We start from the raw sequence: 114,428 nt of genomic DNA, 5'->3' as shown, positions 1-114,428 counted from the left end.
TTCAACTCATGCGGCAGCGCAGGCCGGCTCTGCAAGTGGTGCTTGATCCTGTGCTGGCAAGCGGCCATGGCGACAGCCTGTCGCAGGACAATCCGGTGAACGCGATCGCATCGCTGCTGCCGCTGGCCACCATCGTGACGCCCAACCTGCCGGAAGCGTCCGGCTTGTGCGGCGGCGATCGGCGGCTCGACACCCAGGTCGAAACCTTGCTGAGCTATTGTCCGAATGTGCTGATCAAGGGTGGTCACGATTGCGGGCCGGATGTGGTCAACCGCTGGTTCACCAACGGCAACCAGTGCACCTGGACCTGGCCGCGGCTGGAGGGCGGTTTTCACGGCACAGGCTGCACGCTGGCTTCTGCAATCGCAGCGCTGCTGGCACTCGGCAAACCGATGGTGGAAGCCATTGAAGAGGCGCAGGCATATTGCCACCAGGCCTTGCAGTCAGCCTATGCGATTGCAGACGGACAGCGTATTCCGAATCGCTGTGTCTTGCTGGAGGAAGGAAAATGAAAGGCTTGTATCTGGTCACGCCCGATTGGGATGACACGCAAAAAATGCTGGAAGTGACCGAGGCGGGCTTGCGCGGCGGCGCTGCACTCGTGCAGTATCGGCACAAGACGGCGTCGGCGGAATTGCGCAAGGCGCAGGCGGCGGCTTTGCATGCCCTGTGCCGCGATTATGGCCGGCCGTTCATCATCAATGACTTCGTTGGGTTGTGCATGGAGCTAGATGCTGATGGCATCCACGTGGGCGGCACGGATGCGCCGATTGCGCAGGTGCGCGCGGCGGTCGGCGCCAGCAAGATCGTCGGCGCTTCCTGCTATGGCAGCCTGCAGCTTGCGCGCGATGCGTATCAGGCGGGCGCAAGCTATGTCGCGTTCGGCGGCTTCTATCCCTCGCGCGTGAAGAAGTACGAAGTCACGACGCAACCCACGATCGTGACGCAGGCAAAACAGGAAGTGCCTGTGCCGAACGTCGTGATCGGCGGCATGACGCCGGAGAACGCAGAGCCGCTGGTGGCACATGGCGCCGATATGGTGGCAGCCATCAGCAGCGTGTACATGGTCGATGATCCCGAAGCGGCGGCGCGCCGTTTTGTGAATCTGTTCAAGGCATAGTGACGGCAGGGCGCAGCAAAGCCAGTTGCGCCAGCGCCGCTAGCAAACGATCCAGGTCCGCCGGCGTGTTGTAGAGATGCGGCGTCACGCGCACCACATCTACGCCAGCGACCCTGGTCGCCACCGTGAATATCCTGTGCACCTGCAAGAGGTAATCCGCTACCTCCTTCGCTTCCTTTCCCTTCATCCTGAACGCGGCAATCGCGCATGAACGTTGTGGGTCTTCCGGCACCATCAGTTCGATGCCCGGAAGGCTCCTCGCGCGGCTGACCCAGTGTTCCTTCAGGTAGCGCAGGCGCGCTTCCTTGTTCTTGCCGCCGATGCTGTTGTGAAAGGCAATCGCATCCTCGATCGCCATCACCGGCGCCGGCGGCGTCGTGCCGAAATGGCCGAGCTTGCGGATGTCGGAGGGATCATGCGTCGTGTCGCCGAACAGGGGCGCGATGTCGCGCACACGATCCTTGCGAATGTAGAGCAGGCCGACGCCGAGCGGCGCGCCCAGCCATTTGTGCAGGTGGGCCGCGACAAAAGCGCTGCCGAGCTCAGGCAGTCGATAGTCGAGGTGCGCGAAGGAATGCGCGGCATCGACAAGCACATCGACGCCGCGGCTTTGTGCCATCGCGGCGATCTTCGCCACCGGAAGGATCTGGCCAGTCCGGTGCAGCAGATGCGTCACGAGCAGCGCGCGCGTGCGCGGCGTGATCGCCTGCTCATACAGCCCGACGATCTCCTCATCGCTTTGCGGATGAAACGGCAGTGCGATGCGCACCAGTTTCAGACGGCCGCGCTGCTGCAGCATGTGCAGTGTCTCTTCCACGCTGTCGTAATCCTGGTTGCTGATCACGACTTCATCGTCCGACTGGAAAGGGTAGCCCTGGATCAGCATGTTCATGGCTTCGGTCGGATTGCGCACGATGAGCAACTCTTCCTCCGACGCTCCGCTGAATGCCGCGAGCGCCTGCACCGCTGCTTCCAGGCGCTGCGGATACCTGTTGCGCATGAAGAAGGTGCCTTCGCAGTTCACCTGACGGTTGTATTCTTCAAACGCCGCCATGACCGGTTTCGACGGCACGCCGAAAAAGCCGTTTTCGAGGTTGATCAGGTCGTCATTGAGAACATACTGATCGCGGATGCCGGACCAGTAGATTTCATCGCCGGCATCGATATGCGGAGGAAGTGGCGTTGCCAATGGAACCTCTCTGTTGGTCGCTGAAAATTCATTGTAATCGCATGCTGCAGGAAGGGCACGCCGTGCCCCTCCGCTCAATCTACAGGCATTCCAGGCGCTTCAGTTCGCGCGCCAGGAGCGCTTTCGTTTCTTCAGATGCACCTTGCATCGGCGCGCGCAGCTCATCGCGCATGCAACCCATCATCGAGAGCGCCGCCTTGAGTGGAGCGGGGTTGGGTTCCCTGAACAGCAGCCGCATCAGGGGCAGCAAGCGGTGGAAGAGTTCGCGTGCTTCGCTCAATGCGTCGCGTTGCACCAACTGCGCGATCCGCACGAACAGGTCCGGCCGGATGTGGGACGATGCCACGATGCCGCCCGTGCCGCCGAGACACAGCGTGGGCAGCAGCAAATGGTCTTCGCCGGAGAGCACCTGCAGTTTGCCGTCGCCGATCAGGCTCATGGTCAGCGGCAGGTCACCGCCACAATCCTTCAGTGCAACGATGCGCTTATGCTGCACGACGGTCCTGAAGGTTTCCAGTTCGATGTTGATGCCGGTGCGGTAAGGAATGTTGTAGAGGATGACCGGCACGGACGACGCATCCGCCACCGTCCGGAAAAAATCGACGAGGCCGGCTTGCGATGGCCGGATGTAGTAGGGCGAGGGGACGAGCAGGCCGGCGACCGGCCGTTGCTGGATGCGCTGCATGCGGTCGAGGATGGCGGGCAGGTTGTTGCCGGCCATGCCCATGACGACCGGGCACTCCGGCACTGCATCCAGCACCGCATCCAGCACCGCATCCAGCACGGCCAGTTGTTCGCCTTCGCTCAACGCCGCCGGTTCTCCGGTGGAACCGCATACGACGAGGCCCGATACGCCTGCTTCGACGCAGCGGCGAGCGAGCGATTGCAGCGCGTCGAAATCGACTTCATTGTGACGAAAAGGGGTGACGAGAGGCGCCCAGATCCCTGTAAAACTTGTCATTGCATTGACTCCCATGGTCAGACCGACAGGTCACCGTCAGGAAGATCTGCAAGAACGCGTATGACAGAGGGGGAGGGGTACCGGCCTTTGCGCTTACTGTCCTGTCAGCCCACCTGACGGGACAGTGCGCCCCGGTCAGATGAGCGACTGTTTTTTCGATTTCTCTGCACCTGCGACGCGTGCCGATGCCTGGGCGTTCAAGCCCGAAGCGCAGCAATGGTCGAAGGAACAGGAATGCATTTTTTGCATGAAGTGCGGAGATGAACCGATTATGGAGCTGCGAATCTTGTGCGTCAAGCAATGCCGGCAGGCGAGATTTCGCCGCAGGCAGAAGCCCCTCGCCGGTATAATCGAGGCATGCAGAATCTCCTCCACAATCTCAATCCCGAACAACTCGCCGCTGTCACCTTGCCCGCGCAACCCGCGCTGATCCTCGCCGGCGCGGGGTCGGGAAAAACACGCGTACTGACGACCCGCATCGCCTGGCTGATCCAGACCGGACAGGTGTCGCCGGCGGGCGTATTGGCCGTGACCTTCACTAACAAGGCGGCCAAGGAGATGATGTCACGCCTGTCGGCGATGTTGCCGGTGAATACGCGCGGCATGTGGATCGGCACGTTTCACGGCCTGTGCAATCGCCTGCTGCGCGCGCACTATCGTGAAGCCGGCCTGCCCCAGACCTTCCAGATCCTCGATTCGGCGGACCAGCTGTCCGCCATCAAGCGCCTCCTGAAAGCGCTGAACGTCGATGACGAGAAATACCCGCCGCGCAACTTGATGTACTTCATCAATAATGCGAAGGAGCAAGGAATGCGCGCGAAGGATGTGATCGCGAACGACGATTACAACCGCCGCTTTGTCGAGCTCTACGAGGCCTATGAGCAGCAGTGCCAGCGCGAAGGCGTGGTGGATTTCGCCGAACTGCTGCTGCGCTGTTATGAACTCCTGATGCGCAACCAGCCCTTGCGCGAGCACTACCAGGCGCGATTCAAGCACATCCTGATCGACGAGTTCCAGGACACCAACAACCTGCAATACAACTGGCTCAAGCTGATGGCCGGACAGCACAACGCGATCTTCGCAGTGGGCGACGACGACCAGAGCATCTACGCCTTCCGTGGTGCGAACGTCGGCAACATGATGGCCTTCGAGCGCGAATTTCACGTCGAGAACCTGATCAAGCTGGAACAGAACTATCGCTCGCACGGCCACATCCTCGATGCCGCCAACGTGCTGATCGCGAACAACAGCCGCCGCCTCGGCAAGAACCTGCGCACCGATGCCGGCCACGGCGAGCCGGTGCGCATTTACGAAGCGAGCAGCGACATCCAGGAAGCGCAGTGGATCATCGAGGAGGTCAAGGGACTCATCAACGAAGGCTGGCTGCGCAGCGAGATCGCGGTGCTGTACCGTTCCAATGCGCAGTCGCGCGTGATCGAGCATGCGCTCTTTACGGCCGGCATCCCGTATCGCGTCTACGGCGGGCAGCGCTTCTTCGAGCGCGCCGAGATCAAGCACGCGATCGCCTACCTGCAGCTGATGGACAACCCGCACAATGATTCCGCGTTCCTGCGCGTGGTGAATTTCCCGACTCGCGGCATCGGCGCTCGCTCGCTCGAGCAACTGCAGGACGCGGCGCGCCAGTACGGCATTTCACTCTATGCGGCGGTGCCCTATGTGACCGGCAAGGCCGGCACATCGCTCGGCGGCTTCGTGAAGCTGATCGAGGGAATGCGCTTCGAGACGCAGAACCTGCCGCTGCAGGAGATGGTGAAGGTGGTGCTCGACATGAGCGGGCTCATCACGCATTTTCAGGGCGAGAAGGAAGGCGCGGACCGCATCGAAAACCTGGAGCAACTGGTCAGTGCGGCAATGCTGTTCGTGTCTGAAGAAGGCTTCAGCATCGATGCGCCGGCGCTGCTCGGGCCAAAGACGCAGGCAACGGCGGGCGTGCAGCTGGCCAACGGCGACGAGGTGATCGACGCCGATGCGCCCTTGCCGACGGTGATGTCGCCCTTGTCGGCATTCCTGTCGCATGCCTCGCTGGAAGCCGGCGATAACCAGGCGCAGGCCGGACAGGATGCGATGCAATTGATGACGGTACATTCGGCCAAGGGGCTCGAATTCGACGCGGTTTTCATCACTGGCCTGGAGGAAGGTCTGTTCCCGCATGAGAACAGCGCGCAGGAAGAGGGCGGGCTGGAGGAAGAACGCCGCCTGATGTATGTGGCGATCACGCGCGCGCGCAAGCGCCTCTACATCAGCTTCTCACAGACCCGCATGCTGCACGGCCAGACGCGCTACAACATGAAATCGCGCTTCCTCGACGAACTGCCGGAAGAATCCTTGAAGTGGCTGTCGCCCAAGGTGCAGCATCACTGGTTCGGTCAGCGCAAGTCGGCGTGGGACGAGGCGCCCGAGTCCGGCGTCAATGCGATCGCGCAGAACTTCAGCCGCAAGGACGTGGGCTGGCGCATCGGCGAAACCGTGTCGCACCAGAAGTTCGGCGAGGGCGTGATCGTGAACATCGAAGGCAGCGGCACCAATACCCGCGCGCACATCAATTTCGGCAAGCACGGCATGAAGCTGCTCGACCTGAACATTGCCAAACTGGAAAAAGTGGCATAGTGACATAGCGGCCCGGCGGCGCCCCGCCGGTCATGTTTCTTCTGACGTGGATGGAACCTTTTCGGCACCCGCTCGTTGGTACGGGTATCGACAATGAAAACCCTTGGCCATCTCGACGATCTTGCCTGCGTGACGCTCGCACAGCGCGGCGACGGCAAGGCATTTTCCGAGTTGGTCAGGCGTTACCAGGACCGCATCTACCGCTTTCTGCTCCGCCTCACGCGCTCGCCGGATGACGCGCTGGAACTGACACAGGACACTTTCCTGCGTGCTTACCAGGCCCTGGAGCGCTGGCAGCCCGATGCCTTGTTCCGCACGTGGCTGTTCCGCATCGCGCGCAACATCGCCTTCGACCGGCTGCGGCGCGACAAGCTGGTGGAATTCGTCGAACTGGAGCCGGACGTGGACCTGCCCGACACGGCGGCCGGACCCGAGGCGATCGTTGAGACCGCACAACGCCTGCGCCAGCTGGAAACGGCGCTGGAACGCCTGCCGGCCGGGCATCGTGAAATATTGCTGCTCCGCGAAATCGAAGACATGACCTATGACGAAATCGCCGAGGTGCTCAACCTGAATGCCGGCACCGTCAAATCACGACTGGCGCGGGCGCGGTCTGCGCTGCTCGACAAGCTCAAAGCCCAACCGGAGATCACGCGATGAACTGCCCGGAGCATGAAGAGGTTTCCGCCTACATCGATGGCATGCTGCCGCCTTCCGAGCGGGAGCAATTCGTGGCGCATACGCGCGCTTGTCCGATCTGCCTCGCGCGTATCGACGAGCTGCTTGCACTGCGACGCGACTTGCGCGAGTTGCCCTCGCCGACACTGGGGTTCGACCTTGCAGCACGGCTCGGGCCGCAGCTGCGGCGACCACCTGCGCGGCGTCCCATGCGCGCGTTCTGGATTGATTGGGGCGCCCCTGGCCTCGCCGCGGCCCTCTCGCTTGCCGTGGGGGCGTGGCTCGGAGGCATGCTGCTCAGCGGGGGAGCGATGCTTGCGCCTTCAGCGACGATGGCGCGCGTCTTTGATCCCGTGCCGCCCGGCGGCCTTTGTGCTGCGGCGGAATTATGCGGGACACCGAAAGGACTGAAATGAATCGCACTGCATTGAAGTGGCTTCTCGTCATCTCGCTGGCGCTCAACGCGGGCATGGTCGCGAGCGTGATCGTCAATCGGATGGGAACGGCACCTGGTCCGGCGGCGCAGCATGAGAATGCGAGCCTGCCCGATTATTTGCAGTTGAACGCGGACCAGCGCCGCCGCTGGTCGGAGATCGAAGAAGGCTTCCTTAAGGACATCGCGGTCAACTGGCGTGAGATCCGCGCGCACCGCGAAGCGCTGGTGCGGCAGGTGTTTTCCGACAAGCCGGACCGAAGTGCAATTGATGCCGAGCAGGCAAGGATTGCGACCCTGCAGGATAGCCAGCAGCGCAGGGTGATCGCGCAATTGCTTGCCGAGCATGACCTGCTCGATGCGCAGCAGCGCGACAAGCTGATGAAGCTGCTCCTGAGCCGCTACACGCAGGAAGCAACAGAAGAGGAAATGCTGCATCGTCATTGATGGAACAATTTCGCGTGTGCTTCGTTTAAGAAGGCAAGGTATGGAAAATGTCCGACCGAACCTGAACCTGAAACGGAGTACAACATGAAATCCTCTACGCTACTGTTCGCCGCCATCTCGCTGGCGCTTCCTCTCACGACACTCGCCGCCGAGTCGGGGCATCATGACCATCACGGCGCCGCACCGCAGAAAATCGAACTCAACGCCGGCAAGAAGTGGGCAACCGATGCATCCCTGCGCAAGGGAATGGGCGCGATCCGGGAACAGGTCAGCGCCGCCTTGCCGGCAGCGCATGAAGGCAAGCTCACGCCGGAGCAATACGAGAAACTTGGCAAGGAGCTGAACGGGCAGGTGGCCTACATTGTCCAGAACTGCAAGCTCGATCCGAAGGCGGATGCACAACTGCACGTGATCATCGGCGAACTGGGCCAGGGCGTCGACACGATGGAAGGAAAGCAGGGCACGGAACGTGCGCTTGGTGTGGTGCAGGCGGCGGAGGCGCTGAACACCTACGGGAAGTACTTCGATCATGTCGGATGGAAGCCGGTGAAGTTACCGCACTGAGGGCTACCGCACTGAGGGAAGGCGCGGAGAGGCAGAGGTCTGCTCTTCGCGCTACGCCATGCTGAAGAACTTCATCGGCTCCACGCGCCACTTCTCCGGTGATTCGTGGCTGACGATCCTGTCGCCGCCGCCCGTGCCAAGCGGTCTGGAAAGATCCACTTCCTCCGGCTTGATGTAAGTGTTCGACTTGGTGCTGAAGAAGACCCGTACTTTCGGCGCCAGCAGGTTGGTTTCATGCGGCTCGGTCACTACGGCGAGTCGCCCCGATTCCAGCAGCACCAGCGTGCCGACCGGGTAGATGCCGACGCAGCGCAGGAAGTTCTGCACCTGCTGCGGGCTGAAGTGGAATTTGCTCCACTCGTAGATCTTGCGCAGCGCCTCGGCTGCCGACATCCCGCGGTGATAGCAGCGGTCCGCAGTGATCGCATCGTACACGTCGACGATGGCCGCCATCTGCGCAAGCGTGCTGATCCGCCCGGCAGGCAGCTTGTCGGGATAACCGCTGCCGTCCATGCGTTCATGGTGGTGCAGCGTGATATCGAGCGGAATCTCTTTGATGGCGGGCGATTTCAGCAGGATGTCGTAGCCGTCCCTCGGATGCTTGCGGATGAGATCGAACTCCTCCTCCGTGAGGCGTCCGGGCTTGTTCAGCACTTTGTCCGGCACCAGCGCCTTGCCGGTATCGTGCAGCAGGCCGCCGAGGCCGGCCTCGCGCGTCAGGGCCGCATCCATGCCGGATGAATGACAGAACGCGACCAGCAGGGTGCAGACGCTGACCGAATGCAGGAAGGTGTAGTCGTCCTTGTTCTTGATGCGCAGCAGGCCCAGCAGCGCGCCAGGGTTGCGCAGGATCGATTCGGTGATGTCCTGCACCACCGGCTCCACCCGGTCGAGTTCGATGGCCTTGCCGAGCCGCGCATCATGCATGACCGTACGCACCAGATCATGGGCCTGGTCCTTGATCTTCTTCGCGCGCAGGAGTTCTTCAGCAAGGGATACGTGCGCCGTGGCGGCGGGCCGGATGCTCGCAATGTCCAGGATTTCCTTTTCCAGCGCGGTCGATGCTTCCTGCACCGTTGGCGCGTTCTGAACGTCAAGCCCCTTGCTGGTGTCGATATAGACTTCGTGAATGCCGGCCGAGGCGATTTTCGCGATCTCTTCCTCGCTGGCCACCATCAACTGGCTGCGCAGGAAAGGATGGTCCATCCAGTGGCAGTTGAAGTCGTGGATGAACATGCCCACCTTGATCTGGTGCACATGGATTTTCTTGATCACGACGAGCCTCCCCCTGGCGTTACGCGCGGAATGGATACTTCCGGAACCGGCATTCCGATGTCAGTATAGCCATTTTTTGATGCCCTAAAGCATCACTTGCGGAAGGGGTAAGGGAAGGGATAAGCGCGGCGGGAAATCCGTTCAGCCCTGGCCGCTGTCGGTATCCGGCCGCGGCTGGTTTTGTTCAGGCAGGGCGCGCGGGCGACCGAAGATGGCGGTATAGGTGGGATAGAAGGAGCAGTACATGACCACCGTCAGCGCCAGCGACAGCGGCAACAGCACGATCACCACGGCGATACCCTTGGCGACCAGCAACGCAAGGATGCTGCTGACCAGGGCAGGGAACACGACGCCGATCAGGACCCACGCCATGCCGTAGACGAGGAAGGCCTTGCCGGAGCGCAGCACCGCGAAGAAGCTGTAGAAGAGCGACTTGCCGACGCCCATGTCCTGCCATGCGATGAGCGGTGCGGCGTACCAGAACGCCATCATGGCCGGCGTGTAGACTGCGGCGGAAAAGATCATCGCCAGCGACATGTGGGAATTGCGGATCGTTTCCTCGTCCAGCTGCTTGCTGCCGGCCATGACCTGCCAGAAGACACCGCCGTCCACCAGTGCCGAGGCGGCAACCGCAAGGACGGCCGCCAGCAGGTACAGCACGCCGAGAACCAGTAGCCGGCGCAGCGCGGGAGAGCGGAAGAAGGTCACCAGCAGGTTCGGGTACACCTTCTTGCCCTGCTCGATGTTCAGGCAGGCTTCCATGAAAGCCATGGAGAATACCGGCACCAGCACCAGCGGCAGGACCTGGCCGAGCACGGGCAGGATACCGATGGCCAGCATTACGAACATGTAGGCAAGGAACAGCGTCGCCATTTCCACTGGTTGCTTGCGGAACAGCGCAAATCCTTCCTTCACCCAGGCCCAGCCGGTGTTTGCAGGCAGCTTTTCCATTGTCAAAAGAGGGCGGGAACCGGATTGCTGATGCGCTGGCGCAGGATGCGCTCGAAATGCCCCGGGTCGTGCGGCGTCAGCATTTCCGCTTCACGCGGCATGTAGAAGTCATACAGGCGCGACAGCCAGAAGCGCAACGCGCCGGCCTGCAGCATCGGACGCCACGCGATCTTCTCCGGTTCGACAAATGGACGCACTGCGTGATAGGCATCAAGCAGCGCGCGCACGCGCTGCTCGTCGAGCGCGCCGGTGTTGACATCGATGCACCAGTCGTTGACCGTGACGGCAACGTCAAAGATCCAGGTATCACAGCCGGCGAAATAGAAGTCGAAGAATCCCGTCAGGCGTTCGCCGACGAACATCACGTTATTGCGGAACAGGTCGGCATGGACCGGTCCGCGCGGCAACTGGTGATAGGTGGCCGAAGCCGCAAATGCCTCCTGGGTATGGATTTCCGCACGCAGCAGGTGCTGGCTCTCCTCGGGAATGTAGGGCAGCACGACCGGCGTGGTCGCGTGCCACCATGCGAGGCCGCGCAGGTTCGGCTGCTGCATCGGGAAGTCCTGTCCGGCCAGGTGCATCTTCGCCAGCATTGCGCCGACCGCGGCGCAATGCACCGGTTTGGGATCCATCTGCGATTCGCCTTCCAGCTTCGTGACGAGGCTGGCCGGTTTGCCGTGCAGGGTGTGCAGGATGTCGCCATGCCGGTTGGCGATCGGCGCCGGCACCAGCACACCGTGATCGGCCAGGTGACGCATGAGTTCCAGGTAGAACGGCAGCTGTTCGAAGGTCAGCTTTTCGAAAATCGTGAGGACGAACTCACCGGCTTCGGTAGTGACGAAGAAATTGCTGTTTTCAATGCCCGACGAAATGCCTTTGATGGCGAGGGGTTTGCCGAGGTTGAACTGCGCGAGCCATTGGGTAAGGTCATCCAGGCTGACCGGGGTGAAAACTGCCATGAGCGAATCGGTAAGTAAAAGGTTATTTTTTCGGCGCCGCTGTGGCAGGTGCCTGGGGCGGGGCCGGCAGCGTGCCCGCCTGCGCCTCTTCCGCTTCCTTGGCTTCCCGGGATTTCCCCAGGTCGAATTCCAGCACTTCCCACTGCGCCGGGCGCATTGTACTGCTTTGTGCGTCTCCCGGGAGCGCGCTGCCGGCCTGGTCGTTGGATTTCACCACATAAGTGCTGCCGCCGGTGGTGACCTTGACTTCGGTGACCTTGCCGCCCGGCGCACGTTTTTGCGTGATCTTTGCGCGCTTGTCGCGCGGACGGATCGTCACCGCGGGCGGCTCGCCTTCCTCGAGTTTTTCCAGCTTGGGCGGGGGCGGAGCGGTATCGGACTTCTGCTGCGCGACGGTCGGCAGCGGAATTGCAAAAGCAGCAACAACTGCCGCAGCGACGAGCCAGACCCTGAATGTGCGCATGATGATGTTTTGAACTGTTATTGGAATGCGGAATGGCTGGATGACAATCGAGCCTCTATGAAACATTTTAGCAAACCGCACCTGCAAGGACAGGAAATGTCCGGCTGCTGTTGCGCACGGGTATTGAGGCAGCACAAGCCTTCAGACGGTCTGAAGGCGTGCTTCCGGAAGGGCTCAGAGATAGGCGCCCGGTTCCTTGCTCTCGGCGGTCAGCAATTCATTGCTGGCTTCGTAGAAGGCGAAAATCGCGTCCACCACATTGGCCGGTTCGTCGATCAGTTGCACCAGGTCCAGGTCCTTCGCATCGATCATGCCGTCGCCCACCAGCTGCGCGCGGAACCAGTCGAGCAGGCCGCGCCAGAATTGCGTGCCGACCAGGATCACCGGGATGCGGCGCGACTTGCCGGTCTGGATCAGCGTCAGGACTTCGGTCAGCTCGTCCAGCGTGCCGAAGCCGCCGGGCAGCACGACATAGGCGTCCGCATATTTGACAAAAGCCACCTTGCGCGCGAAGAAATGGCGGAAGCTGATCGAAATGTCCTGCCATTTGTTGCTGGCCTGCTCATGCGGCAATTCGATGTTCAGACCGACCGACGACGACGCGCCATCGAAGGCGCCCTTGTTGGCCGCCTCCATGATGCCGGGGCCGCCGCCCGAGATGACCGCCAGGCCCGCATCGGAAAGGCGGCGCGCGATGTCGATGCACTTGGCGTAGTTGGGATCATCAGGCTTGATGCGGGCCGAGCCGAAAATCGAGACTGCCGGGCGCAGCTCCGCGAGGCGTTCGGTCGACTCGATAAACTCTGCCATAATCGTCAGGATGTGCCATGATTCCCGCGCCTTTTTTGCGGTGGCGCGGTTGATGTCCTTGATCTGCCGGAGGCGCGGCACGTATTTCCCTTTTGACTCCATATGAATAAAACCCTTTTGCTCGTCGATGGTTCCAGTTACCTGTATCGCGCCTTTCACGCGATGCCGGATTTGCGTAATGCCGAAGGCGCGCCGACCGGCGCCATCTACGGCATGATCAACATGTTGCGCAAGCTGCGCAATGATTTCCCCGCAGCATACATTGCCTGTGTGTTCGACGCAAAAGGCAAGACCTTCCGCGACGACGTGTATCCGGAATACAAGGCACATCGCCCGTCGATGCCGGAAGACCTCGTGCGCCAGATCGAGCCGATCCATGAAGCGGTGCGCGCGCTCGGCTGGCCGATCCTGATGGTCGACGGCATCGAGGCCGACGACGTGATCGGCACACTGGCGGTCGAGGCTGCGAAGCATGGCATGCAGACAGTGGTCTCGACGGGCGACAAGGACCTCGCGCAACTGGTGAATGAGCATGTCACGCTGATCAACACGATGAGCAATGAAAAGCTCGACCGCGAGGGCGTGATCGCGAAGTTCGGCGTGCCGCCCGAGCGCATCGTCGATTATCTGACGCTGGTCGGCGACGCGGTCGACAATGTGCCAGGCGTCGACAAGGTCGGCCCGAAGACCGCGGTGAAATGGCTGACGCAGTACGGCACGCTCGATGACATCATCGCGCACGCCGATGACATCAGTGGCGCCGTCGGACAGAATCTGCGCCGGGTGCTGGACTGGCTGCCGCAGGCGAAGCATCTGTTGACCGTCAAGACGGACTGCGACCTGGCTGCCCATATGGCATCGATCCAGCAGACCCTGACGGCGAAGCCGGCCGACACGGAGGCGCTGATCGAATTCTTCAGACGCTATGGCTTCAAGACCTGGCTGCGCGAACTCAGCGGCGAGGCAAGCCCCGCGCCGCGTCCGGCAGCCGTGGCGACCAGCGGCGAGCCGCAGGGCAGCCTGTTCGACGCCGCGCCCGTCGCTGCCGAATACGAAACCGTGCTGACCGAAGCGCAGCTCGAACGCTGGCTGGAGATCATCAATGCTGCGGAACTGACGTCGGTCGATACCGAAACCACCTCGCTCGATCCGATGCGCGCGCAGCTGGTCGGTATTTCGCTGTGCTGCAAGCCCGGCGTGGCGGCCTACATCCCGGTGGCGCACCGCTACCAGGACGCGCCGGCGCAATTGTCGCGGGAATTCGTGCTGTCGAAGCTGAAGCCTTGGCTGGAAAATCCGACTAGGCCCAAGGTCGGGCAGCACCTGAAGTACGACAGCCATATTTTTGCCAACCACGGCGTCGCGTTGCGCGGCATCGTGCATGACACGCTGCTCGAGTCCTATGTGTTCGAGTCGCACAAAAACCACGACATGGACAGCCTAGCCATGCGGCACCTGGGACGCAAGACCATCACTTTCGAGGAGGTGTGCGGCAAGGGCGCTTCGCAGATCTGCTTCGATCAAGTGGCGATCGAGCGCGCCACCGAGTATGCGGCGGAAGATGCGGATGTCACCCTGCAGCTGCACCAGGCAATGTGGCCGCGCGTGGCGGAGGATGAGGGGCTGACATTCATCTACGAAAAGATCGAACTGCCGACCTCGGTGGTGCTGCAGAAGATCGAGCGCAATGGAGTGCTGATCGATGCGCAACTGCTCGCAACGCAATCGCATGAGCTTGGCACGCGCATGCTCGAGATGGAGCGACGGGCTTATGAGCTCGCCGGCCAGCCGTTCAACCTGAATTCGCCCAAGCAGATCGGCGAAATCTTTTTCGACAAGCTGCAGCTGCCGGTGGTGAAGAAGACACCGTCCGGCACACCGTCCACCGATGAAGAAGTGCTGCAGAAGCTGGCCGAGAATTATCCGCTGCCGAAGATCCTGCTTGATTATCGCGGGCTGTCGAAGCTGAAGTCGACCTACACCGACAAGCTGCCAAAAATGGTGAATCCGGACACCGGCCGCGTGCACACGAATTACGCGCAGGCCGTCGCGGTGACGGGGCGGCTGGCATCGAATGATCCCAACCTGCAGAACATCCCGGTGCGCACCGCAGAGGGCAGGCGCATCCGCGAAGCCTTCGTTGCGCCACCGGGCAGCGTGATCGTGTCGGCCGACTACTCGCAGATCGAATTGCGCATCATGGCGCACATCTCGGGCGACGAGAACCTGCTGCGCGCTTTCGCGGAAGGCGAGGACATCCACCGCGCGACCGCTGCCGAAATTTTCGGCGCAGCGCCCGCTGACGTCACCAGCGAGCAGCGGCGCTATGCGAAAGTGATCAACTTCGGGCTCATCTATGGCATGAGCGCGTTCGGGCTGGCGAGCAACCTTGGCATCGAACGTTCCGCCGCGCAGATGTACATCGACAAGTACTTCCAGCGCTATCCCGCTGTCGCGCAATACATGGCCGAAACGCGCGCGCAGGCCAAGGAGCGCGGCTATGTCGAGACCGTGTTCGGACGGCGTCTGTGGCTGTCGGAAATCAATTCGCCCAACGGCCCGCGCCGCCAGGCCGCGGAACGTGCCGCGATCAATGCGCCAATGCAGGGCACCGCTGCCGACCTGATCAAACTGTCGATGATCGCCGTGCAGGACTGGCTGGAAGGCGAGCGGATGGCGTCGAAGATGGTGATGCAGGTGCATGACGAACTGGTGCTCGAAGTGCCGGCAGCCGAACTGACTGGCGTTCGGCAGACCTTGCCGCAACTGATGAGCGGCGTTGCCACGCTCAAGGTGCCCTTGATTGCCGAAGTCGGCGTCGGCAAGAACTGGGACGAGGCGCATTGACGCAACGCCAACGCGCACGTTGATTTATCGTTATCATTTTCCGGTCGGCCGCCTGGCCGGTTCAGCGGACACAAAAAGGAGATAACGATGGTCAATGTGAAGCAAGCGATTGTTGCAGTCCTCGGCCTGTTGCTGGCCGCGGTTGTGCCGGCATCGATGGCCCAGGGAAAGACTGAAGTGCAGTGGCTCGGGCAGGCGACGACGAAGATCACCACGCCGGGCGGAAAAGTCATCGTGGTGGATCCGTGGCTCACCAGCAATCCGAAAACGCCGGAGCAATACAAGAAGCTGGAAGCGCTCGGCAAGGTGGACGTCATTCTCGTGACGCATGGCCACATGGACCATTTCGGCGATGTGCCGGCACTCGCGAAACTCAGCAAGGCGCCGGTGTACGGGCCTGCGGGGCTGCTGCAATCGGCGGTGGCGCTCGGCATCCTGCCGCGCGAGCAGGCGCAGGGCTTCAACAAGAGCGGTACCGTCGTTCCGCCTGGCACCAGCATCAAGGTGACCGCGGTGCACGCCGAACACAGCTCCGAGCTGGCCTGGCACAACCCGGCGAGCGGCAAGGATGAAGTCCACGTGGGCGGTGAGCCGGTCGGCTACATCATCGAACTGGAGAACGGCTTTCGCATCTACCACATGGGCGACACCGGCCTGTTCGGCGACATGGCGTTCATCGGCCAGTACTACAAGCCGGACCTGGTGCTGATCCCGATCGGCGGGCATTACACCATGGGGCCGAAGGAAGCCGCCGTTGCCCTCCGCGACATGCTCAAGCCGAAGTATGCGATCCCGATCCATTACGGCACCTTCCCGCTGCTGAAGGGCACGCCCGCGGAATTGACGAAGGAACTCGGCGCGTTCCCGACGAGAGTGATTGCGATCAATCCGGGCGAAAAGCAGGAGTTCTAGTCGGCGTAGAAATCCTTGTCCACGGAAAACACGGAAGACACAGAAATTTCCGTGTTTTCCGTGGACATCCATCACGCCGTCGGTAACAGGCATCCGTTTGCCGAAATAGCCAGTCTGTGCCAAAATTTGCAACTTTGTTGCATATTCGTCGGGGCTCAAAATCAACTCCACGCTGTTATCCATTCTGCTTGCCACGACCATCTCCGGCGTCATCAGCATTAGCGCTGCGGCGCTGTTTTCCTTTTCACTGCTGTCAAAAATGGTCGACCGGATGGTGAGCCTGTCCGTCGGCATCCTGTTGTCGACCTCGCTGCTGCACGCACTGCCGGAAGCCTTCGAATCCAAGGCGGACAATCATCTCCTGTTTGCCATGCTGCTGGCCGGCCTGCTGGGATTTTTCCTGCTGGAGAAATTCGCGATCCTGCGCCACTCCCATCATTACGAAGGCGACGGACACGCTCATGAACATGGCCACGACGTGCATGAAGCCGGCAAATCCGGATGGATGATCCTGGTCGGAGACGGTCTGCATAACTTCACCGACGGCATCCTGATCGCCGCCGCGTTCCTGGCCGATCCGCACCTCGGCCTGATCACCGGCCTGGCCATCATCGCGCATGAAATCCCCCAGGAGATCGGCGATTTCATCGTGCTGCTCAATGCCGGCTTTACCCGCACCCGGGCCTATGTCTACAACCTCCTGAGCAGCCTGATGGCGATCGTTGGCGGCCTGCTCGGCTATTTCACGCTGGGACACGTCTCGGACTGGATTCCTTATGTTCTGGTGTTCGCGTCATCCGGCTTTATCTACATCGCGGTCAGCGACCTGATGCCGCAGATGCAGCGGCGCTCGACCCTGCGCGAAACCATCCCGCAAATCATCCTGATCGCCGTCGGTGTGGCGCTGGTGGTCTTCGTGACGGGGCATGCCCACCAGCACTGATGGTTTCGAATCTTCTCCTGAACAACGTTGCATAGCTAACGAGGGCGAGGCGCTCGTAGAATCGTTTCAGCCCGTCATGACGGCAATCGCGCGCAGCAGTACTTTGACAGGCGCTCTAACTCTACAGCCAAGGTAAGCCCTCCTTCTCAGAAGGATGGCAAGCCCATCGGGCATGCCAGTGCCCTTATCGGAAGGTGGCTGATCTAGGCAACAGGGCTGGCGCCCCAGGTGTCCCGGAGGATGGACAGCATGCCGACGAGCACCGGGTCGAATTCGGTATCAACGCGATACAGGAATGAGAGCTGCGTATCCGCGGCGGCATGGCTCCAGATTGAAATCTCGCCTTTCTCCGCAGCGAGTAGAGCAATATCCTCGCGCATGAGCGACAGGCCCAGCCCCGCGCGTACGAGGCTGTGCGGCGACGTCAGTTCGTCCGTTTCCATGACAATGTTGGGACGCAGGCCCTGGCGCCCGAACAGAGATACGAGCAGCTGATGAACATGGCTCTTTTCCGGTGCGCCGATCCATGGCATTCCTGCAATTTCACCCCACCCGCATGCCGGCAGGCGTTCGCCATAATTTGCCGGTGCGACGACCCGATACCGCACACCGCGCAGGCCAAGGCTTGCCACGTCCGGATTGTTGACCGTGCCGATGTAGTAGCCGGCGGCGATTTCGCCGGATGCGACGGCATCGAGGACTGACGCGGCAAGGGCTGAGCGCGTCTTGATTTCAAGCAGGGGGAGGGCGTTGAGCAAGCCGTTGAGGAAGCTGCCCAGCCTGAGGAAGTCCGGGTCACCCACGGTACCGATCAACACCCGGCCGGTAATCTCACCCTTTAACTCCTTCGCCTTGGCCAGCGTCAGGTTGAACGCACTGAGTGTCTTTTCTACCTCCGGCAAGAGGAGCTCTCCAGCTTTGGTCAGGGAAATGCGACCATGTCCGCGATCGAACAAGGTGATTCCCAGGTCTTGCTCCAGTGCCTTGATATGACCAGTGACAGCCGGTTGCGTAACATGCAACGCCTCGGCCGCCTTGGTAATATGCCCAAGCTTGGCCACCGTAACAAAGGTGCGTAGCTGATAGATCTCCATACGGGTGCACCGCCTTTTGCTTAAGTCCACGCGATTCGCATCAGATTGGTTGAGCCTGGAGTCCCGAACGGCATGCCCGCCACCACGACAAATGGCCTTCCTGACTCGGTGAACCCGGAGTTTTTTGCTTCGCGAAAAACATCATCCAGCATGCTTTCCACCGTCGGCGACGCGGCCGAATGTATCGGGTGCACTCCCCAGACCAGCGATAGCATCCGCGCCGTCTCCAGTGATGGAGACAACCCGAGTATGGTCGAGCGAGGGCGCGCCCTGGCGACAGAGAGGCACGTCGATCCGGAAAATGTATAGGCTGCGGTAAAGCACAGCGGGAGAATTTCTGCTGTGCCGCGCACCGCGGCGCCGATGGCGTCTTCCGGGCCGATGGTCGGCAACGCGATGGGATGACGGTGCACTTGCTCGGTATACGCGGCGTCGCTTTCCACGCGTTGTGCGATGCGGTCGATCGCCGCGACCGCCTCTGCCGGATAGTTGCCGCTTGCCGTTTCTGCCGACAAGACAACTGCATCCATGCCTTCGGACACGGCGCTTGCGACATGGCTCGCTTCGGCAGCGGTTGGTAAAGACAGGCGTTCCATCGAGTTCAGCATCTGAGTGATGCCGATGACAGGCTTGCCTTGCCCAAGGCATTCCCGCACGATTGCCCTCTGGGTCGTCGGCAGGTCTTCGACGGGAAGTGCGATGGAAAGCGCTTCGCGAACAATCATGATCGCGTCTGCCTCAGCCACGATTTCGGTCAGGTTCGCCAGCGCCTCACGGCATTCGATCTTGGCGATGGTACGCGCCTTGCCGCTTTCGCCCGCATGCTCGTGGAATGCAGCCAGGTCGGATTTGTTCTGCACGAAGCGGCCAATCCCTTCGTCGCCAACTTCGTCGGTACCACCAACCTGCTCACCGGCGAGATCGACCAGGTCAACGGGGATACCGTACGTTTCAAAGCTCCCGGAATTGGAGAGCTGGTGCTGCCGAAGCATCCTGAAGTTCGCACCGGACGCGTAGCAATCAGCTTTAGACCGCATACAGTGAAGATGCTGGTCGGCGACGGCATTCGGGATGGAGCGTATCTCTGGCTGAATGGCGCTGTAGAGTATACGGAGTTTCTCGGCGAGTTTACGCGCTACCGCGTCCGGGTCGGACAGTCGCTCGTCACAGCCGATCAGGCACACTACTCCGGCATGGCGCCGTTTGCCGACAACGCATCGGTCAGACTGGGTGTGGATGCCACACAGATCAGGTATTTGCCTATCTAAGCTTCATTCACTTCGTTAGTCCACTGGCATGTCACCAGATCTCTGATCCGGTCATCGCTAGTGGGCGACGATGACTTTCACTGGACAGAGATCTTCTCGCCATGCAGCTGCAGCTTTTTTCCTGGCAGGAAAGAGAAGAAGCTGACTTGCTTTTTATCGCCATGAAAACAAAGCATCCCTCCGATGCACACGCTACGCCGAACAAGCGCCGGACATCGGCCTTCTAGTGCGTTTCTGCATCAGCACCAAGACGCGCGGAAGATGGTATGCGCTGGGAAAGCACACAAGGCATAGGCGTTTGCATCGCCAGTTGGACAGTGTTGCACGCAGCGAATTCAACTGCGGAAATGCTCCGGCACAGAGACATTCACGATTTGCGAATCGGTAACGACGCAATTCCGCCCATTGTGTTTGGCCTGATAAAGTGCCGAATCTGCGGCGTTAAACAGTGCGTTCGCATCAGTGTGTGTTCTTAACTCTGCGATCCCTGTTGAAAAGCTTGCGCTAAACCGCTGTTCACCCGCATCGTGTCGTATCTCTGAAAATGCGATGCGTACGCTGTCGAGTACGCCCGTGGCAGCTTCTGAAGAAGTGCCAGGCATGATGACCGCAAATTCTTCGCCGCCGTATCGGCCGATGATGTCGCCACGACGCAAGCGTTGCTGCAGCAGACGTGATAATGCACGAATCACCCGGTCGCCGACCGGATGCCCATACGAATCGTTGACCCGTTTGAAAAAGTCGATGTCGATCATGGCGAGCGTCAACGGCGATCCTTCCCGGCCTGCACGTACGATTTCGCGGTCGAGTTGATCCTTGAGCGCGACATGATTCAGCAAGCCGGTCATGCCGTCGCGTGTAATCAGCGTTCGCAAGGTACGAAAGCGTTGCGCGCGACCGGTCAGGATGCCGATCAAGTCCGCCGCTTGAACAGGTTTTGCAAGAAAGTCATCAGCACCGGACTCGATCGCGTTCAAATGCGCCGTTGAATTCGCTTCGCTGGACATGAAGACGATCGGCACGTCGAGATTGGTATCGTCCTGCCTGATCAGTCTGGTCAGATCGACGCCATCAGACGATGGCCGTTGCACGTCGATCAGGATCAGTTCCGGCCTGGATTTCCTCAGCACTTCCAGTCCGTCCGCGATCTTTCGCGTTGCCGTCACTTCCATGCTGTCACTGACCAGGCTGGACACATATGACTCGGCAGCATCCGAATCATCACTGATCACAAGGATTCGATAGGGGAGAATATCCTGCCGCACGGTGAGCTTGTCCAGGCAGTCGGCCAGCGCAATCGCGTTTAGCGGATTCGAAAAATACCCGCTGGCTCCTGCGCGAGCGGCGGCAAGCCGCGTAACAAAATTGCCGTGAGCGGAAATAAAGAGAACCGCGAATCCCTGCCCGAATTTCTTGTTGAGGCGCGAGACTTCATTCGCTGCGGCGAATATCGTCGCAGGTACGCCAATGTTGATAATGACCGCTGCAGGTGGTTGCACATCCATGGCGTGTTCCAACTGCGTCATGCTCGCCACCACAGCGACTTTATGGCCGGACTGCCCGAGATGAGCAGCCAGATCTCGTGCCACCAGTTCGTTGTCATGAACCAGGTAGACAAGCCGCTTTATGGCTGGCGGAAGAGCGGGAAGAGAAGACGTTGTGAAAGTTTGCATGTTGAACTTTTCAATGAACGTGTGCTCGCGGTCAAGGTGTTTTCCGCCCATTCGAGACTGGGTCTCTCATCGAATGTGCCGTTATAGCTTGCGTTGAATATAAATGTCGGTTTCACCCCAGACAAATTTTCCGCGTATTGTTTTTTCCAGCGCGAACATGGGAAGCTCGGTATAGCGGCTCAGAGAATAGCTGACGGTGACGACCCGCGTTCCCGGTTTCAGGGTGACGAAGCGTTCAACCAGATTGACAATCGCCGTATCGCTGAGGGCCGTGCCGTACAGATAAATGACGGTGGCATCACTGTAGTCGGCATCCATCAAATTGCTGAGGATGAATTCGACGTTATCGATATCCAGCGCTTTCTGGATCAGCCGTGCATTAATCACGAACATCGGATTGATTTCAATACCGACGGCGCGGCAGCCAAACATCGTGTTAAACCAGAACACGCTGCGTCCACGTCCGCAGCCAAGGTCATAGACGACATCCTTGTCGTCAAGGTCGACTGCCTCGGCAATTTTTTCCAGGGTCGTGAAGAAACTCTCGCCGTACATCTTTTGTACCTGATCGTCAGGGTAGTCTCTCAGGAAGTGTTCGCAAATCGCGTGTGGGTCGCGTGTCAGATAAGCCCACAGGCAAAGCAGATCGGCCCGGCGAAAACGCGGATTTGGGTAATAGCGGCGGATGGTGGTTGCGTATTCCTTAAACCCGTTGAGAACATGAACGGGATAGGCGGCCAACGCAAGCAGCGGAGAGAGAACATTGGTCTTCATACATTGAGCCGTCTTGGAAAGGTGGACAGAATTAATGGATAAGTGGCGTGTCCAGTCTTTGAGTTCCAATGAGAAACTGCGTCGGCCGAGTAGATCAATGCGCTCCCGACCGAGCGTTCGCGAGGCAAGGATGACGGCATGGGACGCGGCATGGCATGAAGCGGATAAATGCCATGCGCCCCTATTCACCGTCGGCGAGGTGAGGAAATGGTGGCAGGGTCTGGTTGGGCGTGACAAGCTGCGTCGCGTCGTGCGGGCCCCCGCCTTTTAGCTGCTTATTCGCTGCGGACGCGATGATGACGCAAGACGCAACACCAAGCTCGTGAGGGTGGATTGTTGAGGCAGTCCACAGCTTGATTCAATCAGTTTTACGCATTGCCCGTGCGGCGGGAAAACGGAGGGATACGTATTACGCCATGCACCAGTCTTCCCGCTGCCTCCTTGCGTGATGCGGCGCTCTATCGAAACGTGCTTTTAATGAGAAGGGTGGGAAATATTTTCCGAATCCGAATCGGAATCCCAATCTGAACCCGAGGAAAAATCGTCCTCTGAATCCGATTGCAAGTCATGAAAAAGCTTGCCGATGTCTTCGTCTGATACGGCTACACCATTTTCCGCGAGTCTTGTCTGAAACAAAGCATGGAGAGCAGTCCCGGTACCACTGTTCGCGTTGGAAGCGCCTTTGGATTTCGACGGGAAAACGTATGTTGAGGGTATCGGGTCCTTCGTTCTGAAACACACATTTTCCATCTCGTCCGCGTCAAGTTGATCGGGGTCCGGCTCAAGCGAGACGCTATTCTCATCAATGCCTACTCGTACCAATGCAGGATCGCTTGAGTCAGTGCGCCTGGCATACGCTTTTGCCTCGTCTTTGTCAGACGTAACAAAATGATAGGAGCGGGCATTGGAAATGAATTCGTCAATTTCTTCTTGCGGGGCCTGGCGAAGCATTGCGGCACCTCTTTTACTTGCTACAAGACCTGCAGTAGGACCGCTCGTTTGCCTGCTTAGGTCAAATCCATATTCCTGGATACTCGTCTTGGAAGTGGTGCATGTGCCGTGGTAGAAAACCAAGTTGCTGAACACCATACCAATGACTTGCCGATCATTGGGAGAAAACTTATTAAACGTCGGTGATTGTGCCAGAACGGCGTCGATCAAGGCTTGGTCTATCGGTTGCAGATCGCGTTCTGTTACCGCTTGATTGTCGGGATTCGGCGGTTCGGCTATCGATCCGGAATGCGAAGACTGAGGCGGCGTGACCGAGGTGCTCTGCAAGTCCGGAGCGGCGGCATTGACAACAGGCGACGCAGCATCGGACACCCTTGCTGCTGCGGCGGCGGTCTGGCGATACAAGTGCAGACGAAGGGAGGAATTAGGCTGCATGTAAATAGATCTCGTGCCGTTGCGTGAGCGAGCTTCTTGAGACGAAGAGGTTTCTGATCTTTCAGTATCGTCCTTTGAAGGCAAACAGCACTGGAAAAGAGACGCCGCCGTATCTCGTATCGAATTCATTTCAGAACTACCCCTTTGTGTTGTCGATTTTGATGTCTAGCCTGGTTTTGGATGAGTGTCGGAAAAGAAGAGGTAGTTCCAGGCGTGTGCCATTTGAGGCCATGCGGTGGGATAAGCCGATGCTCGTTCGCACAAGCGTACGTGGATTATTTGGATCTGGCAGGTCTTGCCAGCGGTGGATTTGCGCGTCTTGAAGTCACGTCGTCGACAACAGGATTCCGACGTTCCAAGGGAAGAGCTGCAACTGAAGCGGGGCATCACGCAACTGAATCGTTCCGGCATATGAGGATGCCAGTTGATATGAGGATGCCAGTTGGTGTGAGTCAGGTCATTTCGATTGGCGGACTGTTTCCAGGCATCTGTTCCTCGGAAACTGTGAGATAGCCATGGGGGTTCAGACCGGATGCGATGCAAGGCCCCCGGCCTTGACGTAGTGCAGGCACTGATTCGGGTAGGTGACGAGGCAGCGCGCTTGCGTTGGCTGTCGATATCCGCAGTTTCTGGTGAGCAGGTATCTGGAATTGACCAGCACCCCGGCATGCCCTATCCGCCGGTGGCCACCGGCCGCGACGGATTGGAGCACCATTCGCTCCAGGAACCGGGATACAAGGCCGCACCGGACATGCCGGCGATCTCGGTTGCCAGCAAGTTGTGGCAGGCGGTTACGCCGGAGCCGCACTGCATGATGGCGTCCTCGGGTTTGGCGATGAGTGCGCTGAATTCCATGCGTAGCTGGTCAGGCGCCTTGAAGCGTCCATCCGCTTGCAGATTGTCCTTGAAGAAGCGATTCTTCGCGCCGGGAATATGTCCGCCGACCGGATCGAGTGTTTCATTCTCACCCCGGAAGCGGTCCGGTGCGCGCGCGTCGATCACGACCCTTGCCGGATTCGACAGATTGGCGATGATCTCGTCCGCGCTCACGGTTGTCATGCGTGAGGGATGCGGCTCCACGTTCCCGCGTGGCCGCGTCACCGGTTCGGTCGAGAGCGGCAAGTCGAGTGATTGCCAAGCTGGTAGCCCTCCGTCCAGCACGGCGGCGGCGCTGTGCCCTACCCAGTGCAGCATCCACCACAGTCGCGCGGCAAACATTCCGCCCTGCGCATCGTAAGCAACCACTTGCGTGCCGTGGTTGACGCCCCAGCGGCGCAGTGTCTCCACGAAGGCATTGCGTTCCGGGAGAGGATGCCGTCCACGGAACTCGCCGTTTGGTCCCGGGCTCTTTTCCGACAGGTCGCTTTCTACGTCGGCAAATTGTGCACATGGAATGTGTCCGCCGGCGTAGGCCGCGCGGCCCGCATCCAGTTTGGCAAGGTCATGGCGACAATCGAGGATGACCCAGTTTGCATCCTTGTTATGCCGGGCGAGGTCGGCAGCGGAAATCAGTGTGGTGTATTGCATCTAGACCTCTGTAGCGATCGGATCATTGGCCTCGGCGATGGAAGGTGTCTCCGTTCTGGCGCCGATATTGCGGGTATTGTAATAGGTTGCGGCGATTCCACTGGCCAGAATGACCGTGATCCCGAGCCAGCCAAGCCAGCTCAACACGTCGCCCCAGATCAGGATACCCCAGATGCTGGAGAAGACGATACCGCTGTATTGCAGGTTGGCCGTCACCAGCGTCCTGCCAAGACGGTAGGCGCGCGTCATCGCAACCTGCGCAAGCGTTGCGGTCACGCCGATCGCCAGGAGCAGGGCGAATCCTTTCGCCGTATGTCCATGCAGCCAGGTCATGGTTCCCTTGCCGGCGATGGTGCCGACGATGCCGGCGATCAGGCCGGTCAGTGAAAAATAGAATACGACGCGATACTCCGGCTCGCCCATCTGGCCGAGTTTTTTTACTTGCAGGTAGGCGAGCGCAGAGAGCACCCCGGATACGAGCCCGACCAGAGCAGCGAACCATTGGTCCGCATGGAACGCCGGTCGCAGTAGCAGTGTGACGCCGATGAAACTGCATATGATCGCCGTCGCCAGCCCCCACTCGAACCTGCTCTGCCTTTGCCACCAGCCGACGGAAAACAGGATCGCAGCGATCCAGATCGGCGCCATGTAGTTGAGCGTCATGCCAGTGGCGATCGGCAGCTTGCCGATGGAGTAGAACCACAACGAGAGGGCCGTGACGCCGACGATGCCGCGCGAAAGGTGCTCTTTTGGCAAGGATGTGCGCAAGGTGCCGCCGCGTACCAGTGTCAATCCCGCCATGAAGAGGACGCCGACGATGCCGCGCCAGGTGACAATCTCGGCCACGGAGTAGGTGCTTGAGGCCAGCTTGACGCACACGCCCATGATGGAGAAAGCGAAACTTGCGAAAAGCATCCAGAGCGATTGCATGGGAATCAACGGAGAGTAGCGCGACGGCGGTGCAGAAGTTGAAAATGATACGCGCATTCGGCATTGCCGGCAGCGCGCATTGCGGCGAAAGGGAGGTCGAAAGCAGGCTGCGAGCAGATAGCGTGCAAGCAGCGTACAGGCGGACCTAGCCCGCCTGTACCTCCATGATTAGACAGCGATACGCTTGCGGTACCACTCATGGAAGTGCTGCATGCCATCTTCCATCGGCGACTGGTAGGGGCCGACCTCGCTGACGCCGCGTTCCAGCAGGATCTTGCGGCCGGCGTCCATGCGCAGGCCGATCTCGTCGTCCTCGATGCACGTTTCCATGTAGGCGTCACGCTCGGCTTCGACGAATTCGCGCTCGAACAGCACGATTTCTTCGGGATAGTAGAACTCGACCACGTTGCGGGTTTTCTGCGTGCCGTTCGGCCATACGGTCGACACCGCCAGCACATGCGGATACCACTCGACCATGATGTTCGGATAGATCGTCAGCCAGATCGCGCCATGCGGCGGCAATTCGCCATTGCGGAACTGCAGTACCTGCTCCTGCCACTTGCGGTATTTGGGCGTGCCGAAGCGCGACAGCGCGTGGTTCACGCCGACGGTCTGCACGCTGTAGTTCTCGCCGAATTCCCAGCGCAGGTCGGAGCAGGTCACGAAGCTGCCGAGGCCCGGGTGGAAAGGCTCTACGTGGTAGTCCTCCAGGTAGACCTCGATGAAGGTCTTCCAGTTGTAATCGCAGTCGTGCACTTCGATGTGGTCCAGCATGTAGCCGCTGAAATCGAGATCCTTGGTCACGCCGAGGCCCGCCATGATTTTCGCGATGTCCACGCCGTTCTGCTCGAACAGCAGGCCGTTCCAGCTCTGCAGCGGCGTCTTCGACAAGTTCATGCAGGGCGTTTGCTCGAAATGCGGCGCGCCGATCAACTCACCCTTGAGGTCATAGGTCCAGCGATGCAGCGGGCAGACGATGGTGCTGGCATTGCCGCGGCCGTCGAACATCTTTGCCTGGCGATGGCGGCAGACGTTGGAAAGCAGTTCGATGCCCTGCGGGCTGCGCACCAGCATGCGCCCTTCGTTTTCCCACGCCAGCGTGGCGTAGTCGCCGGGATTCGGCACCATCAGTTCATGGCCGACGTAACGCGGGCCCTTTTGAAAAAGTTGCTGGACTTCCTGCTGTAACAGCGCTTCGTTGAAATAGACGTTGACCGGAAGTTGCGCGTCGGAGCGCGCGAGCTTGGCGACATGTGCCAGATCGGACATCCCCACCCCCAAATTAATTTGCACCAACCTAAGAGAGAAAGAATCCGCAAAGACCAGTATTCAAAGATGAAACGGAAATTTTGGACAGAACCCGCGATTATACCGCAGGGCGGGATGCACGCCTTCCCGGTCCCGACTTACGAAGCAAGAAGCGACCCAATAATATTGCAGCGCCTCGCATTGCGAGATTCGCAATAGTGCTATTGAGTGGCCATGGCGCAAGCGCGTAACTCCATGGTGTTGCCTGATTTTTAACTTGCCTTGATTTTTCGCAATGCCGGGGTGATTTGGCCGGGCAGCACAAGGCATTGTCGCTTGCCGCTTCTCAACTGCAGGAGGTGGTTTGTTCTAAAATATCGGGCTACACTTCACATTTGCCCACTATGTCCAAGAAAACAACACCCGCGGGAGAGCCGGCATCGTTCGAAGATGCGATGGCGGAGCTGGAACGGCTTGTCGCCCAGATGGAGGCGGGTGAATTGCCGCTTGAGGCTTCGGTGGCCGCCTACAAGCGCGGATCCGAGCTGGTCAAGTTCTGCGCGGCGCAGCTGGAAAAGGTCGACAGCCAGGTCAAGGTGCTCGAAGGCGACATGCTCAAGCCATTCTCGGCCGGCACCGAACCCGAGGCGGAAGAATGACGGAATTGCAATCATTCGTCGACTGGATGAAGGGCGTCCAGTCGACGATGGAACACGGGCTCGCTTCCTTCCTGCCATCGCCCGCGGAGACACCGGCGCGCCTGCATGAAGCAATGCGCTATGCGGTGCTGGACGGCGGCAAGCGCGTGCGGCCCTTGCTGGTGTTTGCGGCCGGCGATCTGTTCGATGCCGGCGCCGATATCCTGGCGCGCGCCGCGGCGGCAGTGGAAATGATCCATGCCTATTCGCTGGTGCATGACGATATGCCCTGCATGGACAACGATGCACTGCGACGTGGCAAGCCGACGGTGCATGTGAAATACGACGAAGCGACGGCCTTGCTGGTGGGTGACGCATTGCAGTCGCAAGCCTTCCTGGTGCTGTCCGAGGGCGGGCGCAACGACGATGCATCGCGTACCGTCGCCATGCTGCGCCTGCTGGCGCATGCCTCCGGATCGGTCGGCATGTGCGGTGGGCAGGCGATCGACCTGGAAAGCGTCGGCCTCAATTTGTCGCTGCGCGAGCTGGAACAGATGCACCGCCTGAAGACCGGCGCTCTGCTGCGGGCCTCCGTGCTGCTCGGCGCGCTGGCCGGCAAGGCGCTGGACAAGCAGGAAACTGCGGCCCTGGATGCATATGCGAGCGCAGTCGGCCTGGCCTTCCAGGTGGTCGACGATGTGCTCGACGCAACGGCCGATTCGGCAACGCTCGGCAAGACGGCCGGCAAGGATGCGGCGGACAACAAGCCGACCTATGTCTCCATCCTCGGACTGGAGCAGTCGAAGGAACTGGCGGAAACATTACGGACCGACGCGCATAAGGCGCTCATGCCGTTTGGAGAAAAAGCACGACGCCTGCGCGAAATCGCGGACCTGATCGTGCAACGGAAAGCATAGTATGACTTTGTTGAAGATGATCGACACCCCGGCCGACTTGCGCAAGCTGCCACGCACGCAGCTGAAGCCGCTGGCGGACGAACTCCGTGCATTCCTGCTGGATTCCGTATCCAAGACCGGCGGGCACCTGTCCTCCAACCTCGGCACGGTCGAACTCACGATTGCGCTGCATTACGTGTTCAACACGCCGGAAGACCGCATCGTGTGGGACGTCGGTCACCAGACCTATCCGCACAAGATCCTCACCGGCCGCCGCGACCAGATGCCCACGCTGCGCCAGCTGAACGGCATCTCCGGCTTCCCGCGCCGCAGTGAAAGCGAATACGACACCTTCGGCACGGCCCACTCGTCGACCTCGATTTCTGCCGCGCTCGGCATGGCGCTGGCCGCGAAGACCAAGGGCGAGAGCCGTCACTCCATCGCGGTGATCGGTGACGGCGCCATGACCGCCGGCATGGCCTTCGAGGCATTGAACAATGCAGGCGTCTACAACGACATCAACCTGCTGGTGATCCTGAACGACAACGACATGTCGATCTCGCCGCCGGTCGGCGCGCTCAACCGCTATCTCGCGCGCCTCATGTCGGGCAAGTTTTACGCCGCCGCCAAGAACGTCGGCAAGTCGGTGTTGCCCGGCCCGATGCTGGAACTCGCGAAGCGCCTCGAGGAACATGCGAAGGGGATGGTAGTGCCCGCGACCATGTTCGAGGAATTCGGCTTCAACTACATCGGCCCGATCGACGGCCACGATCTCGAATCGCTGATCCCGACACTGCAGAACCTGAAGAACCTGAGAGGCCCGCAGTTTCTGCATGTCGTCACGAAGAAGGGGCAGGGCTACAAGCTGGCGGAGGCCGACCCGGTGCTGTACCACGGTCCGGGCAAATTCAATCCGGCCGAAGGCATCAAGCCCTCACCTAGTAGCAAGGTGACCTACACGCAGGTCTTCGGCGACTGGCTGTGCGACATGGCCGAGCATGACACGCGCCTGGTCGGCATCACGCCAGCCATGCGCGAGGGTTCCGGCCTGGTGGAATTCGAGCGCCGCTTCCCCGGCCGTTACTACGATGTCGGTATCGCCGAACAGCACGCCGTCACCTTTGCCGCCGGCCTTGCCTGCGAAGGGCTCAAGCCGGTGGTTGCCATCTACTCTACCTTCCTGCAGCGCGCGTATGACCAGTTGATCCACGACGTCGCGCTGCAGAATCTCGATGTCACTTTTGCACTCGACCGCTCCGGCCTGGTCGGTGCCGACGGCGCCACGCATGCAGGCAATTATGACATCGCCTACCTGCGCTGCATTCCGAACATGGTCGTCATGGCAGCCTCCGACGAGAACGAATGCCGGCAGATGCTGTCCACCGCCTTCCACTATCATGGCCCCGCTTCGGTGCGCTATCCGCGTGGCGCGGGCACCGGCACCAAAGTGGAAAAGGATCTGGCAACCATCCCGCTTGGCAAGGGCGAGATCCGGCGCGAAGGCAAGGGCGTTGCCATCCTGGCATTCGGCACCATGGTGGCGCCGAGCCTGAAGGCAGGCGAGGAACTGAATGCCACCGTCGCCAACATGCGCTTCGTCAAGCCGCTGGACCTGGACCTCGTCAAGCAGCTTGCCCAGACGCATGATGCGCTGGTCACGGTCGAGGAAGGCGCGATCATGGGCGGCGCCGGTTCTGCGGTCGCGGAAGCGCTGGCCGAAGCCGGTATTGTCAAACCGGTCTTGCATTTGGGCCTGCCGGACAAATTTATTGACCATGGCGACCAGGCGCAACTGCTTGCGCTGTGCGGACTGGATGCAACAGGCATCGCCGCGGCTATCCGGAAGCGCTTCGACAAGGGCGAACCGCGCCTCGTCGTCAACAACTGAACTCCCTCCATCTCGCGGCCGGCGCTTGCGCCGGCCGCTGCAATTGAAAGCAAGGCAATGAATACCCGCGATCTCACCCTCCACGCCATTCCCGATGTGCAAAGCACGGTCGACACGCGCCGCCTGTCGATCCAGCGCGTCGGCGTGAAGGGCGTGCGTTATCCGGTCATGATCAAGACGGCCAATGGCGTGCAGCCGACGGTGGGCACCTGGAACCTGTATGTGCACCTGCCGGAGCAGCAGAAGGGCACGCACATGTCGCGCTTCATCGCGCTGCTGGAAGATAATTGCGCGCCGCTCGACGGTGCGAAATTCACCAGCCTGCTGCAGCAGATGACGCGCCTGCTGGAAGCCGATGCCGGCCGCATTGAAGTGTCGTTCCCGTACTTCATCAACAAGATCGCGCCGGTGTCCGGCGTCGAAAGCCTGATGGATTACGAGGTCGGATTCACGGGCGAGATTCGCAATGGAGTGACTGAAATTTCATTGAAGGTGCTGGTGCCGGTCACCAGTCTGTGTCCCTGCTCGAAGAAGATTTCCGAGTACGGCGCGCACAACCAGCGTTCGCACATCACGGTCATGGCAGTGCTGGACGGCGAGCTTGCCGTGGACGAACTGATCGCGAAGATCGAGCAGCAGGCTTCCTGCGAACTGTACGGCCTGCTGAAGCGTCCGGATGAGAAGTACGTGACGGAGCGCGCTTACGACAACCCGAAGTTCGTCGAGGACCTGGTGCGCGACGTCGCCGGCATGCTCAACGCCGATCCGCGCATCCTCGCCTATACGCTCGAAGCCGAGAATTTCGAATCGATCCACAACCACTCGGCATATGCGCTGATCGAAAACGACAAGCGGGTGAAGTAAGCCCGCGGCGAGAAAAGCATAATGAATGTCCACGGAAAACACGAAAGGCACGGAAAACAATAATATTTTCTTTTCCGCGCCTTCCGTGTCTTCCGTGGACAAGAATTTTTCCGCCCTGGATAGCTAGTCAAACGTCGCGCTTGCGATCCTTTTCCCACAGTACATCGCTGCCGCCGGCGAAGCGGTTCAGCACGCGCGACAGCACGAACAGCAGGTCCGACAGGCGGTTCATGTAATGCCGCGGGTTGTCGTTGATCTTTTCGCTGCTGCCCAGCGTGACGATCGAGCGCTCGGCGCGGCGGCAGACCGTCCTGCACACGTGCGCCAGCGCTGCGGCACGTGAACCGCCTGGCAGAATGAATTCCGCCAGGCGTGGCAGGTCGGCATTGTACTTTTCCAGCAGGGTATCAAGGCGCGCCACATGCGAATCGGCAATCAGCGCGTATCCGGGAATGCACAGCTCGCCGCCGAGGTCGAACAGATCGTGCTGGATGGAAATCAGTTCCTCGCGCAGCGCGGGCGGCAGCTCTTCGCACAGCAGCAGGCCGATCTGCGAATTCAGTTCGTCCACGTCGCCGATCGCCTGGATGCGCTGGCTGTCCTTGCCGACACGGCTGCCGTCGCCCAGGCCGGTCGTGCCGTTGTCGCCGGTGCGCGTGGCGATTTTGGAAAGTCGGTTGCCCATGGTTGCTTGTTGATGAAAGGTGAAGATCAGAGGATAAGGCAAAACCGTCTGGCGCAGTGTCATCTCCACGTCAATGTATCGGAATTAACGCGGTAGAATCGAAGCAAAAGGAGACGACCATGACACTCATGACTCATTCGACCCAGGCTTCCGCGCCGAAGAAACCCTTGCCCGAGGAACTGGTAGCGGCACTCGCCACGCTGTTCGAAGACCGCTTCTCCACCTCCGAAGCCATGCGCGAACACCATGGTCGTGATGAATCCTCCTACGATCCGATGCTGCCGGATGCCGTGGTCTTCGCGCAGACTACCGAGGAAGTGGCCGAGGTGGTGAAGCTGTGCGGCAACCATGACGTGCCCATCATTCCCTACGGCACCGGCACCTCGCTCGAAGGCCATGTGCTCGCCTTGCGCGGCGGCGTCACGATCGACCTGTCACAGATGAACCAGGTGCTGGCCGTGCATGCGGAAGACCAGACCGCGACCGTGCAGGCCGGCGTGACGCGCAAGCAATTGAACCAGGAGATCAAGGACACCGGCCTGTTCTTCCCGATCGATCCGGGCGCCGACGCGTCGCTGGGCGGCATGGCCGCCACCCGCGCCTCGGGCACCAATGCCGTGCGCTACGGCACCATGCGCGAGAACACGCTCGCGCTCACTGTCGTCACGGCGGATGGGCGCATCATCAAGACCGGCACCCGCGCCAGGAAGTCCTCCGCCGGCTACGACCTCACGCGCATTTTCGTCGGCAGCGAAGGCACGCTCGGCATCATCACCGAAGTCACTGTCCGGTTGTACCCGCAGCCGGAAGCGGTATCCGCGGCCGTGTGCTCCTTCCCGAGCACCGCCGATGCCGTCAATACCGTCATCCAGACCATCCAGATGGGCGTACCGATCGCGCGCGTTGAATTTCTCGACGAGAGCTCCGTGCGCTCCATCAACGCCTACGACAAGATGAACCTGCCGGTGAAGCCGCTCTTGCTGTTCGAATTCCATGGCAGCGAAGCAGGCGTAAAGGAACATGCGCAAGTCGTGCAGGACATTGCCGCTGAGCACGGCGCCAGCGGCTTCGAATGGGCGACGAGGCCGGAGGAGCGCTCGCGTCTCTGGGCCGCGCGCCACAACGCCTATTTCGCGATGCTGCAGATGCGGCCGGGCGGGCGTGCCATCACCACCGATTGCTGCGTCCCGATCTCGCGCCTCGCCGAGTGCATTCTCGATACGCAGGCCGATTGTGAAAAGAATGGCATGATCTATTCCGTCCTTGGTCATGTGGGCGACGGCAATTTCCATGTGCTGATGATGATCGATCCGCACGACCCTGCGGAGGTGGCGAAGGCTGAAGGCATCAATGCGCGCATGGTGGCGCGCGCAATCGCCATGGACGGCACCTGCACCGGCGAGCACGGCGTGGGACTGCACAAGATGGATTTCCTCGTGCAGGAGCACGGGGTGGAGGCGATCCAAAGCATGCGCACGCTCAAGCATGCATTTGATCCCAAAAACATATTGAACCCCGGTAAAATCATCAGTTACTGAGCGGGTGCGCGACGGTGTTCGGACCGGACTGGCGGCAGCTCCACTTTCCATCGAGTCTTCATCATGGCCATACGCCTCCCGCCGGTTCACGCACTCTCCGCCTTCGAAGCGGCCGCACGTCATGGTTCCTTCGCGGTCGCTGCCGAGGAGCTGTGCATCACGCCATCGGCCTTGTCGCACCGCATACGCCTGCTGGAGGATTTTGTCGGCGAGCGGCTGTTCCTGCGTGATGGCCGCACGGTCAGCCTGTCGGAGTTCGGACGACGCTACCTCGATGTGGTGAGGGCGGCATTGCGCACCCTGACCGATTTCCCGCTGCCGCATCGCACCGCGCCCGTGCAGCCTCGCATCAAGATCACGGTGCCGCCGACTTTCTCGCGCTGCCTGCTGGTGCCGCGCCTGGCGGAGTTCACCGCGCAATATCCCGATATCGTGATCGAAGTGTTTCTGTCGGTGCCGCTGTACGACCTGAGCCTGTCCGAGAGCGATGTCGAAGTGCGTTTCGGCGCCGGCAAGTATCCGGACCTCGTAACGGAGAAACTGTTCGAAGAGCCGACATTTACCGTCGCCAGCCCGAAGTACCTGGAGACGATTGGTGGCCTGAAAACGCCGGCCGACCTGCAGAAGGCGATCTTGCTGCGCTCCGCACTGGAGCCGTGGCAGCCGTGGTTCGAAGTGGCAGGACTGGACTGGGCGGAACCTTCAGTCGGCTTGCGCTTCGACGACCTCGGGCTCCTGCTGGAATCCGTGCGGCACGGCCACGGCGTAGGGCTCACGCGACAGCATTTCGCGCAGAACATGATCGCCAGCGGCGAAGTAGTGCAGATATTTCCCGATATCGTTTTGAAAACACCGCCGCATGCCTACTACGTGGTCTATGAGCAGCATGTGCGGGACCGGCCCGAGGTCGGCGCCTTTGTCGACTGGTTGCTGAACACATTTCGCACCGCCTGAGCATCGCTGCTTCAAGACCGGCGGCGTTGCTTGAAATAGTAGCAACACACTTCGAGCGAAGCTTGCCATGCCTCCCTGCAGAATGCCGCGGATCCGCGCATAATTCCACTCACCGGTTTTCTCCATCGTAATGAAATGGCAAGCTAATGCCTGGTGCATGGCATTTGCCTGAAAAATATTCACTGCAACGGGCAAAGCTTTTCAGGCGCGCGAGCGCCGTGGATCCGCCCCGGCAGCATGGTATTTCGCTACACTCTTGCGCTAACCAGTAGGAATACACATGAACGCCCCCTCTCCAATCCAATTCACCGTCGAACGGCAGCGTGAAGTCGTCCACGCCTTGCGTGCACAGCTGCCGGAAAGCTGCGTGCTGTTCAATGAAGAAGATACGCGGCCGTACGAATGCGACGGCCTGTCAGCCTTTCGCCAGTTGCCGATGGTGGTGGTGCTGCCGCAGACCGAAGCACAAGTCGTTGCCATCCTGAACACCTGCCGCGAGCTCAAGGTGCCGATCGTGCCGCGCGGCGCGGGCACAGGGCTGTCGGGCGGCGCGATGCCGATCGTGGATGGCGTGGTGCTCTCCACCGCCAGGTTCAACAAGATCCTGAAGCTCGATCCGTATGCACGCACCGCGATCGTGCAGCCGGGCGTGCGCAATCTCGCAATTTCCGATGCCGCCGCCGCGCACGGCCTGTACTACGCGCCCGATCCCTCATCGCAGATCGCCTGCACCATCGGCGGCAATGTCGCCGAGAACTCGGGTGGCGTGCACTGCCTGAAGTACGGACTGACGGTGCACAACGTCCTGCGCGTCCGCATGGTGACCATCGACGGCGAGATTGTCGAACTCGGCAGCGAGGCGCTGGATGCGCCCGGCCTTGATCTGCTCGCAGTGTTCATCGGCTCCGAAGGCATGCTCGGTGTAGTCACCGAGGTGACCGTGAAGCTGGTGCCGAAGCCGCAGACTGCGCGCGTGATCATGGCCTCCTTCGACGACGTGGTGAAGGGCGGCGACGCGGTGGCGGAAGTGATCGCGGCCGGCATCATTCCGGCCGGGCTGGAGATGATGGACAAGACCTCGTCGCGCATGGTCGAGCCCTTCGTGAAGGCGGGCTACGACACCGAGGCGGAAGCCATCCTGCTGTGCGAATCGGATGGCATGCCGGAAGAAGTGGAAGAGGAGATCGCGCGCATGAGCGAGGTGCTGAAATCCTCTGGTGCGACCGCCATCTCCGTCTCGCAGAACGAGGCAGAGCGCTTGAGATTCTGGTCCGGCCGCAAGAATGCCTTCCCTGCGGCGGGACGCATTTCACCGGACTACTACTGCATGGACGGCACGATTCCGCGCAAGCGGCTTGCTGAAGTCCTGATCGCCATCACCGAGATGGAAAAGAAGTACGGCCTGCGCTGCGCCAACGTGTTCCATGCGGGCGACGGCAACCTGCATCCGCTGATCCTGTTCGATGCCAACAAGGAAGGCGAGTTCGAGCGTGCCGAAGCGTTCGGTGCCGACATCCTCGAGATGTCGGTGAAGGTCGGCGGCACCATCACCGGCGAACATGGTGTGGGCATCGAGAAGATCAACTCGATGTGCGTGCAGTTTTCGCCGAAAGAACTCGAAGCCTTTCGCGCCGTCAAGCGCGCGTTCGATACTCCCGTGCTGCTCAACCCTGACAAGGCGATCCCGACGCTCAACCGTTGCGCCGAATACGGCAAGATGCGCGTGACCGGCGGCCAGACGAAATTCGCTCATTTGCCGCGCTTCTGACTGGAACAAGAATGGATCAGGCATTACAACAATTCCGCGAGCGGATCGCTTCGGCAACCGCGAACAAGACACCGCTGCGCATTCGCGGCGGTGGCAGCAAGGACTGGTACGGGCAGGCGCTGCAGGGCGAGATTCTCGACACGCGCCACCATACCGGCATCCTCGCGTACGACCCGACCGAACTGGTGATCACGGCGCGCTGCGGCACGCCGCTGGCCGAGATCGAAGCTGCTCTCGCCGAGCGCAACCAGATGCTCGCCTTCGAACCGCCGCGCTTCGGTGCTGATTCCACCATCGGCGGCGTCGTCGCTGCCGGCCTGTCCGGCCCGCGTCGCCAGGCGGTAGGCGCTGTGCGCGACTTCGTGCTCGGTGCTGTGCTCATGGATGGGCATGGCGAAGTGCTGCGCTTTGGTGGCCAGGTGATGAAGAATGTTGCGGGCTATGATGTGTCGCGCCTGTTGGCGGGTTCGCTCGGTACGCTCGGCCTGATTCTCGAAGTTTCGTTGAAAGTGTTGCCCAAGCCTTTCTACGAAACGACGCTGCGCTTCGAGATGCGCAAGACCGAGGCCATCAAGCAGCTCAACCAGTGGGGCGGCCAGCCGCTTCCGATCTCGGCCAGCGCATGGCATGGCGGCGTGCTCATCGTGCGCCTGTCCGGCGCCGAGGCGGCGGTGAAGGCGGCCGTGCAGAAGATGGGCGGCGAACAGGAAGCGCAAGCGGACATCTTTTGGAACGAACTGCGCGACCACGGTAACCAGTACTTCAGCGCGACCAGCGGCCCGACTGCCTTGTGGCGCTTGTCCGTGCCGCCGACCACGCCGCCGCTGGCGCTGGAAGGCGAGCAGCTGATGGAGTGGGGCGGCGCGCAACGCTGGCTTCGCACCGAGCTCGACGCGGCCACCATCCGCTCTGCCGCCTCGCAAGCCGGAGGTCACGCGACCCTGTTCCGTGGCGGCGACAAGAGCGTGGGCGTGTTCCATCCGCTCGCACCGGCGGTTGCGAAAATCCATCGCAACCTGAAGAACGCATTCGATCCGTCCGGCATTTTCAACCCCGGCCGGATGTACACCGATTTCTGACCATGCAAACCAAGCTCGCTGATTTCATCAGGAACACGCGCGCCGGCGAAGAAGCCGATGCGATCCTGCGCAAGTGCGTGCATTGCGGCTTCTGTACCGCGACATGCCCGACCTACCAACTGCTCGGCGATGAGCTCGACGGCCCGCGCGGCCGTATCTATCTGATCAAGCAGGTACTGGAAGGCAAGCCCGCGACGCAGAAGACACTGGCGCACCTGGACCGCTGCCTGACTTGCCGCAATTGCGAGTCGACCTGTCCGTCCGGCGTGCAGTACGGGAATCTGGTTGATATCGGCCGCAAGATCGTGGAAGAGCAGGTGCAGCGCCCCATGTCGCAGCGTATCGTGCGCACGGTACTGAAGGAAGCGCTGCCGCGCAAATGGCTGTTCACGCCGGCGATGAAAACCGGTCAGCTGATGCGGCCGTTGCTGCCGAAATCCTTGCGCAACAAGGTGCCGGAGAAGCAGGATGCCGGCAAGTGGCCGAGGACGGAGCACGCACGCAAGATGCTGCTGCTCGACGGCTGCGTGCAGCCCGCGATGGCGCCGAACATCAATGCCGCGACGGCGCGCGTACTCGATGCGCTCGGCGTGCAATTGATCGTCGCACCGAAGGAAGGCTGCTGCGGCGCGATCCGCTATCACATGAATGACCAGGAAGGCGGCCTCAACGACATGCGCAACAACATCGATGCATGGTGGCCGTATGTTGAAGCCGGTGTGGAAGCGATCGTGATGACGGCGTCCGGCTGCGGCGTGACCGTCAAGGAGTATGGCCATCATCTCGCGCATGACGAGAAATATGCGGCCAAGGCCAAGCGCATTTCGGAACTGACGAAGGACCTGAGCGAGATCATGCCGGCCTTCGAGCAGGATCTGCAGAAAAAGCTCGATGGCAAGATCAGGAAGCGCGTTGCCTTTCATCCGCCCTGCAGCCTGCAGCATGGCCAGCAGATTCGCGGCAAGGTGGAAGGCGTGCTGCGCGCAGTGGGCGTCGATGTGAACCTGTGCCAGGATAGCCACCTGTGCTGCGGTTCCGCCGGCACCTATTCGGTGCTGCAGCCGGAGCTTGCCTACAAGCTGCGCGATAACAAGCTGGCCAACCTGGAAGCGACCAAACCGGAGATGATCGTGTCTGCCAACATCGGCTGCCAGACGCATCTGCAGTCGGGAACCGCGACCCCGGTGAAGCACTGGATCGAGCTGATCGACAAAGCGCTGACTGCCATCTGATATTCAGGCGACGAATGTTCGCCATGAGAAACCGTGATTGGATTTATGACTGGTGCATCCCTATACTGCAATCAAGAAGGTTGATTGTTGAAAGGAAGCATCATGAACGTCGTACCAGTTGTCGTTATCGGAACCCTGGTTGTATTTGGACTCTTCGAGGCATTTGCATTCGGTCTGTTGAAGGACAAGAGGCGGCACATGATGCATTGGCACCTGAAGTAAGGCAGGCGATGCAACAAGGTAACCGGGGAATGCAAATGGGCGCCGAGGCGCCCATTTCTTTTTGTCCGATCGTTTTATTCGGCAAGCAGTTTCTCGATGTCCCGCATCAGTTCTTTCGGTTCGGTCTGTGGCGCATAGCGCTTGAACACCGTGCCATCCTTCCGCACCAGGAATTTGGTGAAATTCCACTTGATCGCTTCGCTGCCCATGAGGCCGCGCGCTTCGCTTTTCAAATGCTTGTAGAGCGGATGGGCGTTATCGCCATTGACGTCGATCTTCTCGAAGAGCGGGAAGGTGACACCGTAGTTCTTCTCGCAAAAGGTGCCGATTTCCTCTGCCGTGCCCGGCTCCTGCGCGCCGAACTGATTGCAGGGAAAGCCAAGCACTTCAACGCCCTTGTCCCTGAACTGCTCGTAGACCTGTTCCAGGCCCTTGTACTGCGGCGTGAAACCGCAATTACTGGCCGTATTGACAATCAACAGCACCTTGCCCCGATAGGCCTTCAGGTCTATCGGTTTGCCGTCGAGGCTTTTTGCGTTGAAGTCGTAAACAGTCGTCATCCCAGTCGTCACACAATCCCCAGGTGTTCGGTGCCCTTGCTCAGGTCGCGGCCCTTCGCATCCTTGCTCTGCAGCTTGATGGTCAAGCGCAGGTCATTGACCGAATCGGCATTGCGCAACGCGTCTTCGTAGGAGATCTTGCCCGCCTCGTAAAGATCGAACAAGGCCTGGTCGAAGGTCTGCATGCCGAGCTCACGCGACTTCTTCATGATTTCCTTGATCTCGTGCACCTCGCCCTTGAAGATGAGGTCCGAAACCAGCGGCGAGTTCAACATTATCTCGACGGCGGCGCAGCGCCCCTTGATATCCTTCAAGGGAATGAGGCGTTGTGAAATCAATCCCTTCAGGTTGAGCGACAAATCCATCAGCAGCTGCTGCCGGCGTTCTTCCGGGAAGAAGTTGATGATGCGGTCCAGCGCCTGGTTGGCGCTGTTGGCATGCAGCGTGGCAAGGCAAAGGTGGCCGGTTTCGGCGAAGGCGATCGCATAGTCCATGGTTTCGCGGTCGCGGATTTCGCCGATCAGGATCACGTCCGGCGCCTGGCGCAACGTGTTCTTCAGCGCAGTGAACCAGTCGGCGGTATCGACGCCGACCTCGCGCTGCGTCACGATGCAGTTCTTGTGCGGATGGACATACTCCACCGGGTCTTCGATGGTGATGATGTGGCCATAGCTGTTTTCGTTGCGATAGCCGACCATGCCCGCGAGCGTGGTTGATTTACCGGAACCGGTCGCGCCCACCATGATCACCAGCCCGCGCTTGGTCATCGCGATTTCCTTCAGCACGTCCGGTACGCCGAGGTCTTCCAGTTTCGGAATCGCGGTCGTGATGGTACGCAGCACCATACCGACCTTTCCTTGCTGCACGAATGCCGAGACGCGGAAACGGCCGAGGCCGCCCGGGCTGATCGCGAAGTTGCATTCCTTGCTGGCTTCGAATTCCGCCGCCTGCTTGTCGTTCATGATGGCGCGCGCGAGTTCTATGGTATGCGTCGGCGTCAGCGGCTGGTTCGACACCGGCGTCATCTTGCCGTCGATCTTGAACGCCGGCGGAAAATCGGCCGTGATGAAAAGGTCGGAGCCGTTCTTGCTGAGCATCAGCCGCAGCAGGTCGTGCATGAATTTCGTCGCCTGGTCCCGTTCCATGATGTTTCCTTTGTCGGCTAGTGCTTTGTTTGAATCGTAGATCAAAAGCTATGTCCACGGAAAACACGAAAAACACGAAAGGAAACAATCTGTCTCAGGTTCCCTTTGGCGCGAGAGCTTTTTCGAGCCAGGAACTTTTCGTGTCTTTCGTGTTTTCCGTGGACAAGGGTTTTAAAACACAGGTAATCCGCAGACTACCCCGGGAAGTTCTCCGGAATCTTCGCCGCAGCGCGTGCAGCAGCCGGTGAAATCACATTGCGGCGTACCAGGTCGGTCAGGTTCTGGTCGAGCGTTTGCATGCCGACGTTCTGGCCGGTCTGGATGGCGGAATACATTTGCGCCACTTTCGCTTCGCGGATCAGGTTGCGGATCGCGGGCGTGCCGAGCATGATCTCGTGCGCGGCAACGCGGCCGCTGCCGTCCTTGGTCTTGAGCAGGGTCTGCGAAATCACCGCCTGCAGCGACTCGGACAGCATGGCGCGGATCATTTCCTTTTCTTCCGCCGGGAACACGTCGACGATACGGTCGATGGTCTTTGCCGCGGAGGAGGTATGCAGCGTGCCGAACACGAGGTGGCCGGTTTCGGCGGCGGTCATCGCGAGGCGGATCGTTTCAAGGTCGCGCAATTCGCCGACCAGGATCGCGTCCGGGTCTTCACGCAGGGCGGAACGCAAGGCGTTCTGGAACGACATGGTGTGCGGGCCGACTTCGCGCTGATTGATCAGGCACTTCTTTGATTCATGCACGAATTCGATCGGGTCCTCGACCGTGAGGATGTGACCGTACTCGGTTTCGTTCAGGTGGTTGATCATTGCCGCCAGCGTGGTCGATTTGCCCGAGCCGGTGGGGCCGGTCACCAGCACCAGGCCGCGCGGTTTCAGCGCGAGTTCGGTGAAGATCTTGGGCGCATGCAGCTGTTCCAGCGTCAGCACTTTCGACGGAATGGTACGCAGCACCGCCGCAGCGCCGCGGTCCTGGTTGAACGCATTTACGCGGAAGCGCGCCAGGCCCGGGATGGCAAAGGAGAAGTCACATTCGAGCACTTCCTCATACGCCTTGCGCTGGCCGTCGTTCATGATGTCATAAATCATGCCGTGCACGTCGCGATGCTCCAGCGGCGGCAGGTTGATGCGGCGAACATCGCCATGCACGCGGATCATCGGCGGCAAGCCGGCGGACAGGTGCAGGTCGGATGCGCCGTTCTTGACGGCAAAGGCTAGAAGTTCGGAAATGTCCATTTATAATCCCAAGGCTGACACCAGCCCATCATGAAAACGTAAAAGCAACACCGCAAGGTGTTGCTCAATGCAAACTGATTATGTCCTCAATCTCCGACAACTTGCAAGCCGTCAAGGATCGTATTGCCACAGCCGCGCGCGAAGCGGGGCGCGACCCGCAAGACGTCCGCCTGCTGGCCGTTTCCAAGACTTTCGGCCCGGATGCAGTGCTGGAAGCGGCACACGCGGGCCAGCGCGCCTTCGGCGAGAACTATCTGCAGGAAGCACTCGACAAGATCAGCGCCGTGCGCGAAGCGCAACCGGATTTGTTGCTGGAATGGCATTTCATCGGCCCGATCCAGAGCAACAAGACGCGGCCGATTGCCGAGCAATTCGACTGGGTGCATTCGGTCGAACGTGAAAAGATCGCGCAGCGCCTGTCCGAACAGCGGCCGTCGCAGCTGCCGCCCTTGAACATCTGCCTGCAGGTCAACATCAGCGGCGAGGCCAGCAAGAGCGGCGTCGCGCCGGAAGAAGTGCTGGCGCTCGCGCAGAAAGTGGCGAGCATGCCTCACCTGAAGCTGCGCGGCCTGATGGCGATCCCGGAACCCGAAGGCGATATCGACCGGCAGCGTCTTCCATTCCGGAAGATGCGCCTCTTGATGGACGAACTACGCGCGCATGGACTCGAACTGGATACCCTCTCGATGGGCATGTCTGCCGACATGGACGCCGCGATCGCGGAAGGCGCGACCATCGTGAGGGTAGGAACGGCAATCTTTGGACAAAGGCATTATGCAAACTAAGCTGAAAATCGCATTCATTGGCGGCGGCAACATGGCCACCGCCCTCATCGGCGGCCTCGCCGGCAAACTGACTGCAGGAGAAAACATCCATGTCGTCGATGTGAACCCGGAAGCGCTGGGGAAGCTGCAACAGCAATTCGGCGTGAGCACCGCGCAGCAGATCGATGCAACGCTGAAGCAGAGCGATGTCATCGTGCTCGCCGTGAAGCCGCAGCAGATGAAGGACGTGGTCGCGCAACTGCAGCCGCATATCGCTTCGCAGCTGGTGCTGTCGATTGCGGCGGGCATCCGCGCGATGGATCTGTCGCGCTGGATGAACGGGCATAGCGCCATCGTGCGTACCATGCCCAATACGCCGGCGCTCATCGGCAAGGGCATCACCGGGATGGTGGCGTTATCTGGCGTGTCCCAGGCGCAGCGCGATGCGGCCGATGCGATCATGCGCGCGGTCGGCGCGACGGTGTGGCTGGATGATGAATCACTGATCGACCCCGTGACCGCAGTTTCCGGCAGCGGCCCGGCCTACGTGTTCTATTTCATAGAGTCGATGCAGCAGGCCGCGCAGGAAATGGGACTGACTGCGGAGCAGGGCACGCAGCTGGCGATTGCCACCTTCGTCGGTGCGTCGCAGCTTGCGGCGCAATCGACGGAACCCGTGTCCGTGCTGCGCGAGCGAGTCACGTCGAAAGGCGGGACCACCTACGCCGCGCTCACCAGCATGGATGCGAGCGACGTGAAAGGCGCCATCGTCAAGGCATTGAAAGCAGCGGCGGCGCGCGGCAAGGAACTGGGCGAGGAATTCGGCCGCGATTGAACAAAGCGGCTAGCGCGGCAGCAAGGCTTGCAGGCCTGGTCCGAGCGTGCGCCAGCTACGCAGGCCGGCCGATCCCAGCCGCAGCAATGACGACAGGCGGCGCGGGCGGACCAGCATCACTCCGAATGCAGCTGCAGCGAGCCATCCGGGATGCTGCCGCACGCGATCGAGAATGCGCAGACCAACTTCGACCGATTGCATGTCATGCTTCAGCGGTTGCATCTGCATCGACAGCTCGGCGCGTTGCAGGAGGCATTTCGCAAGCAGTTGCGTGCGCTTCAGTGCAAGCTGTTCGGCGCGGGTCTTCATGCGGGCGGCTGCAGCATTTCGCGATCGCGCGACAGCTCTTTCGCCGTATGCGCCAGCAGCTTCGGTTTCACCTGGACTTGCCGGCGCGCGCGCAGGCCGATGAAGGCGCCAACGATCCCGAATAGAACGATCAGCGTCAGCAGCACGCCGACGCGATGCGTATCCCAATAGAGCGTGACGGCCAGTAGCACCCCAAGCACCACCGCGATGCCGACGCAGAACATTGCCGCGAGCGACAGGATCAGGCAGGAGAAATAGCGCAGCGACTCTTCCTCGACTTCCGTCGCTGCTAGTTCGATGCGCGTCTGTACGATGGCAAGAAGCGAGGCTGCGAGCCGCGCCACCGATTCGGAAACCGCCATGCCGTCAGCGGCGGCCGAGCCAGAGGCCGACAACCACGCCGGCCAGGGCGCCGATACCCACGGACTGCCAGGGATGGTCCTGAACGTAGCGGTCGGTGGTTTCCATGGCATCGCGCGCGCCGGCGGTCACGCTCTCTTCCAGCGCGGACAAGCCATTTCGCGCGGTCCCCAGCGTGGTTTCGAATCGGGCGCGTGCGGCACGATAGCCTTCATCGACTTGCTGACTGGTGTTTCTGAGCAAGTCTTCCGCGTCCTTGATCACCAGCCTCAGGTCGTCGAGCAAGCGATCACGCATCAGGCTGCGTCCGTTCGATTCCATTCCACACCTCCTGTCCAAGATGAGCTTCCTGCAGTGTAAGTAACAGGAGGGTGTCGATTTTGCGCGGTGTCAAACTGTCCAGCGGACACCGCGTAATGCGGTATCAGCGCATGGCGAAGTCGAGGGCGATGCCTGCAAACACGGCCGCGCCGAGCCAGTTGTTGTGACGGAATGCCGCGAAGCATCTCATGCGGTCGCGTGTGTGGATCAGGGTGTAGTGATACAGGGCGCATATGGCTGCGACCAGCATTCCGCCGATAAACCACATGCGCAAACCGTATTGCCAGCCGACGACCAGAATGATCGCAAAGGTGACGGCGTAGCACAGCATGACCGCCATTACATCGAAACGGCCGAAGGTGATTGCCGAGGTCTTGATGCCGATCTTCAGATCGTCGTCGCGATCGACCATCGCGTATTCGGTGTCATAAGCGACGGCCCAGAAAATGTTGGCGACCAGCAGTAACCACGCGGCGGGTGGCACGGTGTCGAGCACCGCGGCGAAGGCCATCGGAATGCCGAAGCCGAACGCAATGCCGAGATAAGCCTGCGGAATCGCGAAGAAACGCTTGAAGTACGGGTAGCTGCCGGCGATCAAGATCGCAGCGACCGACAGCAGCTTTGTCAGCGTGTTGAGCGGCAGGATCAGCGCGAAGGAAATGAGCGCCAGCACGACGGCGACCATGACGGCTTCCCAGGCGGCGATCTTGCCGCTGGTGAGCGGGCGCTCCGCCGTGCGCTTCACATGCTTGTCGAAGTCACGATCGGCAAAGTCATTGATCGCGCAACCCGCCGAACGCATGAGTACCGTGCCGATGGTAAAAATCGCGACCAGCTTCCAGTCAGGCTTGCCGTTTGAAGCAAGCCACAGGGCCCATAACGTTGGCCATAACAGGAGCAGGCTGCCGATCGGCTTGTCGATCCGGACCAGGCGGGCATAGAGGGAAAGTCGGTTCATGACTATGAATTCAATCAGGAAAAAACAGAATGACAACAAGAATCCTGCAGAAGGGCTACACTTGCTTTTCCGGCGCTTCCGATTCCTGGAGCCGGTTTGCAAATCTGCTGCACAAGCAGATTTGCAAACCGGTTCTTATTGCGATGCAAAATCGAATTATAAGCGCCGCCAGCATGGTTTCAGTTATCGTCATGCAACTGTCATATCACCTTCGTAGAATCAAAACGTCAAAGGAGGAAAACATGCAGTTTCGTTTCAAGCCTATGGCCGCCGCAGCGCTTTTCGCTTGCATGGCCTCATCTGCCCACGCCACCACCGAAATCATCTGGTGGCATTCCATGACCGGAGCGCTCGGCGACCGGGTCGCCGGCCTGGCCGACCAGTTCAACAAGAGCCAGTCCGCCTACAAGGTCACGCCGGTCTTCAAGGGCAGCTATGACGAGGCCCTGGCTGCGGCGATTGCCGCCTATCGCGCGGGGAATGCGCCGAACATCCTGCAGGTGTTCGAGGTGGGCACTGCGACCATGATGTATTCGAAGGGCGCGATCAAGCCGGTGTCGGAAGTCATGAAGGCCGCCGGCGAAAAATTCGATCCCTCGGTCTACGTGCCCGCGGTCGCGGGCTACTACACCTCGCCCAAGGGCGCCATGGTGTCCTTGCCGTTCAACAGTTCGACCACCGTGTTCTTCTATAACAAGGACATGTTCACGAAAGCGGGACTTAACGCGAACAAGCCGCCGGCGACCTGGCAGGAAGTGGCGCTGGCAGCCGCCAAGCTCAAGGCGAGCGGCGAGAAATGCGGATTCACGACAGGCTGGCAGTCGTGGGTGCAGCTCGAAAGTTTCTCGGCCTGGCACAACGTCGAATTCGCCTCGAAGAACAACGGCTTCGGCGGCCTCGACGCGCGCCTCAAGTTCAACAGCCCGCTGCACGTGCGCCACATCGAGAACCTGGGCAATCTGGCGAAGCAGGGCTATTTCACCTATGCGGGCCGCAAGAACGAGCCGGAGGCGAAGTTCTATTCCGGCGAATGCGGCATGCTGACCTCGTCGAGCGCGGCGTATGCGAACATCGCGAAGAATGCGAAGTTCAAGTTCGGCGTTTCCCAGCTGCCGTACTACAGCGATGTCAAGGGCGCGCCACAGAACACTATCATCGGCGGCGCATCCCTGTGGGCGATGAACGGCAAGAAGACCGACGAATACAAGGGTGTCGCGAAATTCTTCAAGTTCCTGTCGCAACCTGAAGTGCAGGCGAAGTGGCACCAGGAAACGGGCTACCTGCCGATCACCAAGGCAGCGTACGAACTGACGAAGAAATCGGGCTTCTATGAAAAGAATCCCGGCACCGATGTCGCCGTGCAGCAGATGATCGTGAAGACGACCGACAAGTCGCGCGGCATCCGCCTCGGCAATTTCGCGCAGATCCGCACCGTCATCGACGAAGAACTGGAGATGGTCTGGAACGGCAAGAAGACCGCCAAGGAAGCGCTTGATGCGGCAGTCAAGCGCGGCGACGAACTGCTTGTGAGGTTCGAGAAGGCGAACAAGTAACCGGCCTCGCGCCCTCTCCGGCTTGGAGAGGGCATCGTTCTCCTTACGCCATCCCCTATGGAAAAACGCGCCCGCTTCCAATCCGCCTGGCTGCCCTATGCGCTGGTCGCGCCGCAGATCCTGGTCACGCTGCTGTTCTTCTTCTGGCCGGCGGCGCAGGCGCTGTATCAGTCGGTGCTGATCCAGGATGCTTTCGGCGTCTCGTCGCAATTCGTCTGGTTCGACAATTTCCGCGACCTGTTCGACGATCCGATGTACCTCGACTCGTTCAAGACGACCGCGGTCTTCTCCGTGCTGGTCGCCTTCTTCGGATTGACCCTGTCGCTGCTCCTTGCCGTCTTTGCCGATCGTGTAGCCAAGGGCGCAGCGGTCTACAAGACCTTCCTGATCTGGCCATATGCCGTGTCGCCGGTGGTCGTTGGCGTGCTGTGGATGTTCCTCCTGAACCCGACACTCGGCGTCGTGGCGCATGCGCTGCGCGACATGGGTATCGAATGGGACAGCCTGCTCAACGGGCGGCACGCGATGATCCTGATCGTCGTTGCCGCCATCTGGAAGCAGATCAGCTACAACTTCCTGTTCTTCCTCGCCGGCCTGCAGGCCATTCCGAAATCACTGATCGAAGCCGCCGCCATCGATGGCGCCGGGCCGGTGCGACGCTTCTTCACCATCGTGTTCCCGCTGCTGTCGCCAACGACCTTCTTCCTGCTGGTGATCAACATCGTGTACGCCTTTTTCGACACCTTTGCGATCATCGAAGCAACCACGCACGGTGGGCCGGGCAAGGACACCGAAATCCTGGTGTACAAGGTGTTCCAGGACGGTTTCAAGGGCGGCGACCTGGGCAGCTCGGCCGCACAATCGGTGGTGCTGATGGTGATCGTGATTACGCTGACCGTCCTGCAGTTCAAGTACGTGGAGAAGAAGGTGCAATATTCATGATAGACGCCCATGATTGAACGTCGCCCCATCCTCGATTTCATCAGCCATCTTGTGCTGATCCTCGGTGTCGCGCTGGTCGCGTTCCCGATCTACGTCGCATTCGTCGCGAGTACGCAGACAGCCGAGCAGGCCGCCGCCGCGCCGATGTCACTGCTGCCCGGCGACCAGTTTTTCGCCAACTACGCCACAGCGATCATCGAAGGCGCAAAGGGTAATGCCTCCGTGCCGCCGGTAGGGCGCATGATGTGGGTCAGCCTGGTATCGGCGCTGGCCATTGCGATCGGCAAGATCGCCATCTCCATGCTCTCGGCCTTCGCTATTGTGTACTTCCGCTTTCCCGGTCGCGCACTGTTTTTCTGGATGATCTTCGTCACCCTGATGCTGCCGGTCGAGGTGCGCATCACGCCAACTTACCAGGTCGTGTCGGACTTCGGCATGCTGAACACCTACGCCGGCCTTACCATTCCGCTGATCGCGTCCGCCACTGCCACCTTCCTTTTCCGCCAATTCTTCCTCACGGTGCCGGACGAGCTTGCGGAAGCGGCGCGCATCGACGGTGCGGGACCCTTGCGCTTCTTCAAGGATGTACTGTGGCCGCTGTCGCGCACCAACGTCATCGCGCTCTTCGTGATCATGTTCATCTACGGCTGGAACCAGTACCTGTGGCCGCTGCTGATCGCGACCGACCAGGGCATGTACCCGATCGGCATCGGCATCAAATCGATGATCACGGCCGGCGACGCGGCGATCGAATGGAACATCGTGATGGCCATGCTCATCCTTGCCATGCTGCCGCCCGGCCTCGTGGTCGTCATCATGCAGAAATGGTTCGTCAAAGGACTGGTCGATTCAGAAAAGTGACAGCGTCGCTGAACATGTTGTGAACCTAGTGCACATCAGCAGAAACAACACATGGCAAAAGTCGAACTCAAGAACATCACCAAGACCTACGGCAAGGGCACGAAGGCGGTACAGGTCATCCACGGCATCTCCATCGACATCGCTGACGGCGAGTTCATCGTGATGGTGGGTCCTTCTGGTTGCGGCAAGTCGACGCTGTTGCGCATGGTGGCCGGACTCGAGGAAATCACGGGCGGCGACATCGTGATCGGTCATCGCGTTGTTAACGGGCTGGAGCCGAAGGACCGCGACATCGCCATGGTGTTCCAGAACTACGCGCTGTATCCGCACATGAGCGTCTACGAGAACATGGCTTACGGGCTAAAGATACGCCACTTCTCGAAAGCGGATATCGAAACGCGGGTACAGAAGGCGGCGAAGATCCTCGAACTCGGCGCACTGCTGCAGCGCACGCCGCGCCAGCTCTCTGGCGGGCAGCGTCAGCGCGTCGCGATGGGGCGCGCGATCGTGCGCGAGCCGGCCGTATTTCTGTTTGACGAGCCCTTGTCCAACCTCGATGCCAAGCTACGCGTGCAAATGCGGTTGGAGATCCAGAAACTCCATCGGGCACTCGACACCACCAGTCTGTACGTGACGCATGACCAGGTCGAAGCAATGACGCTCGGACAGCGCATGATCGTGATGAATGCCGGGCGGGCGGAGCAGATCGGCACGCCGGCCGAGGTCTATGGCAGACCGGCGACGATGTTCGTTGCGGGGTTCATCGGTTCACCGCCGATGAACCTGTTGCAGGGAAAGCTCAGCGGCGATGGAACGCAGTTCGAGATGGGGAATGGTGAGCGCATCAACCTGCCGGCGGCGCAAGCGAGGCATGCCAATCGCGATTGCGTCCTTGGCGTGCGCCCTGAGCATCTGGAGCTCGGAAAGCCGGGCATTTCATTGCAGGTGGAAATGGTGGAGGCACTGGGCGCGGATGTGCTGATCCATGGGACCGCAGGCGGACAATCCGTGATCATTCGCGCGCCATCTGGCATCCATGCAGAAGCGGGCCAGAACCTTACAGCGGGATTCGACGCCTCGGCCATGCACTGGTTCGATCCGCAGACAACGCAGCGGCTGGTCTGAGCTACGAAGCCCAGCAGGATCAGGCTTCCACCGTCTCCGCTTCATGCAGCATGGTTACGCCATGCAGGTTGCAGGACAGCACGGCGTCGCGGACGGCATCGATGGCCGGCCTGCGCGTGAAGCTCTTGCGCCACGCGATCACGACGCGACGCGATGGATCGGGCGACGAAAACGGGATGTAGCGCAGCATGCCGTCCCTGGACTGCATGTCCGGCACGGACGCCTTCGGGAGGACCGTGATGCCGATGCCGGACGCCACCATGTGCCGGATCGTTTCCAGCGACGAACCTTCGAAGGTGCGTGCGATGCCGTCGCCAGTGGTGGAGAAGCGCGACATCTCGGGGCAGACCTCCAGAACCTGATCGCGGAAGCAATGGCCGTTGCCGAGCAGCAGCATGGTTTCCGACTTCAACTCTTCGGCAGCGATCGAGCTGCGTGTTGCCCAGGCGTGATGCTTCGGCAAGGCGACGACGAAAGGTTCGTCGTACAGCGGCTGCACCATCAAGCCCTGGTCGGAGAACGGCAAGGCCATGATGGCCGCGTCAAGCTCGCCCTGGCGCAGCGATTCGATCAGGCGTACGGTGAAGTTTTCCTGCAGGACCAGCGGCATCTGCGGCACCTGCTCGATCATGGTCTTTACCAGCGGCGGCAGCAGGTAGGGGGCAATCGTGTAGATCACGCCGAGGCGCAGCGGACCGGCGAGCGGGTCCTTGTTCTGCTTGGCGATTTCCTTGATCGCCGCGGTCTGCTCCAGCACGCGTTCGGCCTGCGCGACGATTTGCGCGCCGAGCGGCGTCATCGAGATTTCCATGCCGCCGCGTTCGAAGATCACGACGCCGAGTTCATCTTCCAGTTTCTTGATCGCCACCGACAAGGTCGGTTGTGCAACAAAGCATGCCTCTGCGGCATGGCCGAAATGCTTTTCGCGTGCAACCGCAACGATGTATTTCAATTCGGTAAGCGTCATGATCGTCTTGCCTCAAAGCCAGTCAATGAATTATTCGGCAGCAACTGCCATAGTATATGACTATGTAATGGGGCGCAGGGATTAGACTTTCAAGTACTCTTCGCGTCCGCCCAGCCAGCGGGCCAAGTGCGCTTCCACTGCGGCAGGGTCTTCATGTAATAGCATTTGTGCAACATTGCGTGCTTTTTCCACCAGCCATTGATCGGTTTGCAAGTCCGCGAAACGCAGCATGGCCTGGCCGGACTGCCGTGCGCCAAGGAATTCGCCCGGGCCTCGGATCTCCAGGTCGCGGCGCGCGATCTCGAAACCGTCCGTGGTTTCCCGCATGGTCATCAGGCGCTGCTTCGCCACCGGTCCGAGCGGGCTCTGGTATAGCAGCAGGCACACACTCGCTGCCGATCCACGGCCAACGCGCCCTCGCAATTGATGCAATTGCGACAAGCCGAAGCGCTCCGCATGTTCGATCACCATCAGCGACGCATTCGGCACGTCGACGCCGACCTCGATCACGGTCGTGGCGACCAGCAGATGGACGTCGCCACGCGAGAAGGCATCCATCATCACCTGCTTTTCCGCCGGCTTCATGCGGCCGTGCACCAGTCCGACGTTCAGGTCGGGAAGCTCCTGCGCCAGCATCGCATGCGTGTCGGTCGCGGTCTGCAATTGCAGCGCCTCCGATTCTTCGATCAGCGGGCAGACCCAGTACACCTGCCGTCCTTCCAGCGCGGCTGCATGCACCCGTTCGATCACTTCATCGCGCCGGTTCTGGTCAACGACACGCGTGACGATGGGCGTGCGCCCCGGCGGGAGTTCATCGATCACCGACACTTCCAGGTCGGCGTAATACGTCATCGCCAGCGTGCGTGGAATCGGCGTGGCGGACATCATCAGCTGATGCGGCACGGTCTGCATCGCGCCGTTCGCTTCAAGTCCCTTGTTGCGCAGGGCTAGCCGCTGTCCGACGCCGAAGCGATGCTGTTCGTCGACGATCACCAGCCCGAGCCGCGCGAACTCCACGCCTTCCTGGATCAGCGCATGCGTGCCGATGACCAGTTGCGCTTCACCAGATTCGATCATCGCCTGTGACGCCTCTTTTTCCTTTTTCTTCAGGCTGCCGGTCAGCCACGCGACCTTCACGCCGAGCGGTTCCATCCAGAGGGCGATCTTGCGGAAGTGCTGTTCGGCGAGAATTTCGGTCGGGGCCATCAACGCGGCCTGGAAGCCGCTGTCGATGGCCTGCGCCGCCGCCATTGCCGCGACCACGGTCTTGCCGCTGCCGACGTCGCCTTGCAGCAGGCGCTGCATTGGAAAGGATTCCCGCAGGTCGGTGCGGATCTCCTCCAGCACACGCTGCTGTGCGCCGGTCAGCTGGAAGGGCAGGTTGGCGAGGAATTGTCGTGACAAATTGCCAATCACCGGCAGGGCCGCGGCACCTTTCGCGCGGCGTGCGGCCTGCGCGCGCTTGAGGGAGAGCTGCTGCGCCAGCAGCTCGTCGAATTTCATGCGTATCCATGCCGGATGCGTGCGCTCCATCAGGGCATGTTCGTCCACGTCCGGCGGCGGGCTGTGCAGCAGCTTCACAGACGGCGCGAAGGCCTGCAGCTCGAGCGATGCCAGCAGCTCCGTTTTGAGCGTGTCGCGCCAGTCGATACGAGACAGCGCGTTGGCGATCGCCTTGCGAAGATAGGCTTGTGATAAGCCCTCGCCGGCAGGATAGACGGGCGTCAGCGCGTCGGGCAGCGGATCGTCTTCCTGCACCACCTTGTAGGTCGGGTGCACCATCTCCGCGCCAAAGAATCCGTGCCGCACCTCGCCGCGCGCGCGCACTCGCGTGCCGACGGCCAGTTGCTTCAGTTGGCTGCCATAGAAATTCAGGAAACGCATCACCAGCTGGCCGGAGTTGTCCGCGATGGTCACGACGAGCTGGCGCCGCGGACGGTACTGGACGTCGCATTCGGTGACCACGCCTTCCACCTGCGCCGCATTGCCGGCCATGAAACCCGCCTCGTGGATCGGCACGATTTTCGTTTCGTCCTCGTAGCGCAGGGGCAGGTGCAGCGCCAGGTCCATGTCCGTGCGCAGGCCGAGCTTCGCGAGCTTGTCCTGGGTGGTGCTGGTCTTGCGTTTGGCAGTGGCTGCGGGCTTTCGCTGGGCGGCGGGCATATCCAATGTAAATCGAGCGGCAGGGCGTAGAATAGAGGGTTTGATTCGACGGAGGTCGGACGAAGCGCGTCAGCCATTGTATGGCAATTCTGTCAAGAATGGGCGCCTTCTCCGAAGTGGTATTACACCGCACATTCGGCCTCCACGCCATTCATTCTCACGCATGTATTCGCTTTCCGATTTCGATTTTGACCTGCCGCAGGAGCTGATCGCGCAATTGCCGCTGCCCGAACGCAGTGCGTCCCGCTTGCTGCATGTCGACGGCGACCGCCTGATCGACCGCGCCTTTGCGGACATTGTCGACCTGCTCGCGCCGGGCGACCTGCTGGTGTTCAACAATACTCGCGTGCTGAAGGCGCGCTTCTTCGGCGCCAAGGAAACCGGCGGCAAGGTCGAGGTGCTCATCGAGCGTGTGCTCGACCATCGCACCGTGCTTGCCCAGGTGCGCGCCTCCAAGTCGCCGCAGGCAGGCAGCAGGATGCGTCTTGCCGATGCTTTCGACGTCGTGGTCGGCGAACGGGCGGGCGAATTCTTCACGCTCACTTTCCCGGCGGATGTCTTCGACCTGATCGAAAAACACGGCCACCTGCCGCTGCCGCCCTACATCGAACACACTGCAAGCGATTTCGACGAACAGCGGTACCAGACCGTCTATGCGAGAGAGCCGGGCGCGGTCGCGGCGCCGACGGCCGGTCTGCATTTCGACCAGCCCCTGCTCGACAGACTGCGCGACAAGGGAGTGCGCTTCGCCTACGTGACACTGCATGTCGGCGCCGGCACCTTCCAGCCGGTGCGCACCGAGAACCTGGCCGAGCACAAGATGCATAGCGAGTGGTACACCATGTCGCAGGAGACGGTCGATGCCGTGCAGGCGACGAAGGCCGCAGGGCACGACGTGATCGCGGTCGGCACCACCAGCATGCGCGCGCTTGAATCGGCATCACAATCCGGAGCGCTGCAGGCGGGCAGCGCGGATACCAATCTGTTCATCACGCCAGGCTACGCGTTCAAGACGGTGGATCGCCTGATCACCAACTTCCACCTGCCGAAATCGACCCTGTTGATGCTGGTGTCGGCCTTCGCCGGCTACCAGCGGATCCGCAGCGCCTACGCGCACGCGATCGCACAGCGCTACCGCTTTTTCAGCTATGGCGATGCCATGCTCCTCACGAAGAACCCCACATGCTGAATTTCAAACTCATCAAGACCGACGGCAAGGCACGCCGCGGCCGCCTGACGCTCAACCACGGCGTGATTGAAACCCCGATCTTCATGCCGGTCGGCACCTACGGCTCGGTCAAGGCGATGTCGCCAGCCGAACTGCACGAGATCGATGCCCAGATCATCCTCGGCAATACCTTTCATTTGTGGCTGCGTCCCGGGCTCGACGTGGTCGGCAAGTTCGACGGTCTGCATCGTTTCATCGGCTGGAACAAGCCCATCCTCACCGACTCCGGCGGTTTCCAGGTCTTTTCGCTCGGCGCGATGCGCAAGATCACCGAAGAGGGCGTCAAGTTCGCCTCACCGATCAACGGCGACAAGCTGTTCCTCTCGCCGGAGGTCTCCATGCAGATCCAGCGCGTGCTCAATTCCGACGTCGTGATGCAGTTCGACGAATGCACGCCCTATGAAATCGACGGCAATCCGGCTTCCGAGCAGGAGGCGGCGAAATCGATGCGCATGTCGCTGCGCTGGGCGAAACGCTCGCGCGACGAATTCGACCGCGGCGAAAATCCGAATGCCTTGTTCGGCATCGTGCAGGGCGGCATGTTCGAAAGCCTGCGTGATGAATCGCTGGCCGGCCTGCAGGAAATCGGCTTCGAAGGCTACGCGATCGGTGGCTTGTCGGTCGGCGAGCCGAAGGAAGAAATGATGCGCGTGCTACAACACATCGGCCCGCGCCTGCCGGAGGACAAGCCGCATTATCTGATGGGCGTCGGCACGCCCGAGGACCTGGTGGCCGGCGTGGCGAACGGCGTCGACATGTTCGACTGCGTCATGCCCACACGCAACGCCCGCAACGGCTGGCTGTTCACGCGCTTCGGCGACATCAAGATCAAGAATTCGCGCTACAAGGACGACGAGCAGCCGCTCGACGAAACCTGTGAATGTTATGCCTGCCGCAACTTCTCGCGCGCCTACCTGTATCACCTGCACCGCGCAGGCGAGATCCTCGGTGCGCGCCTTAACACTATCCATAATCTGCATTACTACCTGCAACTGATGCGCGAAATGCGCGCCGCCATCGACGCCGACCGCTTCCAGGCATTCGTCGTGCAGTTCCACAGGGATCGGGCGCGGGGCGTGTAGCTCGTTGCTTGTCCACGGAAAACACGGAAAGCACGGAAAAATCCCGTCAGAAAAGTTTCCGTGTTTTCCGTGTCCTCCGTGGATAAGATCGCCCGAATGGAAGGGTTTTTCAACATTGCAGGGAAAACGGGCGGTGAATGCTAAAATGCCGGGTTGATCCTCATGACAACCTGGAGCAATAACGTGTTCATTTCCAATGCATATGCACAAACCGCGGCCGCAGGGCCCGAAAGCAGCCTGATGAGCTTCCTGCCCATCATCCTGATGTTTGTGGTGCTGTACTTCCTGATGATCCGCCCGCAGATGAAGCGTCAGAAGGAGCAGAAGTCCATGATGGAGGCCTTGGCCAAGGGCGATGAGGTCGTTACCGCCGGCGGTATCCTCGGCCGGGTCACGAAGGTGACGGACGCCTATGTCACCGTCGAAGTGGCCGATGGCACCGAAGTCGTCGTCCAGAAGGCGGCTGTTTCCACGTTGTTGCCGAAGGGCACCATCAAGTCGCTGTAATCGGGGCAAACGCGGGGTGCGTGATTGCTGCATCCCGATGTTTCGAGCAAGCCCGACAATCCAAGCTGAAATCCTATGAATCGCTATCCCCTCTGGAAATACGTCACGATCGTCATCGCCCTGATCTTCGGGGCCTTGTACACGGCGCCGAACTTCTTCGGTGAATCGCCTGCCGTGCAGGTGAGCAGCGCCAAGGCCACCGTCAAGGTCGACAGCAGCATGATGGACAGGGTCACGCAGGTGCTGCAGGACGCAGGGATCAAGCCGGACGGCGTGTTCTACGACGTGACCGGCAACCATGGTTCAGTGCGCGCCCGCTTCAACGATACGGACACCCAGTTCAAGGCCAAGGCTTTGCTCGAAAAGTCGCTGAATACCGATCCGACCGATCCCACCTACAGCGTCGCGTTCAACCTGTTGTCGAACACGCCCGGCTGGCTGCAAAGCCTGCACGCGCTGCCGATGTCGCTCGGCCTGGATCTGCGCGGCGGCGTGCACTTCCTCATGCAGGTCGATACCAAGGCGGTGCTGAACAAGCGTCTGCAAGGATTGCAGGCCAGCGTGCGCAGCCTGCTGCGTGACAAGAATGTCCGTCATGCCGGAATCAACCGCAACGGCGATACCATCGAAGTCAGGTTCCGCGACCAGGAAACCCGCGCCAAGGCAAAGGAAGTGCTGGCTTCCCAACTCGGCGAACTGGTCCTGGCCGAGGCCGGCGAGGGTAGCGACCTGACGCTGGTTGCCACCATGAAGCCGGAAGCGCTGAAGACGACGCTGGAAAATGCGGTACAACAGAACATCAGCACCCTGTCCAAGCGCGTCAATGAACTCGGCGTCGCCGAACCGCTGATCCAGCGCCAGGGCGCCGACCGAATCGTCGTCCAGTTGCCCGGCGTGCAGGATGTATCGCGCGCCAAGGACATCATCGGCCGCACCGCGACGCTGGAGGTCCGCATGGTGGATGAATCCGTGCCGCGCGGCTCGGAGGAAAGCGCCGCTATCCCGTTCGGTTCCGAGCTGTTCAAGGTGGGCAAGGGTGCACCCGTGGTGCTGTACAAGGATCCGATTATCACGGGCGATTACATCTCGAATGCAACAGCCAGCTTCGACCAGAACCAGCAGCCGGCGGTCGGCATCGACTTGAACGGCGACGGTGGTCGCAAGATGCGCGAGGCCACCCGTGACAAGATCGGCAAGCTGATGGCCATCGTGCTGTTCGAAAAGGGTAAAGGCGAAGTGCTGACCGTGGCCACCATCCGTGACGAACTGGGCTCGCGTTTCCAGATCACCGGGATGGGTTCTTCCGAAGCCGCCAATGACCTCGCGCTGCTGCTGCGCGCCGGCTCCCTGGCTGCGCCGATGGAAATCGTCGAGGAACGCACTATCGGCCCGGCACTTGGCGCCGAGAACATCAAGAAAGGCTTCAACTCCACCTTGTATGGCTTCGTGGCGATTTCCGTGTTCATGATGGTGTACTACATGCTGTTCGGCTTCTTCAGCGTGCTGGCGCTGGCTGTCAACGTCTTCCTGCTGGTCGCACTGCTCTCGCTGCTGCAGGCTACGCTCACCTTGCCGGGCATTGCCGCTATCGCGCTGGCGCTGGGTATGGCAATTGACGCCAACGTGCTGATCAATGAGCGCATCCGCGAAGAACTGCGGTCGGGCAATACGCCTCAGGCGGCGATTGCCGCGGGCTTCGAGCGCGCGTGGGCCACGATTCTTGACTCGAACGTGACAACGCTGATCGTCGGTCTGGCACTCCTGATCTTCGGCTCCGGCCCGATCCGCGGCTTTGCCGTGGTGCACTGCCTGGGCATCCTGACTTCCATTTTCTCGGCAGTGTTCGTGTCGCGCGGCGTGGTCAACCTCTGGTACGGCCGCAAGAAGAAGCTGGCGTCGGTCTCGATTGGCCAGATCTGGAAGCCGGAGAAAGCGTAATGTGTTGCCCCCTACTACAGTGGGGGCGATGCGAAACTGGTTGCCGGCAAAGCCGGGACGAGTGAGAGCAACACTGAATAACAGGATGTGACATGGAATTTTTCCGCATCAAAAAAGATATTCCCTTCATGCGCCACGCGCTGGTATTCAACGTGATCTCCGCGGTCACGTTCGTTGCCGCCGTGTTCTTCCTCTGGCACAAGGGCTTGCATCTGTCGATTGAATTTACCGGCGGCACGGTGATGGAGGTGACCTATGCGAAGCCTGCCAACATCGAGGCCATTCGCAAGTCAGTCGAAGGGCTTGGCTACACCGACACCCAGGTGCAGAATTTTGGCACCGCGCAGGACGTGATGATCCGCCTCCCCGTGAAGAAGGGGACGACCTCGGCGCAGCAGAGTGAAAACGTCATGTCGGCGCTGAAGACGCACGCCCCGGACGTGAAGCTGCAGCGCGTCGAGTTCGTCGGCCCGCAGGTCGGTGAAGAGCTTGCGCATGACGGCTTGTCCGCGCTCGCGATGGTGGTGATCGGCGTGATGATTTACCTGGCGATCCGCTTCGAATGGAAATTCGCTGTGGCCGCCATCATTGCCAACCTGCACGACGTGGTGATCATTCTTGGCTTCTTCGCCTTCTTCCAGTGGGAATTCTCTCTGTCGGTGCTGGCCGGTGTGCTGGCGGTACTGGGCTATTCGGTGAATGAATCAGTCGTTATCTTCGACCGGATACGCGAGAACTTCCGCAAGCTGCGCAAGGCTACGGTCATGCACGTGATCGACAATGCGATCACCAGCACCATGTCGCGGACCGTCATCACCCACGGGTGTACGCAATTGATGGTGTTGTCGATGCTCTTCCTCGGCGGAGCGACGCTGCATTACTTCGCTCTTGCGCTGACCATCGGCATTCTGTTCGGCATTTATTCGTCGGTGTTCGTTGCGGCGGCCGTTGCAATGTGGCTGGGCGTCAAGCGCGAAGACCTGGTCAAGCCGGTGAAGGAAAAGGATGAAACGGGTGGCGCAGTCGTCTGATTGATGCCTGCGGGACCAAAGCCGGCTTGCGAGCCGGCTTTTTTCTTGACGCTTCGAATTGGGGAGAAAAACCATGAAAAAAGTGCGTGTATGGGATCTGCCGACCCGCCTGTTCCACTGGTCGCTGGTCACGCTCGTGGTGACGGCGGTAATCACCCAGGAAATCGGCGGCAACGCCATGGAATGGCATTTCCGGGCGGGCTATGCAGTGCTGGCGCTGATTGCCTTCCGTATCCTGTGGGGGCTTGTCGGCAGCCGGTATGCCCGTTTTGCCAGCTTCGTCTACGGACCGGCCGCGATCCTTGCCTATATCCGCAACAGCAGCCAGGGGCGGAAGGATGGATTGCTCGGCCACAATCCGCTTGGCAGCCTCTCGGTATTCGCCCTGCTCGCCAACCTGCTGGCGCAGGCACTCACCGGCCTGTATTCGAATGATGACATTGCTAACGACGGTCCTCTGGTCAAATTCATCAGCAAGGATTTGTCCGACCAGGTCACCTGGTTTCACAAGGAAGTCAGCGGCACACTGTTGTACGTGCTGGTGGGATTGCATGTAGCCGCGATCGTCTTTTACGTGTTCAGGAAGAAGCAGAACCTGGTCGGCCCCATGATTTCGGGGGATCAGCAGGTCGATTTCGATGCGCCTGCCGCCAACGACTCGTGGGTGATGCGTTTGTTCGCACTGGCGATTTTTGCGATCTGTGCGGCAGTGGTGTATTACGTCGTAACCTTGTCGCCGCAACCACTTGCATAATTCCTGCGTGGTGCGGCCCTTGTGGTCTTGGGACTCTTGACGAACTAAAGGGAAATCCGCCCGGCCATAGCGGGCGGATCAGGATGGCGGATTTACTTGTTGCGGAAGTCGTCGTGGCAGCTCTTGCACGCCTGGCCGGTTGTGCCGAATGCAGCCTTGATCGCACCCTGGTCGCCCGATTTCGCGGCTACGGCAAGCTTGGCCACTTCGGACTGCATCTTGTCCGCCGCGGCCTTGAATTTGTCCTGTTCTTTCCAGATTTCCGGCTTCGCCTTCGAGTTGGCCAGGTTCGAATTCGTCGGGAAAGCGCTCCATGGAAGTCGCGACATCGTTTCAATGACGGCCACGTCCGCCTCCACCGCAGCCTTGTCGTATGCCTTCTCCCCCTTGACCACTGCGCCAACGCGGCCCATGTGCGTACCCATCACGGAAAATGAGGATTGGCGATACTTGACGGCATCTTCCACCTTGGCGAATTGCGCTTGGGCGGAAAAGGGAATGACAATCAGGGCAGTCAACGAGATGCCGGCAAACAGATGCTTCATACGTTCTCCTGTGTTTGAGGTAAAAACATGCAGCCTTGGGAAATTATCGCCAGGCAAGCAGGGAGACATATCATAGCAACCTTCGGTATTTTTCGCGCAACCACAAGTCGCGCACCCGGCCATGCCGGAGCGGGCGCTTGCGTGTACTTGGGGGAGAAGAGATCGGTGGGAGAGCGGACGTCTGGATACGTCCGCTCCGGGGCAGGATCAGACCTTGCGCGCCAGCTTTTCGGCGTGGCCGATATAGTTTGCCGGCGTCATTTCCAGCAGGTGGGTCTTCGCCTCCTGCGGAATGGCGAGGCTATTGATGAACTCGCGCAGCGCTTCCTTCGAAATGCCTTTGCCGCGCGTGAGTTCCTTCAATTGCTCATACGGATTCTCGATGCCATAACGGCGCATGACGGTTTGCACCGGCTCGGCCAGCACTTCCCACGTCGCATCCAGGTCTTCAGCCAGTCGCGCCGGATTGACTTCCAGCTTATTCAGGCCGCGCAGGCAACTGTCATAAGCGAGCACGGCATAGCCGAATGCGACACCGATGTTGCGTAGAACCGTCGAGTCGGTCAGGTCGCGTTGCCAACGCGATACGGGCAGTTTTTCCGACAGATGCTTCAGCATTGCGTTTGCCAGGCCAAGATTGCCTTCGGAGTTCTCGAAGTCGATCGGATTGACCTTGTGCGGCATGGTGGACGAGCCGATCTCGCCGGCCTTGGTGCGCTGCTTGAAATAACCGAGCGAAATGTAGCCCCAGATGTCGCGGTTCAGATCGAGCAGGATGGTGTTGGTGCGCGCGATCGCGTCGAATAGTTCCGCCATGTAGTCATGCGGTTCGATCTGGATGGTGTACGGATTGAAAACCAGCCCGAGGCGCTGCTCGATCACGCTCTTCGAAAACGACTCCCAGTCGAAATGAGGATAGGCGGACAGGTGAGCATTGTAGTTGCCGACTGCGCCGTTCATTTTGCCCAGGATTTCAACTGAAGCGATGCGTTGCACGGCGCGCTTCAGGCGGGCAACGACATTTGCGATTTCCTTGCCCAGGGTGGTCGGGCTGGCGGGCTGGCCGTGGGTACGGGACAACATCGGCAGCGCGGCGTTGTCGTGCGCAATTGCAGTCAGCTTCGTGATCACGTCCTGCAAGGCCGGCAGCAGCACGCTGTCGCGCGCGGCTTTGAGCATCATGCCGTGCGATGTGTTGTTGATGTCTTCCGAGGTGCAGGCGAAGTGAATGAATTCGGATGCCGTGACAAGCTCCGGCACATCTTTCACCTTCTCCTTCAGCCAGTACTCGACAGCCTTGACGTCATGATTGGTGACCGCTTCGATTTCCTTGATGCGCGCGGCATCCGTTTCGCCGAACTCGTTCGCCAGCTTGTCCAGGATTCCACTGGCGGTGGCGGAGAAGGGTTTGATTTCAGCAAAGCCGGCATTCGACAATGCCTGCAGCCAGGCGATTTCCACCTTCACGCGATGGTGCATGAAGCCGGCTTCGGACAGGATCGGACGCAGCTTGTCGGTCTTGGCGGCGTAGCGTCCATCCAACGGTGAGAGGGCGGAAAGGGAGGAGAGCGGCATGATAGTGAAATGCGGTGAAGTCAGTAAAAAACGCGGGGAAATGGTGAAATCGCGACGCAAACGCGATGGAATCCGCCATTTTACCATCTGCTACAGGCGCGAAAGAACCCGCCGCGCGCCATTCTTGCCTACCGGCGGGCCTCTCGCATGCGCTGATGCGCAGTTCCTCAATGCTATAATCGCAAGCAACTCTTAACATTTGCATCTATGAAACTCATCGGTTCGCTTGCCAGTCCTTACGTTCGCAAAGTCCGCGTTGTGATGGCGGAAAAAAAGCTCGATTACGAGCTCGTTCTGGAAAATGTCTGGGCTCCTGACACGACGATCCAGGAATCCAATCCCCTCGGCAAAGTGCCATGCCTGATCATGGAAGACGGCGGCGCAATGTTTGATTCGCGCGTGATTGTGGAATACCTCGACACGCTGACGCCCGTCGGCAAGCTGATCCCGCCCAACGGGCGCGAACGGGCTGAGATCAAATGCTGGGAAGCTTTGGCAGACGGCGTGCTCGATGCGGCCGTTCTGGTGCGTCTTGAACGCACACAACGCCCGGAATCGCAGCAAAGCCCCGAATGGATCCAGCGCCAGATGAACAAGGTCAACGCAGGCCTAAAAGCGATGTCCGCAGGATTGAAAGACACACCTTTCTGCTGCGGCAATCACTACACTCTCGCCGACGTTGCAGTGGGTTGTGCACTCGGCTGGCTGACGTTTCGCTTCCCGGAAATCGATTGGCGCGGTGAGCATGCGAATCTTGCGAAGTTGTTCGACAAGCTTTCCGAGCGGCAGTCGTTCAAGGATACGATCCCGCAATAAGCTGCGTGCAAGGCAGACATGCAAAGGGCAGTCGAATGTTCGACTGCCCTTTTTCATTGTGCCGACATTTCATCGAACGCCTGATCGATCGATTAATCGCCCATTTGCGCCTGGAGGTAGTTCGGCAGGCCCATCTTGTCGATCAGTTCACGCTGGGTTTCCAGCCATTCGATATGCTCTTCCGTGGCGTCCAGCAGGTCCTGCAGGAGGTCGCGCGTTACATAGTCTTTCGCCGCTTCGCAGGCGGCAATGCCATCCTTGAGGGTGAGCTGGGCTGCCTGCTCGAGCTTGAGATCGCATTCCAGCATTTCCGCCACGTTTTCTCCGATCAGCAGCTTGTCGAGGGCCTGGAGATTCGGCAGACCGTCCAGCATCAGGATACGGTTGATTAGACCATCCGCATGTTTCATTTCATCGATGGATTCTTCGTATTCCTTCGCAGCGATTTTTCCGAGTCCCCAATGCTTGTACATGCGGGCGTGCAGGAAATACTGATTGATGGCGGTGAGCTCGCTCGTGAGCTGCGTGTTGAGCAACTTGATGATGTTGGGATCACCCTTCATGAATGCCTCGACAGTGAGATGTGGATGGTTTTCATGCGGCAGTGCGGACCAAGCCGATTCGGGCTTGAATACTCATCATAGACGACGAGTTCATTTTTTCCATCGCCGTGTTCGTATGCGCCAGTCGTGTCGCTGGGTTGCGGCAAAGTGATGGGGGGAACTGTTATGCGGCGATTGCGGTGGAAAACATCAGGGGTTGTGCTTCGCGAACGCCCTCTTCAAGGCATTCTCGTAAAACGGTCTTGGCGCAGGAATGGCATTTTCCGCAGCAGGTTCCGACACCGAGTTCAGTCCGCAGCGCCGGCATTGTCGTTATCCCTGAATTTACGGCTTGACGAATCTTGCTTTCGGAAACGTTTTGGCAGACACAGACAATCATGGAAGTACCTCGATGTTTTGCGAAACATGAAGAAGTGTTCGTCTTGCGTCACCCACGAGGCGCGATAGCTCGGCCGAATACGTTCAGCCTTGGAAGCAGAGGCAGATTAATCTGGCCAGAATCGCAAATGAGAACAATTCTTATTCAAATTATTGACCATCTGAATGGGGATTGCAAGAGCTTTTCGGCGGGCTGTGAAAATATCGCTGGCATCCAAATCGCGACGGACGAAGACAATCCGACATTGTTTAGGAGTAAGGACTTGCTGAAAAGTCAGTATTCACTGACGGAAATACCGGTGTGGCGGAGTACTAGAAGTGGTAACCCGCGTGAAATCCGATCGCACTCCGCTCGTGTTCCGGCTGAGTCACCGTGCCGGTCGGGAGTCCGTCCTTGCGCAGGACTTCGTCGTTGCTGCGCCGGATCCGCATCCAGTCGACATTGATGCCGAAGGAGAAACGCGGGAATGCGCGCGGGTAACCCGTCAGATCGAGGCGCAGTCCTTGCGCTGACTTGGTGTTCAGCACTGCGTCGTCATAGAGCTGGTTTTCGAAATGCGCATGCAGGCGTTCAGGGCCGGCCAGTACCAGAAGGCCCTTCAGCCTGAAATCCGTCGAGGAGGTATGCCACGCGCTGCTGGCCGCTCCGGCAAGCAGTCGCCAGGAAGAATAGTTTTCCCTGACGCCGGCAATGCCGTCGCGCCCGAGCACATGACGCCGCCATCCGTCATATTCGAGTCCACCGACAAGTGCCGTATTCTCGGTTAGTTGGCGTGTCACTTCCGCAGCGATGCGGCCTTGCGTGGTTGCCGTATCCGTGGTGAACGGTACGCCGTTTTGCAGGCGGCCATCGTAATCCAGGTTCGCGCCATAGATCTCGCCGGAAAGGCCGAAAGTCCATGCCTGGTAGCGGCGCGTTGCGTTCAGGCCGACGCCAGGTAGCCAGCCATGTTCGCGGACAAGCTGCCGCCCGCTGGCATCCATTTCTGTCATGCGCACATAGCGCAGCCCGGCGCCCATGGAGTATTCCGATTGCGCAAAGGCTGGCGCAGAGGCAAGCAGCCCGGCAAGAATGGAAAGGGAGACTTGAAAAGGTTTCATGGCGGCACCGCTTTCATTGTACGCCGGAAAAAAGCAGGGGCGCTTGTGCGCCCCGCGGTTTTTCGGAATTACTCTTTCGGCAATAATCAGAAGAGGGTTTTCAGATCCGCCCAGGTAGTGGTGATACTGTCTTCCATCGTGCCGTCGCCGTTCTTGTCCAGTCCGAGCTGAACGCTGGTGGTGTTTAGCACCGTGAATTTGAGCGAGGAATGGTCATTCGCAGTGATTGTCATCACGCCTTGCGATGGATAGGAGCCGCGCTGCTGCTTGAAGTCCGTCGTGGTGCGCACCACGTAGTTGGCACTTCCCACGCGCGGGAAGTCACCACTGACGGTGAAGTTCGATCGGTAGGTGTAGAGGTTCGCCGGGGTGACGGATCCGGAATAGGTATAGGCAGTCAGCGTGTAGTCGCTGGTCGAGGTGCTGCTCACGACATGCATTTGCAGCGAATTCCCGCTGCCGGAGAAACTGGCGTCATTGAGACCGGACTGGTTGTAGATCAGGGCAAGATCGCCTGTCGCGGTATTCGAGGCGCCGGTAAAGCCCTCCGTCACTGAAAATGCGCTGAAGGTGACGGCCAGCGATGCGCTCCATGCGGAAGTTTCGGATGGCGTGCCCGAAACACTGTTAAAGACAATATCCATCACGCCATTCATCTTGACCGTGCCTTCCACGCAGTTGCTGGTGCTGATGTTGACATGGTCTCCCGACGTGACCGTATTGGCGTTGGCGACATTTGCTGCAAAGGTCGCGCTGCCCGCGCCGCTGCACGCGACGGTATCAGTCGCGGTGACGCCCACTGCGAGGCCGGGCGCGGGGTGCTTGAGCGCAAAATAGATCTGCTGCAGCATGGCGTCGATGATGCCGGTCCCGTTGCCGCTGGTGCTGACTGCGGTCACAATCGCCGGCGTGCTCGTGACCTGGTTATTCAAGCCCTGGGACGCGGAATAGACCTGGGCGCTGACGTCCCTGGAATTGGCCGAGGTAATGGCAACGCCCGTCACTGGTGTCGAGCTGCCAGCCTGGCCGCTCGTCGGGCCGGATGTGCCGCCGCCACCGCCGCACGCGGCCATGAGAATGCTCGTAACGAATAGCGCCGCCACCGAGGCGCGAGAAGTTGGAATTGCCATAAATTACCGTCCCTGATGTTGAGAAATGAATCAAAACGTCGATGAGCGTTGCCGTTGCAAATTAGCAAACCGGCAATGCCGACATCTTAATCAGGAAATAATTAGTGTGGCAATTCTATTAATGCGCAGTCATGACGGAAGAGGGATTCATCCAGCCATCGTGACATGGCTGCCGATTATGCCGCCGCCGAGGCATACTTCACCATCGTAGAGGACGGCGGACTGGCCCGGTGTGACCGCCCATTGCGCATCCGGGAAGGCGAGCGAAAAGCCTGCGGCACCTGTCGGAGCAAACTCGCAGGGCACGTCCGACTGCCGGTAGCGTGTCTTCGCATGCAGGCGTCCGGGCGCAGGTGGCTCGCCCGCGATCCAGCTAGCCTGTTCCGCCTCGAGCGCAGACGAAAGCAGCCAGGGATGATCGTGGCCTTGCACCACGTAGAGGGTGTTGTGCTCGATGTCCTTCCTCGCCACATACCAGGCGTCGCTGCTTCCTTCGGCATTCTGGTAGGACTTCATGCCGCCGATACCGATACCCTTGCGCTGGCCGAGCGTGTAAAAACTCAGGCCCACATGCGTGCCGACGCTCGTTCCATCCGGCGTCATCATGGGCCCCGGCTTGTAGGACAGGTAACGGTTCAGGAATTCGCGGAAAGGGCGCTCGCCGATGAAACAGATACCGGTCGAGTCCTTTTTTTTCGCATTCGGCAGGCCGATCTTTTCCGCGATCCGGCGCACTTCCGTCTTGGGAATTTCGCCGAGCGGGAACAGCGTTTTCGACACCTGCGCCTGGTTGAGTCGGTGCAGGAAGTAGCTCTGGTCCTTGCTGGCGTCGAGCGCCTTGAGCAATTCAAACCGGCCCGATTCATTCTGGCGCACACGGGCATAATGGCCGGTTGCAATCAGGTCGGCGCCGAGCTTCATGGCATGGTCGAGAAAGGCCTTGAACTTGATCTCGGCATTGCACAGCACATCAGGATTGGGAGTGCGTCCAGCCTGGTATTCACGCAGGAATTCGGCGAAGACGCGGTCCTTGTATTCGGCGGCGAAATTGACTGCCTCGATGTCGACGCCGACCACGTCGGCGACGCTGGCCGCGTCGATCCAGTCCTGGCGCGACGAGCAGTATTCCGAGTCGTCGTCGTCTTCCCAGTTCTTCATGAACAGGCCGATGACTTCATAGCCCTGCTCCTTGAGCAGCCACGCGGACACTGACGAATCGACACCGCCGGACATGCCGATGACCACGCGCTTCCTAGCCATTCGGTACCCCGGTGGCACTCGGATGCGTATAGATCAGCGAAAGAGGCGCACGCTTTCCCGCGAGGTAATCGTCGACGCAGCGCAGCACCAACGGGCTGCGGTGCTTTTCCTCGCATTCGAGCATTTCCTCGCGCGTCATCCACACCGCGCGCAGGATGCCATGGTCGAGCGGACGGTCGAGCGCACGCCCGACTTCGCCTGAAAAGGCAAAGCGCAGATAGGTGACCTGCTGCCCGGTGCGCGAGGAAAGGTAGCGCGACATGTACATGCCGACCAGCGCCGTCGGAACAAACTCATGCGCCGCTTCTTCCATTGTCTCCCGTGCAACGGCATCGATCAGAGACTCGTTGGGGTCGAGATGCCCGGCCGGCTGGTTGAAACGAATGCCATCGCTGGTCTCTTCCTCGACCAGCAGGAACCGGCCGTCGCGCTCGATGATCGCAGCGACCGTCACAGAAGGTTTCCAGACTTCACTCATAGTATCCCTTGAAGAGGGCGCCATTTTACCGTGCATGGCGCGCTTGTGCCGCGCCCGGCAGACGCATGAAGGTGCCTCGTGGCGCAAACGGTTTGCCGAGAAGCGGAATAATCACGGTCGGCACGGAAAACTTCTTGATGTCGCACAATTTTTTCTTACAAGTTTTCAATGGTCGCGGAAAAATGCCGCTAAATTCCTCTTTCGCTGTTTTTTTCATTTATCCTCACAGGAAACCGGCAATAAGCAGGCAATAAGCACGCAATAAGCAGGCAAGAAATGCACGCTCAGGGATCCTGAGCGGCAAGAGAATAAAAAAGGACGGTTGTGCTATTTTTTGGTTTCCGTGTAAGATCGATGTAAGAATTTCGGCATTGGGGAAGTTCATGAAAGTCGGCACATCCGCCGAACCGCGGTCGGACACGTCGTACGGCCGTATCCCGCACATCCATCGGAAATCAGCGTGCCGCCATGCCATGCGCTTTAGCGGCAAGGAATTTTTGTAATCAGTAGGAGAGAAAATGCAACGTATCATGCTTCGGTCGAAGATCCATCGGGTGACGGTTACGCAGGCCGACCTGCACTACGAAGGTTCGTGCGGCATCGACCAGAATTTGCTGGAAGCAGCCGACATCAAGGAATTTGAAAAGATCGAACTCTACAATATCAACAACGGCGAACGCTTTTCGACCTATGCGATCAAGGGCAAGCGCGGCAGTGGCGAGATTTCGCTCAATGGCGCAGCTGCGCGGCGCGCACACCTGGGAGATCTGCTGATCATCTGCACATATGCACCGATGAGCGATGCCGAGGTCGAAACCTATGTGCCAAAGATTGTTTTTGTCGATGAGAAGAACCAGATCACCGGGCTCAAGAAATCTCCCGCATGAAGGCGCCAAGCCCTTCCTGTTCAAAAAATACAGAAAAGGGGCGGCAGCAATGCTGTCCCCTCCGCGTGAATATCCACTTCCATAACCACCAAGGGGAAAGCGTATGCCTCTAACAATTGGAGTACCACGGGAAGTCTTTCCGGGCGAAAAGCGTGTTGCAACCGTTCCCGACGTTGTTGAAAAACTCATCAAGCTGGGTTTCTCGGTCGCGGTCGAATCCGGCGCCGGTGACGCAGCCAATTTCAGCGATGAGACTTACCGCGCCGCAGGCGCACAGATCATAGAAGGCGCTGCCAAGCTCTGGGCAGCGTCGAACATCGTATTCAAGGTCCGCGCGCCTAACGCCGAAGAAGTGGCGATGATGCGCGAGGGCACGACGCTGATCAGCTTCATCTGGCCGGCGCAGAATCCTGAGCTGATGAAGCAGCTCGCCGCCAGGAAGGTGACCGTGCTGGCTATCGACTCGCTGCCGCGCACGTTGAGCCGCGCACAGAAGATGGACGCGTTGACCTCCCAGGCCGGCGTAGCCGGCTATCGCGCTGTCATCGAGGCTGCCAATGCATTCGGCCGCTTCTTCAGCGGCCAGGTGACAGCGGCAGGCAAAATTCCGCCGGCTAAGGTATTTATCGCAGGCGCAGGGGTGGCCGGCCTGGCGGCGATCGGTACCGCCGCAGGCCTGGGCGCCATCGTGCGCGCCAATGACACCCGTGCCGAAGTGGCCGACCAGGTGGTGTCGCTGGGCGGCGAATTCGTCAAGGTCGATTACGAGGAAGAGGGCTCCGGCGGCGGCGGTTACGCCAAGGTGATGAGCGAGGGCTTCCAGAAGGCCCAGCGCGAGATGTATGCCAAGCAGGCGAAGGAAGTCGACATCATCATCACGACGGCTTTGATCCCCGGCAAGCCGGCACCGAAGCTGATTACTGCGGAGATGGTGAAGAGCATGAAGCCGGGCAGCGTCATCGTCGACATGGCGGCCGAGCAGGGCGGCAACTGTGAACTGACTGAGCCTGGCCAAGTGGTGGTGAAGCATGGCGTGACTATCGTCGGCTATACCGATCTGGTCAGCCGCCTGTCGAAGCAATCGTCGACGCTGTACTCGAACAACCTGCTGCGCCTGACCGAAGAATTGTGCAAGACCAAGGACGGAATCATCAACGTCAACATGGAAGACGACGCCATCCGCGGCCTGACCGTCATCAAGGACGGCGAAGTCACCTGGCCGCCGCCGGCACCCAAGCTGCCGCCCGCGCCGGCTGCCAAACCGGCTGCCGCTGCAGTAGCGCCGGCCGCCAAGAAGGGCGGCCACGGGCACGGCGCGGCAAGCGAACCGGCGTCCGGCTCGCGCATCGCGATCCTGTTCGCGGTGGCGGCGGTCCTGTTTTGGCTCATCGGCGCCTACGCGCCGGCGGCATTCCTCGGACACTTCACCGTGTTCGTGCTGGCCTGCTTCGTGGGTTACATGGTGGTGTGGAACGTCACGCCTTCGCTGCATACGCCGCTCATGAGCGTGACCAATGCGATATCGAGCATCATCGCCATTGGCGCGCTGGTGCAGATCGCTCCGCCGCTGGTCTCCGGCGTGGAACGTCCGGGCGACGTGATCCGTTGGCTGGCCGTGGCCGGTATCGTGCTCACGACGATCAACATGTTCGGTGGTTTCGCCGTGACTCGTCGCATGCTGGCGATGTTCCGCAAATAATAAGAGGGAGCCGATAAAAATGTCTGAAAGCCTCACAACAGTCGCTTACCTGGGCGCGACCATTCTTTTCATCCTCAGCCTCGGCGGTCTCTCCAATCCGGAAACCGCGCGCCGCGGCAATGTGTACGGCATGATCGGCATGGCGATCGCCGTGCTGGCCACGATCTTCGGCCAGCATGTCACGACCGCCGGCATTCCGTGGATCATCGTCGCGATGGTCGTCGGCGGCTCGATCGGCCTGTATGCGGCGCGCGTCGTGCAGATGACGCAGATGCCGGAACTGGTGGCATTGATGCACAGCCTGGTCGGCCTGGCCGCCACGCTGGTCGGATATGCCAGCTATGTCGATCCGGCTGCAAGCGCGCATTTCAGCGGTGCGGAAAAGGCGATCCACGAGGTGGAAATCTACGTCGGCATTCTGATCGGCGCGATCACCTTCTCCGGCTCGATCATCGCCTTCGGCAAGCTGTCCGGACGCATCGGCGGCAAGCCCTTGCTGCTGCCGGGACGCCACTGGCTCAACCTCGTCGCGCTGCTGGTCGTGATCTATTTCGGCGCACAGTTCCTGCATGCCGAGACGATCAACATCGGCATGACGCCGCTGGTCATCATGACGGTGATTGCGCTGCTGTTCGGCATCCATATGGTGATGGCGATCGGCGGTGCGGACATGCCGGTGGTGGTGTCCATGCTCAACAGCTACTCCGGATGGGCGGCGGCAGCGACCGGCTTCATGCTGTCGAATGACCTGCTGATCGTGACCGGCGCGCTGGTGGGTTCCTCCGGTGCGATCCTGTCGTACATCATGTGCCGTGCGATGAACCGCAACTTCATCAGCGTGATCGCGGGCGGCTTCGGTACCGAAGGCGGCAAGGCTGCTCCGGCGGGCGGCGGTGCTGCACAACCGGCCGGCGAAGTCGTGCCGGTCACGGCTGCCGAGACCAGCGAGCTGCTGCGTGAAGCGAAGAACGTGATCATCGTGCCGGGCTACGGCATGGCGGTTGCGCAGGCACAGCACACGGTCTACGAGATCACCAAGCTGTTGCGCGAAAAGGGCGTGAACGTGCGCTTTGGCATTCACCCGGTCGCGGGCCGCATGCCGGGCCACATGAATGTCCTGCTGGCGGAAGCCAAGGTGCCTTACGACATCGTGCAGGAGATGGACGAGCTCAACGACGACTTCTCGGACACCGATGTGGCGATCGTGATCGGCGCCAACGACATTGTCAACCCGGCAGCGCAGGAAGATCCGAGCAGTCCGATCGCCGGCATGCCGGTGCTGGAAGTGTGGAAGGCCAAGACCTCGATTGTCATGAAGCGCAGCATGGCTTCCGGCTACGCAGGCGTGGACAATCCGCTCTTCTACAAGGAAAACAACCGCATGCTGTTCGGCGATGCGAAGAAGATGCTGGACGAAGTGCTGGTGTCGCTGAAGGCCGCTGCCTGAGAGTGGTTGCCATTGGCGAAGAAAGCCGCGCATAGCGCGGCTTTTTTTTTCCTTTATCGCTTTATTGCCTGCTGCCGAACAGCATGTGCTCGGCCAGCAATCGCTTGGCGGGTTTGAGTGCATCGACCAGTGCGAGCGAAAAACCCAGTGCCGATTGTGACAAGGCCCCGTCCGGCGCGCTGGCAAAGATGCGCGCCAATGCATCGGTCAGGGTGATCGTGAGCTTGCGGTCCGTCTGCCGCAGGCGGATGAATTGCTGCAGCATTTCCGGCGTGGCTTCTCGCGCGAGCAGGCGGGCCAGCACCGCGGCATCGCGCAAGCCGAGGTTCATGCCTTGGCCGGCAACCGGATGCAGGGTTTGTGCCGCGTTGCCGATGGCAACGGTGCGCGATGAAACAGCCGCGTGGGCATTCAGGCCGAGCGGAAAAGCAGCGCGAGGACTGACCTTGGTGAAGCGGCCAAGCCGGGAGCCGAATGCGCGCTCCAGTTCGACAAGGAATTCCGTATCCGGCAGAGCCGCCAGGCGCGCTGCATTCGCGGGGCGGGCGCACCAGACCATGGCGTAGCCGTCATCCTGGGGCAACAGCGCGAGCGGCCCTTCCTCGGTAAAACGTTCGAAGGCGCGATGTGCGACAGGCTTGCTGCAAACAACATGCGCGATGACCGCTGTCTGGTCGTAATCACGGCTGACGGATTTCGTGGCCTGCTCCGAGAACACGCCACCCTCGGCCTGCACCATGATTTGCGCAGTGAAGGCTTTGCCATCGGCGCATCGCAATTCGACTTCTTCGTCGCGCTCGATGGAAGAGGCGACGAGTACCGGGCGCAGGGTCACGACCGCGTTCCGATCCGCCAGCGCAGCCAGCGTCGATACCAGGCTGCCGTAGCGTGCCACATAACCGAGCGCGGGCACGCCATATTCCTCGCGATCGATGATGGTGCGGCCGAAGTGGCCGCGACGCGATACATGGATCTGGTGGATGGCGTCGGCGACGACTGGCCAGGCGCCAATGTTTTCGAGGATCTGCCGGCTGCCGTAAGAAAGTGCGATCGAGCGTGGATCCTGCGATGCTGTCTCAAGCGGCTTGGCATCGACCAGGACAATGCGCCCTGCAGGAGCGCCATGCTTGACGAGCAGCAGCGCGAGCGCCAGGCCGACGGGGCCGGCGCCGCAGATGGCGATATCGAAATCCGTCGTTGTCATCGCCTCAATGCTTCATCACGGCTTCGATCTCGGCGACCGTCTTGGGAGCGGCTGCGGTGATGATGTCGCATCCGGATTCCGTTACCAGCGCATCGTCTTCAATGCGGATGCCGATATGCCAGAACTGCTCCGGCACGCCCGGGTCGGGGCGGACATAAATGCCTGGCTCGACAGTCAGCACCATGCCCGGCTGCAGCACGCGCCAGGGCTTTTCCCCCTGCAGTACGCTGGCTTCGCGATATTCGCCGACGTCATGCACGTCCATGCCGAGCCAATGTCCGGTGCGATGCATGTAGAACTGTTGATAGGCGCCTTTGCTGATCACGTCGTCCACGCTGCCCACCTTGTCCTTGTCCAGCAGACCGGTGTCGAGCATGCCTTGGGCAAGCACCCGGACCGCCGCATTATGGCCGTCCATGAAACGTTTGCCGGGGCGCGCTTCGGTGATTGCGGCGGCTTGCGCCGCGAGCACGAGTTCGTAGAGCGCCTTCTGCGGCCCGCTGAATCTGCCGTTCGCAGGGAAGGTGCGGGTGATATCTGAAGCGTAGCTGTCGAGCTCGCAGCCGGCGTCGATGAGGACGAGATCGCCGTCCTTGATCTCCGCATTGCTGGCGCGATAGTGCAGTACGCAGGCATTCGCGCCGGTGGCAACGATCGAACCGTATGCAGGATATTGCGAGCCATTGCGGCGGAATTCATGCAGAAGTTCCGCCTCGAGATGGTATTCGCGCAAGCCTGGGCGGCAGGTCATCATTGCGCGCCGGTGCGCCTCCGACGAAATCGCGGCGGCACGTTTCATGATCGCGATTTCCTCTTCATCCTTGACCAGCCGCATTTCGTCCAGCAGCACGTGCACGTCATGCACGATCGATGGCGCGACGACGCCAGCGCGCGACTGCATCCGCACCGCCTGCAGCCAGCCCTGCACCTGCTTGTCGAGCCTCCTGTCGCTGCCTAGCGCGTAGAACAGCGCGGGCGTGTTGGCCATCAGCTTCGGCATTTCGGTATCCAGCGCGCTGATCGGATACGCCGCATCAAAGCCGAAAGCCTCGCGGGCCGCTTCCGGACCGTAACGATAGCCATCCCAGATTTCGCGCTCGAGGTTTTTCTCGCGGCAGAACAGGATAGCCTGGTTCTTCTCGCCGGCCACCAGCACGATCACGGCTTCCGGCTCGTCGAAGCCGGACAGGTAGTAGAAATAGCTGTCATGGCGATACGGATAATCCGCGTCGCGGTTGCGCATGACTTCGGGTGCAGTCGGCAGGATGGCGATGCCGCCGTGCTTGTCCTGCATCTGCTTGATCAAGGCTGCTCGTCGGGCTGCATACGATTTCATGGGCGTTCCTTTGCGTAGGTTTCACCATTGAGCTGCGCCAGCCTCTCCGGGGTTCCAACATCGGTCCAGTCGCCGCGATACACTTCGCCGCCGACCTGGCCGCGGGATGCGAATTCGCGCAGGAGGGGAGCGATCTGCGCGGATTGCCCCGATTCGACGGAATCGAACATTTCTGTCCGGTACACGCCAATGCCGGAAAACGTGTAGCGCGGGTCGCCGTCATTGACTACGGAGAAGCTGTGCAGCGCGAAGTCGCCTTTCAGATGGTGCGGCGGGTTCTTCACGAGGTACAGCCAGGCGACGTCGCGCTTGTCGAGCGGGTGCGGGTTGCCCCACATGTCATTGTCCTTGAGCACGTCCTTGACCTGCTCGAAATCGAAATGCGGACAATAAATGTCGGCGGCAATCGCGACGAAGGGCTCATCGCCCAGCAGGTGGCGCGCCTTCGCAACCCCGCCCGCGGTTTCGAGCGCGCTGCCCTCGGCGGAATAGGCGATGCGCGCGCCGAAGCGCGAGCCGTCGCCGAGCGCTTCCTCGATCATTTGGCCGAGGTGCGCGTGGTTGATCACGATGTCGGTGATGCCGGCGCGCACGAGGTTCAGGATGTGCCAGACGATGAGCGGCCGGCCGCGCACTTTCAGCAGCGGCTTCGGACATTCATCCGTCAGCGGACGCATCCGCTCGCCGCGTCCGGCGGCGAAAATCATGGCTTTCATGCTTGCGATATTCCGTTTTTTCGCGTCAGAAGGTATAGCCGACCGACGGCGCCTTGTCTTCCAGTTCGTCCAGCAGCCGGATCAGCGGCGCCAGCGCGTTGTAGCGGCCGGCCGCCTTGCGGGTGTATTCCATCACCAGCGGCAGGTCTTTCAGGTAGCCGTCCTTCCCGTCGCGATGGTACAGGCGGGCGAAGATGCCGAGCACTTTCAGATGGCGCTGCAGGCCCATGAATTCGAAGTCGCGGTAGAAGGCGTCGATGTCCGGATTCATGGGCAGCCCGGCGCGGCGCGCCCGTTCCCAGTAGCGGATGGCCCAGTCCAGCACCATTTCTTCGTCCCACTGGATGTAGGCGTCGCGCAGCAGCGAGACGAGGTCGTAGGTGATCGGGCCGTACACCGCATCCTGAAAGTCCAGAATGCCGGGATTACCCTGGCTGAGCACCATCAGGTTGCGCGAATGGTAATCGCGGTGCACATACACCTGCGGCTGCGCCAGGTTGTTGGCAAGCAGGGTCTCGAAGACCTTGTTGAGCGTCGCGCTCTGCTTGTCCGTCATGGTGATGCCGAGATGCTTGCCGACATACCATTCGGGAAACAGCATCAGTTCGCGATGCAGTAGAGCGCGGTCGTATTCCGGCAGCACGTCGGGCTTGCTTTGCGCCTGGATCAGCACCAGAGCGTCGATGGCGTCGAGGTAGAGCTTGTGCGCGCTGTCGTTGTTGAGTTGATTCAGGTACGTCGTCGACCCAAGGTCGGAAAGCAGCAGAAAGCCGCGTTCCACATCCTTTGCCAGCACTTTGGGCACCGACACGCCGGTTTCGCCGAATACTTCGGCGACGTGGATGAACGGGCGCACATCTTCATGCGGCGGCGGCGCGTCCATCAGGATATACGTGGCGCCATCGGCGGCATCCGCACGGAAATAGCGGCGAAAGCTGGCATCGGAGGAGGCCGGGCGGATCGACTCCGGCAGAAGCTTGATATCCGGCACCGAGGCCAGCCATTCCTTCAATTGGGTTAGACGAAGATCAGAGGGGGTATTTACAGACATGAAACTACCTGAGGCCTATGGATGAGGAGTTCCCATATAATAAGGGATTCAACCTAAAAATGCGCCTGCCACTCCCCTTTTCATGAACCGGTTTCCAGCATTTCCCCCTTCGCAACGCCTGCTTCGCATCCTGACCGCCGCCATCGCCGCAGCGTCAATGCCGACGCTTGCTTCGGCGCAAACAACAGCGAAGTCGTCGCTGGCGAAAGACAAGGACCTGCCGGCGACCATCAGCGCCGAGCAGATGACGGGCAGGCCGGACCGGGAAGTCCATCTTGAACGCGATGTCGAAATTACACGCGGCGCCACCGTCATTAATGCCGATCGTGCAACGTATCGCATTCCCGAGGACCAGGTCGAAGCCGAGGGCCATATCCGTATGCGCCGCGACGGCGACGCCTATACCGGGGATGAGCTGAAACTCCGGATCGAGGCGGAGGAAGGCTACGTGCTGAATCCGACCTATCGGCTGAAGAAGAACAATGCGCAGGGCAAGGCGCAGCGCATCGAATTCGAAGGGGAAGACCGCGCATCCGTGATCGAAGGTTCCTACAGCACCTGCGAAGGACCGGACCCCGACTGGTACCTGAAATCGAGCAAACTGGACCTCGACGCCGAGCGTGACGAAGGCTACGCACGCCGCACCACGGTGTATTTTAAGGATGTGCCGATCCTGCTCGCGCCGGGCATGTCGTTTCCGCTGTCGGATGCGCGCAAGTCCGGCCTCCTGCCGCCGACGATCGGCACGACCAACAAGGGCGGCTTCGAGTTTACGCAGCCTTACTATTTCAACATCGCGCCAAACCGGGATTTCACGCTCTATCCGAAGCTGTACGCACGGCGCGGCCTGCAGCTTGGGGCGGAGGCGCGCTATCTCGGCCAGAGCTATTCCGGCGAAACCAGGGCGGAAGTGCTGCAGAACGACCAGATCACCAAGACGAACCGCTATGCGATTTCGTCCACCCACGCGCAGACGCTGGCGCCGGGCTGGAGTTTTGGATGGAATATCAACAGTGCATCCGACAACGACTATCCCAGCGATTTTTCGCGCACCATCACGACCGCCTCGCAGCGCCTGCTGCTGCGTGATGTCGCCCTCGGTTACGGTTCGAGCTTCTGGAATGCGACGCTGCGCACTTCCAACTTCCAGGTCCTGCAGGACCCGGTCGTGCCGATCACGCAGCCCTACGATCGCATGCCGCAACTGAGCGTCCATGCCGGCCGTCTCGACGTCAACGGCTTCGACTGGACGGCGGACTCGGAACTGACGCATTTCATCCATCCGATTTCCAGCTTCGTGCAGGGCGACCGCTTCTTCGTGAATCCGCGCATTGCCTATCCGATCATCCAGCCCGGCTATTTCTTCACGCCGAAGCTGTCCCTGCATGCAACCAAATACAGCCTGCAGAATCCAACGCCGGGTGCGCCGAGCGATCCGTCGCGCGTGCTGCCGACCCTGTCGATGGATGGCGGACTGGTGTTCGAGCGCGATGCCCGGTTCTTCGGCAATGCCATGACCCAGACGCTGGAGCCGCGCTTGTTCTACGTGTACACGCCGTACCGCGACCAGAGCGCCTTCCCCAATTTCGATACGGCCGAGGCCGACCTGAGTTTTGCGCAATTGTTCAGCGAGAACCGTTTCGTCGGTAACGACCGCATCAGCGACGCCAACCAGCTGACCGCGGCGATGATCACTCGCTACATCGAACCGACCGGCGCCGAGCGCATGCGCTTTGCAATCGGCCAGCGCTTCTACTTCAGTGAGCAAAAGGTCACCCTCGGGCAGGTGCGCAACGAAAGCCGCTCGGATTTGCTGCTGTCGCTGTATGGGCAGATCAGCCCGAAGCTGAACATCGACAACAACGTCCAGTACAGCCAGTCGCTGCACTCGATGAGCCGCGCCAATTATGGCGTGCGCTGGCAGCCGAAGCCGAAAAGCGTGCTCAACCTGCAATATCGCCGCGACCGCGTGAACAAGCTGGAACAGATGGAGATGTCGGCACAGTGGCCGTTCGCCAGCCGCTGGTATGGCGTGGCCCGTGTCAACTATTCTCTCCCCGAGGCCAAGGTGGCGGAAGGCCTGCTCGGGGTCGAGTACAAGGCCGACTGCTGGGTGTTCCGCACAGTCGGCCAACGCATTCCGACTGCGACCGGAGAAGTGACCACGGCACTGTTCTTCCAGCTCGAACTGAACGGATTGACGCGCCTTGGCTCGAACCCGCTTGACGCGCTCAGGGCCAGCATCCCTGGCTATCAGATGGTGAATCAACCCAGTAACCCTTGACGAAGATGTTACCCATGAAAAATCTCCCGACCGCGCGCAAGGCCGCGCAACCCATGTCACGCATCCGGCTGGCGGTCGCCTTGTGTGCCGCGATCGGCATGCTGCCGCACGCCGGCGCGCAGACCAGGCCCGCGACAGCTGCGCCCGCGCAAACAGCAAAGGCACCACGCATCTATCTTGCCGACGCGATTATCGCCGTGGTCAACAACGAGGTGATCACGCGCCAGGAGCTGGTCGAACGGATGCGGCTGGTCGAGCGCCGCATGAAGAATCAGGGCATCGCCTTGCCGCCGGAACCCGAACTGCAGCGCCAGCTGCTGGAGCGCATGATCGTCGACAAGGCGCAGATGCAACTGGCAAAAGAGGACGGCATCCGGGTTGATGACACGATGCTTGACCGCGCCGTTGCGCGCATCGCGGAGCAGAACAAGATGTCGCTGCAGGAATTCCGCACCCAGCTCGAGCGCGAAGGCACGCCATTTGCGAAATTCCGCGAAGAGATTCGCGAAGAGATCATCATGCAGCGTCTGCGCGAACGCGAAGTCGACAACAAGATCCAGATCAGCGAGTCGGAAATCGACAACTACCTCGCGGCCGAGCAGGGCGCGGCGGCACAGCAGGAATACAACCTGTCGCACATCCTCGTGCGCATCCCGGAGAATGCCACTGCCGAGCAGATCGCCGAACGGCGCAAGCGGGCGGAAGGCATCCTGCAGCAATTGCAGTCCGGCGGCGACTTCGCCAAACTGGCTGCAACGTATTCCGATGCGACCGACGCACTGACTGGCGGCGACCTCGGCTGGCGCAATCCGGACCGTCTGCCGCAACTGTTCGTCGATGCGATCGCGAACATGAAACAGGGCGACGTCTCGCCGCTCCTCAAGAGCGGCAATGGCTTCCACATCCTGAAGCTTTCCGGCAAGCGCAGCCCGAGCGTCATGAAGGGCGCCGCCGCTGCGGCCGTGCAACAGACGCACGTGCGCCACATCCTCATCAAGGTGAACCAGATCGTGTCGCCGGCTGACGCGAAGCGCAAGCTGCAAGAGCTCAAGCAGCGCCTGGACAACAATGCAGCCAAGTTCGAGGACCTGGCCAAGCTTTACTCCAATGACCTGTCCGCGTCCAAGGGCGGCGACCTCGGCTGGATCTATCCGGGCGATACCGTGCCCGAGTTCGAGCGCGCGATGGATGCGCTGAAACCCGGCCAGGTCAGCGAACCGATCGAATCGCCTTTCGGCTATCACCTGATCCAGGTGCTGGAACGCAAGAAGGATGACGTCTCTCCGGAGCGCCAGCGCCTGCTTGCGCGCCAGGCGATCCGCGAACGCAAGCTGGAAGAAGCGACGCAGGACTGGCTGCGCCAGTTGCGTGACCGCGCCTACGTCGAATACCGCTTCGACGGCGATGCGCGCTAAGCCGCCGGTCATGCAGCCGTGAGCACAAAACCGACCATCGCGATCACCTGCGGCGAGCCTGCAGGGATTGGGCCCGAAATCTCCGTCAAGGCGGCGTGGGAATTGCGTCACGCCGTCAATAGCGTGCTGATCGGCGATGCCGCGCTGCTGTCGATGACGGTGTCGGACATCGATCCCGCGATCCGGTTGCTGGCGATCTCCACGCTGGCGTTCCGCAACAGCGGTTTGCCCCAGCTCCCGCAGGACCGGATCGCCGTGATCGACTGCCCGCTGCTTGAGCCGGCCGTACCGGGCAAACTGGACAAGCGCAACGGCAAGGCCGTGCTGCAGACACTGGATGTCGCGATCCGCGGCGCCATGCAAAAGCAGTTCGACGCCATCGTCACCGCACCGCTGCAGAAGAGCACGATCAACGATGCTGGTGTGCCGTTTACCGGTCACACGGAATATCTGGCAGAGAAGACCAGCACGCCGCAGGTCGTGATGATGCTGGCCGGCGGCACGCCATTGATGCGCGTTGCGCTGGCGACCACGCACCTGCCGCTGAAAGATGTTGCGGCCGCGATTACCTTCGACAGCCTGATGCGTACCATCGAGATCGTGCACCACGACCTGCAGCGCAAGTTCGGCCTGCCGCAGCCGCGCATCCTCGTCACCGGCCTGAATCCCCATGCAGGCGAGGGCGGTTATCTTGGCCGTGAGGAAATTGACGTGATCACTCCGGTGCTTCAGGCTGCGCAGGCGAAAGGCATCGACGCGCGCGGCCCTTATCCGGCGGACACCCTGTTCCAGCCTAAATACCTGGAGCAGGCCGATTGCGTCCTCGCGATGTATCACGACCAGGGTCTTCCGGTGCTGAAGTTTGCCAGCTTCGGGCATGGCGTCAACATCACGCTCGGTCTGCCCATCATCCGCACTTCGGTGGACCATGGCACCGCGCTCGATCTTGCAGCTTCCGGCCTCGGCCATGCGGACCACGGCAGCATGCTGGAAGCCATCAAGGTAGCGGCACAGATGGCAGCCGCTTCTTCCTCAATCACTCAATGAAACATATTCCGCGCAAACGTTTCGGCCAGAACTTCCTGACCGATCAGGCGGTGCTGCACGACATCATCCGCGCCATCGATCCGCAGCCCGATGACACCATGGTCGAGATCGGCCCCGGCCTCGCCGCGATGACCCGCCTGCTGCTCGAGTCGCTGAAACAGTTGCATGTGGTCGAACTCGATCGCGACCTGGTGGCGCGCCTGAAGAAAAGCTTCGATCCGGAGCGCCTCATCGTGCATGAAGGCGATGCGCTGCAATTCGACTTCGCATCGATTTCCGCCGCGCCCGGCCACAAGCTGCGCGTCGTGGGCAACCTGCCGTACAACATCTCCAGCCCGCTGCTGTTCCATCTCGCAGAGATGGCGCCGCAGGTGCAGGACCAGCATTTCATGCTGCAGAAGGAAGTGGTGGAGCGCATGGTGGCCGAGCCGGGCAGCAAAACCTATGGCCGACTGTCCGTCATGCTGCAGTGGCGCTATTACATGGAACTGTTGTTCGTCGTTCCGCCGACCGCATTCGATCCGCCGCCGCAAGTCGATTCCGCCATCGTGCGCATGATCCCGCTCGCGCAGCCGCTGCCGTGCGATGCGCCGGCACTGGAGCAGGTGGTGACGAAGGCCTTCTCGCAACGGCGCAAGGTGATCCGCAACTGCCTCGCCGGCATGTTCACCGAAAACGACCTGGTCGATGCCGGTATCGATCCGCAGGCACGTCCTGAAACGGTGCCAGTCGAGCAGTTTGTTGCGTTGGCAAACCGGCTCTCATTACGCTGACAATTAGTTGTCCACGAAAGACACGAAAAACACGAAAGATACTGAAAGAATCAGAATCGCTTTTTTCGTGTTTTTCGTGAATTTCGTGGACAAGATAAGGCGGACTTAATCTCATCCGGATCGGCCGGGCTGCGCTCATGTGCGTGGTAGACAGGCTCTATGCGCGGAGAATTGTTTGTCCACGGAAAACACGGAAATTGAGAAGGGTTTCTTTTCCGTGCCTTCCGTGTTTTCCGTGGACAAAACAATACGAACTTAAACCAGCCCAAACCAGCCGAGCAACGCACCCACGCCCAGCATCCAGAGCAAGGGCATCTTCGTACGCCAGATGATCAGTGCGGCGGCTGCCGTCAGCAGCCACAGGCGCCAGTCCGTTGACGGATTGTTGTGGGCGCTCGTCAGGATCCAGCCGGTGGAGATCAGCAGGGCGATGACGATGGGCGCCAGTCCCTGCTTGAAGGCGCGCACGGCGCGCAGGCTGCGGTTGCGATGGCCCCATTGCGCCGCGAGGAATGTGAGTGTTGTACTGGGCAGCATCATGCCAACCATCGTGAGCAGTACGCCGAACAAGCCCATCGGAATGCTGCCAGTATTGATGCCGACATGCCAGCCCATCAACGCGACGAACAGTACGTTCGGGCCCGGCGCGGCCTGTGCCAGCGCGATCGATGCATTGAATTGCGTGTCGGTGATCCAGTGGTGCTCGTCGACGAGGTAGCGATGCATGTCGGGCGCGGTCGTGATCGCGCCGCCGACGGCCAGCAGTGACAGCGACATGTAATGCAGGAACAACTGGAGCCAGTCGCTCCACTGCATGGAAAGATGCAAGGCATTGCTCACGGCTTGAGCTTCCGGTAGGCGAGCACAAAAGCGGCCACGCCGAGTACGGGCAGTACATACGCGAGCGGCCAGTGCAGCAGGGCGATCGCGATGAAGCAGGCCAGGCCGAGCGCGATGCAGACCGGAAGCCCGAGCGGGCTGGTCTTGAGGGCGCTGAACAGTTTCAGCCCGGTGGCCGTGATCAGGCCGGCCGCAACTGCGCCCATGCCGCGCAGTGCACCGGCCAGCGCAGGATGATCCGCGAAGCGCGAATAGAACATGATCAGCAGAAGAACGATGATGAGAGGCGCCACGAGCATCCCGGCCAGCGCCGCCAGGGCGCCGGGCAGGCCGAAGTAGCGGCCGCCGATCATCAGCGACAGGTTCACCACGTTGGGGCCGGGCATGATCTGCGCAACGGCCCAGTCCTCCACGAACTCTTCGCGCGTCATCCAGCGCTTCCTCTCCACGATCTCGTGCTGCACGATGGCGAGCACGCCGCCGAAACCTTGCAGTGCCAGCAGGGAAAAGGAAACGAACAGGTCGGTCAGCGATTCGGGACGTGGATGCTCGGTTGTCTGCGGGGCTTCCATGAATCGACCGAATCCCTTACTGCGGCTTGCGCTCGATCAGCTCGATCTTGTAGCCGTCCGGGTCCTGTACGAAGGCGATGACCGTCGATCCGCCCTTGACCGGGCCTGCCTCGCGGGTGACAACCCCACCCTGCGCTTTCACGTTTTCGCAGGTCTTGTAGGCGTCTTCCACCTCGATCGCGATGTGTCCGTATGCCGAGCCGAGATCGTACCTGTCGACGCCGTAGTTGTAGGTCAGTTCGAGCTCGGCGTGTTCCGGGTTCTTGCCGTAGCCGACGAAAGCGAGCGTGTATTTCTGCTCGGGCCGGTCGGTGGTGCGCAGCAGGTTCATGCCGAGCACCCTGGTGTAGAAGTCGATGGAGCGTTGCAGGTCGCCGACCCGCAGCATGGTATGGAGAATGCGCATGACTGTTTCCTGTTGTCGTTCAGAATATTGGTAGTGTTTCCGGCCCGCTCTCGCGCAACACGCGCTTTGCCGCCTGGAATTCCGGGAACACGGATTGCACCGTGGCCCAGAAGCGCGGGCTGTGGTTCATTTCGCGCAGGTGCGACAGTTCATGCGCCACCACGTAATCGATCATGGGCAAGGCAAAATGGATCAGGCGCCAGTTCAGCCGGATCTTGCCTTCAGCCGTGCAGGAGCCCCATTGCGTTGCGGCCGAGGACAGCGCGAAAGACTGGTAGCGCACGTCGAGCTTTTCCGCATAGACGGGCAGGCGTTCCGCAAAAATGCGTTTGGCTTCGGCCTGCAACCATCCTTGGACTCGATCCTTCAACTGTTGTTCGCCGGAGTCGGGCGGCAGGCAGACCGTCAGCTCGCGCGCAACAGCATCAAATGCGATGCCGGTCGATTGCGCCGCAAGGATGCGCAGCGTGACGTCCTCACCAAGATAGGGCAGTTTTGCGCCGTCGCACCATTGCATGTGCGGCTGCAGGCGGCGCGCGGACCGCTCGCGGCGTTCGGTCAGCTTGGCAAAGATCCAGCGCTGCTTTTCGCGGATGGCGCTCTCGATCTCAGCGACGCTCACCCAGCGCGGCGCGGTGATGCGCAAGCCGTCGTCATCGATCAGGAAACCGATGGAGCGGCGCCTGGAGCGCAGCAGGCGGTAGTCGAGGATATGCACGCCGACCTGGATGCGTCGCCTTCCTTGCGGGGCGGCAGGCGAGGGCGGCGTGGAAGGCGAGGGCGTCAACTGCAGCGGATCGCGCTGCGGGACGAAGGTCGATCCGGGTGCCTGTTGCGGCGCCGGCTGATCGACCTTCGGTTGCGATGAATGTTCGGGAGAAAAAAAGTCGAGCTGCAACGCAAGCTGTTGCGGATCAGGCGGAGTCTGGCGTAGCAGCTTCAAGGGAGTCGGAGAGTTTGTTTTTTGAATAAATTCCGGGCGATGAAATCACCCGCATCTCAGATTCTATCCAATTTTCAACTTGTTGCATGAGCTGTGCTGCAGTCAGGCCTTCCGGCGAAATCGGTTTGCCGATCGAGACGGTGATCAGGCCGGGCTTCTTGATGAAGGAATTCTTCGGCCAGCATTCGCCCGCGTTCATGGCAATGGGCACTGCCACGGTGTTGGTTTCCACTGCGAGCCGCGCGCCGCCGCCCTTGTACTTGCCTTTCTTGCCGACATGCGAGCGCGTGCCTTCGGGGAACATGATGATCCACAATCCCTCTGCGAGACGCTTCCGGCCGCGCTCGACGACCTGCGCAAAGGCGTCGCGCGTATTGCCGCGATCGATCGGGATCATGCGCAGCAGTGCGATGCCCCAACCGAAGAAGGGAATGTACAGCAGCTCTTTCTTGAACACGTAAACCAGCGGACGCGGCATGGCGTACAGAAAGAAGATGGTTTCCCAGGCCGACTGATGCTTGGACAGCAGGATGGCCGGTGAGTCCGGCAGGTTCTCATAGCCCTTGAACTGGTAGCGGATGCCGCAGATCACCTTGGCGGACCAGATCACGAAGCGGTTCCAGAACGAGGTAAGGAAGTAGCGCTTCCTGTAGGGGAGCGGCGCGAACAGAAAGCACATTGGCGCCCAGACCAGTGTTGCAAGGATCATCAGCAACACGAAGAGGAGCGAGCGCAGGAACGGAATGATGTTGGACATCGAGTCTCCAGTCATGGCGGAAGATATTCCCCTGGCGCGCATTACGCGGCAGCGGGAACGTCCGTATTTGTTGTTAACAGGTGGTCAACCACGGCGGCGAGATTGGGGTGGACGGTTGTGCCCGGCGGCAGGCCGCCGGTTTCCTGCGTCTTCTTCCCCTTGCCGGTCAGGACCAGGTAGGGAATGCACCCGCTCACAAAGCCGGCTTGCAGGTCGCGCAGCGAATCTCCGACCGTGGGCACACCCTTCAGGCTGACGCCGAAGCGCTTGCCGATTTCCAGCAGCAGGCCGGGCTTGGGCTTGCGGCAGTCGCAATTGTCGTCCGCCGCATGCGGGCAAAAGAAAACCGCATCGATGGTGGCGCCCACCTGCTTGGCGGAGGTGTGCATTTTTTGATGAATCGCATTCAGCGTCACGATATTGAACAGGCCGCGGGCGATCCCGGACTGGTTGCTTGCGACGACCACGCGATAACCGCACTGGTTCAGGCGCGCGATCGCTTCGAGCGAGCCCGGGATCGGAATCCATTCATCCGGCGACTTGATGAATTTGTCGGAGTCGTAGTTGATGACGCCGTCGCGGTCGAGGATGATCAGTTTCATGTTCGCGTGCTCGCTTGGTGTGCCTGATCTGGCGCTCACGCCGCCAGCTTCGAAATGTCCGCCACCCGGTTCATCATGCCGTGCAATTCCGACAGCAGTGCGAGGCGATTGTTGCGCAACTGCTCGTCTTCCGCCATCACCATCACGTCATTGAAGAAGGCGTCGACATCATTGCGCAGATGCGCCAGCGCCTTCAGGGTACCGGTGAAATCACCCTTGGCGAATGCCGCATCCACGCGCGGCTTCAATTCCGTCATCGCCGCATAAAGGCTGGCTTCGGCGGCTTCCTTCAGCAAGTTCTTCTGCACGGCGCCGGTAGCCACTTCGGTCTTCTTGAGGATGTTGGTGATCCGCTTGTTGGCGGCGGCCAGCGACTCGGCTTCCGACAGCGCGGCGAAGGCGTGCACGGCGTCGAGGCGCTCGATGATGTTGTCCAGGCGGTCCGGATTCTGCGCGACCACTGCTTCGATTTCATTCTGCGCATAGCCGCGCTCGCGCAGCAGGCCGCGCAGGCGGTCGAGCATGAAGTTGAAGACTTCCGCGGTGGAATCCTTGAAGTTGGCGTTGCCCGCGAACAGCTGTGCCGCATCGCGCAGCATGCCGTTCAGCGACAGCGGCAAGCGCTTCTCGACCAGCATGCGCAGCACGCCGAGCGCATGGCGGCGCAAGGCGAACGGGTCCTTGTCGCCGGTCGGCTGCAGGCCGATGCCCCAGATGCCGACCAGCGTTTCCAGCTTGTCGGCCAGCGCCACCACGGTGCCGGTTTGCGTCGAGGGCAATGCATCGCCGGCGAAGCGCGGCTGGTAGTGTTCGGAAGCAGCAAGGGCGACTTCATCATGTTCGCCGTCATGGCGCGCATAGTAGGTGCCCATGATGCCCTGCAGCTCGGGGAATTCGCCGACCATGTCGGTCAGCAGGTCGGTCTTGGCCAGCAGTGCGCCGCGTTCAGCCAGTGCAACGTCCGCATGCAATTCCATTGCGATCTTGCCGGCGAGCGTCTTGACGCGTTCCGTGCGCTGCGCCTGCGTGCCGAGCTTGTTGTGATAGACGACGTTCGCGAGGCCGGGCAGGCGGTCGGCGAGCTTTTTCTTCTTGTCCTGCTCGAAGAAGAATTTTGCGTCGGACAGGCGCGGGCGCACCACGCGCTCGTTGCCGCCGATGATGTGCTGCGGATCGGCAGTTTCCAGGTTCGAGACGATCAGGAAACGTGAACGCAGCCGGCCGTTGGCATCGGTCAGTGCGAAATATTTCTGGTTCGTCTGCATCGTCAGGATCAGGCACTCCTGCGGCACCGACAGGAAGCTTTCTTCGAACTGGCAGGGATACACGACCGGCCATTCGACCAGTGCCGTGACCTCATCGAGCAATGCTTCGGGCATCAGCACCTTGTCATGGCCTGCCTTCTCCAGCAGTGCGGCGCGGATCTTTTCCTTGCGTGCGCTGACGGAGGGGATGACCTTGCCTTGTACTTCGAGAGTCGTTTCATACGATTCCGCATTGGCGATCGCCAGTTCGCCTTGGGACAGGAAGCGATGGCCGAGCGTCGAGCGACCGGCGGACAGGCCGAGGATGGCGACCGGCACCACCTCGCCGCCATGCAAGGCAATCAGCTTGTGCGCCGGGCGCACGAACTGCACGGTCGAACCGTCCGGGCGCTGGTAGCTCATCACTTTCGGAATCGGCAGCTTGCCAACGATTTCTTCCAGCACTGCTTCGAGGCCGCTGTGCAGGGTCGAGCCTGGTGCGGTATAGGTGTAGAAGAAGCTCTCCGCCTTGCCGTCCTGCGCGCGCTCGAGGTCGCTCAGCTCGAGGTCGGGAAAGCCGAGGGCGGCAAGTTTCTTCGCCAGCGGCGCCGCGGGATTGCCTTCCTTGTCGAGTGCAACGGCGACTGGCAGCACTTTTTCGCGGATCGATTTGTCCGGCGAGTTGGCGCGCACGCTGGTGATCAAGACCGCGAGACGGCGCGGCGTGGCATAAGCGGTAAAGGCCGAATCAGGCTCGACGAAGTCGCGCGCTTTCAGGCCGTTGAAAATGCCGGCGGCAAACGCATCGCCCAGTCTGGCCAGTGCCTTGGGCGGGAGTTCTTCGGTGAGCAGTTCGACTAACAGTGTCTGGTTCATGGTTTATTCTGCGCTGTTTCCGTTCTCGCCCTCACCTTCAAGGGGAGGGCCGGGGTGGGGATGGGTTGGGTAAGCATCGCTTGAAGCCTATCCTCCACTTGACCTCCCGGTTGAAGGGGGAGGGAATTCGTTATTCGATAATTCCGTTTCTCAAGCTGCCTTGCGCGCGTCACCGCACATCGGGAAGCCCAGCTTTTCGCGCGAATCGTAATACGCCTGTGCGACCGCGCGCGACAGGTTGCGAATGCGTCCGATGTAGGCTGCGCGCTCGGTCACCGAAATCGCGCCGCGTGCGTCGAGCAGGTTGAAGGTATGCGCCGCCTTCAGGATCATCTCGTAGGCGGGCAGGGCTAGCGGCACTTCCAGCAGGCGCTTGGCTTCGGATTCGTAATTGGAAAACAGCGAGAACAGGAATTCGGTGTTCGAATGCTCGAAGTTGTAGGTCGACTGCTCGACCTCATTCTGATGGAACACGTCGCCATAGGTCAGGCGCTTGGTCACGCCGTGCTCTTCCCATTCGGTCCAGATCAGGTCGTACACATTCTCGACGCCTTGCAGGTACATCGCGAGGCGCTCGATACCGTAGGTGATTTCACCCAGCACCGGCTTGCAGTCGAGGCCGCCGACCTGCTGGAAGTAGGTGAACTGCGTGACTTCCATGCCGTTGAGCCAGACTTCCCAGCCGAGGCCCCATGCGCCGAGGGTCGGATTTTCCCAGTCGTCTTCGACGAAGCGCACGTCGTTCTGCTTCAGGTTCAGGCCCAGTGCCTCGAGCGAGCCAAGATACAGGTCAAGGATGTTTTCCGGCGCCGGCTTCAGCACCACCTGGTACTGGTAGTAATGCTGCATTCGGTTCGGATTTTCGCCATAGCGGCCATCCTTCGGGCGGCGCGACGGCTGCACATAGGCGGCGCGCCATGGTTCCGGGCCGATGGCACGCAGGAAGGTCGCAGTATGCGAGGTGCCCGCTCCGACTTCCATGTCGTAAGGCTGGAGCAGGGCACAGCCTTGCGCATCCCAGTACTCCTGCAGCTTCAGAATGACTTGTTGAAATGTTAGCATCGTGTGGTGACCCTCCTGCGCGGCAGCGCAGGACGAAGGTGGTGAATGGTGGAAACTCGCTAAAACCCTAGATTTTAGCGGTTTTCAGAGGCCTTATGCGCATTCTTGCGACTGGCGCGGCCGAGCAGGCGCGCCGCGGCAAGCAGCAACACCGCGCCCGCCAGGACGATGATGTTGCCGTAGCGGATATACGGCGTGAAGCCTTCGAAACCCTGCACGCTGGCCGTCAGCACACCGCGCTGGAATGGCGGCAGGCGGGCGACGACCTCACCCTTCTGGTTAATGACCGCCGTTGCCCCGGTATTGGTGGCGCGCAGCATCGGGCGTCCCGTTTCCAGCGCGCGCATCTGCGATATCTGCAGGTGCTGAGGCAGGGCGATCGAATCGCCGAACCAGGCAATGTTCGACATGTTCAGCAGGATGGTCGCCTGCGGCATGTCGGCCGTTCCGCCTGCGGCGATCTGCGCAGCGATTTCCTCGCCGAACAGATCTTCGTAACAGATGTTCGGCAGGATCCACTGATCGCGTACCGCAAACGGTTTCTGCAGCAGCTTCCCGCGCGTGAAATCGCCGAGTGGAATGTTCATCATCTCCACGAACCAGCGTGCGCCAAGCGGAATGAATTCACCGAAGGGAACGAGGTGGTGCTTGTCGTAGCGATACGTCGGCGCGTTCGCCTGCGGCGACAGGCCCACCATGCTGTTCGCATATTGCCCCGGCCCGTCGCTGACCGGGATGCCGAGCGCGATGTGGCTTTTTGATCGCCGTGCGAATGTCGACAGCAGGTCGAGGTAGTCCGCCGGCAACTGGCTCGAGAGCAGCGGGATGGCTGTCTCCGGCGTGGCGATCAGGTCGGCCGGTTCGCGCGAGATCATGCCGTAATACAGCGAGAGCGTCGCCTCGATCTGGTCGGGTGCGAACTTCATTTCCTGCGGCACGTTTCCTTGCAGTAAACGCACCGAAATCGGGCTGCCGTGCGGCGTGGTCCAAGCAATGGATTTCAGGCCGAAACCTGCGGCCAGCAGCGCGGCGGCCAAGGCCAGCGGGAGCCGCCTTGCGGGCAGCAGCGCGAGGCAGCCGGCCATCATCCCCGCGATCCAGCCCACACCATAGACGCCGACCACCGGCGCGAAACCGGCGAGCGGACCATTCGTATGCGCATAGCCGGAACTGACCCAAGGGAATCCGGTGAATACCCAGCCGCGTATCCATTCCGCCAGCGCCCAGAGCGAGGGAAAGACCAGCAGCAGCGTTACCGGCTCCGACAGACCCCAGCGCTGCTTCAGGCGCACGCCGCTGCCCAGCGCGATTGCGGCAAAGATGCTCAATCCGAAGGCGAGCAGGCCAACTGCAGCGGCCGCCATCCAGCCGGGCAAGCCGCCGTAACGGTGCATGCTGATGTAGAGCCAATGGAAGCCGGTTGCCAGCCAGCCGAAGCTGAAGGTCCATCCGATCCATTGTCCTTGCCGGAATCCTTGTGCACGCAAGGCTAGACGGAACACCAGCGCCGTTGCCACGATCTGCAGCGGCCAGACGCCGAACGGCGCGAACGCCAGCACGTTGACGGCGCCGGCAACGACGGCGATGAATGGAATCAGCAGCGGAGAAGATGCGGGGGAGGAGAGCTTGTTCACGCGGTCAGGGGCGAATGTTATTTGTCTTGTTATTGATTGTTCGGACGTTGGCCAGATTGACCGACCGGCGCCGACTGGTCGGCGCCGTTGCGAGACTGCTGGTAGAAGATCAGGAAGCGGCCTGTGCTTCCTGCTCCGGAAGTTTGTCCACCAGCAGCACATGCGCTTGCCGCGCGTCGGCGCGCAGCACTTCGAAGCGCAGGGTATCGATGTCGAAGATATCTCCCTTGCGTGGCACGCGCCCGAGGTGGTTGGCGACCAGTCCGCCTATCGTGTCGACGTCTTCGTCCGAAAATTGCGTGCCGAGCGTTTCATTGAACTGCTCAATCTCGGTCAGCGCCTTGACGCGCCAGCGCAAGCCACGCGCGCCATCCCTGACCGGCAGAATGTTGTCTTCTTCCTCGTCGAAGTCGTACTCGTCCTCGATATCGCCGACGATCTGTTCAAGCACATCCTCGATCGTGATCAGGCCGGCGACGCCGCCATATTCGTCGACGACGATGGCCATGTGGTTGCGGTTGGCGCGGAAGTCGCGCAGTAGCACATTCAGTTGCTTCGACTCAGGGATGAACACGGCCGGGCGCAGCATGTCGCGCACCTCAAAGAACTCTTCCGCATAGTAGCGCAGCAGGTCTTTTGCCAGCAGGATGCCCACCACCTTGTCGCGATCGCCGTCGATGGCTGGAAAGCGCGAGTGCGCTGTTTCCAGTACCAGCGGCATCCATTCCTCGATGGGCTTGGTGATATCGATGACGTCCATCTGCGAACGCGGCACCATGATGTCGCGCGCGGACAGGTCGGAAACCTGGAACACGCCTTCGATCATCGACAGCGCGTCGGCATCGATCAGGTTGCGTTCATGCGCCTCGTGCAGAATCTCGAGTAGTTCGGCGCGATTTTCAGGTTCGGGGGAGATGAGTGCGGTCAGGCGTTCGAACAATGACCGGTGTGGTTTGGTGTCAATTAACTTGTTGGCACCACTAGGGTGATCTTGCATATGGCGGGAAGCCGTCGTTGGAAGTGGGTATAGCATACAACAATTGCGCCCCGATGCTCAAAAAGCCGGGGCTGCATCTTGCTCAAAATCCAGTGTCACTGGTAGGGGTTTGGCTCGCCGAGGCTTGCCAGAATTTCAATTTCGAGCTGCTCCATTTCTGCAGCTTCTTCATCGGTGTCGTGATCGTAACCCTGCGCATGCAGGACGCCATGCACTACCAGGTGCGCAGCATGTGACTCCACGGATTTCTTCTGCTCGGCGGCCTCGCGCTGCAGCACGTCGGTGCAGAGGATGATATCGGCCTGCGTGACTTCGCTATCCTCATCTTCCGTGTATGCGAAAGTGAGCACATTGGTAGCGTAATCTTTATCGCGATACTCGCGGTTGAGTGTCCTGCCTTCTTCCGCGTCGACGAAACGGATGGTCAGTTCCGCTGGCGCAAACAGCGCGGCCTGTACCCATTGGCGCAACTTGTTGCGCGGAATCAGTTCTTTCAAGCGAGGATCCGGGTACTGAACAGATAGCGTGAGCTTATTTTTTTGCGACATTTTTTACGGCTGCGCTTTTTGACGTGGCGGCCTCGTAAGCATCGACGATGCGCGCAACCAACGGGTGGCGCACCACATCGGCGCTGGTGAAATGGGTGAATGCGATGCCTCGCACGTTACGCAGGATCTGAACGGCATCGACCAGGCCGCTCTTTTGCGTGCGCTGCAAATCGATCTGCGTCACGTCGCCGGTGACCACGGCCTTGCTGCCAAAACCGATGCGGGTCAAGAACATCTTCATCTGTTCCGGCGTGGTGTTCTGCGCTTCGTCGAGGATGATGAATGCATGGTTCAGCGTGCGGCCGCGCATGTACGCCAGCGGCGCGATTTCGATCACCTGTTTCTCGAACATCTTCTGCGTGCGGTCGAAGCCGAGCAGGTCGTAGAGCGCGTCGTACAGGGGACGCAGGTAAGGATCGACTTTCTGGGTCAGGTCGCCTGGCAGGAAACCGAGTCGTTCACCGGCCTCCACGGCAGGACGCGTGAGCACAATGCGCTTGACCGCATCGCGCTCCAGCGCGTCGACGGCGCAGGCCACGGCGAGATAGGTCTTGCCGGTGCCGGCAGGGCCGACGCCGAAGGTCACATCGTGTTCAAGGATCGACTTGATGTACTGGTTCTGGTGCGGTGTGCGGCCACGCAGGTCATGCTTGCGGGTCTTCAGCGCAGGCCCGGCTTCCTCGTCCTGCTCTACTTCGTCTTTTTTCGCAGCCTTGCCTTCTTGTGTCACCGCGCGCTGCTCGACCAAGGCCAGTTGAACGTCCTCGACGGAAATCGTCTTGTCGGCGATCTGGTAGAAGTTTTCCAGCAGTTCCACCGCGCGCGGCGCGTTGTGGCCGCTGATGACAAATTTTTCACCGCGACGGAATATGGTGACATCCAGCGCCGCTGAAATCTGGCGCAGGTTTTCATCCATCGGTCCGCACAGATGTGCAAGCCGCTTGTTATCCAGCGGTTCCGGAGTGAAATGATGTGGCTGGGCAGGAATTTTGGTTTTCAAAAGTGGTGTCGACTCTCTTCAGATTCACTGTTTGATGACAAGTTCGCCGCGCAGCGAGTGTGGATAGGCGTGCACGATCTTGACGTCGATTAACTGGCCGACCAGGCGCTGCGCATTCGGCCCGCCGTCGAAATTGACGACGCGATTGTTCTCGGTGCGGCCTTGCAGCTCCTGCGGATTCTTCTTCGCCGGGCCTTCCACCAGGATGCGCTGCACACTGCCCACCATCTGCTGGCTGATTTTCAGCGTGTTGGCTTCGATGACTTCCTGCAGGTGCTGCAGGCGCTTGAGCTTTACTTCATGCGGCGTGTCGTCCGGCAGGTTGGCTGCCGGCGTACCTGGACGCGGACTGAAAATGAAGCTGAAACTGTGGTCGTAGCCGATGTCATTCACCAGCTTCATCAATGCCTCGAAGTCTGCCTCGGTTTCGCCCGGGAAGCCGATGATGAAATCGCTCGTGACGCAAATGTTCGGGCGGATCTCGCGCAGGCGACGGATCACCGACTTGTACTCAAGTACGGTGTAGCCGCGCTTCATCGCCATCAGGATGCGATCCGAGCCGTGTTGCACCGGAAGGTACAGGTGGTTGACCAGCTTCGGCACCTTCGCATAGGTATCGATCAGGCGCTGCGTAAATTCCTTCGGATGGCTGGTGACGAAGCGGATGCGTTCGATGCCGGGAATTTCGGCGACGTACTCGATCAGCAGTGCAAAGTCGGCAATTTCTCCGTCAGGCATTTCGCCGCGATACGCATTGACGTTCTGCCCCAGCAATGTGATTTCCTTCACGCCCTGCTCGGCGAGGCCGGCGACTTCGGCCAGGACGTCCTCAAAACGACGCGATACTTCCTCGCCGCGCGTGTACGGGACCACGCAGTAGCTGCAGTACTTGCTGCAGCCTTCCATGATCGAGACGAAGGCCGTCGCGCCTTCCACCTTGGCCGGCGGCAGGTGGTCGAACTTTTCGATTTCCGGAAAGCTGATGTCGACCTGCGCGCGCCCGGTTTCGCGCCGCCGGTGAATCAGATCGGGCAGGCGATGCAAGGTTTGCGGTCCGAACACCACATCCACGTAGGGAGCGCGCTTGACGATCGCTTCGCCTTCCTGTGAAGCTACGCAGCCACCGACGCCAATCACCAGACCGGGCTTTGTCTGCTTGAGTTCGCGCAGACGCCCGAGATCGGAAAATACCTTCTCCTGCGCCTTCTCGCGCACGGAACAGGTATTGAGCAGGATCACGTCCGCATCTTCCGGCGTATCGGTTTTCACGACGCCTTCGGCGGCGTTCAGTACGTCTGCCATCTTTTCCGAGTCGTACTCGTTCATCTGGCAGCCGAAGGTTTTGATAAAGACTTTTTTCGGCATGGGCTATCGGGAAGGGCTGTTTGTCTGCCTGGCAATCGACTGGCGCGCCTCGTCGACGGTCAGGATCCAGACGCGATCGACGTCGCCCTGAGCATCTTCAGTGTAATTGACAACAAAGTCGCTGCCGCGCAGCGACGCCGGCATCTGGATCAGGTTGTCCTCGTTCCAGATTCGTGCGCCGGGAGACAACGCGCGCAATTTACCTTCAATGAAGATCTGCGGGTAAGGGGCGGGGGACATCGTGCCGCGCTTGGTGTTGGCGGGAAACGGCCGTTCAAGCGCAAGCGCCGGAAGCGCGGTGACAGCAGACAAGAAAAACATGAGCAAGGGTCGTTGCCACATCTCATACCCCGTATCGTCTCAGAAGGGCCGGTCATTATACACCGCGCACCAGTGCATCAGTTGACGAAACCGGAACCCGGCTTGCACCGGGATATCCGAATCCATCGCGGATCGGAGCCGGTCGGCGCGGCAGCAGCATCCTGCGCCAGGAAAAAGCTCAAAAAATATTTTAACTAATTGACAATTATCAAAAACAAAACTATTGTCGCGCTTAAATCATTATCCATTTTGCAATTTTGCGGACGTTCAATCGCAATCAAGCGCACTCAGGGAGCAAATTGTTGATGTTGTCGCGCTTACTTCTGCTCGCTTCTCTTTCCTTCGTGGCGCTGGTGCAGGCAGTCGCCGAACCGCGTATGCCACAACCTGCGCCCGCCATCAGCGTGGACAAGCGGGCCTTGCAAGAGACGTACGGCGGCGTCGTGACCGATGAAACGGTGACCGTTGGCGGGCAGGATTTCTACCAGTGCTTCGTGACGGCATGGCGTGAGCGCGACTTGAGCGAACGCTATGTGATTTCAATTCATGAACGGCCGTCGGCGCGATGGGGCACACGGGTCTGGATCGAATACGCGCAGCGTCAGGTCTTCCAGATGCAGTTGCCTGTTGGACGTACAGGAATCCGGGCGTTGAGCGAACAGGCGGCGGAAATTGCCTATAAAAAAATCACCGATATCGAGGTTGAGCGTTTGCTGTTCCGCGATACGGACATGGGCGCCGACGAAATATAACAACAGACGGGGAAAGAGATGAACTGCATAAGAGCCGCAGCGCGGGCGACGCATGGCGTACTGCTTCTCGCGTTTGGCCTGGGAATGTCCGGAGTACGCGCGGGGGAGCTGGTCTATACGCCGGTCAATCCCAGTTTCGGTGGAAATCCGCTCAACGGATCGATACTCCTCAACGCTGCTCAGGCCCAGAACAAGACCAAGGATCCCGACGCGCCCCCGCCGCCGAAAACGACGCAGCAAACATCCTTGCAGCAGTTCAACGACATCCTCGAGCGTTCCGTGCTTAACCGCCTCGCATCGGCAGTGGCGTCAAACATCATGGGGCCAAACGGCCAGCTTGTGCCGGGCACGATCAATACCGGGGACTTTATGGTCCAGATTTCCGACCTCGGCGGCGGTCTGCTGCAGGTTACGACAACCGATCGCGCGACCGGCGCGACAACTTCCTTCCAGGTGGGGCAGCAATGAACCTGCTCTTCCGGATACGAGCGGGAGTGCTCCTGCTCGCGGCGCTGCTTGCGGGTTGCGCGACGTCGCAGGCTCCTTCCAATTCTGTCGCCAATGCCCAGTTGACGCCCGCCACCAAAATCACGCGCGACCTGTTGCGACTTCCGGAACCCAAGGGCAAGGTTGTCGCGGCTGTCTACGCTTTCCGCGACCAGACTGGACAGTACAAGCCATCGCCGGACAGCTCCTTCTCCACTGCAGTGACCCAGGGCGCGGCGTCCCTGCTGGTGAAGGCGCTGAAAGACTCGGGCTGGTTCACTCCGGTGGAACGAGAAAACCTCCAGGATCTCCTTACCGAACGCAAGATCGTGCGGGCGCTCGAAACGCCGCAGGACAAGAACGCACAGGCGAACATCAACCTGCCACCGCTCATGCCGGCAACGGTGCTGATCGAGGGCGGCATTGTCGCGTACGAGAGCAACGTACGTACCGGCGGGGCGGGTGCGCGCTACCTCGGCGTGGGCGGCAAGACGCAATATCGCGTCGACCAGGTCACGGTCAACCTGCGATCCATCGACATACGAACCGGGCAAATCCTCAACAGCGTCTCCACCACCAAGACGATCTATTCCTATGAGCTTTCCACCGGCGTGTTCCGCTTTGTGAATTTCAAGGAACTGCTCGAAATGGAGGCTGGCTATACCCGCAACGAACCCTCCCAACTGTGCGTGAGGGAAGCCATGGAGGCGGCAGTCGTCCATCTCGTGGTGCAGGGACTGAAAGACAAGGTATGGGCCCTGAAGAACCAGGCCGACAAGAACTCTCCCATCCTGCAGGCTTATCTGAAGGAGAGCAACGAGTATTTGAGCCAGGTCGAGAACGATACGCACGCGTCGAAGACCGCGTCTGAGCCGCCTGCGACGGTGGAACCAAATCCGATAGCCACAACAAGGGAGTGAATCCATGGAAAGAACCGGCATCTCGACGCATAGGGCTCCGTATTGTGCGATAGCGCTTCTTTTGGCCATTGTGCAGATCGCTGCCAGAGCGGGGGACCTCGCGTCAGGTTCGGAGCTGAGCGGGTCCGACTTCGGTGGATCCAGTCGCGGACTGTCTGCGCAGATATCGCAAACCGGCGAGCGCAACGAAGCGGTCATGAACCAGCAGGGCACATTTCATTCTGGCCAGGTTGCTCAGATCGGCAGCGGCAACGAAGTCAGCACCGCGCAGCGTGGCGAAGACAATCAGTTCGCCCTCAGGCAGTCGGGCATCGGCAATGCGCTGGAGCTGACCCAGGCCGGGCGGGCGAACCAGGCTTGTATCGCACAGACGGGCGATGGAAACCATGCGCTCGTCACGCAGTACGGAAATTCCAACCAGGTGAGTGTCCAGCAAGGCGCGCTCAGTCCCAGTCTCACCATCCAACAGCACGGCAATGGTCTTGCAGCAAGAGTGATCCAGTACTAGGGCGCTGGATCGCCCAGGTTAGTCCGCCCTATTCTTCAGAGGAGAGCACAATTGAAAACAAAACTGTCAGCATTGGCGTTCGCAATCAGCATGGCTTATGCCGCGTCGCCTGCATTTGGCCAGGCGATCATTTCGTCCACCGGTTCGGGCAATGAAGCGTACGTTGACCAGAACGCTTCCACCGGTGCGTACGCATCAATCACCCAGACCGGCAATGGCAACGTCGCAGGCGTCCCCGGTGCTACACCGAGCGATCCTGCGGCCACCACCGGCATCCGCCAAACGAGCAGCACGGCGGTCAATGCCGTGATTGAACAGGCTGGCAACTCCAATATCGCCAGCATCACGCAAGACACGGCGGCGAACAGCAATGCCTCTTCCAGCCAGCTCGGCAACTCGAACGTGGCAGCCACCTCCCAGACCGGGAATACCCAGAGCTCACAGGTCGTTCAGTCCGGAGCGAACAACACGGCTTCGGTTACGCAAAGCGGCGCCAACCAGACCGCGTCCGTAAGCACGACCAATTCGTTTAATGCCAGCGCAACGATCAACCAGATCGATGGCCTTGCGGCGGGAAATTCGGCATCGATCGCCCAGAATTCGGTCTATAACCAGGCTACGACCATTAATCAGTCCGGCAACAACCAGAATGCTAGCGTGACCCAAAACGTCGGCTCGAAAGAAGGCAGCGCGCTTGTGTCGCAATCCGGCGACAGCAATACTGCCAACGTCGTGCAGACCAATACCTGGTTCAGCCACGCATCGGTAACGCAGACCGATTCGCAGAACACGGCAAGCGTGACGCAAGGCCCGCTCGCTGATGCCAGCACCGCAACGGTATTCCAGTCCGGTAGCAACCAGCAAGCCACGATCAGCCAATCCGGTGGCACGGTATACGCGGGCGGTGGTTCCATTCAAGGCGATTACGCAGCCACGATCACGCAGTCCGGCGGTTTCGCCAACACTGCAACGGTCACCCAGTCCAATGGCTATCACGACACAGCGGTCATCAACCAGATTGGTACGCATGACCAGGTTGCGAGTGTGACGCAGTCCGGCAATGACAACAGTGCGACGGTCACGCAAAACAACGGATCGCACAATGGCAGCGCAACTGTGGCGCAGGCTGGTCACAGCAATACCGCCACCGTACTGCAGACGGACACCTGGTACAGCAACGCTACCGTCAATCAGAACGGCTCCTTCAATGCAGCCAATCTGACTCAGGGCGGCCTCGCAGATTCGAGCACTGCTTCGATCGATCAGTCCGGCAACAATAACGCCGCAACGGTCCAGCAAAGCGGTGGACTTGTAAACGTGGGTGGTGGCTCGATCCAGGGCCTGTACCAGGCCAGCGTGACGCAATCCGGCGACAACAACATTGCTGCCGTGACGCAGACGAACGGCTATAACAATGTCGCAACCGTGAGCCAGGACGGCACGCTGAACAACGCGTCGGTCACTCAGAGCCAGGCTTCCAATTCGCAGGCGCAGATCAGCCAAACCGGCAACAACAACGACGCGCTGGTCGGTCAATCGGGTGGCAATGCGCTGACCGGAAACGTCACGCAGACCGGCGACTGGAGCTATGCAACGATTGCCCAGGCCGGCAGCGGCAGCGTGGCCAACATCCTCCAGAACGGCGATGGCGGAAGCTTTGCCGCTCGGAATACTGCTGCAATCCTGCAGACTGGTAATGGCTTCGTTGCATCAATCAGCCAATCAGGTAATACGAACCATGCCGCAATCTGGCAGCACTGATCTTTACTGGTTCGCAAAGTACCAGTAAAGACTACGGCGGGCGAAATTTCGCCCGCCTTTTTTGCTTCATGAATCGAAGGAGGGCAGGATGGTCGCCGATGCAAATCTGCAGGTATGGCTCGATACGCAGGCCAATGTCGGGCAAACTTTGCTGGTTCCCTACGTGAAGAGTGTGACGGAGAGGCAGATAAGCTTCAGGCTTGACGTGATTCAGCGCGGTGGTTCAGGAACATCCCGCGTCAGTCAGCATGGGGTGGTTAAAGCTGCAGCGGAGGCGCCGACGTCACTGGGCAGGGTAGCGCTGGGAGTGCAGAAGAATGCGCAGTGCAGTATCGAACTTCAATTGAAAGAGGACGGACGCGATCTGGGCGTTTACCACTTCGAGTGTTCGCGCTAGCGGGCCTGCACCCGCTCACCGCAGATTCATTTCGCCGGTTACGACGGCGCGTGACTTCCAAATACATCGCAGCGCCGTCCGATTACTTGAGTGTATTGGCTTTGGGTTTTGCGTTCTCTACTTGCGCTTCGGAACGTGGCTTAACCAATTTCGGCATTTTGGCGGCAACCTGTTTTTGCTTTTAGGGGCAGGCCCCCACGCATGCCCCCAAAAGAACTGAATCTCAGCGAAACGAATTGGACGTGTTAAAACAAAAAACCCGCAATCTCCGAGCGAGAAGTGCGGGTTTTAGGACGTTCTTGGAATTCCAGAAACATCGAATTGGTGGGATAGGTGGAGTTGAATAAAGCCTTGAAATCCGCATGGATTCTGGCTATTAAATTAAATATCTGAAAGTATGGATGCAACTATGGATGCATAAACCATTCCTTAGCTGCAAGGATGTAATCGGAGGCGACATTTCACAACCTATGTCGCGCAAAGGCCTCTGCCATCGAGCTGGCGGGCATCTCCGTTTTTGAAATTAATATTCCCTCATCAATGAGGGGCGTGAGTTCTGCAAGAAAGTTATTCCCAAGTGTTGGCGGCCCGTTCCGTCTTGGTTGCTGCGGTGTTGGCCCGGATCGATGCCTGCGGCGATCTGTCCGCGGGCCTCGTCGCGTTTGAAGCCTGCATCCCTTACGGAAACCTCGGGTAGGTACCAAACGAGAACAGCTTTTCGTTGCTCAAAGCGTACTAGAACCGCCGCCAGCGCACTGACAGGAATCACAAAAACACGGCTAAGGCGCACCATGTAAGACTTTGTCGATGCGGTCAATTTTCGATATCCCCGGAAATACCCTCAAAACCGTTAATCTTCGTAAATATTGGGCATGCGGACGGTTTTCTTGCCGAGAGACATTCGTTTTACCGAAGTGTGTTCATTAATAAGAACTTGACGTTCCTAAATCTTGCTTACGCAACATTGAGCTCGTGTCCAGCGCGCGGTCTGGTACGCTCCGGTTGCTGCGTCCGACAGGACTCACATCGGTGCTGGGTTCGATCTCTCCCGCGATCGACTCCTTCATCAGCTGCCCTGCACGGCCAACACGATCGTTTTGATTGCTGTACGGACGCTGTCGCGCTGGACATTGAACGACAATCCCCCATTTCCCTTTTCCGTGGTTGGTGAAACTCCTGTAAGCCTATCCTTCAGCCCTACAGGGGCAGGCTGCCCGCCAAACGACAGTTTCATCTCGAATTTCTTTCCAGAATTAAAGACCGTTAGCATGATCTTCGTACCATCCGACGGGCATTCCATGGCGATATGCGGTTCTTCGGTGTCTGTATTCACGGACCTGTAGAAAGGGGCTGTGAATGGAACCAGCTCGCCTTTTGCCGCCATATCCTGAAGCACCGTCCGGTACAAGTGATAGGAGTAAAGCTCGACATGGTCGCCATTCATCCGCTGCTTACGAAGAAGGTAAATGCGGTCGGGTGATTGGTAACGAATCATGTGGAATTGGCAGTATTCCAGCACTGCTGGACAGCGTATGAACGGCTCGCGCCAGTCATTTGTCGCAGGCGCATCAGCAATGATTCGCTCCAGAGAAGCGGATAGGTTTACATCGGTGTCTACCATATCAAGCAACTCCTTGACATAGCGGCGCTTCCGTTCCGCTTCGCCGCTACCCTCGATATTCCCACGCAGGAACCGTTTCCAGCTGGTGTCGCGACCATACATTTGGAGAAAATGGCGGTTTCGTCCAGCTGCGAGCAAGTAATCGCCGATCGTGAGTAACGCGCGCTCCCAGCGCTTATCGCCGAGGGCGGAAGGCCCACCTGAAAACACGCGCGACGCCTTGCTGAAATAATCGTCGAATTTGCTTTGGAGCGTCTTATCTTCGCCGTCCGACCAATCGGCGGCTTGATGCATTTTCCAGCGCTCGAGTACACCGGAAAACTGGAAGAGGAATTCAATCTGTCCACTGAAGTACGGGTGTGCTTCGGCCTTCAGGATACGTGTCCTCCAATCATCGCTGCGTGCAAGCAAGTGTGCCTTGAGCTGTTCCTCCCGCATCTGCTGCTCAAAGAAGCCCGCCGAGTCGACTGACGGTTGGCGTAAGTAGGCCAGAATATCCTGCGCATGCTCTATCAGGTTGTTGACCGCCTTTACGCTACGGCGAAAGTCGTCAACGTCGTCGTACGATGTATTGCTCGATAGGTTGACCACCACCCGCATCCAATCGGCCAAACTATCGGGCTGCAATTGATGTTGATAGCGGCGTAGGTAAGTGGTGTATGCATGGAATTGCACCAGTTCCGCGTAAGTCAGCTTCGTGCTGTCCGACACAACGTCAAGGAACGCCTTGCGCTCATCGTAATAAGGGAAGCCCGCCAATATGGGGCGGATCCCATCTTTCCCACCGGACCATACGTCCAACGTGGCAACCAGCGTCTCGAGCAGCGCTGTGTCCAAGCATCCCTCGTCCCGGTAACGCAAGAAAGAGAACGATGAGAACGGGCTCCTCAGTTGGGTAAGCAGCGCTCTCGAGGTTCCGGCATCGGGGTCACGCGTCACGGTGGCCAGGGTCCGCACCAAGTGCATGATGCGGTCGTCGAACAGCATGGTTTCGTTGTTCCTGTAGTGCCAGAACAAATCGCCCCATACGGTGTCGATCTTATGGCTGAAGTATTCCTTGAGCGTGACAGGTTTGCCATGCAATGTATGGTCTTTTCGCGGGAACAAGTTCCCGATGTGGTTCTCTAGCCGTGCTTTGAATGTTTCAAACGCAGTCAGTGGTTTGCCGCGCGCGTTCATTTTGATATAGAGATCGTCGCTCAAGCCAAAGCTTCTTAGGTCAAGGAGCTGGAATGTAATATAAGGCTGTGTCGGATGTACCAGGCGCGCATAACACCCACTGCTGCCAGAAAACCGGCGGTGTATTGCATCCAGCATGGCGAGCGCCGATTGGATAGTTGGGTCCAGCCGCCAGGCGCGGAAGAACCAGGGTTGATCGACGATCACCCTTGATAGGACGCCGGCCTGCGCGGCGCCTTCAGGGGGCGTCCAGCAAACCAAGGCATCAAAGAACTCCCGGCTGCTGGGGCGGACCGTATAGGTGAAGCGTGACCTCTTTCCGTCCCGAATAAACGCATTGAAGTCGTCTGCGGCACCGTCGTTCCAAGCCAAGTACCAATGCAGCAAGAACAAGGTTGTCAGGCGTTGCTGCCCATCCAGGGGGGAAAATGCCATCCGGCCACCTGGTGGCGCACTGCCATAGATGAAATCGAGGTCAAGTGGAAGGGATGAATCTCCTTCGGATTTCATCAAGGCTGCGTAAAGCGCTGACAAGAATTCCTCCCGCACTTCTGTCTCTGATGCACGGCCTTGGGCATAGTCCCGCTGAATAATCGGGACTTCAACGAACGCATGTACTTCAAACAGGCCCTTGAACGTCACCTGCTTGCCGATACCAAATTCAACAATCGCATTCATTGAAAAGCCCCCGCTTCATCGCTGCAGAAAAACGTCGCGAGCGTGTGCGCTATCGCGGACTGGTAGTTCGCCATGTCTCCAGCAGTCCAAAACAACATGTTGTCGAGTTTCTTGCTGTAGCATTTCATGAAGACATTCTTCGTACACAGAGGTACAAACACGCCGTCCTTATCGCGGTCGATGATTTGCTTCCGCTTGACCGGAAATACTGCATTCTTGTAGCCGCGGTTCGTGGCGGAGTCGAGTAGCGTCAGGTTGCCGATTCCATTTTCGACAGCCATTTCGTCGCTTTCGCCGAAGTGCTGTAACACCGCGTCATACAAGCGGTTGAACCGCTCTGGCCCGTCCCGAGTTGGTCCATCTTGGTCCCGCAGTTCCTGGAATTGCTGCTCGACTTCGTCCCGGAGCGCAGATGCCTCCTCACTCCACGCAAAATACTCATGGAGGTCGTTGATCCATTTTCTCCGCTCAGGTTGCCCATTCGGCCTGCCTGTTGCCACTGCGCGGATATGCTCGAGGTCCCAGCTCTCTTCCTTGAAGCGGTCGAACGGGAAGCGGAGGTTCGCATCCCGGTTTTGTAAGAGGGTGGCGATATTGAACAGTAGCAGGACTGATCGGATTTTCTTCTTTCCCGTGCTTGCCTCGTAGTCCAGCCGTTCGAGTTCCGCAGCAATATGCGCTTCCAGGTCGGCCGGCTGTGCATGTACCCGCAACTGGCGGTTCATCAAGCGCTCGAAAATTCGCTGTTTGAGAGTGCGCCGGAATCCTGTTTTGGACGGCCCGTCTGCCGCCTTCCTTATTTCAACGAGGTCGTCGCCATCGTGCACGAGAAAGCCAACCAGGTGGTACAGGATGCGGTCGCTGAACCACTCTTCCAGCCGCATAAAGTACTGCTTCACCATCAGCCATTCCGCTGCAACAGCGGTACCGGGACCAGACAATTTCTCATGGTAGAAATAGAAGGTGCCATAATTGTCCTGGGCTTCGCCGGAGGGCCGGTCGGCTTCGCGTGCGATGAGCTGAAAGAGATACTCGATCCGGCTTGGCGGGATCTTCGTGCCGTCATGGAGGAAGTACCAGACCTCGTTGTTTTGCAGTGTCTTCTCGATCGCATCCCATTCCTGGGCAATTGCGGTACGTTCGAGGTGGCTTGTCACAGGGTTGAAATTACTCTCACGAAGGAACAGCGCGCGGACGAGCTCCGCATTTGTAAGTGGAATTTTCCCTACGTTTAACCTCGTGAATGCCAGTACGGCGTCTTCGTGCCGGGGTAATTCATACCAGATGACCCGGGCATTCTTCCCGATCTTGTCAGTGTTGGTCAGGCACTGGGCCAACTTCATCTTGTAGCTCCCGTCCTGTCCCGCGAACCAGTCCTCGATCGCGCGATCAGCCTTGCAAATATGATAGAAGTCGATATTTTCCTTTTCTCGGCCGGGATCAACTTCCTCAAGGAATTTCGCACTCGATTCGCGCGTCTCAAAGGTGAGGGTGAAGCGCTGTTTCCCCATCATCTGAAGGAATCCGTCCAGACGTCGCAGGATCAGGAAAATCGTGGTCAAGCGTTGCTGTCCATCGACCAATTCCCAGGAACCATCGTCGCGGAGCAGTACCACAACAGGCTGGAGGCAGTAGAAGGCAGTGCGATCCTGGTCCTCGGCCGCTACCGCGAATTCACTCAGGTCGTCCAGCAGGTTGATGACCTGGCGCTCAGTCCAGCGGTAACCACGTTGGTACGCTGGCACGTAAAAAGGTTTGCCGAGGATGTCATTAATCGCCACGAGGCGGATATTTGTATCGCTCATTGTTTTCCGTATACCCACAACTTGATGTCTTGCCATTTTAGACCGGATATTGCCAGGGGCTTGCAACGCACGGCGTTTGCGATTGACCCTCAGCAAATGCAACGAGATTGAAAGTCTTACCTAGCAACAGAACAGGCCGAAACTACTTTCGATATGTGCTTTTCGGAAGCTACTATGGTTCGAAATGACCGCAACTTGTATATTGTCTAGTGGCGAATATTTGATGCCTTCCGGGTCACTAGAAAAAAGGTCAAAAAATGACAAAATCAAAACCGCATGCGACCGCACTTGACAGCAGCGTCGTTATGAACAACGAACGTCCCGCTCCCGATGGGGATGACATCATTTCAAAGGGCACGGCATATTTTCGGATCGACAGGGCAGCGGCACTACTTGGCTGTACTTCCGAAGATTTATTGCACCTGGGAGCAACGGGTAATGCGGAAATCATCGCGCCAGTTATCGCGGGCGGCGGCTATGAGTGGCCGGTTGCCTGGGATGGCACGCCATTTCCTGACCTGGAGCCGTCATTTCACGCCGAATTTAATGCGGCCGACCGCGTGATTCTGTCAGCATTTGATCTTGCCAAAATCGAAGGGATAGGATGGACAATCCCCACTTTCTTTTGTGCGCCTGCGAAGGCGCGCGAGGTGACGGAAAATTGGCACGGGTCAGCCTTTTTTGGGCAAGGTGAGTTAAGTGCGCCCGAACCGCAAGGCCTAGGCGCTGAAACTGGTGACGGCGTGGATGGGGAGCGTGCAGACCATTCCCCGGAACGAGTGTTCACGGATGCCGACGTCATTGCAGCTAAATCGTATCGTCCTAACCGTGGTATGCCGAAGCAATGGCATACGCCAAATCCCAAACACGAAAAAGCCTTTCTGAAGCGAATGGATGAAAACGCTGTCTCGATCCCGTGGTATGCGGTCAATCCGGTCGCCCGCCATATTGATGACGCATACGCCGATGGGCTGGATGCCAAGGTGGTAAACGACAAGATCGCCGAATTTGAGAGAAACAGGCCCCCGGCGGAAAAAACCACCATTGCCCACTTGTTCATTGCCAAACCGGAGCTGCTTCGACTGAAAAGCGGGTTGCCGCAGAATGACGCGGCGTTAGAGCGAAACAAGCAGATGCAAGCGCAAGCCGAGAACAAAAGGCCCCACGGCGGAGCGGAACGATTTGCCATACCGCGCGTTCCGGTATTGCAAGCAGCAATCTATTGCGCAGCTAAAGAGCCGGCACTTTTTCAAAATGCCACAGAATGGACGACGCGCATATTTCAGACCGAAGCACGTGGAATATGGCGGCGGCAAGGCACCATTACATTGAGAGAGTCTACAATTGAAGGGTTGTTGAGAGATGCAGTGAATGGAAGATTTACGCGTCCAGCGGACTAAAACCGGCGACTAAGAGTTAAATTAACTCACGCGACGGTCAATTTAGTCCCTAAAATCTGCCGGTCCGAATCAGTACGATGCAAACCATACCGGTATTTCCCGGTGTCTCCAAAGGAGGATTCATATGGCTCAGCAACGTCCACCCCTCGCCATGCTGCGTATCAAGCAAGTCGTCGCGCAGCTGTCAATCTCGAAGTCGAATATTTACGATCGCCTCAACCCGCGCTCACCGCGCTATGACGCGTCGTTCCCGAAACCGGTAAAGCTCGGTAATTCGACCGTATTTTTTTCCCACGAGATCGACGCCTTCATCTTGTCCAAGGTTGCCGGCAGCCGCGGCGCAAATGCCGACAACAATTAACACGCCCAGTACCACGCCGGCACACGTCCGCGTCCCGCACGGGCCGGGCATGTGCCGCAGCTGGCTACAACGGCCTTCTCCCGGCTAGAAAACCGTGGCCGCACAGGCGGATTCAGTCACGCCGGCAATGCAATGCGAAGACGAGAGGCAATGTTTAGTTGCGGTCGTTGGCGTTGCCCACGCACTGCCTGCGCTAGTTGGCCAACGCAGTCGAGCGGCTCTTCGCCCAACAATCACCACCACGCAGGCACTTGACATCTGAACCAAGGCGTCAAGCCGTACAACAATTGAGTAAAAGAGGTTATCGATGGATAGTAAATACGACTCTGAAGCCACCATTCCCGGCAATCCGGAACAACAACTGATCGAGCAACTGGACGCATTGCAGCCGAGTAAACAACAGCAAAAAGCGGTGCTGTTCCAGAAACTGTATCCGGCAATCGAGCGCGCGCTGGCGCGTGAGGTGCCGCAAAAGACAATCGTAGCCCAACTGAAGCAGATGGAGTTGCATCTCTCCATGGGCGGCTTTCGCTCGATGCTGGAAGCGGAGCGAAAGCTGCACGCAGAAAAGGGCGAATGCCTGTATTGCGCGCACTGCGGATCGCCCATTCCCACGTCGAAGGAGCTGGCGACACAACAAGTCAGTGCAGTCGATGATCGCATTGAAGAGTAAGCGATAAGCTGTGGCCAACCAAGGTGGGTTCGCTGCGGAGCAAGTACATATCACTACACGCGCGAATCTTCAGCGTCAAAAGAAGGGCTGGTGCGAACCAGTGCCGACACACAGCGTCCGCTGGAGAAGGCGTAATCAGCAGACATCAACCAGTTATTTTAGGAAGTCAAATGAAAATCACGAAAAATTCAGCATCATTCAGTGCGCGGGGCACTTCGTTCTACGCCCAAGCCGAGCGCATGATAAATGGCGACGGCATCATGTCGAATTCAGGCAAGTGTCCTTCCGAGATCGGCGTGAAGGAGATCGCATGAACTTCACAATGACACCGCCTCCATACCCATTGGGCGAGTTTCATCTCGCCGCCAGGGAGGCTGCCGGGGAAGTAGTGAGGCACGTCCAGGCACCGGACGCATTGGTCGGTATGGCGTTTCTGACGAGTATGTCTGCGTCGGCACAAGGTTTGTACGATGTGCGTCTGCCGACTGGCCAGGTCCGTCCGCTTTCGTTGAATCTGCTGATGGTGGCAGACTCTGGTGAGCGCAAGACTGGCGTGGACAATCTTGCGTCAGCACCGATCTACGCCTTTGATCAATTGCGCATGAGGAAGTACGGGGTCGACGTTGAAGAATACGAACTGGAGATGCGTATCTGGAAATCGGTAGATGCCGGCCTGCGTCGTCAGATTACAAAGCTGACACAAGAAGGACAGCCGATCGACGAGTTGTGCCGCCGGTTGTCCGAACACGCGACTGGCAAACCGATCAAGCCGAGACTGCGGCGCATCATGCGGCAGAACGCGACCGAGCGTGCGATCATGGATGCAATCGAGGGCGACGGTGAGTCAATCGCATTCATGTCGGACGAAGGCGAAATCATTATCAAGGGAGGTGCGCTCAATCAGACTGGCACACTCAACAAGACATGGGACGGTGCTCCCATGTTGGCACTCGACCGCAGCGACGGCGTAAGCATTGTCGCGCGCAATCCCCGTGTCACTGTCGCCTACATGGTTCAGCGGCAGGTGCTCAAGGAGCTGCTAGATCGGCGTGGCGATGTCATGCGCGGTTCAGGTCACTGGGCGCGATACCTTATCGGATGCCCGGCGTCGACCCAAGGCACTCGCTACGCTTATCAGCTCGACACGACCTGGACTTACCTGCCGAAGTTTCAGGAGCGTATGCGCGAATTGCTCGACGAATTCGGCCAGCGTATGGACGCGGGTGTGATCGAGCGAACGATACTGGAGTTTTCGGAGGACGCGATTGTGCGCAGCATAGAGCTGACGAATCAAACCGAGTCGATGCTAAGCCCGTGGGGTTACCTGCACGACATCAAGGACTTTGCCTCCAAGGCGGTGGAAATCATAAGCCGAGTTGCAGCATTGCTCCATGTGTTCTCGAAGCAGGAGGGCAAGATTTCGGTCGATACCCTTAATCGTGCTGTAAAAATTGTCGAATGGCACATCCACGAATTCAAACGGCTCTTCTCGCCCAACTTTGCGGTTCCGCAAGAGCAAGCAGATGCGCAAGTGCTCGAACACTACTTGCTCACTCACTACTGGCATCGCAATTACAATTTCGCGCAGCGGAACCAGGTACTTAGGAACGGGCCGATTCGCCCGGCGTCACGGCTGGAGGCCGCGCTAAATTGCATGATTGCAGCAGGTCGCGTGCGTATCACAGTCGGCCCCAAACGAGAGCGCTACATCGAACTCAGTAGCGCATACTTCGGCTCATTGGGCGGTGGCGCATCGATCTAGACGTTCGATCGGGTTTCGTTGGCAGGGGCAACCGGTGCAATGAGCATAAGTTGCTAACCGATCGGCATGTCAAAGGGGGCAGTTTGCCCCCCTTTTTTTGTCCTTCACCAAACACAGCCACGACGACGTCAGGTTCATGAACCGTCAAATCGATTTCACTTGAAGCAAAGCCAGGCGCGGCTAACTCAAGACACAAACGAAATTTGTCGGCGATTGAATTCATCATTGCGCTAAGGCTTCGTCTGGCGAGCATCCGAAGCGCCGAATCGAAACACTCGGAATATGCAAGGCGCGTTCTTACCTGCCGATCCGGGTTGGGTGCGCGGTTTGCAATAGCGTGTGAAAACATTTGTTCAGTTGACACTTTTTGGAAAAGGCATCGTTTTACGTGCGATTCATGCGACTAATCGCATGAATCGCGTCCTCCAAGGCGTGGGGCGGGCATCATAGAACGGCGACGGATGTGCCTAAAGGTTTTGCGGCTCCCATGCCGCATGCTCGATTCCCAGTGATAGCCGTTCTGCCAACGCCTTCATGAAACGGACAACGAATGCGGCGACTGGGGCCATCTCCGTATCGATGGACTGCGCACGCTCGTCCGGATAACAGGCTCAAACGGTTACACCCTTTTCTTCACCGAAGTTGCGCCGCATGTTTTCGTGCAAGTGCGGCGCACTCGTACCAGCGCGATCGTCTGCTGCCATAGACGCGCCCCGTATTGACATGTGGACGCATCCATATGGAATTGCCGACTGCGCATGATCCGTCGCTGCCTAACCCCTTCTACACATTGGTGATGGATCAGTGCGGGACGCATGCATCATGTATCTTGCTTGAGCTTGACGTGTGAATGCGGTGTACGTGCCTGTACCAGCCGTGCTTTATCTTCTTCCGTCATGTTCCTGATCCCTCCCGGTCCGATGTGCCGCTCCGGTGCACGCTCGATACCTTGCGCTTCCAGACTCCGGTGGTCGACCCGCGCAGCGTGGCCGTGCTTCTCGAGCGCGGCATTCTGGATATCCGCCCAGAGCTTGCGCTTGGCCACCAGTTCTTCTCGCAGCACTTGGGCTGACTTGCCACCACTGTCTTTCCTCGCTCCACCACGCGATGGATAGTGCGGGTTGTAACGTCGAAACATCTGGTCGATGGGACGTTCAAATCCGTCCGGGATGCGATCGCAGACCAGCACGTGCGCGTGCGGATTGCTCTGGCAGCTTAATGCGCCCACCGGCTGATGGATAGCGAACTGGAATGGTTTGTCGCCAATCGTGCCGTCGATGAATTCATGCAGCACCTCTTTCTGCTGCTCGAGCGTCAGCTCGGCGGGCAAGGCTAGTTCGAATTCCCGCGCCGCGCACCCGTTGGCCCGCTCGTGTTTATCTGCGCTCTTCCACAAGCAGTAAGGGTTACCGTTTGCAGATTCAGGCAGATTGCCGGATCCCGTTGCCACGAGATCATCCCCGCGAGTGCGGTACTTGCCTTCGCGGGCGATGTACGTTGACCGGTCGGCGGCTTTGCCCTTCATATGACTTTTTACCCTAAGGTGATAGGTTGACATCGTTTTCTCTCCATTCGTTGAACATAGCAAGAACGGTGTTTCTTGCTGCGATGGAGTGAGGGTGCAAGCGAGTTGCGAGAACATGTGCAGAGAAAGGGTAATTGCGCACACCCAATCTCCTCCTATAGTGATATCCCTGCTCTATGCAGTAATGGATCAGCTATCTTTCACTATTTATTACCTTCGCTACTTGACCTACTCACTCCATATACATACGGAGTGATGTAAAAAAATACTTGTATGGTTCTACCAATGTGTATCAAACAGTTGGCATCCACATGTTCCGGATCGGTCGTACATATCAACAGCGAGAACATGATCGAACCGATTTCGATATAAGAGGCGGAAAAAAAAGACAGGATGACCCTGTCTTTTTCATGTGAGTTGCCGTTTGCTTCCGTGCAGATGGGAAGCGACATCCGCTCTAGAGGCGCACCGACAACTCCATCAGTACTCGCATGGCAATAGCAAGGTGGTGACGGAGCGATCCCACTCGGTGATGATCCAGACTCGGTCATCGCCATCTATCGGGTAACTGGACAAGATACGATCGTTCTCGCTGACTGCCGCGTGATTGGCAGCGGCATCTTCCGGATCAAGGCTTCCCCAGTCTCCTCGTACATGCCTAGCGAGCAGCTGCATCGGTGACCTGCCATGACGCGTCAGCAAATCTAATGCGCCGGGCGTTGCGACAATCTGTCCCAAGGAAAAAAGGTCGGAAGTGTCTTTCGTGTGGGTGAGTTCTTCTGCTTTCATAGCGTTTCCTTTCTCGGCAAACAGTGCACCAGTAATCTCTTTCGCTGTGTGCGGAAGCGGGCAAAGCATGCATGCTTGGTGAAGGGGAAAATTTATAGCGGAAGCGATACCGTCAACGTCATGCCTTCGTGCACGGCGCTGTCGATTGCAAGCTTGCCCCCGAGGGCGGTGATTCGCTCCCGCATGCAGGACAATCCGAACGAATTCGTCCTTGCGTGCTCGACAGGCGCACTGCCGATGCCGTTGTCGGATACCGTCATGACGATGTGCTTGTTATCGATGTACACGGTGACCCAAACGCGACTTGCCCGGGCATGCCGGTGCACATTGGTGAGGGATTCCTGCAACGTTCGAAACAGCGCCGTGGCGCAGTGATCGTTCACGACGATGTCGCCGACGTTCCATGCCAGGTCGCAGGCAATCCCGCTGCGCCGCATGAATTCCGCGCATTGCCATTCAGTTGCCCCGCGCAGTCCGAGGTCCAGCAGGGCGGGGCGAAGGCCACGGATGACGGCGCGTACGCTCTGCATCGTCGTGTCGAGTTGCGCCAGCACATCTTCGATAACGGTCTGTAGTTGCGGATGCGCGTCGGCGATGCAGTCGCGTAGCCTCAATAGGTCCATGCGCAGCACCAGTATCTGCTGGCCCAGTTCATCGTGGATGTCTCGAGCAATGCGCTTGCGTTCATCTTCCCGTATCCATTCGTCATTGGCCGATATGCGGGGGATCGTGTCGAATGGCGGAACAGCTTGGTTATCGTCGCCAGAAATCCGGCTTTTCGCTCGATGGGTCATAGGGTTCTCCATGGAAGTGGCCATCGGACGGGGGCATATTGCGCCGTCCGATTATGCCGATAAGAAATACAATGAGGAAATTGCGGTGATATATCGGGCGTCGGGATAGGTGGCGGGCACTATCGATCTCGTACCCAGTTGACGTATGCTGCCAATACCGTCGTTGAAAGAACGCCAGCTACGAAGGCAATCGCGAATGCGGCAAGGCTTTCAAGAGACGATGCGTTGTTTCCCATGTGAGCTTCCTTTCAATTTTTGCGCGCATAAATTTGCGTTGGAAAAACGACAACTGCTGCGGAGAAAGTGTGTGCAAGAGGGGCGGCATGATTCCAATCGTTGACCGCCCCAGCTTGCTGATCCGGCGCTTTTGCTTGCTGTGACCTGACCTGAGATTTTCGGGTCACGGTAAATTTGAGAAGATAGCTCCCAAACGAAAGGGAGCAATGAAGAAGAACCGATACAGTGACGAGCAAATCGTCCGGATTTTGCGGGAAGCCGACAAGTCACCGATTGCGGAGGTAGCCAAGCGCCATGGGGTAAGCGAGCAAAGCATCTACGGCTGGCGCAAGCGTTTTGGCGAGATGGGGACCGATGAGGAAAAGAATCTCAAGGCACTGGAGTAGGAGAATGCCAGGCTCAAGAAGCTGCTGGCAGAACGAGATCTTGAAATCGAAGTGATGAAGGAGATTTCAAGAAAAAATGGTGAGCGCAAAAGCTCGTCGGATTGCGGCGCTATATGCAATTGAGCGAGGAATCTCTCAACGACGAGCTTGTGCGCTCATGCACGTGGCAAGGTCTAGCCTGCTGTATGTCCCGACTCTGTCACAGAAGAACGCAGCCATGGTCAGTGCGATGCACAGGCTGCCACGCCAATACCCGCGCTACGGACCGCGCCGTATCCGGACTTTCCTGGGGCGGGAAGGTATTGAGGTCGGCAAGGAGAAATGCGGCCGCCTGTGGGCGCAACAAGGGCTACACATGCCACGCAAGCATCCGCGCCGCAGAGTGGCAACCAGTCGGCCGCGGCCTCTTGCACCGGCCAAGGCAAACTCGGTATAGAGCTACGACTTTGTCTTCGACGCCTGCGCTAACGGACAGCAAATCAAGTGTCTGACGGTAGTCGATGAATACACTCGTGAGGCGCTTGCCATTGATGTGGCTGGATCAATTCGCTCGGGTCGAGTGATTGAGGTGCTGTCGCGCGCTATCAGTATGCGTGGCGCACCGCGTTATTTGCGCAGCGACAACGGCCCGGAGTTCGTCAGCCCCGCACTTCTCAAATGGACCGTCGAGCAAGGGATAAAATGTGCACTCATCGATCCCGGCAAGCCTTGGCAAAACGGAACGACAGAAAGCTTCAACGGCAAGTTCCGCGACGAGTGCCTCGCCATGGAGTGGTTCAGGAATCGTCTCGAGGCCAGGGTTGTTATCGAGGATTGGCGGCAGCACTACAACCGCGTACGACCGCATTCCAGCCTGAACTACGAAACCCCAGAAGCGTTCAGCATGAAAGCAGCGACAACTTTATCAACCGGAGCTATCCCAAATTAGCTTGGTCCGAAAAAACCGGTCAGGTCAGCTATAGCCTTCCCGATGAACGAATACATGTTTGAGTTTTTTCTTTTCCTGATTGCTTCGTGCTACTCAAGAGGCATCCCGTATGCCGGGATTGAACTTCATAACTGCAGGCGACAAGCGGGCTAATTGATGTCCTCCAAATAAAGAGTGCCAATCGAGATTTAGTAAAGTTCGCTTGGTGAGGTCACGGCAAAACCCTCGAATGAGATCAGCAGGGGCGCTCGCGTAGAATTTGTGAAGTAAGGGAAAGGAGGCAACATCTGCTTATCGCTGTACGGTCCGCATACGACTCGCTCAACCCGAATGAGACTTCTGCTCTCGCGTCTTCAATTGTGTGGATCGTAAGACGGTGGATGCAAGGGCAGGAAGTGGGGTTAAATAAATGCTCCTGCATTATTACCTGAGGGGGATATGTGATTGAAAATTTTTGCAATCAACTATCGATAGCGGCATAACGTCAAACTGGCAGCACAATCTTGTATGTCACCCATAAATTAAGTTCGTTCGATGTCGCAGAAAGCGACGCAGCACATTCGCTATTAATCAGAGGCATCCTATTTCTGTATGTGCAAGAAGTTCGTCAACATGGCGACGCTAAACAGCGACAACCCGGCATCTCGCGGCGCTGGTGATTCGTTATGTACAGCGAATTCGTTCATAAAGCGATGCAAACCTGACGGAATGTTCGACCGGCGGCGCGCCAAGTGCCGATACCCAGGCGGCGCCTTCGGCCAAAACATCGTATTTTTCCGAACTGTCCGCTTATAGGGCTTTCCTCGCTCGTTGGCGTTGACGTTGCGAGTGTTGGAAGTCGTGGTGCTTCCGTAGAAAAGCGCGTTGGTCGGCCCGATTGAGGAGGTAGACAAGTTCATTGAAGACTCTATGGCAGGGGGCGGCGGGGCCGCAGCGTAGTGGACTGCGCAATACTGGCCTGAGCCAACACTAGAGCGGTTTTCACATCAATAAAAGGGAAAGGAACATCAGGCGCAAAAGGATGTCCTCATGGGATTGTGAAGCTGGAGGTGTCCTCATGGCTGCTCCCTATTCAGAGGATTTGCGTCGGAAGGTGGTCCAGGCATGCG

At 59.5% G+C, this 114,428-nt stretch carries 108 protein-coding genes and 1 pseudogene (1 of these 109 running past the window's edge); 52 read left to right on the top strand and 57 right to left on the bottom strand.

Annotated elements, in window-relative coordinates; genetic code table 11:
• Window positions 1–512: the 3' portion of a hydroxymethylpyrimidine/phosphomethylpyrimidine kinase gene (locus tag VJ698_RS05005; protein WP_324101609.1), read on the top strand. It extends 280 nt beyond the left edge of the window; only the last 512 of its 792 coding nucleotides appear in the window; its start codon lies beyond the left edge, outside the window; it ends in the stop codon at window positions 510–512.
• The gene (gene thiE, locus VJ698_RS05000; protein ID WP_324101608.1) at window positions 509–1,120 is read left to right on the top strand and encodes a thiamine phosphate synthase; all 612 of its coding nucleotides are present in this window, start codon (window positions 509–511) and stop codon (window positions 1,118–1,120) included. Before VJ698_RS05005 ends, thiE begins: the two co-directional genes overlap by 4 nt.
• On the opposite strand, the gene VJ698_RS04995 is transcribed toward thiE, so the two are convergent.
• Window positions 1,110–2,309 carry an aminotransferase class V-fold PLP-dependent enzyme gene (locus tag VJ698_RS04995; RefSeq protein ID WP_324101607.1) on the bottom strand — a complete coding sequence of 400 codons (1,200 nt, stop codon included), beginning with the start codon at window positions 2,307–2,309 and terminating at the stop codon, window positions 1,110–1,112. The two genes, thiE and VJ698_RS04995, sit on opposite strands and share 11 nt — an antisense overlap.
• Before the next feature lie 79 nt (window positions 2,310–2,388).
• Entirely contained in the window at window positions 2,389–3,270 is an 882-nt protein-coding gene (gene dapA, locus VJ698_RS04990) for a 4-hydroxy-tetrahydrodipicolinate synthase (protein ID WP_324101606.1), read from the bottom strand.
• Between the two features lie 357 nt (window positions 3,271–3,627).
• Here dapA and VJ698_RS04985 point away from each other — a divergent pair, with 357 nt between their 5' ends.
• The 5 genes from VJ698_RS04985 to VJ698_RS04965 all read left to right on the top strand — a co-directional run bounded on the left by VJ698_RS04985 (window position 3,628) and on the right by VJ698_RS04965 (window position 8,020).
• Window positions 3,628–5,898, top strand: coding sequence for a UvrD-helicase domain-containing protein (locus tag VJ698_RS04985; protein ID WP_324101605.1), 2,271 nt, complete (start codon window positions 3,628–3,630; stop codon window positions 5,896–5,898).
• Between the two features lie 93 nt (window positions 5,899–5,991).
• Window positions 5,992–6,558: a sigma-70 family RNA polymerase sigma factor gene (locus VJ698_RS04980; protein ID WP_324101603.1), complete on the top strand. Its 567-nt coding sequence runs from the start codon at window positions 5,992–5,994 to the stop codon at window positions 6,556–6,558.
• Window positions 6,555–6,992 carry an anti-sigma factor family protein gene (locus tag VJ698_RS04975; protein ID WP_324101602.1) on the top strand — a complete coding sequence of 146 codons (438 nt, stop codon included), beginning with the start codon at window positions 6,555–6,557 and terminating at the stop codon, window positions 6,990–6,992. Before VJ698_RS04980 ends, VJ698_RS04975 begins: the two co-directional genes overlap by 4 nt.
• A complete protein-coding gene (locus VJ698_RS04970; RefSeq protein ID WP_324101601.1) occupies window positions 6,989–7,456 on the top strand; it encodes a periplasmic heavy metal sensor in 468 nt (155 codons plus the stop codon). Before VJ698_RS04975 ends, VJ698_RS04970 begins: the two co-directional genes overlap by 4 nt.
• A gap of 84 nt (window positions 7,457–7,540) precedes the next feature.
• Entirely contained in the window at window positions 7,541–8,020 is a 480-nt protein-coding gene (locus tag VJ698_RS04965) for a hypothetical protein (protein ID WP_324101600.1), read from the top strand.
• 51 nt (window positions 8,021–8,071) lie between these two features.
• On the opposite strand, the gene VJ698_RS04960 is transcribed toward VJ698_RS04965, so the two are convergent.
• From VJ698_RS04960 to VJ698_RS04940, 5 genes are all read right to left on the bottom strand, one after another.
• On the bottom strand, window positions 8,072–9,295 hold the full coding sequence (locus VJ698_RS04960) for an HD-GYP domain-containing protein (RefSeq protein ID WP_324101599.1): 1,224 nt from the start codon (window positions 9,293–9,295) through the stop codon (window positions 8,072–8,074).
• Between the two features lie 141 nt (window positions 9,296–9,436).
• Window positions 9,437–10,246 (bottom strand): BPSS1780 family membrane protein, encoded by an 810-nt coding sequence (locus VJ698_RS04955; RefSeq protein WP_324101597.1) that lies wholly within the window; start codon window positions 10,244–10,246, stop codon window positions 9,437–9,439.
• A gap of 2 nt (window positions 10,247–10,248) precedes the next feature.
• Window positions 10,249–11,205: a homoserine kinase gene (locus VJ698_RS04950; protein WP_324101596.1), complete on the bottom strand. Its 957-nt coding sequence runs from the start codon at window positions 11,203–11,205 to the stop codon at window positions 10,249–10,251.
• Between the two features lie 22 nt (window positions 11,206–11,227).
• Window positions 11,228–11,668, bottom strand: a complete 441-nt coding sequence (locus tag VJ698_RS04945; protein ID WP_324101595.1) for a DUF2782 domain-containing protein — start codon at window positions 11,666–11,668, stop codon at window positions 11,228–11,230.
• A 174-nt stretch (window positions 11,669–11,842) separates the two neighbouring features.
• Window positions 11,843–12,580: a TIGR00730 family Rossman fold protein gene (locus VJ698_RS04940; protein ID WP_324101593.1), complete on the bottom strand. Its 738-nt coding sequence runs from the start codon at window positions 12,578–12,580 to the stop codon at window positions 11,843–11,845.
• Here VJ698_RS04940 and polA point away from each other — a divergent pair, their 5' ends adjacent.
• From polA to VJ698_RS04925, 3 genes are all read left to right on the top strand, one after another.
• Window positions 12,581–15,325 (top strand): DNA polymerase I, encoded by a 2,745-nt coding sequence (polA, locus tag VJ698_RS04935; protein WP_324101592.1) that lies wholly within the window; start codon window positions 12,581–12,583, stop codon window positions 15,323–15,325. It begins immediately after the preceding gene.
• An 87-nt stretch (window positions 15,326–15,412) separates the two neighbouring features.
• Window positions 15,413–16,237 carry a metal-dependent hydrolase gene (locus VJ698_RS04930; RefSeq protein WP_324101591.1) on the top strand — a complete coding sequence of 275 codons (825 nt, stop codon included), beginning with the start codon at window positions 15,413–15,415 and terminating at the stop codon, window positions 16,235–16,237.
• 259 nt (window positions 16,238–16,496) lie between these two features.
• A complete protein-coding gene (locus VJ698_RS04925; RefSeq protein WP_324101590.1) occupies window positions 16,497–17,180 on the top strand; it encodes a ZIP family metal transporter in 684 nt (227 codons plus the stop codon).
• A gap of 203 nt (window positions 17,181–17,383) precedes the next feature.
• Here VJ698_RS04925 and VJ698_RS04920 read toward each other — a convergent pair whose 3' ends face one another.
• The gene (locus VJ698_RS04920) at window positions 17,384–18,274 is read right to left on the bottom strand and encodes a LysR family transcriptional regulator (protein ID WP_324101589.1); all 891 of its coding nucleotides are present in this window, start codon (window positions 18,272–18,274) and stop codon (window positions 17,384–17,386) included.
• Window positions 18,275–18,294: 20 nt separating this feature from the next.
• Window positions 18,295–19,449, bottom strand: a complete 1,155-nt coding sequence (locus VJ698_RS04915) for a pyruvate kinase (protein ID WP_324101664.1) — start codon at window positions 19,447–19,449, stop codon at window positions 18,295–18,297.
• Here VJ698_RS04915 and VJ698_RS04910 point away from each other — a divergent pair.
• A complete protein-coding gene (locus VJ698_RS04910; protein ID WP_324101663.1) occupies window positions 19,363–19,542 on the top strand; it encodes a TOBE domain-containing protein in 180 nt (59 codons plus the stop codon). The genes VJ698_RS04915 and VJ698_RS04910 overlap by 87 nt on opposite strands.
• Window positions 19,543–19,877: 335 nt before the next feature.
• Here the strand turns inward: VJ698_RS04910 and VJ698_RS04905 are convergent, their stop codons facing one another.
• The 6 genes from VJ698_RS04905 to VJ698_RS04880 all read right to left on the bottom strand — a co-directional run bounded on the left by VJ698_RS04905 (window position 19,878) and on the right by VJ698_RS04880 (window position 27,101).
• Window positions 19,878–21,266 (bottom strand): diguanylate cyclase, encoded by a 1,389-nt coding sequence (locus tag VJ698_RS04905; protein ID WP_324101588.1) that lies wholly within the window; start codon window positions 21,264–21,266, stop codon window positions 19,878–19,880.
• A 30-nt stretch (window positions 21,267–21,296) separates the two neighbouring features.
• The gene (locus tag VJ698_RS04900; RefSeq protein ID WP_324101587.1) at window positions 21,297–21,989 is read right to left on the bottom strand and encodes a class I SAM-dependent methyltransferase; all 693 of its coding nucleotides are present in this window, start codon (window positions 21,987–21,989) and stop codon (window positions 21,297–21,299) included.
• Between the two features lie 474 nt (window positions 21,990–22,463).
• On the bottom strand, window positions 22,464–23,375 hold the full coding sequence (locus VJ698_RS04895) for a hypothetical protein (RefSeq protein WP_324101586.1): 912 nt from the start codon (window positions 23,373–23,375) through the stop codon (window positions 22,464–22,466).
• Window positions 23,376–24,047: 672 nt separating this feature from the next.
• Entirely contained in the window at window positions 24,048–24,902 is an 855-nt protein-coding gene (locus VJ698_RS04890) for a sulfurtransferase (protein WP_324101585.1), read from the bottom strand.
• Window positions 24,903–25,832 carry a DMT family transporter gene (locus VJ698_RS04885; protein WP_324101584.1) on the bottom strand — a complete coding sequence of 310 codons (930 nt, stop codon included), beginning with the start codon at window positions 25,830–25,832 and terminating at the stop codon, window positions 24,903–24,905.
• 168 nt (window positions 25,833–26,000) lie between these two features.
• Window positions 26,001–27,101: an aromatic ring-hydroxylating dioxygenase subunit alpha gene (locus VJ698_RS04880; RefSeq protein WP_324101583.1), complete on the bottom strand. Its 1,101-nt coding sequence runs from the start codon at window positions 27,099–27,101 to the stop codon at window positions 26,001–26,003.
• 383 nt (window positions 27,102–27,484) lie between these two features.
• Here VJ698_RS04880 and VJ698_RS04875 point away from each other — a divergent pair, with 383 nt between their 5' ends.
• The 4 genes from VJ698_RS04875 to folE2 are packed head-to-tail and all read left to right on the top strand — an operon-like array spanning window position 27,485 to window position 31,366.
• A complete protein-coding gene (locus VJ698_RS04875) occupies window positions 27,485–27,739 on the top strand; it encodes an exodeoxyribonuclease VII small subunit (protein WP_324101581.1) in 255 nt (84 codons plus the stop codon).
• On the top strand, window positions 27,736–28,635 hold the full coding sequence (locus tag VJ698_RS04870; protein ID WP_324101579.1) for a farnesyl diphosphate synthase: 900 nt from the start codon (window positions 27,736–27,738) through the stop codon (window positions 28,633–28,635). Before VJ698_RS04875 ends, VJ698_RS04870 begins: the two co-directional genes overlap by 4 nt.
• A gap of 1 nt (window position 28,636) precedes the next feature.
• The gene (gene dxs / locus VJ698_RS04865; RefSeq protein ID WP_324101578.1) at window positions 28,637–30,502 is read left to right on the top strand and encodes a 1-deoxy-D-xylulose-5-phosphate synthase; all 1,866 of its coding nucleotides are present in this window, start codon (window positions 28,637–28,639) and stop codon (window positions 30,500–30,502) included.
• A gap of 57 nt (window positions 30,503–30,559) precedes the next feature.
• Window positions 30,560–31,366, top strand: a complete 807-nt coding sequence (gene folE2, locus VJ698_RS04860; RefSeq protein WP_324101577.1) for a GTP cyclohydrolase FolE2 — start codon at window positions 30,560–30,562, stop codon at window positions 31,364–31,366.
• Between the two features lie 127 nt (window positions 31,367–31,493).
• On the opposite strand, the gene VJ698_RS04855 is transcribed toward folE2, so the two are convergent.
• Window positions 31,494–32,051 (bottom strand): cob(I)yrinic acid a,c-diamide adenosyltransferase, encoded by a 558-nt coding sequence (locus VJ698_RS04855; protein ID WP_324101576.1) that lies wholly within the window; start codon window positions 32,049–32,051, stop codon window positions 31,494–31,496.
• A gap of 128 nt (window positions 32,052–32,179) precedes the next feature.
• Between VJ698_RS04855 and VJ698_RS04850 the strand changes: the two genes are divergently transcribed.
• The 5 genes from VJ698_RS04850 to glcF all read left to right on the top strand — a co-directional run bounded on the left by VJ698_RS04850 (window position 32,180) and on the right by glcF (window position 38,622).
• Window positions 32,180–33,589 carry an FAD-binding oxidoreductase gene (locus VJ698_RS04850; protein ID WP_324101662.1) on the top strand — a complete coding sequence of 470 codons (1,410 nt, stop codon included), beginning with the start codon at window positions 32,180–32,182 and terminating at the stop codon, window positions 33,587–33,589.
• Between the two features lie 63 nt (window positions 33,590–33,652).
• On the top strand, window positions 33,653–34,543 hold the full coding sequence (locus VJ698_RS04845; RefSeq protein ID WP_324101575.1) for a LysR substrate-binding domain-containing protein: 891 nt from the start codon (window positions 33,653–33,655) through the stop codon (window positions 34,541–34,543).
• A 280-nt stretch (window positions 34,544–34,823) separates the two neighbouring features.
• Complete coding sequence (locus VJ698_RS04840; protein ID WP_324101574.1) at window positions 34,824–36,311, top strand: FAD-linked oxidase C-terminal domain-containing protein; 1,488 nt, start codon at window positions 34,824–34,826, stop codon at window positions 36,309–36,311.
• An 11-nt stretch (window positions 36,312–36,322) separates the two neighbouring features.
• Window positions 36,323–37,390, top strand: a complete 1,068-nt coding sequence (gene glcE, locus VJ698_RS04835; RefSeq protein WP_324101572.1) for a glycolate oxidase subunit GlcE — start codon at window positions 36,323–36,325, stop codon at window positions 37,388–37,390.
• Between the two features lie 2 nt (window positions 37,391–37,392).
• Window positions 37,393–38,622: a glycolate oxidase subunit GlcF gene (glcF, locus tag VJ698_RS04830; protein ID WP_324101571.1), complete on the top strand. Its 1,230-nt coding sequence runs from the start codon at window positions 37,393–37,395 to the stop codon at window positions 38,620–38,622.
• Window positions 38,623–38,918: 296 nt separating this feature from the next.
• On the opposite strand, the gene VJ698_RS04825 is transcribed toward glcF, so the two are convergent.
• The 3 genes from VJ698_RS04825 to VJ698_RS04815 all read right to left on the bottom strand — a co-directional run bounded on the left by VJ698_RS04825 (window position 38,919) and on the right by VJ698_RS04815 (window position 41,787).
• On the bottom strand, window positions 38,919–39,404 hold the full coding sequence (locus VJ698_RS04825) for a glutathione peroxidase (protein WP_324101570.1): 486 nt from the start codon (window positions 39,402–39,404) through the stop codon (window positions 38,919–38,921).
• Between the two features lie 8 nt (window positions 39,405–39,412).
• Window positions 39,413–40,549 (bottom strand): PilT/PilU family type 4a pilus ATPase, encoded by a 1,137-nt coding sequence (locus VJ698_RS04820; RefSeq protein ID WP_324101568.1) that lies wholly within the window; start codon window positions 40,547–40,549, stop codon window positions 39,413–39,415.
• Between the two features lie 194 nt (window positions 40,550–40,743).
• Window positions 40,744–41,787, bottom strand: a complete 1,044-nt coding sequence (locus tag VJ698_RS04815; RefSeq protein ID WP_324101567.1) for a type IV pilus twitching motility protein PilT — start codon at window positions 41,785–41,787, stop codon at window positions 40,744–40,746.
• An 80-nt stretch (window positions 41,788–41,867) separates the two neighbouring features.
• Here VJ698_RS04815 and VJ698_RS04810 point away from each other — a divergent pair, with 80 nt between their 5' ends.
• Window positions 41,868–42,572 carry a YggS family pyridoxal phosphate-dependent enzyme gene (locus VJ698_RS04810; protein WP_324101566.1) on the top strand — a complete coding sequence of 235 codons (705 nt, stop codon included), beginning with the start codon at window positions 41,868–41,870 and terminating at the stop codon, window positions 42,570–42,572.
• Window positions 42,562–43,386: a pyrroline-5-carboxylate reductase gene (gene proC, locus VJ698_RS04805; RefSeq protein ID WP_324101565.1), complete on the top strand. Its 825-nt coding sequence runs from the start codon at window positions 42,562–42,564 to the stop codon at window positions 43,384–43,386. The genes VJ698_RS04810 and proC overlap by 11 nt, the downstream gene beginning before the upstream one ends.
• Window positions 43,387–43,395: 9 nt before the next feature.
• Here proC and VJ698_RS04800 read toward each other — a convergent pair whose 3' ends face one another.
• The 4 genes from VJ698_RS04800 to ubiA all read right to left on the bottom strand — a co-directional run bounded on the left by VJ698_RS04800 (window position 43,396) and on the right by ubiA (window position 45,334).
• Window positions 43,396–43,695 carry a YqjK family protein gene (locus tag VJ698_RS04800; RefSeq protein WP_324101563.1) on the bottom strand — a complete coding sequence of 100 codons (300 nt, stop codon included), beginning with the start codon at window positions 43,693–43,695 and terminating at the stop codon, window positions 43,396–43,398.
• Window positions 43,692–44,057 carry a phage holin family protein gene (locus VJ698_RS04795; RefSeq protein WP_324101562.1) on the bottom strand — a complete coding sequence of 122 codons (366 nt, stop codon included), beginning with the start codon at window positions 44,055–44,057 and terminating at the stop codon, window positions 43,692–43,694. The genes VJ698_RS04800 and VJ698_RS04795 overlap by 4 nt, the downstream gene beginning before the upstream one ends.
• Window positions 44,058–44,061: 4 nt before the next feature.
• On the bottom strand, window positions 44,062–44,376 hold the full coding sequence (locus VJ698_RS04790) for a DUF883 family protein (protein ID WP_324101561.1): 315 nt from the start codon (window positions 44,374–44,376) through the stop codon (window positions 44,062–44,064).
• 103 nt (window positions 44,377–44,479) lie between these two features.
• Complete coding sequence (ubiA, locus tag VJ698_RS04785; protein WP_324101560.1) at window positions 44,480–45,334, bottom strand: 4-hydroxybenzoate octaprenyltransferase; 855 nt, start codon at window positions 45,332–45,334, stop codon at window positions 44,480–44,482.
• Between the two features lie 242 nt (window positions 45,335–45,576).
• On the opposite strand from ubiA, the gene ugpB reads away from it, so the two are divergent.
• Genes ugpB through VJ698_RS04765 form a run of 4 tightly spaced genes read left to right on the top strand, consistent with a single transcriptional unit; the run spans window position 45,577 to window position 49,815 of the window.
• The gene (gene ugpB, locus VJ698_RS04780) at window positions 45,577–46,887 is read left to right on the top strand and encodes a sn-glycerol-3-phosphate ABC transporter substrate-binding protein UgpB (protein WP_324101559.1); all 1,311 of its coding nucleotides are present in this window, start codon (window positions 45,577–45,579) and stop codon (window positions 46,885–46,887) included.
• 57 nt (window positions 46,888–46,944) lie between these two features.
• The gene (gene ugpA / locus VJ698_RS04775; protein ID WP_324101558.1) at window positions 46,945–47,829 is read left to right on the top strand and encodes a sn-glycerol-3-phosphate ABC transporter permease UgpA; all 885 of its coding nucleotides are present in this window, start codon (window positions 46,945–46,947) and stop codon (window positions 47,827–47,829) included.
• A gap of 9 nt (window positions 47,830–47,838) precedes the next feature.
• Window positions 47,839–48,690, top strand: coding sequence for a sn-glycerol-3-phosphate ABC transporter permease UgpE (gene ugpE, locus VJ698_RS04770; RefSeq protein WP_324101557.1), 852 nt, complete (start codon window positions 47,839–47,841; stop codon window positions 48,688–48,690).
• Between the two features lie 51 nt (window positions 48,691–48,741).
• The gene (locus tag VJ698_RS04765) at window positions 48,742–49,815 is read left to right on the top strand and encodes a sn-glycerol-3-phosphate import ATP-binding protein UgpC (protein ID WP_324101556.1); all 1,074 of its coding nucleotides are present in this window, start codon (window positions 48,742–48,744) and stop codon (window positions 49,813–49,815) included.
• Between the two features lie 19 nt (window positions 49,816–49,834).
• On the opposite strand, the gene VJ698_RS04760 is transcribed toward VJ698_RS04765, so the two are convergent.
• Entirely contained in the window at window positions 49,835–50,782 is a 948-nt protein-coding gene (locus VJ698_RS04760; RefSeq protein ID WP_324101555.1) for a hydrogen peroxide-inducible genes activator, read from the bottom strand.
• A gap of 81 nt (window positions 50,783–50,863) precedes the next feature.
• Entirely contained in the window at window positions 50,864–52,945 is a 2,082-nt protein-coding gene (gene recG, locus VJ698_RS04755) for an ATP-dependent DNA helicase RecG (protein WP_324101661.1), read from the bottom strand.
• A gap of 163 nt (window positions 52,946–53,108) precedes the next feature.
• Here recG and queA point away from each other — a divergent pair, with 163 nt between their 5' ends.
• The 6 genes from queA (at window position 53,109) to VJ698_RS04725 (ending at window position 59,485) form a co-directional block, all read left to right on the top strand.
• Window positions 53,109–54,134 carry a tRNA preQ1(34) S-adenosylmethionine ribosyltransferase-isomerase QueA gene (gene queA / locus VJ698_RS04750; protein WP_324101554.1) on the top strand — a complete coding sequence of 342 codons (1,026 nt, stop codon included), beginning with the start codon at window positions 53,109–53,111 and terminating at the stop codon, window positions 54,132–54,134.
• A complete protein-coding gene (gene tgt, locus VJ698_RS04745; protein ID WP_324101552.1) occupies window positions 54,128–55,255 on the top strand; it encodes a tRNA guanosine(34) transglycosylase Tgt in 1,128 nt (375 codons plus the stop codon). The genes queA and tgt overlap by 7 nt, the downstream gene beginning before the upstream one ends.
• A 162-nt stretch (window positions 55,256–55,417) precedes the next feature.
• Window positions 55,418–55,762, top strand: coding sequence for a preprotein translocase subunit YajC (yajC, locus tag VJ698_RS04740; protein WP_324101551.1), 345 nt, complete (start codon window positions 55,418–55,420; stop codon window positions 55,760–55,762).
• Between the two features lie 75 nt (window positions 55,763–55,837).
• Window positions 55,838–57,700 (top strand): protein translocase subunit SecD, encoded by a 1,863-nt coding sequence (gene secD / locus VJ698_RS04735; RefSeq protein ID WP_324101550.1) that lies wholly within the window; start codon window positions 55,838–55,840, stop codon window positions 57,698–57,700.
• Window positions 57,701–57,792: 92 nt separating this feature from the next.
• Complete coding sequence (secF, locus tag VJ698_RS04730; protein ID WP_324101549.1) at window positions 57,793–58,731, top strand: protein translocase subunit SecF; 939 nt, start codon at window positions 57,793–57,795, stop codon at window positions 58,729–58,731.
• 73 nt (window positions 58,732–58,804) lie between these two features.
• On the top strand, window positions 58,805–59,485 hold the full coding sequence (locus VJ698_RS04725; protein WP_324101548.1) for a cytochrome b/b6 domain-containing protein: 681 nt from the start codon (window positions 58,805–58,807) through the stop codon (window positions 59,483–59,485).
• A 92-nt stretch (window positions 59,486–59,577) separates the two neighbouring features.
• Here VJ698_RS04725 and VJ698_RS04720 read toward each other — a convergent pair whose 3' ends face one another.
• Window positions 59,578–60,030 (bottom strand): cytochrome c, encoded by a 453-nt coding sequence (locus tag VJ698_RS04720; protein WP_324101547.1) that lies wholly within the window; start codon window positions 60,028–60,030, stop codon window positions 59,578–59,580.
• Window positions 60,031–60,237: 207 nt separating this feature from the next.
• Window positions 60,238–61,605 (bottom strand): adenylosuccinate lyase, encoded by a 1,368-nt coding sequence (gene purB, locus VJ698_RS04715; protein ID WP_324101546.1) that lies wholly within the window; start codon window positions 61,603–61,605, stop codon window positions 60,238–60,240.
• A gap of 207 nt (window positions 61,606–61,812) precedes the next feature.
• Here purB and VJ698_RS04710 point away from each other — a divergent pair, with 207 nt between their 5' ends.
• The gene (locus tag VJ698_RS04710) at window positions 61,813–62,421 is read left to right on the top strand and encodes a glutathione S-transferase family protein (RefSeq protein ID WP_324101545.1); all 609 of its coding nucleotides are present in this window, start codon (window positions 61,813–61,815) and stop codon (window positions 62,419–62,421) included.
• Between the two features lie 92 nt (window positions 62,422–62,513).
• Here the strand turns inward: VJ698_RS04710 and bfr are convergent, their stop codons facing one another.
• From bfr to VJ698_RS04675, 7 genes are all read right to left on the bottom strand, one after another.
• Complete coding sequence (bfr, locus tag VJ698_RS04705) at window positions 62,514–62,984, bottom strand: bacterioferritin (RefSeq protein ID WP_324101544.1); 471 nt, start codon at window positions 62,982–62,984, stop codon at window positions 62,514–62,516.
• 163 nt (window positions 62,985–63,147) lie between these two features.
• Entirely contained in the window at window positions 63,148–63,363 is a 216-nt protein-coding gene (locus VJ698_RS04700; protein WP_324101543.1) for a (2Fe-2S)-binding protein, read from the bottom strand.
• A 311-nt stretch (window positions 63,364–63,674) separates the two neighbouring features.
• Window positions 63,675–64,463: a hypothetical protein gene (locus tag VJ698_RS04695; RefSeq protein ID WP_324101542.1), complete on the bottom strand. Its 789-nt coding sequence runs from the start codon at window positions 64,461–64,463 to the stop codon at window positions 63,675–63,677.
• An 86-nt stretch (window positions 64,464–64,549) separates the two neighbouring features.
• A complete protein-coding gene (locus tag VJ698_RS04690; protein WP_324101541.1) occupies window positions 64,550–65,593 on the bottom strand; it encodes a hypothetical protein in 1,044 nt (347 codons plus the stop codon).
• 147 nt (window positions 65,594–65,740) lie between these two features.
• Entirely contained in the window at window positions 65,741–66,853 is a 1,113-nt protein-coding gene (mnmA, locus tag VJ698_RS04685; protein WP_324101540.1) for a tRNA 2-thiouridine(34) synthase MnmA, read from the bottom strand.
• Entirely contained in the window at window positions 66,846–67,331 is a 486-nt protein-coding gene (locus VJ698_RS04680; RefSeq protein WP_324101539.1) for an NUDIX hydrolase, read from the bottom strand. The genes mnmA and VJ698_RS04680 overlap by 8 nt, the downstream gene beginning before the upstream one ends.
• Window positions 67,332–67,356: 25 nt before the next feature.
• Complete coding sequence (locus tag VJ698_RS04675; RefSeq protein ID WP_324101538.1) at window positions 67,357–67,548, bottom strand: hypothetical protein; 192 nt, start codon at window positions 67,546–67,548, stop codon at window positions 67,357–67,359.
• A 301-nt stretch (window positions 67,549–67,849) separates the two neighbouring features.
• On the opposite strand from VJ698_RS04675, the gene panD reads away from it, so the two are divergent.
• The 3 genes from panD to pntB all read left to right on the top strand — a co-directional run bounded on the left by panD (window position 67,850) and on the right by pntB (window position 71,364).
• The gene (gene panD, locus VJ698_RS04670; RefSeq protein ID WP_324101537.1) at window positions 67,850–68,218 is read left to right on the top strand and encodes an aspartate 1-decarboxylase; all 369 of its coding nucleotides are present in this window, start codon (window positions 67,850–67,852) and stop codon (window positions 68,216–68,218) included.
• Window positions 68,219–68,321: 103 nt separating this feature from the next.
• Window positions 68,322–69,917, top strand: a complete 1,596-nt coding sequence (locus VJ698_RS04665; protein ID WP_324101536.1) for a Re/Si-specific NAD(P)(+) transhydrogenase subunit alpha — start codon at window positions 68,322–68,324, stop codon at window positions 69,915–69,917.
• A gap of 19 nt (window positions 69,918–69,936) precedes the next feature.
• Window positions 69,937–71,364 carry a Re/Si-specific NAD(P)(+) transhydrogenase subunit beta gene (pntB, locus tag VJ698_RS04660; protein WP_324101535.1) on the top strand — a complete coding sequence of 476 codons (1,428 nt, stop codon included), beginning with the start codon at window positions 69,937–69,939 and terminating at the stop codon, window positions 71,362–71,364.
• Window positions 71,365–71,425: 61 nt separating this feature from the next.
• Here the strand turns inward: pntB and VJ698_RS04655 are convergent, their stop codons facing one another.
• From VJ698_RS04655 to VJ698_RS04640, 4 genes are read right to left on the bottom strand one after another with little or no spacing between them, the layout of a single operon-like run.
• Window positions 71,426–72,568: a UbiH/UbiF/VisC/COQ6 family ubiquinone biosynthesis hydroxylase gene (locus tag VJ698_RS04655; protein ID WP_324101534.1), complete on the bottom strand. Its 1,143-nt coding sequence runs from the start codon at window positions 72,566–72,568 to the stop codon at window positions 71,426–71,428.
• A gap of 4 nt (window positions 72,569–72,572) precedes the next feature.
• Window positions 72,573–73,904, bottom strand: a complete 1,332-nt coding sequence (pepP, locus tag VJ698_RS04650; RefSeq protein ID WP_324101533.1) for a Xaa-Pro aminopeptidase — start codon at window positions 73,902–73,904, stop codon at window positions 72,573–72,575.
• Window positions 73,901–74,620: an N-acetylmuramate alpha-1-phosphate uridylyltransferase MurU gene (gene murU / locus VJ698_RS04645; protein WP_324101532.1), complete on the bottom strand. Its 720-nt coding sequence runs from the start codon at window positions 74,618–74,620 to the stop codon at window positions 73,901–73,903. Before murU ends, pepP begins: the two co-directional genes overlap by 4 nt.
• A 25-nt stretch (window positions 74,621–74,645) precedes the next feature.
• On the bottom strand, window positions 74,646–75,671 hold the full coding sequence (locus VJ698_RS04640; RefSeq protein ID WP_324101531.1) for an aminoglycoside phosphotransferase family protein: 1,026 nt from the start codon (window positions 75,669–75,671) through the stop codon (window positions 74,646–74,648).
• A 157-nt stretch (window positions 75,672–75,828) separates the two neighbouring features.
• On the opposite strand from VJ698_RS04640, the gene VJ698_RS04635 reads away from it, so the two are divergent.
• Genes VJ698_RS04635 through rsmA form a run of 4 tightly spaced genes read left to right on the top strand, consistent with a single transcriptional unit; the run spans window position 75,829 to window position 81,190 of the window.
• Complete coding sequence (locus VJ698_RS04635) at window positions 75,829–77,955, top strand: LPS-assembly protein LptD (protein ID WP_324101530.1); 2,127 nt, start codon at window positions 75,829–75,831, stop codon at window positions 77,953–77,955.
• 14 nt (window positions 77,956–77,969) lie between these two features.
• Window positions 77,970–79,370 carry a peptidylprolyl isomerase gene (locus tag VJ698_RS04630; protein WP_324101529.1) on the top strand — a complete coding sequence of 467 codons (1,401 nt, stop codon included), beginning with the start codon at window positions 77,970–77,972 and terminating at the stop codon, window positions 79,368–79,370.
• A gap of 18 nt (window positions 79,371–79,388) precedes the next feature.
• On the top strand, window positions 79,389–80,417 hold the full coding sequence (gene pdxA, locus VJ698_RS04625; RefSeq protein ID WP_324101527.1) for a 4-hydroxythreonine-4-phosphate dehydrogenase PdxA: 1,029 nt from the start codon (window positions 79,389–79,391) through the stop codon (window positions 80,415–80,417).
• Entirely contained in the window at window positions 80,414–81,190 is a 777-nt protein-coding gene (gene rsmA / locus VJ698_RS04620; protein ID WP_324101526.1) for a 16S rRNA (adenine(1518)-N(6)/adenine(1519)-N(6))-dimethyltransferase RsmA, read from the top strand. The genes pdxA and rsmA overlap by 4 nt, the downstream gene beginning before the upstream one ends.
• 255 nt (window positions 81,191–81,445) lie before the next feature.
• Here the strand turns inward: rsmA and VJ698_RS04615 are convergent, their stop codons facing one another.
• From VJ698_RS04615 to VJ698_RS04550, 14 genes are all read right to left on the bottom strand, one after another.
• Window positions 81,446–82,030: a chromate transporter gene (locus VJ698_RS04615; RefSeq protein WP_324101525.1), complete on the bottom strand. Its 585-nt coding sequence runs from the start codon at window positions 82,028–82,030 to the stop codon at window positions 81,446–81,448.
• A complete protein-coding gene (locus VJ698_RS04610; RefSeq protein WP_324101524.1) occupies window positions 82,027–82,602 on the bottom strand; it encodes a chromate transporter in 576 nt (191 codons plus the stop codon). Before VJ698_RS04610 ends, VJ698_RS04615 begins: the two co-directional genes overlap by 4 nt.
• A 16-nt stretch (window positions 82,603–82,618) precedes the next feature.
• Window positions 82,619–83,008, bottom strand: a complete 390-nt coding sequence (gloA, locus tag VJ698_RS04605) for a lactoylglutathione lyase (RefSeq protein WP_324101523.1) — start codon at window positions 83,006–83,008, stop codon at window positions 82,619–82,621.
• A gap of 19 nt (window positions 83,009–83,027) precedes the next feature.
• Window positions 83,028–83,951 (bottom strand): SprT family zinc-dependent metalloprotease, encoded by a 924-nt coding sequence (locus tag VJ698_RS04600; RefSeq protein WP_324101522.1) that lies wholly within the window; start codon window positions 83,949–83,951, stop codon window positions 83,028–83,030.
• On the bottom strand, window positions 83,923–84,708 hold the full coding sequence (locus tag VJ698_RS04595) for a lysophospholipid acyltransferase family protein (RefSeq protein ID WP_324101521.1): 786 nt from the start codon (window positions 84,706–84,708) through the stop codon (window positions 83,923–83,925). Before VJ698_RS04595 ends, VJ698_RS04600 begins: the two co-directional genes overlap by 29 nt.
• 41 nt (window positions 84,709–84,749) lie before the next feature.
• Window positions 84,750–85,310 (bottom strand): D-glycero-beta-D-manno-heptose 1,7-bisphosphate 7-phosphatase, encoded by a 561-nt coding sequence (gmhB, locus tag VJ698_RS04590; protein ID WP_324101520.1) that lies wholly within the window; start codon window positions 85,308–85,310, stop codon window positions 84,750–84,752.
• Window positions 85,311–85,345: 35 nt separating this feature from the next.
• The gene (gene glyS, locus VJ698_RS04585) at window positions 85,346–87,430 is read right to left on the bottom strand and encodes a glycine--tRNA ligase subunit beta (protein ID WP_324101519.1); all 2,085 of its coding nucleotides are present in this window, start codon (window positions 87,428–87,430) and stop codon (window positions 85,346–85,348) included.
• 150 nt (window positions 87,431–87,580) lie between these two features.
• Complete coding sequence (glyQ, locus tag VJ698_RS04580) at window positions 87,581–88,492, bottom strand: glycine--tRNA ligase subunit alpha (RefSeq protein ID WP_324101518.1); 912 nt, start codon at window positions 88,490–88,492, stop codon at window positions 87,581–87,583.
• A gap of 74 nt (window positions 88,493–88,566) precedes the next feature.
• The gene (lnt, locus tag VJ698_RS04575; RefSeq protein WP_324101517.1) at window positions 88,567–90,126 is read right to left on the bottom strand and encodes an apolipoprotein N-acyltransferase; all 1,560 of its coding nucleotides are present in this window, start codon (window positions 90,124–90,126) and stop codon (window positions 88,567–88,569) included.
• Between the two features lie 109 nt (window positions 90,127–90,235).
• Window positions 90,236–91,123: an HlyC/CorC family transporter gene (locus VJ698_RS04570; protein ID WP_324101516.1), complete on the bottom strand. Its 888-nt coding sequence runs from the start codon at window positions 91,121–91,123 to the stop codon at window positions 90,236–90,238.
• Between the two features lie 95 nt (window positions 91,124–91,218).
• Window positions 91,219–91,671: an rRNA maturation RNase YbeY gene (ybeY, locus tag VJ698_RS04565; RefSeq protein ID WP_324101514.1), complete on the bottom strand. Its 453-nt coding sequence runs from the start codon at window positions 91,669–91,671 to the stop codon at window positions 91,219–91,221.
• Window positions 91,655–92,671, bottom strand: a complete 1,017-nt coding sequence (locus VJ698_RS04560; protein ID WP_324101513.1) for a PhoH family protein — start codon at window positions 92,669–92,671, stop codon at window positions 91,655–91,657. The genes ybeY and VJ698_RS04560 overlap by 17 nt, the downstream gene beginning before the upstream one ends.
• A gap of 24 nt (window positions 92,672–92,695) precedes the next feature.
• The gene (gene miaB / locus VJ698_RS04555) at window positions 92,696–94,036 is read right to left on the bottom strand and encodes a tRNA (N6-isopentenyl adenosine(37)-C2)-methylthiotransferase MiaB (protein ID WP_324101512.1); all 1,341 of its coding nucleotides are present in this window, start codon (window positions 94,034–94,036) and stop codon (window positions 92,696–92,698) included.
• A 3-nt stretch (window positions 94,037–94,039) separates the two neighbouring features.
• The gene (locus tag VJ698_RS04550) at window positions 94,040–94,357 is read right to left on the bottom strand and encodes a hypothetical protein (RefSeq protein ID WP_324101511.1); all 318 of its coding nucleotides are present in this window, start codon (window positions 94,355–94,357) and stop codon (window positions 94,040–94,042) included.
• A 305-nt stretch (window positions 94,358–94,662) separates the two neighbouring features.
• Here VJ698_RS04550 and VJ698_RS04545 point away from each other — a divergent pair, with 305 nt between their 5' ends.
• The 6 genes from VJ698_RS04545 to csgH all read left to right on the top strand — a co-directional run bounded on the left by VJ698_RS04545 (window position 94,663) and on the right by csgH (window position 99,181).
• Window positions 94,663–95,109: a CsgE family curli-type amyloid fiber assembly protein gene (locus VJ698_RS04545; protein WP_324101660.1), complete on the top strand. Its 447-nt coding sequence runs from the start codon at window positions 94,663–94,665 to the stop codon at window positions 95,107–95,109.
• 18 nt (window positions 95,110–95,127) lie between these two features.
• Entirely contained in the window at window positions 95,128–95,577 is a 450-nt protein-coding gene (locus VJ698_RS04540; protein WP_324101510.1) for a curli assembly protein CsgF, read from the top strand.
• Window positions 95,574–96,515 (top strand): CsgG/HfaB family protein, encoded by a 942-nt coding sequence (locus VJ698_RS04535; RefSeq protein ID WP_324101509.1) that lies wholly within the window; start codon window positions 95,574–95,576, stop codon window positions 96,513–96,515. The genes VJ698_RS04540 and VJ698_RS04535 overlap by 4 nt, the downstream gene beginning before the upstream one ends.
• Before the next feature lie 4 nt (window positions 96,516–96,519).
• A complete protein-coding gene (locus VJ698_RS04530; RefSeq protein WP_324101507.1) occupies window positions 96,520–97,023 on the top strand; it encodes a hypothetical protein in 504 nt (167 codons plus the stop codon).
• A 51-nt stretch (window positions 97,024–97,074) separates the two neighbouring features.
• Complete coding sequence (locus tag VJ698_RS04525) at window positions 97,075–98,784, top strand: hypothetical protein (protein WP_324101506.1); 1,710 nt, start codon at window positions 97,075–97,077, stop codon at window positions 98,782–98,784.
• Window positions 98,785–98,872: 88 nt separating this feature from the next.
• Entirely contained in the window at window positions 98,873–99,181 is a 309-nt protein-coding gene (gene csgH, locus VJ698_RS04520; RefSeq protein WP_324101505.1) for a curli-like amyloid fiber formation chaperone CsgH, read from the top strand.
• Between the two features lie 1,066 nt (window positions 99,182–100,247).
• Here csgH and VJ698_RS04515 read toward each other — a convergent pair.
• Together VJ698_RS04515 and VJ698_RS04510 are read right to left on the bottom strand one after the other, a co-directional pair.
• Window positions 100,248–102,659, bottom strand: a complete 2,412-nt coding sequence (locus VJ698_RS04515) for a DUF262 domain-containing protein (RefSeq protein ID WP_324101504.1) — start codon at window positions 102,657–102,659, stop codon at window positions 100,248–100,250.
• Window positions 102,656–104,464 (bottom strand): DUF262 domain-containing protein, encoded by a 1,809-nt coding sequence (locus VJ698_RS04510; protein WP_324101503.1) that lies wholly within the window; start codon window positions 104,462–104,464, stop codon window positions 102,656–102,658. Before VJ698_RS04510 ends, VJ698_RS04515 begins: the two co-directional genes overlap by 4 nt.
• Before the next feature lie 305 nt (window positions 104,465–104,769).
• On the opposite strand from VJ698_RS04510, the gene VJ698_RS04505 reads away from it, so the two are divergent.
• From VJ698_RS04505 to VJ698_RS04485, 5 genes are all read left to right on the top strand, one after another.
• Window positions 104,770–105,864, top strand: coding sequence for a hypothetical protein (locus VJ698_RS04505; RefSeq protein ID WP_324101502.1), 1,095 nt, complete (start codon window positions 104,770–104,772; stop codon window positions 105,862–105,864).
• A gap of 124 nt (window positions 105,865–105,988) precedes the next feature.
• The gene (locus VJ698_RS04500) at window positions 105,989–106,225 is read left to right on the top strand and encodes a helix-turn-helix transcriptional regulator (protein WP_324101501.1); all 237 of its coding nucleotides are present in this window, start codon (window positions 105,989–105,991) and stop codon (window positions 106,223–106,225) included.
• A gap of 307 nt (window positions 106,226–106,532) precedes the next feature.
• Window positions 106,533–106,898, top strand: a complete 366-nt coding sequence (locus VJ698_RS04495) for a hypothetical protein (RefSeq protein WP_324101500.1) — start codon at window positions 106,533–106,535, stop codon at window positions 106,896–106,898.
• A gap of 170 nt (window positions 106,899–107,068) precedes the next feature.
• Window positions 107,069–107,212, top strand: a complete 144-nt coding sequence (locus tag VJ698_RS04490; RefSeq protein ID WP_324101499.1) for a hypothetical protein — start codon at window positions 107,069–107,071, stop codon at window positions 107,210–107,212.
• Entirely contained in the window at window positions 107,209–108,660 is a 1,452-nt protein-coding gene (locus tag VJ698_RS04485) for a YfjI family protein (RefSeq protein ID WP_324101498.1), read from the top strand. The genes VJ698_RS04490 and VJ698_RS04485 overlap by 4 nt, the downstream gene beginning before the upstream one ends.
• 820 nt (window positions 108,661–109,480) lie before the next feature.
• On the opposite strand, the gene VJ698_RS04480 is transcribed toward VJ698_RS04485, so the two are convergent.
• From VJ698_RS04480 to VJ698_RS04470, 3 genes are all read right to left on the bottom strand, one after another.
• Window positions 109,481–110,218, bottom strand: a complete 738-nt coding sequence (locus tag VJ698_RS04480; protein WP_324101497.1) for a MobA/MobL family protein — start codon at window positions 110,216–110,218, stop codon at window positions 109,481–109,483.
• 447 nt (window positions 110,219–110,665) lie between these two features.
• Complete coding sequence (locus VJ698_RS04475; RefSeq protein ID WP_324101496.1) at window positions 110,666–110,974, bottom strand: hypothetical protein; 309 nt, start codon at window positions 110,972–110,974, stop codon at window positions 110,666–110,668.
• Between the two features lie 92 nt (window positions 110,975–111,066).
• Entirely contained in the window at window positions 111,067–111,768 is a 702-nt protein-coding gene (locus tag VJ698_RS04470) for a sensor histidine kinase (protein WP_324101495.1), read from the bottom strand.
• Window positions 111,769–112,211: 443 nt separating this feature from the next.
• Here VJ698_RS04470 and VJ698_RS04465 point away from each other — a divergent pair.
• Window positions 112,212–113,319: pseudogene (locus VJ698_RS04465) on the top strand (IS3 family transposase).
• Window positions 113,320–114,428 lie beyond the last annotated feature (1,109 nt).

It is taken from the genome of Noviherbaspirillum sp. (genome assembly GCF_035254685.1).
Lineage (GTDB): Bacteria > Pseudomonadota > Gammaproteobacteria > Burkholderiales > Burkholderiaceae_D > Noviherbaspirillum.
Note: the sequence above shows the minus strand (reverse complement) of the source record. Positions and strands in the feature narration are given on the sequence as shown.

Coding starts and splice junctions, on each gene's coding strand:
- thiE (WP_324101608.1), top strand. CDS start 509: ATGAAAGGCTTGTATCTGGTCACGCCCGATTGGGATGACACGCAAAAA.
- dapA (WP_324101606.1), bottom strand. CDS start 3,270: ATGACAAGTTTTACAGGGATCTGGGCGCCTCTCGTCACCCCTTTTCGT.
- VJ698_RS04985 (WP_324101605.1), top strand. CDS start 3,628: ATGCAGAATCTCCTCCACAATCTCAATCCCGAACAACTCGCCGCTGTC.
- VJ698_RS04980 (WP_324101603.1), top strand. CDS start 5,992: ATGAAAACCCTTGGCCATCTCGACGATCTTGCCTGCGTGACGCTCGCA.
- VJ698_RS04975 (WP_324101602.1), top strand. CDS start 6,555: ATGAACTGCCCGGAGCATGAAGAGGTTTCCGCCTACATCGATGGCATG.
- VJ698_RS04970 (WP_324101601.1), top strand. CDS start 6,989: ATGAATCGCACTGCATTGAAGTGGCTTCTCGTCATCTCGCTGGCGCTC.
- VJ698_RS04965 (WP_324101600.1), top strand. CDS start 7,541: ATGAAATCCTCTACGCTACTGTTCGCCGCCATCTCGCTGGCGCTTCCT.
- VJ698_RS04955 (WP_324101597.1), bottom strand. CDS start 10,246: ATGGAAAAGCTGCCTGCAAACACCGGCTGGGCCTGGGTGAAGGAAGGA.
- VJ698_RS04950 (WP_324101596.1), bottom strand. CDS start 11,205: ATGGCAGTTTTCACCCCGGTCAGCCTGGATGACCTTACCCAATGGCTC.
- VJ698_RS04945 (WP_324101595.1), bottom strand. CDS start 11,668: ATGCGCACATTCAGGGTCTGGCTCGTCGCTGCGGCAGTTGTTGCTGCT.
- VJ698_RS04940 (WP_324101593.1), bottom strand. CDS start 12,580: ATGGAGTCAAAAGGGAAATACGTGCCGCGCCTCCGGCAGATCAAGGAC.
- polA (WP_324101592.1), top strand. CDS start 12,581: ATGAATAAAACCCTTTTGCTCGTCGATGGTTCCAGTTACCTGTATCGC.
- VJ698_RS04930 (WP_324101591.1), top strand. CDS start 15,413: ATGGTCAATGTGAAGCAAGCGATTGTTGCAGTCCTCGGCCTGTTGCTG.
- VJ698_RS04925 (WP_324101590.1), top strand. CDS start 16,497: ATGGTCGACCGGATGGTGAGCCTGTCCGTCGGCATCCTGTTGTCGACC.
- VJ698_RS04920 (WP_324101589.1), bottom strand. CDS start 18,274: ATGGAGATCTATCAGCTACGCACCTTTGTTACGGTGGCCAAGCTTGGG.
- VJ698_RS04905 (WP_324101588.1), bottom strand. CDS start 21,266: ATGGGCGGAAAACACCTTGACCGCGAGCACACGTTCATTGAAAAGTTC.
- VJ698_RS04900 (WP_324101587.1), bottom strand. CDS start 21,989: ATGAAGACCAATGTTCTCTCTCCGCTGCTTGCGTTGGCCGCCTATCCC.
- VJ698_RS04895 (WP_324101586.1), bottom strand. CDS start 23,375: ATGCAGCCTAATTCCTCCCTTCGTCTGCACTTGTATCGCCAGACCGCC.
- VJ698_RS04890 (WP_324101585.1), bottom strand. CDS start 24,902: ATGCAATACACCACACTGATTTCCGCTGCCGACCTCGCCCGGCATAAC.
- VJ698_RS04885 (WP_324101584.1), bottom strand. CDS start 25,832: ATGCAATCGCTCTGGATGCTTTTCGCAAGTTTCGCTTTCTCCATCATG.
- VJ698_RS04880 (WP_324101583.1), bottom strand. CDS start 27,101: ATGTCCGATCTGGCACATGTCGCCAAGCTCGCGCGCTCCGACGCGCAA.
- VJ698_RS04875 (WP_324101581.1), top strand. CDS start 27,485: ATGTCCAAGAAAACAACACCCGCGGGAGAGCCGGCATCGTTCGAAGAT.
- VJ698_RS04870 (WP_324101579.1), top strand. CDS start 27,736: ATGACGGAATTGCAATCATTCGTCGACTGGATGAAGGGCGTCCAGTCG.
- dxs (WP_324101578.1), top strand. CDS start 28,637: ATGACTTTGTTGAAGATGATCGACACCCCGGCCGACTTGCGCAAGCTG.
- folE2 (WP_324101577.1), top strand. CDS start 30,560: ATGAATACCCGCGATCTCACCCTCCACGCCATTCCCGATGTGCAAAGC.
- VJ698_RS04855 (WP_324101576.1), bottom strand. CDS start 32,051: ATGGGCAACCGACTTTCCAAAATCGCCACGCGCACCGGCGACAACGGC.
- VJ698_RS04850 (WP_324101662.1), top strand. CDS start 32,180: ATGACTCATTCGACCCAGGCTTCCGCGCCGAAGAAACCCTTGCCCGAG.
- VJ698_RS04845 (WP_324101575.1), top strand. CDS start 33,653: ATGGCCATACGCCTCCCGCCGGTTCACGCACTCTCCGCCTTCGAAGCG.
- VJ698_RS04840 (WP_324101574.1), top strand. CDS start 34,824: ATGAACGCCCCCTCTCCAATCCAATTCACCGTCGAACGGCAGCGTGAA.
- glcE (WP_324101572.1), top strand. CDS start 36,323: ATGGATCAGGCATTACAACAATTCCGCGAGCGGATCGCTTCGGCAACC.
- glcF (WP_324101571.1), top strand. CDS start 37,393: ATGCAAACCAAGCTCGCTGATTTCATCAGGAACACGCGCGCCGGCGAA.
- VJ698_RS04825 (WP_324101570.1), bottom strand. CDS start 39,404: ATGACGACTGTTTACGACTTCAACGCAAAAAGCCTCGACGGCAAACCG.
- VJ698_RS04820 (WP_324101568.1), bottom strand. CDS start 40,549: ATGGAACGGGACCAGGCGACGAAATTCATGCACGACCTGCTGCGGCTG.
- VJ698_RS04815 (WP_324101567.1), bottom strand. CDS start 41,787: ATGGACATTTCCGAACTTCTAGCCTTTGCCGTCAAGAACGGCGCATCC.
- VJ698_RS04810 (WP_324101566.1), top strand. CDS start 41,868: ATGTCCTCAATCTCCGACAACTTGCAAGCCGTCAAGGATCGTATTGCC.
- proC (WP_324101565.1), top strand. CDS start 42,562: ATGCAAACTAAGCTGAAAATCGCATTCATTGGCGGCGGCAACATGGCC.
- VJ698_RS04800 (WP_324101563.1), bottom strand. CDS start 43,695: ATGAAGACCCGCGCCGAACAGCTTGCACTGAAGCGCACGCAACTGCTT.
- VJ698_RS04795 (WP_324101562.1), bottom strand. CDS start 44,057: ATGGCGGTTTCCGAATCGGTGGCGCGGCTCGCAGCCTCGCTTCTTGCC.
- VJ698_RS04790 (WP_324101561.1), bottom strand. CDS start 44,376: ATGGAATCGAACGGACGCAGCCTGATGCGTGATCGCTTGCTCGACGAC.
- ubiA (WP_324101560.1), bottom strand. CDS start 45,334: ATGAACCGACTTTCCCTCTATGCCCGCCTGGTCCGGATCGACAAGCCG.
- ugpB (WP_324101559.1), top strand. CDS start 45,577: ATGCAGTTTCGTTTCAAGCCTATGGCCGCCGCAGCGCTTTTCGCTTGC.
- ugpA (WP_324101558.1), top strand. CDS start 46,945: ATGGAAAAACGCGCCCGCTTCCAATCCGCCTGGCTGCCCTATGCGCTG.
- ugpE (WP_324101557.1), top strand. CDS start 47,839: ATGATTGAACGTCGCCCCATCCTCGATTTCATCAGCCATCTTGTGCTG.
- VJ698_RS04765 (WP_324101556.1), top strand. CDS start 48,742: ATGGCAAAAGTCGAACTCAAGAACATCACCAAGACCTACGGCAAGGGC.
- VJ698_RS04760 (WP_324101555.1), bottom strand. CDS start 50,782: ATGACGCTTACCGAATTGAAATACATCGTTGCGGTTGCACGCGAAAAG.
- recG (WP_324101661.1), bottom strand. CDS start 52,945: ATGCCCGCCGCCCAGCGAAAGCCCGCAGCCACTGCCAAACGCAAGACC.
- queA (WP_324101554.1), top strand. CDS start 53,109: ATGTATTCGCTTTCCGATTTCGATTTTGACCTGCCGCAGGAGCTGATC.
- tgt (WP_324101552.1), top strand. CDS start 54,128: ATGCTGAATTTCAAACTCATCAAGACCGACGGCAAGGCACGCCGCGGC.
- yajC (WP_324101551.1), top strand. CDS start 55,418: ATGACAACCTGGAGCAATAACGTGTTCATTTCCAATGCATATGCACAA.
- secD (WP_324101550.1), top strand. CDS start 55,838: ATGAATCGCTATCCCCTCTGGAAATACGTCACGATCGTCATCGCCCTG.
- secF (WP_324101549.1), top strand. CDS start 57,793: ATGGAATTTTTCCGCATCAAAAAAGATATTCCCTTCATGCGCCACGCG.
- VJ698_RS04725 (WP_324101548.1), top strand. CDS start 58,805: ATGAAAAAAGTGCGTGTATGGGATCTGCCGACCCGCCTGTTCCACTGG.
- VJ698_RS04720 (WP_324101547.1), bottom strand. CDS start 60,030: ATGAAGCATCTGTTTGCCGGCATCTCGTTGACTGCCCTGATTGTCATT.
- purB (WP_324101546.1), bottom strand. CDS start 61,605: ATGCCGCTCTCCTCCCTTTCCGCCCTCTCACCGTTGGATGGACGCTAC.
- VJ698_RS04710 (WP_324101545.1), top strand. CDS start 61,813: ATGAAACTCATCGGTTCGCTTGCCAGTCCTTACGTTCGCAAAGTCCGC.
- bfr (WP_324101544.1), bottom strand. CDS start 62,984: ATGAAGGGTGATCCCAACATCATCAAGTTGCTCAACACGCAGCTCACG.
- VJ698_RS04700 (WP_324101543.1), bottom strand. CDS start 63,363: ATGATTGTCTGTGTCTGCCAAAACGTTTCCGAAAGCAAGATTCGTCAA.
- VJ698_RS04695 (WP_324101542.1), bottom strand. CDS start 64,463: ATGAAACCTTTTCAAGTCTCCCTTTCCATTCTTGCCGGGCTGCTTGCC.
- VJ698_RS04690 (WP_324101541.1), bottom strand. CDS start 65,593: ATGGCAATTCCAACTTCTCGCGCCTCGGTGGCGGCGCTATTCGTTACG.
- mnmA (WP_324101540.1), bottom strand. CDS start 66,853: ATGGCTAGGAAGCGCGTGGTCATCGGCATGTCCGGCGGTGTCGATTCG.
- VJ698_RS04680 (WP_324101539.1), bottom strand. CDS start 67,331: ATGAGTGAAGTCTGGAAACCTTCTGTGACGGTCGCTGCGATCATCGAG.
- VJ698_RS04675 (WP_324101538.1), bottom strand. CDS start 67,548: ATGAAAAAAACAGCGAAAGAGGAATTTAGCGGCATTTTTCCGCGACCA.
- panD (WP_324101537.1), top strand. CDS start 67,850: ATGCAACGTATCATGCTTCGGTCGAAGATCCATCGGGTGACGGTTACG.
- VJ698_RS04665 (WP_324101536.1), top strand. CDS start 68,322: ATGCCTCTAACAATTGGAGTACCACGGGAAGTCTTTCCGGGCGAAAAG.
- pntB (WP_324101535.1), top strand. CDS start 69,937: ATGTCTGAAAGCCTCACAACAGTCGCTTACCTGGGCGCGACCATTCTT.
- VJ698_RS04655 (WP_324101534.1), bottom strand. CDS start 72,568: ATGACAACGACGGATTTCGATATCGCCATCTGCGGCGCCGGCCCCGTC.
- pepP (WP_324101533.1), bottom strand. CDS start 73,904: ATGAAATCGTATGCAGCCCGACGAGCAGCCTTGATCAAGCAGATGCAG.
- murU (WP_324101532.1), bottom strand. CDS start 74,620: ATGAAAGCCATGATTTTCGCCGCCGGACGCGGCGAGCGGATGCGTCCG.
- VJ698_RS04640 (WP_324101531.1), bottom strand. CDS start 75,671: ATGTCTGTAAATACCCCCTCTGATCTTCGTCTAACCCAATTGAAGGAA.
- VJ698_RS04635 (WP_324101530.1), top strand. CDS start 75,829: ATGCCGACGCTTGCTTCGGCGCAAACAACAGCGAAGTCGTCGCTGGCG.
- VJ698_RS04630 (WP_324101529.1), top strand. CDS start 77,970: ATGAAAAATCTCCCGACCGCGCGCAAGGCCGCGCAACCCATGTCACGC.
- rsmA (WP_324101526.1), top strand. CDS start 80,414: ATGAAACATATTCCGCGCAAACGTTTCGGCCAGAACTTCCTGACCGAT.
- VJ698_RS04610 (WP_324101524.1), bottom strand. CDS start 82,602: ATGGAAGCCCCGCAGACAACCGAGCATCCACGTCCCGAATCGCTGACC.
- gloA (WP_324101523.1), bottom strand. CDS start 83,008: ATGCGCATTCTCCATACCATGCTGCGGGTCGGCGACCTGCAACGCTCC.
- VJ698_RS04595 (WP_324101521.1), bottom strand. CDS start 84,708: ATGTCCAACATCATTCCGTTCCTGCGCTCGCTCCTCTTCGTGTTGCTG.
- gmhB (WP_324101520.1), bottom strand. CDS start 85,310: ATGAAACTGATCATCCTCGACCGCGACGGCGTCATCAACTACGACTCC.
- glyS (WP_324101519.1), bottom strand. CDS start 87,430: ATGAACCAGACACTGTTAGTCGAACTGCTCACCGAAGAACTCCCGCCC.
- glyQ (WP_324101518.1), bottom strand. CDS start 88,492: ATGCTAACATTTCAACAAGTCATTCTGAAGCTGCAGGAGTACTGGGAT.
- VJ698_RS04570 (WP_324101516.1), bottom strand. CDS start 91,123: ATGCAAGATCACCCTAGTGGTGCCAACAAGTTAATTGACACCAAACCA.
- ybeY (WP_324101514.1), bottom strand. CDS start 91,671: ATGTCGCAAAAAAATAAGCTCACGCTATCTGTTCAGTACCCGGATCCT.
- miaB (WP_324101512.1), bottom strand. CDS start 94,036: ATGCCGAAAAAAGTCTTTATCAAAACCTTCGGCTGCCAGATGAACGAG.
- VJ698_RS04550 (WP_324101511.1), bottom strand. CDS start 94,357: ATGTTTTTCTTGTCTGCTGTCACCGCGCTTCCGGCGCTTGCGCTTGAA.
- VJ698_RS04545 (WP_324101660.1), top strand. CDS start 94,663: ATGTTGTCGCGCTTACTTCTGCTCGCTTCTCTTTCCTTCGTGGCGCTG.
- VJ698_RS04540 (WP_324101510.1), top strand. CDS start 95,128: ATGAACTGCATAAGAGCCGCAGCGCGGGCGACGCATGGCGTACTGCTT.
- VJ698_RS04535 (WP_324101509.1), top strand. CDS start 95,574: ATGAACCTGCTCTTCCGGATACGAGCGGGAGTGCTCCTGCTCGCGGCG.
- VJ698_RS04530 (WP_324101507.1), top strand. CDS start 96,520: ATGGAAAGAACCGGCATCTCGACGCATAGGGCTCCGTATTGTGCGATA.
- csgH (WP_324101505.1), top strand. CDS start 98,873: ATGGTCGCCGATGCAAATCTGCAGGTATGGCTCGATACGCAGGCCAAT.
- VJ698_RS04515 (WP_324101504.1), bottom strand. CDS start 102,659: ATGAATGCGATTGTTGAATTTGGTATCGGCAAGCAGGTGACGTTCAAG.
- VJ698_RS04510 (WP_324101503.1), bottom strand. CDS start 104,464: ATGAGCGATACAAATATCCGCCTCGTGGCGATTAATGACATCCTCGGC.
- VJ698_RS04505 (WP_324101502.1), top strand. CDS start 104,770: ATGAACAACGAACGTCCCGCTCCCGATGGGGATGACATCATTTCAAAG.
- VJ698_RS04500 (WP_324101501.1), top strand. CDS start 105,989: ATGGCTCAGCAACGTCCACCCCTCGCCATGCTGCGTATCAAGCAAGTC.
- VJ698_RS04495 (WP_324101500.1), top strand. CDS start 106,533: ATGGATAGTAAATACGACTCTGAAGCCACCATTCCCGGCAATCCGGAA.
- VJ698_RS04490 (WP_324101499.1), top strand. CDS start 107,069: ATGAAAATCACGAAAAATTCAGCATCATTCAGTGCGCGGGGCACTTCG.
- VJ698_RS04485 (WP_324101498.1), top strand. CDS start 107,209: ATGAACTTCACAATGACACCGCCTCCATACCCATTGGGCGAGTTTCAT.
- VJ698_RS04480 (WP_324101497.1), bottom strand. CDS start 110,218: ATGTCAACCTATCACCTTAGGGTAAAAAGTCATATGAAGGGCAAAGCC.
- VJ698_RS04475 (WP_324101496.1), bottom strand. CDS start 110,974: ATGAAAGCAGAAGAACTCACCCACACGAAAGACACTTCCGACCTTTTT.
- VJ698_RS04470 (WP_324101495.1), bottom strand. CDS start 111,768: ATGACCCATCGAGCGAAAAGCCGGATTTCTGGCGACGATAACCAAGCT.